This is a genomic window from Streptomyces sp. MAR4 CNX-425, assembly GCF_048656465.1.
Classification (GTDB): domain Bacteria; phylum Actinomycetota; class Actinomycetes; order Streptomycetales; family Streptomycetaceae; genus Streptomyces.
Genome location: NZ_JBMDLF010000002.1, coordinates 510,394 through 625,736, shown reverse-complemented (window position 1 = coordinate 625,736; position 115,343 = coordinate 510,394). Strand labels below are relative to the sequence as shown.

Here is a 115,343-nt window from a genome sequence, read left to right as displayed (position 1 = left end):
GACCCCACCGTGCCCACTCTCGCCATCGTCGGCGCCGGCCCCGGCATGGGCCTGGCCATCGCCCGCACCTTCGGCAGCCGCGGCTTCGACGTCGCCCTGGTCGCCCGTACCAAGGAGAAGCTGGAAACGCTGGTCCACCTGCTCGGCCGGGAAGGCGTCACGGCCGCCGCGTTCCCCGCCGACATCCTCGACCGCGCCTCCCTGGCCGATGCCCTGGACGCGGCCGAGGCCCGCTTCGGCGGCATCGACGTACTGGAGTACTCCCCGGCCCCGCACTCCCCGGTGCCCGGTCTCACCCTGGCCGCGCCCTCGGAGGTCACGGTGGACAATCTGCAGCCGATGATCGAGTTCGGCTTCTACGGCGCCGTCGCGGCGACGCAGGCGGTGCTGCCCGCGATGCGCGCGGCGGGCGCCGGGACCCTGCTGTTCACCACCGGCGGCGGTTCCGTGGACCCGGTGCCGATGTTCGGCAACGCCAACGCGGCCCAGGCGGCCCTGCGCAACTGGGTGATCAACCTGAACAGGGAACTGGCCGGCAGCGGTGTGCAGGCCGCCCACGTGGTGATCAACGTCTGGATCGGCGGGGGCGGCCCGGAGGGCGGCCCGACGGCCACGCCCGAGCAGATCGCCCCCCTGTACTGGGACCTGCACGAGGCCCGCGACCGCTCCGAGGCCGTCTTCAACGCCTGACCGGCCGGGCGCCCCCGGGCCTCCGCCCCTGTTGAGCAATCCAGGTTGACTAATCCGCGTTAGTCAACTTACGTTGCTCACATGGCAGAAGACGATCCGGCAGACGCCCTGGCGGCGGTCGCGGCCCTGCGCCGCCTCGCCGACCGGCTGGAGGACGCCGCCGTGGAGCAGGCGATGCGTACCGGCTGGAGCTGGCCGCAGGTCGCCGAGGCGCTCGGCGTCACCCGCCAGGCCGTGCACAAGAAGCACGCCAAGCGGCTCATCGCCGCCGGCGTCACGCTGAGGAGGCGGGGATGAGCGCGTTCGACAGGTACCTGCACACCGTGCTCCTCGCCGCCCAGGCCGAGGCCCGCGACGACGGCTCCGCCGCCATCGAGGCCCGGCACGCGCTGCTGGCCGTGGCCGCCCAGGACGGCACCGAGCCGCAGCGCGTCCTCGCCGCCGCCGGCCTCGGCCCCGCGGAGCTGAAGGCGGCGCTGGACCGGGAGTTCGCGCACAGCCTCGGCGCCGCCGGGGTCGCCCCCGGCGCGTTCGACCTGCACGCCACCCCCGACCCCGACCACCGCCCGCGGCCCGGCGCCTCGCTCCGGCTCGCCCTGGACCGGATGGCCGGCTCCCACCGCAAGAAGGACCTGACGCCGCTCCACCTGCTGCACGCCCTCCTCGCGGCCGAGGTCGGCACCGTGCCGCGCGCGCTCGACCTCGCGGGCGTCGACCGGGCGGCGCTCGCCGCCCGCGTACGGGAGGGGCTGTGAGCCCCGGCGCGGCCGTGACGGTCGCGGGCCTGCGCATGCGCTACGGGGCCACGGACGTCCTGCACGGCGTCGACCTGCGGGTGGGGCACGGCGAGACGGTGGCCCTGCTCGGCCCCAACGGCGCCGGCAAGACCACCGCCATCGAGATACTGGAGGGCTTCCGCGCCCGCTCCGCCGGCGAGGTCGCCGTCCTCGGCGCCGACCCCGCGCACGGCGACGAGCACTGGCGCGCCCGCGTCGGCGTCGTGCTGCAGTCCTGGCGCGACCACGGCCGGTGGCGGGTGCGCGAGCTGCTCGCCCACCTCGCCTCGTACTACACCGGCCTCGGCCGCCGCCCCTGGGACGCCGGCGAACTCGCCGACGCCGTGGGCCTCGGCGGCCGGGCGGAGCAGCGGATCCGTACCCTCTCCGGCGGCCAGCGCCGCCGCCTCGACCTGGCCGCCGGCATCGTCGGCCGCCCCGACCTCCTCTTCCTCGACGAGCCGACCACCGGCTTCGACCCGCAGGCCCGGCGCGCCTGCCACGGCCTCCTCCGGGACCTGCGCGCCGCCGGCACCACCGTCCTCGTCACCACCCACGACCTGCACGAGGCCGAGCGGCTCGCCGACCGCATCGTCATCCTCGACGCGGGCCGCGTCCTCGCCGACGGCACCCCCGCGGAACTCGCCCGCCGCATCGCCGGCGCGGACCGCGTCCGCTGGCGCCACCGCGGCCGGCCCCGCGTGCACGCCACCGACGACGCGACGGCCTTCGTCCGCGGGCTCTTCGCCGCGCACGGCGCGGAGATCGCCGACCTGGAGGTGCGCCGGGCGTCGCTGGAGCAGACGTACCTGGCCCTCGTCCGGGCGGCCGAGACCTCGCCCGAAGGCGCCGGGCGGTGAACGCCCGCGTCCTGCGCACCGGGCTGCGGCGCGGCGCCATCGAGTTGCGGCAGTCGTTCACCAGCGGCGCCGAGCTGTTCAACCACCTGTTCTGGCCGCTGCTCATGCTGGCCGTGCTGTGGTTCCTGCGCGGGCGGGAGTTCGGCTCCACCGGCTTCCTGCTCGGCGCCCTGACCCTCCCCGGCATCCTCGGCATGAACGTGTCCTTCGGCATGCTCACGATGAGCCAGCTGCTCACGGCGGAACGCGAGGACGGCACCCTGCTGCGCGCCAGGGCCGTCCCGAACGGCGTCGCCGGCTACCTCGTCGGCAAGGTCGTCTCCGTCGCCGGCGGCCTCCTCGCCGACCTCGCGCTCTTCCTCGTCCCCGCGCTGTTCCTCGTCGACGGCCTGCACCTCGGCCCCGGCGCCTGGGCCCAGCTGGCCTGGGTCGCGGCGCTCGGAATGGCGGCGACACTGCCCGTCGGGGCGGTGCTCGGCTCGGTGCTCGGCAACGCCCGCGCGCAGGGCCTCGTCCAGTTCCCGGTGCTCGCGCTGATCGGGATCTCCGGCATCTTCTACCCGGTCACCGCCCTGCCGGAGTGGCTGCAGTGGACCGCGCAGGTCTTCCCGCTCTACTGGCTCGGCCTCGCCATGCGCGCGGCGATGCTGCCCGACGCCGCGGCGGCCGTGGAGATCGGCGACTCCTGGCGGCACGCCGAGACCGCCGGGGTGCTCGGCGCCTGGGCGGTGCTGGGCCTCGCGGTGGCGCCGGCGGTGCTGCGCCGGGCGGCGCGGCGGGAGTCGGGTTCGAAGGTGGCGGCCCGCCGCGAACGCGCGGTGCAGCGGGTGGGGTGAGGGCCCCGACGGGCCGCCCCGGCCGCGGGGCGGCCCGGGCTCAGGCCGCCGCCCAGGCGCGGAGCTTCTCCGGGTTGCGCACCGCCCAGATGCGGGTGATCTTGTCGTCCGCCACGTCGAACGCGAGCACCGCCGACGTGACCCCGTCCACCCCCGCCACCAGGCCCGGCTGCCCGTTGACCGTACGCTCCACCAGCTCCAGCCGCGGCTCCAGCCCCATGATCTCCGTGAACGCCCGCGCGATCCGCTCGCCGCCGACGATCGGCCGCAGCTCCGCGGGCACCAGCCCGCCGCTGTCCGGGGTGGACGTCGCGCCCGGGTCCAGCAGCCCGACCAGGGCGGCGATGTCCTTCGCCGCCCAGGCCCGCCGGAACTCCCGTACGAGGCCCGCGTGCTGCTCCGCCGCCGCGGGGGGCCGCGCCGTGCGGACCCGGCGGCGGGCCGACGTGGCGAGCTGCCGGCACGCGGCCGGCGACCGGCCGAGGATCTCGGCGACCTCGCCGAAGGGGTAGCGGAAGACGTCGTGCAGCACGAACGCCACCCGCTCGGCCGGGGTCATCGAGTCCAGCAGCACCAGGAACGCCATGTGCACCGACTCGTCCAGCGTCACCCGGTCCGCCGGATCCGCCGCGTCGCCCGCCGAACCGCCGCCCACCGGGCCGCCGACCAGCTCCGCCCGGTTCGGCAGCGGCTCCGGCAGCCACTCGCCCACGTACCGCTCCCGCCGCGCCCGCGCCGAGCCGAGCAGGTCCAGGCAGACGCGGCCCGCGACCTTCGTCAGCCAGCCACCGGGGGAGACGACCTCCGCGCGCCGCTCCGCGGACATCGCGTACCAGCGGGCGTACGTCTCCTGCACCACGTCCTCCGCGTCGGCCAGGGAACCCAGCAGCCGGTAGGCGAGGTTGGTCAGCCGGCGCCGCTCGCCCGCGAGCGCGGCGGGCCCCGGGTCGACGCGGCCGTGCTGCGGCGCGGGCGGTGTGCTCATGTGCCGATGCTCCCTCGGTCAGGTGACAGCTCTCCTCCTTACGACGACGCGGGGCGCCGAGATGTGAGGCCGCCCGTCTCACATCGGCGGCGGCCCGCTCGTCGTACAGGAAGGGACCGCGGGCACCGCGCGTGTCCCTCGTGAACCGTTCCCGAGCCAGACCCCGGAGGAAGACGCCCACCATGGAACCCGAGATCCCCGTCAGGACGGCCGTCATCTACTACAGCGCCACCGGCACCGTGCACACCCTCGCCCTCGCCGCCGCCGAGGGGGCGGAGAAGGCGGGAGCGGAGGTGCGGCTGCGCCGGGTGGCCGAGACGGCGCCGCGGGCGGCGATAGAGGCGAGACCCGAGTGGGCGCGGCACCGCAGCGAGACCGCCGGCGTCCCCGAGGCCGCCGTCGGCGACCTGGAGTGGGCCGACGTGGCGCTGTTCGGCACGCCGACCCGCTTCGGGACCATGTCCGCCCAGCTCAAGGCGTTCATCGACGCCACGGGCCCGCTGTGGGCCGCCGGCGGGCTCGCCGACAAGGTGTACTCGGCGTTCACCGCCTCCCACCCCGCCCACGGCGGGCAGGAGTCCACCCTGCCGGCGCTGGGGAACGTCTTCTGCCACTGGGGCGGCATCATCGTGCCGCCCGGCAGCACCGACCCGGTCCGGTTGCGCTCCGGCACCCCCTGCGGCACCTCCGACATCGCCGCGGACGGCCCGCCCGGCGACGTCGCGCTGGAGGCCGCCCGGTACCAGGCGTGGCGGGCCGTCACGACCGCCGCCGCGCTCGCGGCCGGCCGCCGGCAACCCGTCTGAGCGGCTGGCTGAGCGGCCCGGCCGAGCAGCCCCTCCCGAGGGCCGCCGTCCGCGGATCCGGCGGTACGGGCCGGGGCCCCGGCCCGTACCCGCGCCCGTCCCCGGAAGGGGCGTGAGCCGCTACGGGGTGTCCTGCCCGGCGCCGGACGCGCCGCCCGGCGCCGCGTCCGCCGCGCGGCCCGCCGACCACGCCCGCCACAGCGCCGCGTACGGCCCGTCCGCCGCGCGCAGCTCCTCGTGCGTGCCGCTCTCCGCCACCCGGCCGTCCGCCATCACCACCACCCGGTCGGCCGCCGCCGCCTGGCTGAGCCGGTGGGCGACGACCAGCGCCGTGCGCCCGTCGAGCGCGCGCTGGGCCGCCTCCTCCAGCCGCCGGGCGCCGAGGCTGCCGGCCTCCGCGGTGGCCTCGTCGAGCACCGCGACCGGCGGGTCGGCCAGCACCAGCCGGGCCAGGGCGAGCTGCTGGGCCCGGTCCGCCGTCAGCCGGTGGCCGCCCTCGCCGACGACCGTGTCCAGTCCCTCCGGCAGCGCCTCGGCCCAGCCGAGCGCGCCCACCCGGTCCAGCGCCTCGCGCAGCTCCGCGTCGCCGGCGCCGGGGCGGGCCAGCCGCAGGTCGTCGGCGAGCGGCCCGGCGAACACGTGCACCTCCTGGGTGACCAGCGCGACCGTACCGCCCGCCTCGTGCGGCGCCGCGCCGCCCACGTCGACGCGCCCGGCGGCCGGGGTGTGGATGCCGGCGAGCAGCTTGGCGAGCGTGCTCTTGCCCGCCCCGCTCGCGCCGACCAGCGCGACCTTCTCCTTCGGCCGCAGCTCCAGGTCCACGTCGTGCAGCACCGGCCGCCCCGGCTCGTACGCGTGGGACACCCCGCGCACGGAGACGCCCACCGCCGGCCGCGGCCCCGGCTCCCCGGGCGCCTGCTCCCCGGGTACGCCCCCGCCCGGCGTCCGCCCGCCGTCGTCCGCCCGCTCGCGCGCGTCCACCACGCCGACCAGCCGCGCCAGCCCGGCCGTCGCCGCCTGCGCGTCGTCGAGCAGCACCAGCGCCACGTTCACCGGGCCGAAGAGCGAGTGGAAGTACAGCGCCGCGGCCGTCGCCGTGCCGATCGACGCGGAGCCGTCGCGCACCAGCACGTAGCCCGCGACCAGCACCGCGGCCAGCCCCAGGTACTCCGCCACGTGCAGCCGGTTGTAGAAGCCCATCAGCAGCCGCACCCCGCGCAGCCGCAGGTCCACCGCGGCCCGCGAGCGCGCCTCGACCCGCCCGGCGTGCGGCGCCTCCAGCCGGTGCGCGCGTACGGTGGCCGCGCCGCTGACGGTGTCGAGGAGCTGCTGCTGCTGCGCCCCGGTGGCGACGCGTTCGCGCGCGTACAGCGGCACCGCGCGGCGCACGTACCAGCGGGCCGTGTACGCCTGCACCGGCACCGCCAGCAGCGCGGCGAGCAGGAAGCGCCAGTCGAGGACGGCCAGCGCGCCGAGCGTGAGCACGATGGCCAGCACGGAGGACGCCAGCTGCGGCAGCGCGCCGCGCACCGCCTCCGCGACCCGCGAGACGTCCCGGGTGACGCGGGCCGTCAGGTCGCCGGAGCCGGCCTTCTCCAGCCGGTCCAGCGGCAGGTGCAGCGCCCGCTCGACGAACCGCTCGCGCAGCTCGGCGAGCACGGTCTCGCCGAGCCGGGAGACCATCGTCCGGCCGATCGCGGTCAGCACGCCCTGGGCCACGGCCACGGCCACCAGCAGGACGACGGGCAGCGTCAGCGCCCCGGCGTCGCGTTCGTCGGTGACCAGGTCGACGATGTGGCCCAGCAGCGGCTGGGTGAGCAGCCCGACGGCGGTGGCGGCGGCCATCAGCGCGAACGCCGTCCAGGCGAGCGCCCGGCGCGGCCGCAGCAGCTCGCGCACGGCGGCGCGGGTGCGGGCGGCGGTGGCGGTGGGCAGGAGTGCGCGGGCGCCGTCGGCGCCCGGTCCGCCGGACGCGTCCGGCCGTCCGGCGGCCTCGTCGTGGGTGCCGGCGGTCGCGGTCACGCGAGCACCGCCGTCCGGTAGGCCGCGTCGTCGCGTACGAGGTCGGCGTGCGGTCCCGTGGCGGCGACCCGGCCGGCGTCGACGAACACGACCCGGTCGGCGACGGCGAGCAGGGCCGGGCTGTTGGTGACCAGCAGGGTGGTCCGTCCGGTACGGAAGGCGCGCAGGCCCTCGGCGATGCGGGCCTCGGTGACGACGTCGACGGCGGTGGTCGGGTCGTGGACGACGAGGACCGGCCGCCCGGCGTGCAGCGCCCGGGCCAGGGCGACGCGCTGGCGCTGGCCGCCGGAGAGGGCCCGGCCCGCCTCGCCGACCTCGGTCCGCGCGCCGTGCGGCAGCGTGCGGGCGACCTCGTCGGCCGCGGCGGCGGCCATCGCGGGCCCGGGGTCGCGGCCGGGCGGCTCGGGCCCGGTACGGGCGCCGCCCGCCTTCGCGTCCGCGCTCCCCGCGTCCGCGCTCCCCGCGTCCGCCGGCACCGGATCCGCCGCCGTCACGTTCTCCGCCACCGTCCCCGCGAACAGGTCCGCGTCGTGCGCCGCCACCAGCACCGCCGTCCGCAGCTCCGCGGGGTCCAGCCCCGTCAGCGGCACCCCGTCCAGCTCCACCGTCCCGGCCTCCGGGTCCTCGACCCGGCCGAGGCACCGCAGCAGCGCCTCCGCCGCGGCCGGTTCCGTCGTCGCCACCCCGACCAGCTCCCCGGCCGCCACCGCGAGGTCCACCTCCGCGAGCGCGCCGAGCCCCACCCCGCGCAGCCGCAGCTCGCCCCGCACCGGCTCCGGAAGCCGCCGGCCGCCGGGGACGACGGCCGGCGGCGCGGCCAGCACCTCCGCCACCCGCGCCGCCGACGCCCGCGCCTGGGCGAACTCGGCGTTGACGTACGCGAACACCTGCAACGGCGTCAGCAGGAACTGCGCCAGCCCGACCGCGGCGACCAGCTCGCCCAGCGTGATGTCCCCGCTCAGCGCCAGCCGCCCGCCGACCAGCGCCACCAGCGCGATGAAGCCGCCGGTCAGCGCGAGCACGACGCCGTTCTGCCAGCCCTCCGCGCGGGCGGCGCGCAGCGTGGCGGCCAGCGAGTCGCGGCTGGTGCGCCGGTAGCGCGCGACGGCCGCGTCCTGCGCGCCGATCCCCTTGAGCACCCGCATCCCGGAGATCAGGTCGGCGGCGACGCCGGAGGCGTTCGCGGCCTGCTCCTGCTCGGCCGCGCTGCGGTGCTCCAGCGGCCTGCTGAGCAGGTGGCCCAGCCAGAGCAGCACGGGCGTGCCGAGCAGCACGAGCAGCCCCAGGGGTACGGAGATGAGCAGCAGCGCCGCCGCGCTGACCGCCGCGCCCGCCAGCCCGGACACGCCGATGGTCACCGCCATCACCACGTAGCCGACCCGCCGGGCGTCCTCGGTGGCGATGTTCGCCACCGCGCCGGGCAGCCGGCCGCGCTCGGCGCCGCCGCGCGGGTCGAGCACGCGCCCCACCAGCTCCAGCCGCACCCGGTGCGCGGCGAGTTCGGAGGCGCGCTCGGCGGCCCTGACCCCCATGCGGAAGCTGAGCGCGAGCAGGACGTACACCGCCACGAGCACCAGGAGCCAGCGCACCAGCGCGCCCGCGTCGGCCCCGGCCACGGCGTCGTCGATCACCACGCCGATGAGCACCGGGACGAGCGCCTCGCCCAGCTGGTGTCCCGCGGCCAGCGTCGCGCCGACCGCGACCCCGCGCCGCTGTCCCGAGATCGCCTTTCCCAGGACGCTCCGCCCCGAGGTTCCCTGCTCAGCCACCCGCCACCCCTTGTCCGTGCACCCGTCCGACCAGCCAGGTAAGGCTAGCCTAAGTCTTTGCCGGGCGGCCGGGATCCCGGGGCCGCGGGCCGCCCGGCGGGCCGACCGGCCCGCGCCCGGGGGCAGTTGGCGCCGGGGCCGCGTCTTGACGCGGTGATCGCGTTGGGGAAGGTTGTTGCTTCTCAAGGGCGCGGGAGAGCCGGCCGCCCGGAGAACGGGGTGCCGGCCCGTGGAACAGAGCGGAACAGAGGGGAGACCGTGGTGAAGGACAACTCCGTCGCCGTGGTGGGCGGGAGCATCGCGGGGTGCGCCACGGCGCAGGCGGTGGCGCGCGCGGGGGCCGGGCGGGTCACCGTCTTCGAGCGGGCCGGCGGCGAGTTGCGCGACCGCGGGGTGGGCATCGGCCTGCACGACGCCCGGTTCGCGGAGCTGGAGGCCGCGGGGTACCTGGACTCGGCGATGCCGTGGACCGGGCTGAACCGCCGGGTGTGGACGGTCCGCGACGGCGCCGCGGAGCTGGGCCACGCCTTCGCCGAGCAGCACTTCCCGTTCCGCTCGTACAACTGGGGCTCGCTCTGGCACGAGCTGCGCAACCGGGTGCCGGAGTCGGTCACGTACCACACCGGCGCGGCCGTCACCGCGGTCGAGCAGGACGCCGACGGCGTCGCGCTGCGGCTCGCCGACGGCCGCCAGGAGCGCTTCGACGCCGTGATCGGCGCGGACGGGTACCGCTCGGTGGTCCGCGAGGCGATGTTCCCCGGGCTCGCCCCCGACTACGCCGGCTATCTCGGCTGGCGCGGCACCTCCGCGCCGCAGCCCGGCGACCCGGAGACGGACGGCGCGGAGGCGCGCGTGGTCGCCTTCCCCGGCGGCCACTGCATGATGTACCTGATACCCGCCGCGGGCGGCGGCTTCCGCATGAACTGGGTGCTCTACGCCGTCCCGCCGGAGGACCCCGAGCTGCTGCTCGACCTGCGCACGCCCACCTCGCTGCCGCCGGGCCGGGTCGCCGCCAAGCTCACGGCGTACCTGCGCGACCTGGTCGCGGAGCACTTCCCGCCGTACTGGGGCCGCTGCGTGCTGCGTACCGCGCCCGACGACTCCTTCATCCAGCCGATTTACGACCTGACGGTGCCGCGGTTCGCGGTCGGCCGGCTGCTGCTCGCGGGCGACGCCGCCACCGTCGTACGGCCGCACACCGGCGGCGGCAGCGTCAAGGCGCTGCAGGACGCCACCGCGCTGGAGGCCGCCTGCCGCGCGCACGGCGACTGGCCGGAGGTCGCCGCCGCGTACGACGACGACCGCACCGCCGTCGGCGCCGCGATGGTCGCCCTCGGCCGCCGGCTGGGCCGCGCCCAGGTCGAACAGACCCCGGACTGGCAGAAGATGGGGCAGCCGGAGTTCGACGCCTGGTGGCAGGAGCAGAACCGGGGGCCGGACGGCAGCAGCGGGTTCGGCGGCCACGCGCTCAAGCGCGGCTGAGCCGCGGCGGCCCGGTCCTGGCGCGATCTGTTCGGCCCGCCGATCCATGAAATTTCAGACGGAACCTGATCGAATCGGATTGGTCAGGGGTAGAGAAAGCATCAACCTCTTACATCTTTTGATGTTGTACCCGCCCGTAACTTAGACTTCCGACTTAGCATCAGACCATCGCTCGGCCCACCCTCAGCAGGAGCGATGGATGCATGACCCCCCACACGTCACACCCTCCCCATCGCAAGGTAATCCCGTGTCAGCTTTACGGTGTCATGGCCCCGACGTAGGGGTTACGCAGTGAAGATCAACCGTCGACTCGTCCTCCTGGTCGCCGTGCCCCTCGCGGTGGCCATCGCCTTTTCCGTGCGCGCGCTCGCGCCGGCGACGACCCAGGCGTTCCAGGCCAACAGGCTGGCGCAGATGGTCGATGCCGCCGACGCCGCCGCGGAGCTGACCGCCCGGTTGCAGGACGAACGTGCCGCCGCAACCGCGCTGGTCGCCTCCCAGGGCGATGCCGCCGCGTTCCGCAAGGCGACCGACGCCACGGACGCGAGCGTCTCGGACTACACCGAGAGGCGCAGGAAGCTCGAATCCCTGCCGTCCAGCGCCGAACTCGCCGTGCAGCGGATCGACCGCTCCCTGGCCGAACTGCCGTCGCTACGCGCCACGGTGCGTTCCGGCAGCGGCACGCTGGCCGCGCTCGCCTTCGGCTACCGGATCCCGATCGCCGACCTCGTCGACTACCGGGAGGCCATCGCCAAGGCCGACGGTGTCGACGCCGGCATCGCCGACCGCATCAGGGCCGCCGCCGCGTTCTCGCGCGGAGCGGAGCACACGGCGCTGCAACAGGTCGTGGTGCTCCGGGCGCTGGCCGGCGGTGGCTTCACCGCGGCTTCCCAGCGCACGTTCGATGAGACCGAGATCGGTATCTTCGAGACGCTCGGCGACTTCGTCGCCCTCGGTGAGCCGGAGTGGCGCCACTGGCTGGAACGCGCCCTCTCCGCTCCGCGTACGCTGCCCGCGCAGCGGATGCAGGACCATGTCAGCCGCACACCGGCCGGAGCGGACCTCGACATCTCCGCCAGCGAGTGGCAGGAGGCCACGGCCGACCGGCTGACCGAGCTGCGCTCGGTGGAGAGCCGCGTCAACCAGGCGGTGCACGAGGACGTCACGCAGGAGCGGTCCACGCTCATCTGGTGGGCGGTCATCGAGATCCTCGTGGTGCTGGTGACGCTGGTCGGCGCGCTGCTCTTCGCGCTCCGCATCGGCCGCGTGATCATCCGCCGGCTGCGCGACCTGCGCGCCGCGGCGCATGCGGTGGCCACCGAAAGGCTGCCGCAGATCGTCACGGACCTCTCCCAGCCGGGTGCCCTCGGCGGCGCCACTCCGGAGCAGGTCGCCGAGAGCTCGGGCAGGCCGGTGGAGACCACCGGCGAGGACGAGATCGGCGAGGTCGGTGAGGCGTTCAACTCCGTGCACCACGAGGCGGTACGGCTCGCGGCCCAGCAGGCGCACGCCCACGAGCAGTTCGCGGAGACGCTGGTCGGCGTCGCCCGCCGTGGCGCGCAGCTGACCTCCGTGATGGTCTCCGAGCTGGACACCGTCCAGCGCGACGAGGCGGACCCGGAGCGGATGAAGATCCTTTTCGCGCTCGACCACCTCGCCGTCCGCATGGAGCGCAATACCAACAACCTGCTCGTGCTGGGCGGTTACGGAAACGCCCGGGTACGCGAATCCGACGCGCCCTGCGCCACCGTGGTCGTCGCCGCCGCCCAGCAGATCGAGCGGTTCGAGCGCGTCGCCATGGGGATCGTCGAGCAGGGCATCGGCGTCGCCGCCCGCGCGGTGCACGACCTCGCGCACATCCTCGCCGAACTCCTCGACAACGCCACCCGCTTCTCGCCTCCCGACAAGCAGGTGGGCGTGGCGGTCTGGCGGCTGTGGGACCGCGCGGTGGTGCAGATCGTCGACGAGGGCGTCGGCATGACGCCCGAGCGCCGGGACGAGCTGAACGCCCGCCTCGGCAGCCCGCAGACGGGTGTGGGCGCCGTGCGGTCCATGGGCCTGCACGTCGTGGCCCGGCTCGCCGCCCGCCACGGCATCGTCGTCGAGCTGCGCTCCTCCGCCGGGCCCGGCACCATCGCCGAGGTCACCCTCCCGGCGTCGGTCCTCGTGGCCGTCGAGGAGGAGACCCTCGCCGAGGGTGAACGGCCCCTGGTGGAAGGGGAGACGAGCGTCTTCGCCGGCGCCGCCCGGAGCGTGCCGGGCCCGCGTAAGCCGGCCGACGAGACCGTCGCCGCACCCCCGCCCGGCCCGGCGCCCGCGGCCGCGCCGGGCACCCGGGAGGCCGGGGCCGGCGGGGGCGCCGTCCGGCGCAAGCCCCCCCTCGGCCCGGAGTACGACCCGGCCGACCGCGTCGCCGGCGTCAGCCCCTCCGGGCTGCCGGTGCGGGCGCGCCAGTCCGCGGACCAGTGGCCGCGGTTCCCCAAGCGCGACGGGGGCGGCAAGCCCGGCCGGAGCGAGCGGAAGCCGGCGCCCGCCAAGCGCCGGGACTCCCGGCAGATCTCCGACGTGCTGGCCGCCTACACCCAGGGCATCAACAGGAGCACCGGCCGCCGCGAGGGAGCCCGGGACGCCGCCGACCGCGGCCGCCCCGCCGGCACGGGCGGCGGCAGCGGCGACCGCGGGGGAGACGGCAACGGCCGCTCCGGAACCGGCCGCTCCGGCAACGACGACGGAGGCCGAGCCCGTACCGCCAGGAACAGCGGCCGCACCCGGACCGCACCCGACGACGACTCGCAACGGAGCACGTGATGACGACCCCATCCACCGCCGACCTGAGCTGGCTGCTGAGTGACTTCGCCCGCCGCATCCCTGAGGTCACCCAGGCCATCGCCGTCTCCGTGGACGGCCTCGCCCTGGCCTACACGGGGGTGGACCAGGACGACGCGGACCGGCTGGCCGCCATCGCCTCCGGCATCGTCAACCTGCTCTCCGGCGCCGCGCAGCTGATCGAGAGCGACCCCGTCGAGCACAGCCTGACCGCCATGGAGGGCGGCTACATGTTCTCCATGGCGGTATCCAGCGGGGCGTCCCTTCTGGTCACCACCAACCGGGACGCCGACATCGGCGAGGTCAGCTACATGATGTCCGAGCTGATCAACCAGGTCGGCGACGCGCTCAGCCCCCAGCTGCGCGACTCCCAGCCGACCGGCTGACGGCCACCGCGCGGGCGGGGATCCCCCTCACCCCACCCGCGCCCGGCCCGGGATGGCGACCGCGCCGTCCGGCGCCCCGCCGCCGCGCCACCGGTCGCCGGTCACCCCGGCGTCCCCGTCGGCCGTGCCCGCCGTCGCCGCGTGTCCCGCCCCTCCGGCCGCACCCCCATCCCCGACCCCGGACCAACCCCCAGCCCATCCCTCGTTCTTCCCTCGGGAGCCTTCGTGTTCGTCAACGCATCCATACGCCGCCCGGGCCGCAGCAGAACCCGGGCCTCCGCCGCCGCCCTCGCCGTCTCCCTGGCCGCCGTCGCCGGATGCAGCGGCGACAGCGGCTCCGGCGACGATACGGTGAAGGTCGGTCTGCTGGCCGCCCTTTCGGGCACGTACGAGGCCGTGGGCACCGACCTGCGCGACGGCTTCCAGCTCTACCTGGACACCCACGGCGGGAAGCTGGGCGGGCTTGAGGTCGAGCTGTCGGTGGGCGACGAGGGGGACGGGCCGCCCACCGCCGTGCCTGCCGCCACCAAGATGGTGAAGAAGGACCGGGTCGACGTGATGACCGGCATCGTCGCCAACGGCTCGTACAACGCGGTGCTGCCGATCCTGGAGCAGAACAAGATTCCGCTGGTGAGCTCCAACGGCCGGCCCGAGGTCAAGGACGTCAGCCACGTCTGGCACACCAGCTTCCTGTCGAACGAACCCGGCGCCGCCATCGCCGAGTACGTCAAGGAAGAGGTCGACGGCCCGGTCTACGCCATCGGCCCGGACTACCAGGGCGGCTACGACCAGGTCGGCGGCTTCACCGAGACGTTCGAGGAGGTCGGCGGGGAACTCGCCAACCCGGACGGCGAGACGACCTGGACGCCGTTCCCCGACACCACCAACTTCACCCCCTACTTCGCCGACATCGCCGAGTCCGACGCCGAGGCCGTGTACACCTTCTACGCCGGCAAGGCGGCCATCGACTTCGTCAAGCAGTACGCCAAGTCCGATGTCGCCGACCTGCCGCTCTACACCCCCGGCTTCCTCACCGAGGGCAGCGTGCTCGCCGCCCAGGGCGACGCGGCCGAGGGCATCAACACCGTCCTCAACTACGCGGCCGACCTCGACAACGACGCCAACCGCAAGTTCGTCGCCGACTGGACGGCCGAGCACGACAGCCTGCCCACCGAGTACGCGATGGCCTCGTACGACGCCGCCGCCGTGCTGGACCTGGCCATCGCCGACGCCGCCGACAAGGGCGAGGTCACCTCGGAGACCATCAACGAGGCCATCGGCAACCTCGGCCAGATCGAAAGCCCTCGCGGCACCTGGGCGTTCGGCAAGAAGTCGCACGCACCGGTGCAGAAGTGGTACCTGCGCGAGGTCCGGAAGGACGGCAAGCGGCTTTCCAACGTCACGGTCCAGGACCTGGCCACGCTCGGCGGCTGACGTGGGGGCACTCGACGCCCAGCTCGTGCCGGCGGTCGACGGCGTCGCCTACGGGCTGCTGCTGTTCGTCGTCGCCGCCGGCCTGAGCCTGGCGTTCGGCACCGCCGGCGTGCTCAACCTGGCGCACGGCACGCTGTACGCGGTCGGCGCCTACACCGGCGCCGAACTGAGCGACGGCACCTGGGGCGGCCTCGTCCTCGGCCTCGTCGCCGGCACCGCCGCCGCCTGCGCGGCGGGAGCGGTCCTGTCGGCGGCGACGGCGCCGCTCGCCCGCCGCGGCCATCTCGACCAGGCGCTGCTGACGTTCGGGCTCGCGCTGATCGGCGGCAACCTGCTCGTGGAGGGGTTCGGCGCGGACGACATGCCGGTGCGCGTCCCCGAGGCGCTGGACACCTCCGTCGACCTCCTCGGCCACCGCTACCCCGCCTACCGGCTCGGGTTCATCGTGATGGCCCTGGTCCTCGCGGCCGCCGGCACCTGGGTCCTCACCCGCACCCGCGCGGGCGCGGCGGTACGGGCCGCCGCCGACGACCCGGAGATGCTGGCCACCACGGGACTCAGCCCCCGGGCCGTGCACACCGGGGTGCTGGCCGCGGCCGGCGCGCTGGCGGGCGCCGCGGGCGTCCTCGGCGCACCGATCATCGGCCCCGGGCCGAGCACCGGGGACACCGTGCTGATGCTCTCCCTCGTGGTCGTCGTCCTCGGCGGGCTGCGGTCGCTGTGGGCGACGCTGCTGGCCGCCATCGGTGTCGGCGAGGTGCAGACGCTCGGGGTGTCGGTCGCCCCCGACTGGGCGCCCTACCTGCTCTTCGCCGCCATGGCCGCGGTGCTGATCCTGCGCTCCGGGCGCGGGCTGGCCGAGCCGCACGGCCCCGGGCACGACACCGACCCGCCGCCCGACCCGGCGGAACGGCTGCGGCGCCGCCTCGCGCGGGTGCCGTGGCCGTGGCGCGGCGCGAAGGGCGAGCGCGGGGCGAAGACGGCGGCCGGTACGGCAGCGGCGGAAACGGCGGCGGCGGACACCGCAGCGGCCCGTACGGCGGCGGATACGGCAGCGGTCCGTACGGCACCCGTGAAGGACACGCCCACCGGACGGCCCGCCCCCGGGCGGGTCGCCGCGGCGGCCCGCGCCGCCGCCCCGCTGCTCGTCCTCATCGCCGTGCTGGCGCTGCTGCCCACGGTCCTCGACGCCTACTCCCTCTCCCTCGCCGGCTACGCCCTGGCCCTCGGCCTCCTCGCGGTCAGCGTCACCGTGGTCACCGGCTACGCCGGGCTGCCCACTCTCGGCCAGACCGCGCCGTTCGCCGTCGGCGCGTACACCACCGCCAAGATGGCCGAGCAGGACTGGACCGTCGGCCCGGTGCAGGTGGCCGTCTCCGCCGTCGCCGCCGCCGCGTTCTGCGTGGTGACCGGCCCGGCGGTGATCCGCGCCCGCGGCACCACCGTGCTCATGATCACCCTCGCCGTCGGCGAGCTGACCGCCGTCGCCATCGGCCAGTGGAAGTCCGTGACCGGCGGCACGGACGGCCTCGTCGGGTTCCCCTCCACGCAGGCGTTCTGGGGCGGCGCGCCGCTCTTCGACGAACTGGCGATCTACCAGTACGCGGCGGTCGTCGTCGTCTGCGTCGTCGCCGTGGCGCTGGTGCTGCTGCGCTCGCCGGCCGGCAAGCTGCTGACCGGCTCGCGGGAGGCGGAGGAGCGGATGCGCGCCTCGGGCCACCCCGTGACGCGGTACCTGCTGGTGGCGTACGTCGGCGCGGGCGCGCTGGCGGGCGCGGGCGGGTCGCTGCTCATCGCCGTGCAGAGCTACGTCTCCCCGGCCGACGTCGGCTTCGAGATCGCCGCGCTCGCGCTGCTCGCGGCCGTCATCGGCGGCATCACGTCGGTGATCGGCGCGCTGGTGGGCGCCGGGCTCATCGTCTACACCCGCGACTGGCTCGCCTCGTCCTGGCCCGGCCACGGGCCGCTGCTGCTCGGCGCGCTGTTCGTCGCGGCCGTCTACCTGCTGCCCCGCGGCCTCGCCGGGCTGGTGTCCGGGACACCCCGCCCGGCCCCCGCCGACGGCGGGGACGACCCGGGCGCCGCCGGCGGCGACCCGGCGCACGGCGCGGGCGGCGCGGGGCGGGTGCCCGGACCGCGGAGCCCGGGCGACGGCGGCGCGGAGGGCGACGGCGGCGCGGAGGTCGACGGGCCACCGGAACCGGCGGACGCGGGTTCCGCGGTACGCGTACGGAAGGGGACCCCGTGACCGCCTCCGCCACCCCGGCGCCCGGACCCGCGTCCGCGCCCGCCGGGGCCCCGGCCCTCGAACTCACCGGGCTCACCCGGCGCTTCGGCAGCCTCACCGCCGTCGACGAGGTCTCCCTCGACCTGCCCGTCGGCGCCCGGCACGCCCTCATCGGGCCCAACGGCGCCGGCAAGACCACCCTGCTCAACCTCATCGCCGGCACCGAGCGCGCCGACCGGGGCGCCATCGCGTTCCTCGGCCGCGACGTGACCCGTACCGCACCCGCGCGGCGCAGCCGGCTCGGCATCGCCCGCAGCTTCCAGCAGCCGGCCGCCATCCCGGACCTGACCGTCCTGGACAACGTGCTGCTGGCCTCCTGGCGGCACCACCTCGAACGGCGCGGCGCCTGGCGGCGGACGGCCCGCCGGGCGCGGCTGGCCGAGGCCGCCGCGGAGCGGCTCGCCGACGTCGGCCTCGCCGGGGTGGCGGACCGGCCGGCGGGGTCGCTCTCGCACGGCCAGCGGCGGCTGCTGGACCTGGCCGCCGCGCTGGTCGCCCGGCCGCGCGTGCTGCTGCTCGACGAGCCCGCCGCCGGGCTCACCGACCGGGATGTGGCCCGGCTGCTGGACGTGCTCGGCGCGCTGGACGACGGCATCGCCGTGCTGCTGGTGGAGCACAACACCGAGGTGGTCGCGCGGCTGGCCCGTACGGTCACGGTGCTGGTGACGGGGCGGGTGCTGGCCTCCGGGCCGGTGCGGGAGGTGTTCGAGCTGCCCGAGGTGCGCGACGCGTACCTGGACGCGGCGGCAGCGGCGGACACCCCGGCCCCGCCGGGAGCCCCGGCCGCCGCGGCCGCCCCGGCCGCCGCCACCGACCCCGACGACACCGGCGCCACGAGGTGACCCGCCCCATGCTCCGCATCTCCGGACTGTCCGCCGGCTACCACGGCGGCACCGTGCTCCACGACCTCGACCTCGACGTCCCCGAGGGCAGCGTGCACGCCGTCGTCGGCCACAACGGCGCCGGCAAGACCACCCTCGTCCACACCGTCGCCGGCCTGCTGCGCCCGGCCACCGGCACCGTCGAGGTCGCCGGCCGCGACGTCACCGGCCGCCCCGCGCACCGCATCGCCCGGGCCGGCGTCGGCCTGGTCCCGCAGGGCCGCCGGGTGTTCGCCCGGCTGACCGTCGCCGAGCACATCCGGCTCGCCCACCGCCCACCCCGCGCGCCCGGCGGCGGCCGCCCGTGGACGCCGGAGCGGGTGCTCGGCCTGCTGCCCCGGCTCGGCGAGCGCAGCACCCACCGCGGCACCGACCTCTCCGGCGGCGAGCAGCAGATGCTCGCGCTGGCCCGCGCGCTGCTGGGCTCGCCCCGGGTGCTGCTGCTGGACGAGCCGACGGAGGGCCTGGCGCCGCTGCTGGTGGGCCAGATCCTCGACCTGGTCCGCACGCTGGCGGGGGAGGGGCTCGCGGTGCTGCTCGTCTCGCCCAGCCCGGCGTCGGCGGCGCAGTGCGCCGACACGGTCACGGTGCTGACCTCGGGCCGGGCCACCGCCCGGCTGGCCGGGCCGGCGGTGCGGAAGGACCCGGCGGAGCTGCACGAGGCGCTGGCGCTGACCGCCCACTGACCCCGCGGACCGCCCGCTCTCACCCGTTCTCACCCGCTCGTCCGCCGCCGGCTGGCGGGAGCCGCGGCGGTGGGCAAGCCTGGGGAGACGGCAGGCGGGGACCCGTACGACGGAGGCGGATGGTGAGTGCACCGGTGCTGGTGGGCGTCGACGGGTCGCCCGCCGGCTTGGCGGCGGTCGCCGTCGCGGCGCGCGAGGCGCGGATGCGCGGCATCGGGCTGCGCGTCGTCCACGCCTTCTTCTGGCCGATGATGCGGGTGCCGCTGGAGCCGTCCTCGATGGGCCCGCCGGAGGGCGGCCTGCGCAACCAGGCGGAGCGGACGGTCGAGGAGGCCCTGCGGCACGCCCGCGAGACGGCCCCGGACATCGAGGCGGAGGGCGCCGTCGTCACCGGCGACACGCTGCCGGTGATGGCGGAGGAGTCCCGCGGCGCGGCGCTGGCCGTCGTCGGCAGCCGCGGGCTCGGCGCGTTCACCGGGCTGCTCCTGGGCTCGACGGCCGTCCACCTGGCGGCACACGGCCACTGCCCCGTCCTCGTCGTACGCGGCGCGGGCGACCCGGCGCGCGAGGGCCCGGTGATCGTGGGCGTGGACGGCTCGCCGTCCGGGGGCGCGGCGACCGAGTTCGCGTTCGCGGCGGCCGCGAGGCGCGGCACCGCACTCGTCGCCGTCCACGCCTGGTCCCCGTGGCGGGCCGAGGCCCCCGCCCCCCGGGACCCGGCCGCCCCGTACGCGAGCGCCCCGGGCGAACTCGCCGCGAACGAGGAGCGCCTGCTCGCCGAGGCCCTGGCGGGCCGTCAGGAGCGCTACCCGGACGTGCCGGTCGAGCGCCGCGTGCTGCGCGGCGGCCCCCGCGAGGCGCTGATCGAGGCGAGCCGCGAGGCGGCCCTGATGGTGGTCGGCGCCCGCGGCCGCGGCGGCTTCACCGGGATGCTGCTGGGCTCGGTGAGCCAGGCGGTGCTGCACCACGCCGACTGCCCGGTGGCGGTGGTCCGCGCGGGCGGTGGGGAGGACTGAGGGGGCGGTTCCCTACCCGCGCCGCCGCAGCAGCACCACCGCGACTGCGCCGCCCAGCACGACGACCGCGAGCCCGACGACGAGCGCGCTGGACATCCCCGAGTTGAACGCCTCCCGCGCCGCCCCGGCGAGTTCGGCGCCGCGCGCGCCCCCGATCCCGTCGGCGACGCGCAGCGCGCCGGCCAGCGAGTCGCGGGCGGTGTCGGAGGTCCCCTCGGGCAGACCTTCGGCGGTCCGGCCGACCTCCGCGCGGTAGGCGGAGTTGAAGACGCTGCCGAGAACGGCGATCCCCAGGACGCCGCCCAGTTCACGGGTGAGGTCGTTGAGCGCGGAGGCGACGCCCTGCTTGTCCGGCGGGAGCGCGGCGACGATCGCCTCCGTCGCCGGGGTGGCGGCGAAGGCGACGCCGGCGCCGAGGAGCGCGGTGGCGGCGAGGAACCCCCCGATTCCGGAGCCGTCGACGACGGCGGCCAGCACCAGCAGCCCGGCGGCGATCAGCGCCATGCCGAGCCCGATGACCGCGGCCATTCCGTACCGCCTGGCCAGCCCGGGGGCAACGGGGGAGAAGACCATCGCGCCGACGGCCATGGCGACGAGGGCGAGCCCGGCGCGCAGCGGCGAGTAGCCGAGGATCTCCTGGAGGTACTGCAGCCCCAGGAAGAAGAACCCGAACATGGCGAGCGTCTCCGCCGTGATGACCAGCGCGCCGGCCGAGACGCCGCGCAGCCGGAACACCCGCAGGTCGAGCAGCGGGTGCGGGGTGCGCAGCTCCCACCGTACGAAGGCGCCCAGCGCCACGGCCCCGACGGCGAAGCCGGCGAGCACCGAGCCGTGCCCCCAGCCCCGCTCCGGGCCCTCCACGATGCCGAAGACCACCGCCCCGATGCCGGTCACGGACAGCCCGGCGCCCACGACGTCCAGCGGCACGGCGACGGCGGCCCGGGAAGCGGGGGCGAGCACGGCGGCGGCTGTCAGGGCGGCGGCGAGGACGGCGTTGGCGGCGAAGACCGAGCGCCAGGAGTACGCCTCCAGCAGCCCGCCGGTGAGCAGCACGGCCAGCAGCGCGGAGCCGAAGCTGACGCCGGACCAGATGCCGACGGCCCGGCCGCGGCCCTCGGGCGGGTAGACGGCGGTGATGATCGACAGGGTCATCGGCATGACGAGCGCCGCGCCCACCCCGGCCGCGGCACGCAACACGATGACCAGGGCCACGTCGTCGACGAACAGGACGGCGCCGGAGGCGAGTCCGAAGACGGCGAGCCCGGTGAGCAGCACGCCCTTGCGGCCGTACCGGTCGCCCAGCGCGCCGCCGGCGAGGAGCAGGCCGGCGAAGGTGACGCCGTACGCGTTCATGATCCATTGCAGCTCCGCCTCGCTGGCCCGCAGGTCGCGGGCCATGCCGGGCACCGCCACCAGCAGCGAGGCGAGCATGCCGACGACCACGGCGAGCGCGAGGCACATGACGGTCAGCACGGCGGTGCGGCGGCCGGGGCCGACGGTGGGTGACGGCATACGGGATCCGCCCTCTCAAACAGTCGATTGAAGCGATCGTTTGAATCTCTATCACGCCGTCGTTGCCACCTTCAAGCGATCGTTTTAAACTCCTGATCGATGCCCACGCCACGCTCCGCCGCCACCCGCACCCGTCTCCTCGACGCAGCCGAGCGGCTGTTCGCCGAGCACGGGTTCGCCGCGACCTCGCTGCGCACCGTCACCGACGCCGCCGACGCCAACGTCGCCGCGGTCAACTACCACTTCGGCTCGAAGGAGGGGTTGCTGCGCGCGGTCGTCCAGCGCGCCATGGCCGCCGTCAACCAGGAGCGCCTGCGTCTGCTCGACGAACTCCGCGGCGCCGCCCGCCCCCCGGTCGCGGCGGACCTGGTGCGCGCCTTCGTCGTCACCGGCGCGCGCGTCGGCGGCGCCCGGGCGGGCGGCGCGGGCCTGCGGCGCTTCCTGGGCCGCCTCGTCTGTGAACCGGACCCGGCGATCCGCCGCCTCTTCGGCGCGGAGGTCGCCCCGGTGGAGGGTGAGTACCTGAAGGCCCTCACGGCGGCGCTGCCCCACCTCGCCCCGGACGAGGTGGCCTACCGCTACCGTGCGATGGTCGGCCTCCTGGCTCTCCACCAGTCGGGCACCCTCGCCGACTTCCATCCGGGCCCCACCCCGTCGCCGGCGCCCACCCCGAACGACGTGGAGCACCTGACGTCGATGCTGACGGCGGCCTTCGAGGCTCCGCCGGCGCGGGTGCCCGAGCGCTGAGCGTTCGCACGTCGTTTCGTCGGAAACGTGAGCGGACGGCGGCGTTCGCTGGTAGAAAGTGTGGTCTCACGGGAGTGATCTATCGCTACACTCCCCGGCTGGGGAAAACCCGAGGAAGGGTGCGACTTGCGTACCATTGTTCAGTCGGTGACGGTCGTTGCGCTTGCCTTTGCTTTCATTGCAATCGCAAATCAGTGGATGTACTCCGAGCCCGTCGACGCACCTGCGGGCTCGGGCGTACACGCCGTCGCCTGACGTCCGGACCGGCTTCTGGCGACCTGGTCAGGAGCCGGTCATCCCGCTTTCCCCGAGCAGCCGCGCCAGCCGGTCCACGTCCGGGCGCGCGTCCAACGCGCGGTAGAGCGCCATCGACCGTTCCGCGCACCGCCGCATCTCGTCCTGGTCACCCGCCGCCAGCGCCACCCGGGCCAGCCCTTCCAGCGCCTGCGCGCTACCGAGGGGAATGCCGGCCTCGTCGGCGATCCGGTGGCCGAGTTCGTACGTCTCGTGTGCGGCGGTGAGCTTCCCCGACTGTCGGTGCACGTCGGCCATCCCGACCAGCGCCCGCTGGCGTTCGTAGGCGTTCCCGATGGTCGCGGCCAGCCTCGCGGCCATGCCGAAGTGAAGCACGGCCTCGCTGCGCCGCCCGCTGTCGGCGTACGTGTTGCCCAGGCCCGTCAGCGCGTGGACCTCGCCCAGTGCGTCACCGCTCGCCCGGTGGCTGTGCAGCGCCTCGTGGAAGGAGGCCAGCGCTTCGGCCGTGTGGCCGGTCGCATGGTGCACGATGCCGAGGTTCGTGGCGAGTATGGCCAGGTCGCGGCGTTCGCCGTGGCGCTGCATCAGGGCCAGCGACTGCTCGTAGCATGCGCGGGCCGAGGCATGGTCGCCCTCTTCGCGTCGAAGCTCCCCGACGTTGTTCCACGCCCTCGCCTCCCCATAGCGATCGCCGATTTCGCGGCGCAGGGCCAGCGTGGCGTGGGCGGTATCCACGGCCTCGCCGTGGCGCCCGGCGTAGACGAACGCGAGGCCCTGGACGTTCAGACACTGGGCCTCGCCGTGCCGGTCCCCTTCCTTTGCATAGAGGCTCAGCGCCTCGTTCAGCACCCGCAGGGTCGCCTCGCTGTCCCCGGCCGTGACATGGGCTCGGGCAATCTGCAGCAGTGCGTCCGCGCAGCCCCGGTCGTCTTCGCTGCGCCGGAACTCCGCCAGCGCCTCGCGGGCGCTGCGCAGGGCTTCCTCCGGACTCTCACTGGCGACCTGCGCCGCGTGGTCCACCAGGGTGCGGGCCAGCGCGGCGGAGTCGCCGCGGGCGCGCAGGGCGGCGACGGCCGCGTCATAGAGCCCGGCCGCCGACTCACGGGCGTTCCAGCGCTCCAGGGACGGCGCCAGCACGTGCGGGAACAGCGCCGCCGTCGCCGGCGAGTCGGTGGTGGCCTGGGCCGCGGTGGTCAGGAGGTTGGCCCGCTCCACCGACAGCCACACCGACGCCTCGTCGGCGTTCGCGAACTCCGGCGCGTACGGGGAGACCAGTTCCGGCGGCAGGGGCAGGAGGCGGTGGTGCGGGTGGGCCAGGCGGGTCGCGCGGTGGGCCCCGGTCAGGTGGTGGGCGGCGAGCCGGCCGAACGCCGCCTGCCGGGCGCCCGGCCGCCCGCCGCGCGGGCCGCCCACCCGGCGGCCGAAGTCGCGGGTGAGGTCGTGGAGGCGGTAGCGGTCCTGTACGGGCTCGTCCAGCAGGTTGCAGTCCTGCAACTCGTCGAGGCAGCGCCGCGGCCCGGCCGGCGGGGCGTCCGGCGCCGCGCCCACGAGCGCCAGCACCGCGGTCGGCGTGAGGTCGGGGCCGGGGGCCTGGGCCAGCGCGCAGAGCATGTCCTGGGCCGGCGGGCTGAGTTCCTCGTACGACAGCCGGAAGGCCGAGGCCACCGCGTCGTCCAGCTCGTCGAGGGGGTGGGCGGCCCGGCGGAGCCGGTCGAGGAGGTGCGCGAGGTCCCAGGAGTCGCGGTGCCGGAATCGGCCGGCGAGCACCTGGAGCGCGAGCGGGTGGCGGTCGCAGGCGGCCACGACGGCGTCCAGCGTCGCGCCGTCGCCGGGCAGCCGCGCCGGGCCGACGATACGGGTGAACAGTTCCGCCGCCTCCGCCGCCGACAGCACGTCGAGGCGCAGCGACGTGGCGCCGTCGAGCCGCAGGTGGTTGCGGCTGGTGACGATCACGCGGCAGTCCGGAGAACCGGGCAGCAGCGGCTCGACCTGCGCGGCGTCGCGGGCGTCGTCGAGGACCAGGAGCAGCCGCCGGCGCGCCGTCCACTCCCGCCACGCGCCCGCCCGCTCGTCCAGCGACTCCGGCAGCTTCGGCGCCCCGCAGGTCTCCAGCAGCACGGCCAGCGCCACGGCCGGGTCGTACGGCTGCCGTCCGCTGAACCCGCGCAGATCGAGGAAGAGCTGCCCGTCGGGGTACGCGCCGCCGAGCCGGTGCGCGACGTGGACCGCCAGGCTCGTCTTGCCGACGCCGGGCATCCCCTGGATCACGGTCAGCGGCAGGGCGCGCTTCGCGTGCCGCCCGGGCGCCGCCTCCGGGCCGGCGAGGAGCAGGCTCAGCTCGCTCGTCCGGCCGGTGAAGTCGTGGGTGTCGCGCGGCAGGTTGGTACGGGGCGCGGGCGCCACCGCCGCGTCCACCGGGGTGCCGGCGGCCGGTGTCGGGGCGGCGAGCAGGTCGCCGTCCTGCTCCAGGATGCGCTGGTGCAGGTCCCGTAACTCCGCCGAGGGCGCGATCCCTTGTTCCTCGTCGAGCCGGCGGTGCGTGGTGCGGTACAGGTCGAGCGCCTCCGCGTGCCGCCCGCAGCGGTACAGCGCCAGCATGAGGGAGGCGACGAGCCGCTGGGCCAGCGGGTCCGCCGCCACCAGCTCCCCCAATTCCGCGATGAGGTCCGCGTGCCGGCCCGTCTCCAGCTCCAGCCGGATGCGCTGCTCCCGCACCCGCCGCAGGTCCTCGACCAGCCGGGCGCGGGCGGAGGCCGCCCAGGTGCCCGGGAACTCGGTCAGCGGCTCGCCCCGCCACAGCGACTCCGCCGCGCGCAGCAGGCCCACGGCCCGCCGCCGCTCGCCGTGGCCCACCGCCGTCGCGCTCTGCACCCGTAACTCCTCGAAGCGCAGCAGGTCGACGCTGCCCGGCGCGACCCGCAGCCGGTACAGCCCCGGCGAGGGCCGCTCCAGCTCGACGGTGTCCCGGTACGGTTCCAGCCGGCGGCGCAGCCGGGAGAGCAGGCTGTGCAGCGTGCCCGGGGCGCTCGGCGGCGGGGAGCCGTCCCAGACCCGCTCGGTCAGCGCCCCGGCGGTCACCGAGCGGCCGCGCGCGTGCACCAGTACGGCGAGGACGCAGCGCTCCTTCACCGAACCGAGGTCGCGGCGCTGCTCGCCCTGCCAGAGTTCCAGCGGTCCCAGAGCCCGTAATTCCACCCGTCGCTCACCATCACCCCGCGCACAGGTCCCGTCCCGTGGTGGCGGTGCCCCGCCCGCACGCCGGGGACACCACACCATCGCCACGAGGGCCGGGATCCGCCAGGGGAGCGGAACGGGGCGCACGGGTGCGTGCGCCCGGCGCGCGGAAGCCCGCCCGCACGCGGAGTGCAGGATTCCTGCAAGCCTCGGCACAGTCTCCGGGGGCAGCCCGCCTGTGTGGCCGCGAAGCCACGCGGCCGCCTCGGCCGGCGATCGGCCGGAGCAGAGGGAGACGGGGAACGGCAGGGATGAGCATGGCGATACGGGAAGGGCGCTGGCACGTGCCGGTGCGGCTCGACGTCGAGCGGTGGGCGACGCGGCGCACCACCAGGCGGGTGCTGGTGGTGGTGCACACGGTGACGTCCGGGCAGCGGGTGCTCGAAGCGGTGCGGCTGCTGGACGGGGACCCGCGGGTGCAGGTCTGCTTCACCGCGGCGCCCGACGTGTTCACCAACGGAGTGACGGCGTTCCTGGAGCGCCTCGGCGGCCTCGTGCTGCCCTGGGACCAGGCGGCGCAGACCAGGTTCGACCTCGCCCTGGCGGCGGCCCACGGCAGCCTGCACGAGCTGCACTCGCCCGTGCTGGTCCTGCCGCACGGCGCCGGGCACAACAAGATGGTGCCCGAACGCGGCCGCGGGCGCCTCGCCGGGGCGCGCGGCACGTACGGGCTGGCGCGCCAGATGCTGGTCCGCGACGGAACGGTGGTGCCGGAGACGATCGTGCTGGCGCACGAGGAGGCGCTGTCCCGCCTGGGGCGCGAGTGCCCCGAGGCGCTGCCCGTCGCCGCGGTCGTCGGCGACCCGGTCTACGACCGCATCCAGGCCAGCCGCCCGTCCCGTGCGCTGTACCGCGCGGCGCTGCGGGCCGGTGCCCGGCAGCGGCTCGTCGTGGTGTGCTCGACCTGGGGGCCGGCGTCGCTGCTCGGGCAGGGCTGGGAGCTGCTGCACCGGCTGGTGCGGGAGCTGCCGCGGGACGAGTTCCGGGTGGCGGCGCTGCTGCACCCGAACGTGTGGAACGGCCACAGCGAGTGGCAGATACGGAGCTGGCTGGCCGAACTGGGCCGGGCCGGGCTCGCCGTGGTCGTCCAGCACTCGGAGTGGGTCGGCCCGCTGGTCGCCGCGGACGTGATCGTCGGCGACCACGGCTCGTCCACCCTCTACGCCACGGCCACGGGCGCGCCGGTGCTGCTCGCCGACGTCACCGGCGCCGACGACCTGCACCCCGACTCGCCGATGGCGGAGCTCGTCTCGTTCGCGCCCCGGCTCCGCGCCGACCGGCCGCTCGCCCGGCAGCTCACCCGCGACGTCCGCGCGTCGGTCCGGCCGCGCTACGAGCACGTCGCCGGCCGCATCAGCTCGGAGCCGGGCCGGTTCGCGCGGCTGATGCGGGCGCTGCTCTACCGCAAGCTGCGGCTACGGGCGCCGGGCCGCCGGCCGGGCCCGCCCGGCACCGAACCGGCGGCGCTGCCGCGGCTGGTGGCGCACGCCGACCCCGGCGGCCCGGTGGTGCCGTGACCGGCGGGGCGGGGACGGTGTGCGTCGTGACGGCGGCGGAGCTGGTGGCCGCGGTGGCGGCCGTAGCGGTGGACCCGGACGGCGCGCCGGCGGGCGGCCCGCGGGTGCGGCGGCCCGGGCGGCCGCGGTCGCGGCCGTCACCGGGTCCGGTGCACCGCGTGCGGGTCGCGGTCCGGCGGGACGGCACCGGAGCGCCGGACGCCGGCGTCCGGCGGGGCGGTGCTTCGCCGGAGGCCGACGAGCACCTGCGGGTGGGTCTGCCCGCGCCGGCTCCGTGGCCCCGGCTGGCCGACGTGCTGCTGACGCCGGGCCGCGGGCCGGCCGACGTCCCGGCCGTGGCGGCGCGCCACCCCGGGGCCCTGGTGGTGGCGGTGTACCGGGGCGGACGGTGCTGGCTGCGGTGCGGCGGCCGGGTCCACTCCCTGCGGATCCCCGACGCCGACGCCGACGCAGGCGCCCCCGCCCCCCGCCCCGACTCCGGGTGGCGTTGGCGCGCCGTGGCCTCCGCGGTCCACGCCTGGCGGACCGCCGGACTGCTCACGGCGCCGCTCACCGGGCCCGTACGGCTGCGGACCGCGCTGCCGCCCGCGGGACGGGGGACTCCGGTGACCGCCGCGCCCCCGGGGTGACGGGCCGTCACCCGTCCGCCGGCCGCCGCAGCCGCTCCCGTACCGCCTCTGCCTCGGGCGAGTCGGCGCGGCCCGCGGCGGCGTAGAGGTCCAGTGCCTCGCGGAAGCGGATCCGGGCCTCTTCCGGGGCGCCGCGGTGCTCGGCGAGCGCCGCGGTGCCCGCCACCGCGCGGGCCGTCTCGTAGTCGGCGCCGCAGTCGCGGAGCGCGGCCAGCGCGGTGGTCAGGTGGCCCTCGGCCCGCTCCGGCAGGCCGCGTTCGAGGAAGGCGTGGCCCAGGAGCGTGCCGGCCCGGGCGGCGTTGTACGCGTCGCCCACCTCCCGTAGTACGGCGAGCGCCGCCTCGGCGTCCTCGGTGGCCGCTTCCGGGCGCCCGCCGGCGAGCGCGACGTCGGCGAGGTTGAGGCGGGCGAGTCCGCCGGCGCGCACGTCGCCGGCGGCGGGCAGTTCCGCGGCGGCGCGGGCGAACAGCCCGGCCGCCCGCCCGGCGTCGCCGAGCCGCTGGTGGGCGAGGCCGCGGTAGTTGAGCGTGCGGGCCTGGCCGAGGGCGTCCCCGGCGCCCCGGAACAGCCCGGCGGCCTCCTCGAACATCTCCAGCGCCCGCGCGTGCCCGCCCGAGTCCAGCTCGACCAGCCCGCCGGAGGTGAGCATGCGGCACTGGGCGGCGACGTCGCCCAGTTCGCGGGCGGCGGCCAGTCCCTCCTCGTGCGCGGCGCGCCCGTGTTCGTACGACTTCCGGCGGATGAAGTGGGGCCACATCGCGTCGGCGGTCTGCCAGGCCGCGGTGGGCACCCCGGCGGGGCGGGCGCGGCGGATGACGGCCATCAGGTTGGCCAGTTCGCGCTCCAGCCAGTCGAGCGCGCCGGGTGAGTCGTCGCCGACGTGCGGCGGGAAGCGCGGGCCGGGCCCGTAGTCGCGCGGGAGGGTGCGGTGCTGCGGGTCGACGATCTCCTCGGCGCGGGTGGCACCGGCGAGGTAGTGGTCGATCACGCGGCGCAGGGCGGCCGCCCGCTCCGCGGCCGGTTCGCGGGCCTCGGCGGTGTCCGAGGCGTGCAGGCGCACCAGGTCGTGCAGCCGGTGCCGGTCCTCGCCTACCTCGGTGAGGAGGTTGGCGTCGAGGAGGTCGTCGAGGGGAGGCCCGGCCTCGTCGCCGAGGGCGGCCGACGCCGCCGCGCCGCTGAACTCCGGGCCGGGGTGGACGCCCAGCAGCCGGTAGAGCCGGGCGGCGCGGGAGGGCAGTCCGCGGTACGACACGTCGAGGCTGGCCCGTACGTCGTGGTCGTCCCCGGGGATCGACAGGGCCGCCAGCCGGCCGCGTTCCTCCGCGAGGGCGCTGTGCATGGCGGCCAGCCCGCGCCGCGGCCGGGCCGCCAGCCGGGCGCCGATCACCCGCACCGCGAGCGGCAGTCCGGCGCACAACTCGACCAGGGAGCGGGCCGCTTCCGGCTGGGCGGCGACCCGGTCGTCCGCGAGGGTGGCGCCGAGCAGTTCGACGGCCGCCTCGCCGGCGAGCGGTTCGAGGTTGAGCGCGCTGCCGCCGTCGACGACCAGCCCGCCCAGCCGGCTCCGGCTGGTCACGACGACCACGCTGAGGCCCGCGCCCTGCAACGGCCGCACCTGGCCGGCGCTGGCGGCGTCGTCGAGGAGGACGACGAGTCGCCGCCCGCCGGTCAGCGACCGGTAGAGGGCCACCCGTTCCGCGAACGTCCCCGGCACGCGCTCCGGCGGCACGCCCAGCGCGCGGAGGAAGCGCCCGGCGACCTCCTGCGGATCGGCCGGTCCTGTCGGGGAGTGGGCACCGAGGTCCGCGTACAGCTGGCCGTCGGGGTACTCCGGCCGCAGCCCGTGCAGCCAGGACAGCGCGACCGCCGTCTTGCCGACGCCGCCCAGCCCGCTGACGGCCGCCAGCGTGCCGCGCCCGGCGCGTAACGCGCGCACGCGCCGCGCTTCGAGCGCGGCCACCTCCGCGGCCCGGCCGATGACCCGCGCGCCGGGCGGAAGCTGCCACGGCACGTCGCGCGCCGCGGCGGCGGCGTGGACGTGGACGTCGCCGTGCACGGCTCCGGCCTGGATGACGGGACCGTGGACGGTCCCGCCGACGTCGTTGCGGCTGACGTGCCCTGCATCCCGGTGCACCCGTCCCTCCCGAACCGTCCGCAAGGGGCCGGAGGCATGTGTTCCACCCCCGGTGCGCGGCAGTCCCGAGAGCGCCGCGTCTCCTGCGGAGAGTATGCGCGACTCCCGGAACCCGCCATCCCCGGCCGGCGGCCCCGAAGAACCGGTTCCCCGGGGCCGTGGGCCCCGACACAAGGGTCTGACCTGCACGTCTGTGGGCGTGCGCACTGGTGATCGTCAGCCGCGGTACGCCCGGGTCACCCGGTGACAGTCGGCTCTGTACCGCCCCGGGGCCGTCAGGCGCCGATGCCCGCGAGGAGGAGGTCCACCGTGCCCTCCAGGAACGCCTCGTCCAGCGGCTCGCGGGTCAGCAGCACCCGGGTGTGGAGCGGGCCGAGCAGGGTTTCGAAGGCCAGGCGGCGGTCGACGCCCGGGCGGAGTTCGCCGCGGGACTCGGCGCGGTCGAGGACCGTCGCGCCGGCCGCGAAGCGGGCGGTCCAGAACTGGTCGCGGGCCGCCTCGTACTCCGCGAGGTCCTCCTGCACCGCCATCCGCAGCAGCAGCCCGCCCAGCGGGGTGCGGACGAAGGCGGCGGCGTCGCGGAGGAGGGCGAGGAGGTCGCCGCGGAGGGTGCCGGTGTCGGGGGTGGGGAGGTCGGTGCCGGTGCGGTCGAGGACGGCGTCGAGGGCGAGGGCGGACTTGGTCCCCCAGCGGCGGTAGATCGATGTCTCGTGCACCCCGGCGCGCTGGGCGACCTCGGCGATCGACAGCGCGTCGGCGCCGCGCTCCAGGACGACGTCGACCGTCGCCTGGAGCACGGCGGCGCGTACGCGGGCGCTGCGGCCGCCCGTTCTGCGGGTGGCCGGCTGGCGGCTGCTTTCCGGCATCCCGCCAACCTAGCGCAGGTCAGTGCGGCGTCGGCGGCTCCGGGCGGGTGCGGGGGAGGGTGGCGACGAGCGCCGCGGTCACGGCGGTGAGCCCCATGCCGCCGGCGGCGAAGACGGTGATCAGCGTCCAGAAGTCCGGGGGGAGAACCATCGGTCGTGCCTCCTGCCAGTTAACGCTGTGATTCTTGCTTTAAGGTACGCCCGGTGCGAGCACTAATGCAAGTTGACTTGCGTTACGTGCGGGGGGAGGTCAGGAGTACGTTCGTGACGGATTCGCCCCGCCCGCGCCGACGAGCGCGGGCGGACACCGACGAGCACCCGGGAGCCCCGCATGACCGGCGACTTCGCCCCGTTCACCGCCGACGACTACCGCGCCCGCATGCGGCACGCCGCCCGCTCCGTCGCCGACGCCGGCCTCGCCGGGCTGCTCGTCGCCCCCGGCCCCGACCTCGTCTGGCTCACCGGCTACGCGCCGCCCGCCGCCACCGAGCGGCTCACCCTGCTCGTACTCGTCCCCGGCCGGGACCCGGCGCTGGTGGTGCCGAAGCTGGAGGCCGGGGACGCCGCCCGGGCGGCCGGCGGGCCCGCGCTGACCCTGCGCGACTGGACCGACGGGCAGAGCCCGTACGCCGCGGCCGCGTCGCTGCTCGACGCCCGCGGCCGGTTCGCCGTCAGCGACGGCGCCTGGGCCCTGCACCTGCTCGGGTTGCAGCGCGAGCTGCCGGACTCCTCGTACGTCGCCGTCTCCGACGGGCTGCCGATGCTGCGCGCCGTCAAGGGCCCCGCCGAGCTGGAGCGGCTGGCCGCGGCGGGCGCCGCCGCCGACGCCGCGTACGGGGAGATCGTGAAGGTCCGCTTCGCCGGCCGTACGGAGGCCGAGGTCGCCGCCGACCTGGCCGCGCTGCTGCGCCGCTTCGGGCACTCCCAGGTCGACTTCACCGTCGTCGGCTCCGGGCCCAACGGCGCCGACCCGCACCACGAGGCCGACGACCGCGTCATCCGCGACGGCGACATGGTCGTCCTCGACTTCGGCGGCCTCGTGCACGGCTACGGCTCCGACACCACCCGCACCGTGCACGTCGGCGAGCCCACCGCCGAGGAGCGGGAGGTCCACGACGTCGTACGGGCCGCGCAGGAGGCCGGCTTCCGGGCCGTGCGGCCCGGCGTCCCCTGCCAGGAGGTCGACCGGGCGGCCCGCCGGGTCATCGACGACGCCGGCTACGGCGCGTACTTCATCCACCGCACCGGGCACGGCATCGGCACCACCACCCACGAGCCCCCGTACCTGATCGAGGGTGAGGAGCAGCCGCTCGTCCCCGGCATGTGCTTCTCCGTCGAACCCGGCATCTACCTGCCGGGCCGCTTCGGCGTCCGCATCGAGGACATCGTGACCGTCACGGAGACCGGCGGCAGGCGGCTCAACGACACCTCCCGCGAGCTGGCGGTCGTCTCCTAGCCCCCGCCGCGCCCGCCGCCCCCGCCGCGCCGCCGGGGCGTCCGCGGCAGCCGCCGCAGCCCGGTCCGCAGCAGTCCGAAGGCGTGCTCCGCGTCCGCCACCGCGCCCGGGTAGCGGGTGGCGGCGGGCTCGCCGTACGCCAGCCGCTCGGCGTTGTCCCGGGCCAGCGTCCACCGCACGGCGACGATCTGCGCGGCGGCCAGCCGGGCGGTCGGCTCGGGGGTGTCCGCGCTCTCCCGCAGCGCCTCGGCGAGGGCGCGTTCCGCGCCGGTGCGGAACCGCTCCATCCGGGCCACCAGCGAGGGCGCGTCGAGGATCATCCGGTGCAGCGCGCGCGCCTCGGGCCGGTCGTCGAGCCCGGTGACCGGGTCCCGTTCGCGCAGGCCGCGCAGGAAGTCCTCGCGCAGCGCGGCCAGCGGGGCGGTGTGCGGCGGACGGGCCCGTACGGCGCGGGCGGCGGCGGTCTCGTGGTCGGCGAGGCGGTGGGCGACGAGGTCTTCCTTGCTCGGGAAGTACGCGAAGAGCGTGCGCTTGGACACCTCCGCGGCCTCGGCGACCTGCGCCACCGAGACCCCGGCGAAGCCGTGCCGGAGGAACAGCGTGATCGCCGCCTCGGAGATCGCCGCCCGGGTGCGCCGCTTCTTGCGTTCCCGCAGCCCTGGTTTGCCGTCCACGGCGCTCACCGTAGCAAACGGGTATCCCGGGGGGATTTGTTGACCGGGTGCAGTTTTGCGCCCGGGTGAGCGCGGGAGGGCCGGGCCTACGCCTGGCCGGTGTCGAAGTGGCTGATGCGGTCGCCGGCGACCGTGAAGGACCACCGGGTGCGCATGCCGCCCCAGGTGGAGTTCGAGTACCTGGCGACGAGCGACCGGCCGTCCGGGGCGACCGACTCGACGTCCATGCGGCCGTCGGCGGAGAAGATCTCCCGGTCGGTCCACTCGGCGAGGTCGCGCTCGGTTCCGTCGTCGGTCATGGTCGCGTCGTCGGTCAGGAGCGCGAAGAACGCGTCCCTGTCGCCGGCGTTGAGCGCCGCGACGAACGCGGCCACGACGGGGTCGGTGAGCTGGGCGGCCATGGGGTACCTCCGGGTGCCGGGTTCGCTGCCCTGCGGCGTACGCGCCGCGCGGCGGGCGCCCGCTCCGCGGGGGAGGGGCGGGCCGCGCGCCGTCCACGGCGCCATTGTCCCGCCGTCCCGCCCGCGCCGCAGGTCCGCGCGCCCGGGCGCGCTCAGCCGCCCCGCCGCACCCCGTCGACGACGACGTCCGCCACCGAGTCGTAGAACGCCAGATACCCGGCGATCGGCGCCACCTCGCGCAGCGGATCCTCGTACGCCCACGCCACGTCCGCCCGCTCCGGCGCGCCCGCGCCGCCCCGGTAGGTCCAGTACGACGCGAAGCCCTTGTACGGGCACCCCGTCCGGGTCGCCGTCGGCTCGAACAGCTCCAGGTCCACGTCCTCCGGCGGCAGGTAGAACACCGGCGGCAGCCCCGTCTCGAACACCGCCAGCGGACGGCGCGACTCCGCCACCGGCCGCCCGTCGACCGCCACCCGCACATGCCGCGCGCTGCGCAGCACGTCCACCCGGTGATACGGGTCCCGGGGCCCCACCGGCAGCTCCTCGTCCTCCTCGAACCAGCGGTCCAGCGCCGACCACCGCACGGACACGTACTCCGCCGGCCCGGCGTCCCCCTCGTACGCCCGCACCGCGTCCGGCACCAGGTCGGCGCGCACGTCGCGCCGCGGGAAGGCGTACCGCACGTACGGGCTGCCCGCCTCCCGCACCAGCAGCGCGTCCTCGCTGTCGACCACCAGCTCGCCGCCCAGCCTGCCGCGCACGCGCCGTTCGGCGCGCTCCCAGGTCCTGGTGTCGAACGTCAGCATCGGTCATACCTCCCGGCGGCCGGGGGTGTGGCCGGCCGTGACCGGTGCAACGCCGCCGGCCGCCGGGGACTTCCCGGGCGCGGGCGCGGCAGCCCCGCCGCCACGGCCACGGTCACGGATCACGGTCGTGGCCACCGCCACCGCCACCGCCACCGCCACCGCCGTCCCGCCCGGGTCCCGTGCCCGGCTCCGGGTGCCTCGTGCCCGCCTCCTGTCCGTTTTGATCGATCTCCGAGTGGTTTCCTGCCCGACTCCCGGCTTCCCCTGACCGTTTCGGGTGTGGAGCAGGCCGTTCCGGATGCGGTCGGACAGCGCACTTCCTTGACACTCCCGATTGGTATAGGCCAGTATCCGGCATTGGTCTGTACCAAGTCTTTTCGTACCACGTCAGCCCGGTCCGCCCCTGCTCCGCGGAGGTCTCCATGGCAGCCCTCAGCCACCCCGAACTCGCCCGGCTGGCCAACACGGTCCTGCAGCCCGGGTTCGTGGGCACCACCGCGCCCGACTGGCTCCGCCGCAGAATCGGCGACGGCCTGGCGTCCGTGGTGCTGTTCGGCCGCAACATCGTCGACCCCGAGCAGGTGGCCGCCCTCACCGCGTCGCTGCGCGCCGAGAACCCCGACCTCATCATCGCCATCGACGAGGAGGCCGGCGACGTCACCCGGATCGAGGCCGGCACCGGCGCCACCCGCCCCGGCAACCTCGCCCTCGGCGCCGTCGACGACGTCGAGCTGACCGAGCAGGTCGCGTACGACATCGGCGGCCAGCTGCACGCCATGGGCGTCTCGCTGAACTACGCCCCCTCCGCCGACGTCAACTCCAACCCCAAGAACCCCGTCATCGGCGTCCGCTCCTTCGGCGCCCGCACCGACCTCGTCTGCCGGCACACCGCCGCCTGGATCCGCGGCCTGCAGTCCGCCGGCGTCGCCGCCTGCGCCAAGCACTTCCCCGGCCACGGCGACACCAGCGTCGACTCCCACCACGGCCTCCCGCACGTCGCCGCCGACGCCCGCGAGATCGCCCGCACCGCGCTGCCGCCGTTCACCGCCGCCATGGAGGCCGGCGTACGCACCGTCATGACCGCCCACATGCTCATCCCCGCCTACGACGACCGCCTCCCCGCCACCCTCAGCCCCCGCATCATCCGCGACCTGCTCCGCCGGGAACTCGGCTTCACCGGCCTCGTCGTCACCGACGGCATCGAGATGGGCGCCGTCTCCGGCCGCTACGGCATCGCCGGCGCCACCGTCCGCGCGCTCGCCGGCGGCGTCGACGCCGTGTGCGTCGGCGGCGAGAGCGCCGAGGAGTCCGTCACCGCCGACCTGACCGGCGCCATCGTCGCCGCCGTCCGCGACGGCAGCCTGCCCGGGGAGCGGCTCGTCGAGGCCGCCGCCCGGGTACGGGAGTTCGCCGACTGGTCCGCCGCGCTGACCCGCAGCGTCCCGCCCGGCGACCCCCGCGGCGGGGCCGCCGCCGGCGACGGGATCGGCCTCGTCGCCGCCCGCCGCGCCGTGCGGGTGCACCGCGCCGATCAGGACCTCGGCGGCTCCGCGCAGTTCCCGCTCGTCGGCGACCCGCACGTCGTCGAGCTGTCCCCCGTCACCAGCCTCGCCATCGACGGCCGTACGCCCTGGGGCGTCGCCGACCCGCTGCGCGCGCTGCGCCCCGGCACCACGTCGGTGCGCATCGCCGAGTCCGAGCTGACCGGCGCCCCCGGCGGCGCCGGGGACGTGCTCGACGGGCAGGCGCTGCGCCCGGCCGACGGCCGGGCGCTCGTCGTCGTGGTGCGCGACGCCGCCCGCCACCCGTGGATGTCGCAGGCCCTCGCCGACCTGGTCCGCCGCCGGCCCGACGCGCTCGTCGTCGAGATGGGCCTGCCGGCCGAGGACCGGCTCGGCGCCGTGCACCTGTCGACCCACGGTGCGACCCGCGTCTCCGGCATCGCCGCGGCGGAGGTACTGACCGGCGCGGTGTGACGGCAGTACGAGAGAAAGTCACCTCTGGAGGACGTTCCATGCCCGACTCCGGCCCCTACCTGTACCGCGCCGCCTCCGGCACCCCGTACTTCAGCGCCGACGGCGAGTCCTACCTCGCCCGCACCCCGTTACGGGACATCCGCAAGACCCGCCCGCTGCGCGTGCTGTCCGAGGAGGACTACGCCCACTGGCAGACCTACGGCTACGTCGTGGTCCGGGAGGCGATACCCGCCGAGGCCGCCCAGCGGCTGCTCGACTTCGCCTGGGACTTTCAGGGCCTGGACCCGGACCGCCCCGAGACCTGGTACGAGGACCGCGAGTTCCGCTCCGACCTCGACCGCGACCTGCACGTCTACGGCTTCGTCGAGGCGTACCAGCACCAGCTGATCTGGGACAGCCGGCAGTCCCGCCGCGTCTACGACGCCTTCGCCGACGTGTGGGACGCGGACGAGCTGTGGGTGACCCTCGACCGCCTCAACCTCAACCCGCCCAACGTCGGCAACCGCAGCCGCACCCTGATCGAACCCACCGACACCGGCTTCGACATCGAGCTGCACTGGGACGTCGACACCACCCTCGCGGTGCTCCCGCAGCGCGTCCAGGGCATCATCGCCCTCAACGACACCCGCCCCGACCACGGCGGCTTCCAGTGCGCGCCCGAGCTGTTCCGCGACTTCGAGAAGTGGAAGCTCGCCCAGCCCGCCGGCCGCGACCCGATCCGGCCGAACACCGACCGCGACGAGTTCCCCGTCGTACGCCCCGACCTGGCCGCCGGCGACCTGCTCATCTGGAACGGGCTGCTGGCCCACGGCGTCGCCGCGAACTCCTCCGACAGCGGCGTACGGGCCGTGCAGTACCTGGCGATGATGCCCGCCCTGGAGGAGCACGAGCGGCTGCGCCGCTCCCGCGTCGAGTCCTGGCGCACCCTGGCCACCCCCGACTGGAACGCCACCCTCCTCGGCGACGCGCGCCGCCCCGAGTCCGAGCGGTACGGGCCCGCCGAGCTGACCGGCCTCGGCCGCAGGCTGCTCGGGCTCGACTCCTGGCGCACCCCGGAGCCCGCCGCCGGGGCGGCGGCCGGGGCGAGGGCCGGGGCGGGGACGGCCGGCGGGGACACCGAGGAGCGGACCGGGGAGGCGGCGGCGTGGCGCGCATCTGCCTGACGCTCCCCACGAACCGGGCCTGCGCGGCCACCATCGCCGTCGTGCACGAGGAGGCCGTCCACGCCGCCGCCCACTTCGGCGCCGAGGTGCACTTCCTGATCCTCGACTCCGCCGCCGAGCGGGACCGCGCCGGACACGCCGCCGCCGTCGCGGGGCTGCCCCGGGTGCCCGACGTCGTCGTCCACCACCTCGGCGAGGCGGAGCAGCGCGCGTTCCTCACCGCCGCGCTCCGCCGCGCCCGGGTGCCCGGCGCCGAGCGGCTGCTGGACCTGCTGCTGCCGGACGCCGTCTCGTACGGCGCCTGCACCGACCGCGCGTTCCTGCTGGCCGCCGCCCTCGGCTGCGGCTCGGTGCACCGCCGGGACTCCGACAGCCGCTACCAGACCGCCGCCGGCCGGCCCGTCTTCCCCGTCCACCACGAACTCGCCACCCTCGGCCTGCCCGCCGCCGACGCGGCCCGCCGGGTGGACGCCGACGCGCTGAACCCGCTCGACGCCCACAAGCCCGTCTCGCTCGTCGGCGCCTCCTTCGTCGGCGAGATGTCCGTCGACATCGCCGAGATCCACGACCTCGACCCCGCCGTCTACCACGACGTCGTCAGCCTGTGGGCGCCCCTGCACTGGCCGGAGGAGCGCAAGCGGGCGCTGGTCGAGGAGTCCTTCAAGGGCGCGGGCACCGAGCCCTTCGGCGGCGACCACGCCGTCCTCGGCGCGGTCGACCCCATGCGCGTGGACATGTGCAACATCGCGTTCCACCGCGGCGTGTACGAGACCGTCCCGCTGCCGCCCGCCACCGACACCATCGGCAGCGACTACTTCCTCTTCCACCTCGTGCACGACGCCACCCTGCCCGGCGTCCTGCACAACCGGCACATCGTCAACTACCACACCGACGAGCGGAAGACCGGCGCCGGCTTCACCGCGTACCAGCTGCGGTTCGCCAAGTTCCTGCTGTCGATGCTCTACTTCAACTTCGTCTACGACGAACTGGCCGCCGCCGGCGCCGCGCTCCTCGACGACCGGCACCGCCTCCGCGCCGCCGCCGTCGGCGACCTCGTCGCGCGCAGCACCCGGCTGGACCGCGACGAGAACGTCATGCGGCTGACGGCGCTGGAGATCGCGTACCGCAAGCTGGGCGGCAGATACGCCGAGTTCGCCGGCCTGCTCGCCGCCCGCGGCCCGGACCTGCTGGACGAGGCCCGCCGCGACATGGCCGGCTTCGCCCTCCTCATCGCCGCCTGGGAGCCGCTGGTGCGGGCGAGCGCGGCCACCGGCGTGCCGGGGTCCGCGCGGTGACCGCGGCGGTACGGAACTCCCAGGCGGGCCAACCGGTCCGGGCGAACGAGCCGACCCGGGCGACCGAGCCGCCCCCGGCGGCCCAGCCGGCGCCCCCGGCGGCGGCGACCGCCGTGGCCGCGCGGCTGCGCGCCGCCCTCGCCGCCGCCGAGGACGACCGCGTCATCTACGACCTGCCCGGCATCGAGGAGCGCTACGACGAGCTGCGGCGCCTGCTGCCCGGCGTCGACGTGCGCTTCGCGATGAAAGCCTGCCCGGTGGACGACGTGCTGGCCCGGCTGGCGCAGAAGGGCGCCGGGTTCGACGCCGCCAGCCCCGGCGAGGTCGACCAGGCGCTCCGCGCCGGCGCGCCCGCGACCCGTATCCACTACGGCAACACCGTCAAGTCCGACCGGAGCATCCTCGCCGCGCACCGGCTCGGCGTCCGCGACTTCGCCACCGACAGCCCCGAGGACGTCGCGGCCCTCGCGGCCCTGGCGCCCGGCGCCCGGGTGTTCTGCCGGCTGGCCACGACGGGCGAGGGCGCCCTGTGGGGGCTGAGCCGGAAGTTCGGCTGCACCCCGGAGGAGGCGGTGCGGGTGCTCGCGGGGGCGCGCGACGCGGGGCTGACCCCGGCCGGGCTGTCCGTGCACGTCGGCTCGCAGCAGATGACGGCCGCGGCGTGGCGGCGCGCCTTCGACATGTTCGCGGACGTGCTGGCGGCCCTCGCCGCCGACGGCATCGACCTCGACCACGTCAACCTCGGCGGCGGCCTGCCCGCGCTCGGCTACCGCGACCTGCGCGGGCGGCCGCTGGTGCCCGACCTGGACGACACGTTCGCGACGATCCGCGCGGGCATGGCACGGCTGCGCGCCGCGGTCCGCGGGCCGCTGCGGTTCGTCGTGGAGCCGGGCCGGCACCTGGTCGCCGACCACGGCGCCATCCGGGCGCACGTCGCGCGGCTCGCCTCGCGGCGGCGCGCGGACGGCGGGCGCGGCTACTGGCTCTTCCTCAGCTGCGGGAAGTTCAACGGCCTGTACGAGGTGGACCAGTTGCAGTACCCGCTGGTGTTCCCCTCCCACGGCGCCGCCGCGGAGCTGGTGCCTGCGGTGGTGGCCGGCCCCACCTGCGACAGCGACGACGTCGTGGCGGAGGGCCGCGTACCGGTGCAGGTGCCCAGGGCGGCCGCGTCCGGGGATCCGGTGTGGATCCTCTCCAGCGGCGCGTACGCCGTCAGTTACATGACCCGGGGGTTCAACGGCTATGGCCCGCTACCGCACACCTGCCTGCGCGCCGGCTGACGTGCGCGTCCGGCACATCGCCCGCCGCGACTGGGGCGCCATCGCCGCCCTGGAGGACCGCGCGTACGCCGGCCGGGCCCTCGCCGAGGGCCGGGCGGCGCTCCAGGCCCGCGGCCGGGCCTCGCCCGGCACCTGCTTCGTCCTGGACGCGGACGGCGCGCCGGAGGGCTATCTCCTCGCGCTGCCGTACCCGCTGTTCCGCTGCCCGGAGCTGCACGCGGCCGGGGACACCGGCCACGCCGCCCCGGGCGGCTCCGGCGGCGCGGGCAACCTGCACCTGCACGACGTCGTCGTCGCCGAGCACCTGCGCGGCGCCGGGCTCGCCGGGCGCCTGATCGCCCGGCTCACCGCCACCGCCCGCGCCCGCCGGTACGAGCGGATCTCCCTGGTCGCGGTCGCCGGCAGCGCGGACTTCTGGTCGCGCCGCGGCTACCGCCCGTACGCCGACGTCACACCGCCGGCGGACTACGGCCCGGGCGCGGTCTACATGTCCCGGGCGGTCCGCCCGGCCGGGGAAGAGGGCTGATCATGGTGCTGCCGATGCGCGACGACTTCCGCCGGGCCCAGGTGGCCATCGCGGCGCTCTTCTGCTTCCTGGGCTTCCAGTACGTCACGTGGGTGTCCCGGCTGCCGCTGGTCAAGGACGAACTCGGCCTGACGGAGACCGAGCTGGGGCTGCTGCTCATGGCCTGCGGCGCGGGCGCGGCGGCCTCCTTCCCGCTGGTCGCCCACCTGATGAAGGCGATGGGCGCGAAACGGCTCGGGTACGCCGCGGCCGCCGCGCTGCTGCTCTTCCTCCCGGCGTTCGCCGCCGCGCCCACCTACCCGGTCGCGCTGGCCGTCGTCGCCGCCGACGGCGTGGCCGTGGGCTGCCTGAACGTGGCGATGAACGCGCAGGGCGCCGCGCTGGAGGAGCTCCACGAGCGCACCGCCATGGCGAAGATGCACGCCACCTTCAGCGCCGGGTCGCTGGCCGCCGCGCTGCTGGCCTCCCTGGTCCAGACGGTGACCGCGGGGCTGGCCGCGCACTTCGCGGTGGCCGCGGCGCTGCTGCTGGCCATGCTCGGCGTCACCCGCACCGGGCTGCCGGCCGGGGACCGGCCCGCGCCGCAGCACGGGCCGGAGAACCCGGCGGAGAAGCGGGCGGAGAAGGAGCGCCGCCGGTGGCGGCCGCCGTCGCGGCTCACGCTGTGGATGGGGTGCGCGATGGCGTTCGGCACGATCACCGAGGGCGCCATGAACGACTGGTCGACGCTCTACCTGGAGGACGTCGCGGACGCGGCGCCCGAGGTGGCGCCGCTGGGCATCGCGGTGGTCTCCGTGATGATGGTCGTCGCCCGCCTCTTCGCCGACGGCTGGCGCACCCGCTGGGGCGACGGGCCGGTGGTCGGACTCGGGAGCGCGCTGGCGGGCACCGGGCTGGCCGTCGCCGTGCTGGCGGGCGGGGTGGTGCCGGCGCTCCTCGGGTTCGCGTGCGTCGGCCTGGGCGTCGCGGCCGTGACGCCGTGCGTGTACGTCGCGGCGGCCCGCGAGGGCCCCGACGCGCTGTCCCTGGTGGCGTCCATGGGCACCACGGGGCTGCTGGGCGGGCCCGCCGCGATCGGCTTCATCGCGGGCGCCGCCGGGCTGGCGTGGGGCATGGCCGCCGTCGCCGCGTCCGCGCTGCTCGTCTCGCTGTGCACGACGCGTATACGCTGGCCCGCGCTGAGCAACGCCTGACCGCCGGCGCGCGCCGCGCGGACGGGCGCGCGGGCGACGGCACGGCGGCGGTGCGGAACGGGGGTGGGGCGGCGTGGCGGAGCACGTGGCGCGACGGGCGCCGGAGCCGGCCGGGGGCGTACCCGGAGACGCGGCGGAGGCGGCGGCGCGCGCGGCGGACGCGGCGGGGAGCGCCCTCGCGGGCGCCGGCGCCCCGCCCGGCGCCCCCTCCGGCGCCCCCTCCGGAGTTCCGCCCGCGCTCCCGTCCGGCGGCGGTGGCGGTACGCCCCCGGGGCTGCCCGCGGGCGTGCGGCTGTGGACCTTCGACGCCGGTCCCGGTGCCGCGCCGGACCTGTCGGCGCTGGACGGCGAGGAGCGGCGGCGGCACGCGGCCTTCCTGCGCCCGGCCGACCGGATCCGCTACGGCGTCGCACACGCCGAACTGCGCCGCCTCCTGGGCGAGCTGACCGGCACCCCGCCCGCGGACCTGCGCTTCGGCCGCCGGGCGTGCCCCCGGTGCGGCGGTCCGCACGGCCGCCCGGTGCTCGAACGGCCCGCCGGCGGGCCGGAGTTCTCCCTGTCGCACGGCGGCGAGCTGGTGCTCGTCGCGGTCGCGCCCCGCCGGGTCGGCGTCGACGTGGAGCCGGTCCGGGCCGTGCCGCCCGAGCCGGGCCTGGTGGAGCGGCTGCACCCGGCGGAGCGCGCGGCGCTGCGGGCGGCGCCGGAGGCGGGGCGGTGCGCCGCGTTCGCGCGGCTGTGGACGCGCAAGGAGGCGTATCTCAAGGGCCTCGGCGTGGGTCTCGGGCGCGCCCTCGACGCGGACGACGTCTCCGTCTCCGTACCCGGCTGGCGGCTGGTCGACCTGACGCCCGGGAAGGGCCACGCGGGGGCGCTCGCGGTGGCGTCGGCGGCCGCCGGAGAGGAAATCCGGGAGTTCCGGGAGAGCGGCGGCGACTTTCCCTGACCCGGGCGGCGCGCCGCCGCCGCGGCTCATTCCGGTTCCGCCCGGCGGCCCGGTTCGCCGCCGAACGCGTCGCCGAGCCCGAAGGGCGGCATATTGATATAGCGGGCCTCGTAGGAGCCGGGCTGTATGTGGTAGAGCTCGTGCCAGATGCCGACGTCCCCGCCGCTGCCGACGGTACGGTTGAACCACTTCCAGTACGCCCGGTGACGGCGCTCCTGCGACTTCGAGAACTCCATGATGTGCTCGGCCGTACGCCAGTACTGCACGACCGTGATCGTGCGTCCCTTGCGGCTCATTCTGCTGCCCAGCAGACCGAGTTCCGGATCCTCGCCCAGTTCCACCAGCATCTTCGGCATCGCGGTGAAAGCAGGCCACCATCTGTGCACCTTCCAGAGGTAATTGATCCGCATTCCGACCAGGAAGAGCACGAATCCGTGGCCGGTATCGACATTTACCCTGCCCTGCTCTATCCGCGGCATGTTGTCCGGGTCCTTTCCGGGGGTCGTCGTGCGTGCCGATCCGGTCGCCCGCCATCGTAGAGCGTCTGTCGCGTCCACAACATCGCTTGTGTCGACGCTGGTTGGGGCCCTATAAGGGCAACATCCGCCGATACCCCCTGAGTCGTACATGTCCGACAAAGGTTTTGCGAAAAAAGAATGGTTCAGACCAACCGACTGCATGTACGATGACGCTCGCCCGACCGTCAGACGGAACGTGCGATGGCCCCCTGTCACCGCGCGACTACTCATTGTATCCCCCTGGACACGGCACCACATAACCCTCGCTGCACGGCCTGAAGTTCATCTTTCACCGAACGGACAGCTGCTTATGTGGAAGGCGGCACGCGTGGAGATTCCGGTGGACTCCGCGCAACAGCCGGAACGAAGCAACGACGAACTCAACGACGGCGTGACGACGTTACCGACACGGCGGCGTACGGCTACTGACGAGTTGTTCCCGGAAACCCCCGGGACGGGCGTGAGCGGGGCGCATTCCCTGCTGAATGTGGGATTCCGCGTCCTCGGCGACCCCGGCCGGCCGCGCTCGCTCGACGTCCACGCCGTGCTGTTTGACATGGACGGCACACTGGTGGAATCCGCGGCCGCAATGGAGCGGCATACCCGCATGTGGGCCAGGCGCCATTCCCTCGATCCCGAGACGGTCATACGCGCCTCCCACGGGCGCCGCGACATCGACTTCATCCGCGAACTGGCCCCGCACGCCGACCCGCACGCGGAGCTGGCCTGGTTCGACCACCTGTCCTGCACGGACGCCGACGGCGTACACGCCGCCCCCGGCGCCCCCGGGCTGCTCGACACCCTGCCCCGGCGCCGCTGGGGGCTGGTGACCTCCGCGACCCGGAGCGTCGCCCGCAGCCGGATGGCGGCCGCGGGGCTGCCGCTGCCCGACGTCCTCGTCTGCGCCGAGGACGTGACCGCCGGCAAGCCGAGCCCCGAGGGGTACCTCGCGGCCGCCGGCCGCGTCGGTGCGCCCCCGGCACGCTGCCTCGTCGTCGAGGACGCCGAGGTCGGCCTGCGCGCCGCCCGGGCCGCGGGCATGCCCGCGGTCGCGGTCGCCGGCCCGCCGGGCCCCGTCCACGGCCACCGGATCGCGGGCCTCGACGCCCTCTCCGTCACCGCCGACTGAACCACCACCCGGCCGTCCGCGCCGCGCTCGCCCCGCCGCCGGGGCCGCGGCCGCGGCTGCCGTTCTCACGCCACGCGAAGGGGAGGCGGAGATGGACCTGAGAACCGCACTGCTGCTGCCCGGCCAGGGCGCCTACCGGCCCGGCGCGTTCGCCGGACCGGTGAGCGCCCCGGTCGCCGACCTGCTGGACGTCGTCGACGCGGTCGCCGCCGAGTTCGGCCACGACCCGGTCTCGCCGCTGCTCACCGACCCCGGGGCGGCCGACGGCCGCCGGCTGGCCGAGACCGACCCGTTCGCGCTCCAGCTGGCGATCTACGCCGCCGCGCTCGTCCACGCCCGCGAGGTCGACCTGCGGGAGCCCGCCGACGTCGTCCTCGGCCACAGCATGGGCGAGATGGCCGCGGCCGCCCACGCCGGCTGCTTCACCCCCGCCGACGGCGCCCGCATCGCCGCCCACCGGGCCCGCGCCCTGGAGCACACGGCGGCCGAAGCCGGCGGCATGCTCGCCCTCACCCTGCCGGCGCGCCGCGCCACCGCGCTGCTCACCGCCGCCGAACTCCCCGGCGCCCGGCTCGCGGTCGTCAACGCGCCCCGGCACGTGGTGGCCTCCGGCCCGGAGCCGGCCCTCGGCCGGCTCGCCGCGCTCGCCGACGTGCTCGGCGTGCGGGCCGTCCGGCTGACGGCGCCGTACCCGTTCCACAACCCGCTGCTGGCCACCGCGCAGGCCGAGTTCGCGGCGGCGATCGAGGGCGTCGCGGAGCGGCCGGCGCGGCGGCGGCTGTACTCGCCGGCCCTCGGCGGGCTGGTCACCGAGGACACCGACGTCAAGGCCGCGCTGGTCGCGCAGCTCACCCGCCCGGTGGACTTCCTCGCCGCGCTGCGGGACCTGCAGACCTACGGGCTGGAGTCGGTGGTGGAGTGCGGGCGCGCGGGGCTCGGCGAACTCGTGCGGCAGGCGGCGGGGTGCCGGGCGGAGAGCGCGGAGCGGTGGCTCGCGGAGCGTGCGGGGGAGGCGGGCGCGCGGGCGCGCGGCGCGGCGCCGGTGGCGGCGCCCGGTGCCGTGGGCGCGGAGGTGCCCGACGCCCTTCCGGCGGACCCGGCCGGGGCACCGGCCGCGGCCGTGCCCGCGGGGGCCGCATCCGTCGCCGGGCCGGGCTCCGGGCGGCCCGTGGCGCCGGCGCCCGGGGCGCACCCCGGCGCCACGCCCGCGGCAGCGGGCCCCGTACCCGCGCCCCGGGAGTCCGCCCCCGCTTCCCCCACCGACACCGGGACCGCGGTCCCCGGCCCCGTGGCGGGCCCCGCCCCGTCTCCGGGCCCCGCCGGTGGCGGGCCGGTGCCCGCGGCTGCGGCTGTTGCCGCGGCGCCGGCCCCGGTGGCGGGCGGGCCGGTCCCGGAAGCGCTGGCCGCGCCTTGGGACTCCGCCTCGGTTTCCCACCCCGCCGCCGGGCCCGCGATCCCCGTCCCCGCGGCCGCGTCCTCCGCGCCCGCCGCGGGCGACGACGTTCTCGCCACCCTCCAGCAGGTCTACGCCGACCGCCTCGGCTACCCCGTCGAGGCCATGGACCCCGACGCCGACCTCGAAGGCGACCTCGGCATCGACTCCCTCAGACGCATGGAGGTGCTCAGCACGCTCATCGACCGCTTCGGCCTGCACCACGTCGCCGACGACACCCGCTTCGCCCTCCAGTCCACCCTCGGCGGCCTCGCCCGCCTCATCGACGAGACCGGCACCACCGCCGGCGTACGGACCGATGGCTGACGGCGCCGAGGGCGGCGCCGCCCGCCCGCTCCGCTACCGCGTCGAGGCCGCCGCCGCCGACCGCGCCGCCGCCGAGGCCGCCGCGGCGGCGCTGCGCGCCCGGGGCATCGACGCCGCCGTACGCACCGCGGGCTCCCTCCCGTCGCTCCCCGCCGCCGACGGCTCCGCGCCGCCCGCCGCCGACGCGATCGTGGCCGTCGGGATGGGCCTCGCCGTGCCCGGCGCCCATTCGCCCGACGAGCTGTGGCACCTGCTCCGCGACCGCGAACCGCAGTTCAGTGAGCCCGGCGCGCGCATGGACATCGACGCCCTGTGGTCCGCGGACGCGGCCGCGCCGGACAAGACGTACACCCGCACTTCCGGCTTCATCCACGACCTGACCCCGCACCCGCGGCTGCGCGCCGAACTCGCCGCCGGCCGCGCCCCGCAGCGCGAGGTGAGTGGGCTGTGGCTGCGCCACAGCGTCATGCAGGCGCTCGACGGGGTCCGGTGCGACGCCGGGACCCGCACGTTCGCCGCCGTCGGCATGACCGCGGACGGCGGCCACGCCGCCGAGCACAGCCTCGTCCGGCACGGCGCCCGGCTGCTGGCCGGGCCGGGGGCCGCCGCAGATCCGCTGGCCGCGCTCTACCCGGCCGGGTCGCCCGAGCCGGCCGACACCGCGCCGTACCGCGTGGTGCGCGAGGCCCTGGCCGGGCTCGCCGACCCGGTGGAGACCGTCGTCGTCGACACGGCCTGCTCCTCGTCCCTCTACAGCTTCGACTTCGGCATGCGCGCGCTGCGCGAGGGCCGCGCCGACATCGCCCTGTGCGGCGGCACGTACGCCGTCAACGCGCAGACCATGGTGCTGTTCGCCAAGCTCGACGGGCTCGCCGCGGGCGGCCGGGTGCGCTCGCTCGACCGCGGCGCCGACGGCGTGCTCTTCGCCGACGGCGCCGCCGTCGTGGCGCTCAAGACGTACGCGCGCGCCCTGGCCGACGGCGATCCGGTCCTCGGCTTCGTCCGCGGCTTCGGCGGCTCGTCCGACGGGCGCGGCAAGGCGGTGTACGCCCCGAACCCCGCGGGGCAGCGGATCGCCCTGGAACGGGCCTGGGCCGCCGCCGGCGTCGCCCCCGACGACGTCGACTGGGTCGTCGCCCACGCCACCGGCACCGCGGCCGGCGACCAGGCGGAGCTGGCGGCGCTCACCGCCGCCGCGCCGGGGAAGCGGTGGACGCTGACGTCGAACAAGTCCCTGATCGGGCACACCGGCTGGGCCGCCGGCGCGGTCAACGTCATCCACGCGCTGCTCGCGCTCCGCCACGAGGCCATCCCCGCCCAGCACCTCTACACCGAACCGCTCGCGGGCGACGTCACCGTGCCCGTACGGACCCTGCCGTGGCGCCCGGCGCCGGACGGCCGGGCCCGTACCGCGGGGGTCTCGGCGATGGGGTTCGGCGGCACCAACGCGCACCTGGTCGTCGGCGACCGCCCGGCGCCGCCGCCCCCGCTGCCCGCCCCCGAGCCGGTGGCGGTCGTCGCGACGACCGCCCTGGAGCCGGAGTCCGGCCCGGTCTTCGGCGCCTCGTTCCCGGCGCCGGAGCCGCTTCAGGTGCGGCTGCCGCCGACGGTGCTGGAGCGGCTGGACCGCAGCCAGCTGATGGCGCTGCGGTGCGCGCTGGCGCTGCGCGGCGCGTGGGGCGAGGCGGACGGCCGCCTGCTGGCGCGCACGGGGGTGTTCGTCGGGCACAGCGGCCAGGTGCGGCAGGCGCTCGCGTGCACGCTGCGCGCGTACCTCGACGACATCGAGGCGCGGGCGGGGGCGGACGTCGACGTGGCCGCGCTGCGGGCGGGCGCCGCCGGGCTGGCGCCGGCGGGCAACAGCGACTCGCTGCCGGGCCTGATGCCGAACGTCATCGCCTCCCGGGTGGCCCAGCTCCTCGACCTGCACGGCCCGAACATGACGCTCGACGCCGGCCCGGACTCCTCCCACGCGGCGCTGGCGGCGGCCTGCCGCCGCCTCGCGTCGGGGGAGCTGGACGCGGCGGTGGTCATCGGCGCGAACGCGGCGGCGGAGCTGGTGACGCCGCCGCCGGGCGGGGTGACGACGGAGGCGGCGGCCGCGGCGGTGCTGATGCGCCGGGGCGAGGCCGAGGCGCGGGGGCTGCCGGTGCTGGGGGAGCTGGCGGTGGCCGGCGGGCCGGGCGTTCCGCGCGGCGCGGGCGACCGGGTGGCCGGGGAAGCGCCGCCGTCGCCCGGCGCCGCGGGCGAGCGCGGCACGGCAGCCGGCGGCCCCGGAGGCGCGCGGGCCGCGGAACCGGCCGCCCCGTGGCCGTACTTCCACGCCGCCGCCGGGCTCGTCGCCCTGCACCGCGCCGTCCGCGCGAACGCCGCGCCGGCGGAGCTGGCCCCCGTGGCGCCCGGCACCCCCGCGCTCACCTACGCGCCCGAAGCCCCCGGCGCCCCGGACCGGCTCGGCGAACTGCGCCCGTACGTCCTGCGCCTGAAGCGGCTGGACCGCCCCGCGGTACGTGCCCCGCTGCCCGCGGTGCCGCCGGACACCCTGGTGCTGACGAACGCGCCCGCGGAGCTGGCCGGTGTCCCGCTGCCGCCCGGCTGCGTCGTCGCCGTCCCGCGCGACGCGCGCACCGGGGCGACGCCGGACACGCACGTGGTCGACGCCCCGGAGGGCCTGGCCGCCGTCCTGGCGGCCCGCGGCCTCCGCCACGTACGCGTCCTCTTCGACACGCGGGCCCCGGCGGACGCCGCCCCGACCCGCGCGCCCGGGCCCGCCACACCGCCGGGCGGCGAAGCCGCCTCGGCGCGCGCGGAGTCCGCGCCGCACGACGCCCCCGCCGTGTCTCCCGCCGCCGATCCGACCCCCTCCGGCGCGGCCCGGCCCGCGGCCTCCGGCGGCGCCGGCGGCGACGCCCTCCCGGCCGCCGCCCTCGCGCTGCACGAGAGCGCGTTCACCGCCGCCCACCTCCTCGCCGACCCCCTCGACGCCGGCGGCTCCTTCGCCGTGCTCGTCCTCGACGCCGGCGTGCCCGCGCCCGCCCCCGCCACCGGGCTCTTCACCGGGCTCGTCCGGGCCCTCGCCGCCGACCTGCCCGGCGCGCTCGTCTACGCGGTCGTGGCCGACGACGACCGCCTCGCCGGCGGGCTCGACGCCCTGGCCCGCGAGTCCGCCGTCGACCGGCACCTCGCCGTCGCCCACCACCGCCGCGGCCTGCGCGCCGAACCCGTGCTCGCGCCCGCCGGGGAACGCACCCCGCCCGCCCCGCTGCCCCGGGCGCCCGTCGTCGTCGCCACCGGCGGCGGCCGCGGGATCACCGCCGAACTCGTCGACCAGCTCGCCGAACTGACCCGCCCCGCCGCGATCTGGCTCCTCGGCTCCGGCCCCGCCCCCGGCCCCGCCGACGCCGAGGCCGACCCGGACCCCGCCGGCCGGCCCGCCGCCCTGCGGCGGCTCATGGCCGCGCACCCCGGCGCCAAGCTCGCCGAGCTCAACCGGCGCTACAACCGCGCCCTGCACGCCGCCGAGCGGGCCCGTACCCTCGCCCGGCTCGCCGCCCGCCACGGCGCCGACCGCGTGCACTACCGGCGCTGCGACGTCCTCGACCCGGCCGCGCTGCGGGCCGTCGCGGACGAGATCGCCGCGGCCGGCGGCGCCGACGCCGTCGTGCACGGCGCAGGCGTCGAGCGGGCCACCGCGCTGCGCCGCAAGACGCCCGCGGAGTTCCGGGCCGTACGGGACGTCAAGGTACGCGGCTGGCTCAACCTCCGTGCCGCCTTCGCCGCCCACGACCCCGCGCTCTGGCTGGCGATCAGCTCGGTCACCACCGTCGTGGCCCGCCCCGGGGAGGCCGACTACATCTCCGCCAACGAGTTCCTCACCCACGCCGCCGCCCACGCCCGGGCCGCCGCCGGCGCCGACGCGCACGCGCCGGTCTCCGGCCTCTGGACCGAGAGCGGGATGGTGACGCACACCCAGGTCCAGGACGCGTACCTCGCCCGCGAGGACAACTTCACCCACCTCGACGACGCCCTCGGCCGCCGCTACTTCCGCACCGAGCTGCTGCACCGCCGCCGCGACCCGCTGACCTCGGTGTGGCTCGGCGAGACCGAGTGGCGCATGCTCGGCGCCACCGCGCCGGAGCTGCGCGCCGCGGGCGAGGTGCGACCGGACCCCGCCGGGGCGTTCGTCCGCGGACCCGGCGCGCCCGCCGAGGGCGGCGGCACGGCCTGGGAGGTGCGGCTCGGCCTCGACGACCACGGGTACGTGCGCGAGCACCGGGTGGACGAACGGCCCACGCTGCCCGGGACGTTCCTCATGGAGATCGCCGCCGAGGCCGCCGCCGCGGTGGCGCCGGGGCGGCCGGTGGCGATCACGGACGCCGTGTTCGCGCGGTTCGTGCGCGCGGCGGAGGAGCAGTGGCCGCGGCGGCTCGTGGTCACCGCCCGCGCGGCGGCGCCCGCGCGGGTGGACGTGGTCGTCGCCAGCCCGCCGCGGGGCCCCATACCGGCGCAGGAGTACAGCCGGATGACGGTCCACCTCGACTCCTCGTACGCCCCGCCGCCCCGGCCCGGGCCCGCGCCGGACACCGGCGCCCCCGCCCGCGACGCCTACGCCCTGCCCGGCTCCCCGGTCCGGCTCGGCGGGATCTTCGACTCGCTCCGCGACCTGCGCGCCGGGCCCGGCGGCGGCTCCGCCGTCCTGCGGCTGCCCCCGCCCGGACACCTCGGTCCGCTACGGGACTTCCTCCTCCCCGCGCTGGCCCTGGACAGCCTGCTCCGGGCGACCGCCGCCGTGCCCGCCGAGCCGGGGGAGGCCGCCGGCCGCGCGCCCGTCCCCGTACCCGTCCGCATCGACCGGCTCGACCTCCACGCCCCCGGCAACGACGCCGTGCTCGCCGAGGCCCCCGCGCCGGTGGACCTGCGCCACCGGACCGCGGCCGACGGCACCCCCGACCGCTGCGAGGCGGTCGGCGACGGCGGGCGGGTGCTGTTCGCGTTCAGCGGGCTCACGACCCGCGACAAGCGGGCCCCGGCGACGCTCGCCGCCGCCCCCGGCCCCCGGGAGCGGCCCGCGGCCCCCGCACCGCCGGCGCCCCCGGCCCGTACCGCCGCCGCCCCGGCCACCGACCCCGCCGCAAGGAGCGCCCGATGACCGCGCTGTACGACGTCGCCGCCCACGTGGCGCCCGTGTCGGTGCCCATCGCCGACCTCGCCCCCCGCCTCGGCGTCGGCGACCGCGACCTCGCCCTGTTCCACCGCTACTTCGGCCTCCGCGACGTCCGCATGTCGCCCGGCGCCGGACTGCGCGAGATGACCGTGGCCGCCGGCCGCGAGCTGACCGCGCTCCCCGGCAACGAGCACCGCGTCTCGTACGTCGTCAGCGCCCGCACCATCCCCATCGGCTCCCGCGCCTCCCACAACCCCGTGCACGACGCCGCCGACGCACTCGGCCTCGGCCACGCCGCCGTCTTCACCGTCACCCAGCAGGCGTGCTCCTCCGGGCTCGCCGCCGTGGACCTCGCCGGGCGGCTCCTCGCCGAGGACGGCGACCCCGACGCGCTGGCGCTCGTCGTCGCCGGGGAGAAGGCCGACTGGCCCACCGCCCAGCTCATCCCCGGCACCACCGTGATGGGCGAGTCGTCGGCCGCCGCGCTGGTGTCCGCCGGCGGCGGCGGGGACGTGCTGCGCAGCTACGTCACCCGCACGTACGGCGAGTACCACGACGTGAAGCTGCCGCCGCCGCGCGGCGAGGAGTTCGAGCGGCGCTACGCGGAGCGGCTGACGTCCGTCATCCGCGAGGCGGTGGCCGCGGCCGGGATCGCCGTGGAGGACCTGGCGTGGATCCTGCCGCACAACGTCAACCGCATCTCCTGGGCGAAGGCCGCGCAGCTGCTGGACTTCCCGCGGTCGCGCATCTGCCTCGACAACGTGGCCGAGCTCGGGCACTGCTTCGGCGCCGACTCCTTCATCAACTACGTGACCCTGCGCGACGCCGGCCGGCTGCGCCGGGGCGACTGCTACCTGATGGCCGCGGTGGGGCTCGGCGCCACCTTCGCGGCCGCGGTGTTCCGCCACTGACGCCGGGCACACCCGCACCCGCATCGTACGAACGCCAGGAGAAGGGGGACGACATGACCGGCAACCCGCCGGCCGCGGACTTCATGAGCGGCGTCCGGCGCGCCTGCACCGGCGACCCGGGGGCAGCGCTCGTACTGCTCGGCAACATCGAGGTCGAACGCGACTGGGCGCGCGGCGAGCCCGGGGTGCCGGCCGTCGGCGACAACGCGCCCAGCCCGGTCGTCGCGCGCATGGACGAGTTCGCGCTGCTGCTCGGCGGGGCGGACGACCACGTGATCCTCAAGTCCGCGCCCGACCCCGGCTATCTGGACTACCTGCGCGGCCTCGGCCTCGACCTGCCGCACGTGCAGGTCACCGACGGCTGCCGGCCCGCGGTCCCCGTCACCGAGGAGGCGCTGGACTCGCCCGGCCTGCTCGCCCGGCTGCGCGGCGTCGCCGCCAGGCTGCTGCCGCACGGGATGTCCGCCGCCGAGGAGGAGCTGTGCCGGCGGGCCGGGCTCACCGCCGCGCTGCCGGACGCGGCGCTCGCCAAGCGGGTCAACAGCAAGGTCTACAGCCGCCGGGTCACCGCCGAGCTGGGCCTGCCGCTGGCCGAGGGCTGGGAGTGCGAGTCGGTCGCGGAGTTCGAGGCGGTCGTGGAGAAGGCCGCGGCCCGGATCGCGGAAGGCGCCGTCGTCGGCGTGAAGGACGCGTACGGCGTCTCCGGCAAGGGCATCGTCGTCGCCGACCGCGCGCGGCGGCTGGAGCAGCTCGTACGGATGGTGCGGCGGCGCGCCGAGCACACCGGGGACGACCGGCTCGCCGTGGTCGTCGAGGTGTGGGCCGACAAGGCCGCCGACCTCAACTACCACCTCACCGTGGGCCGGGACGGCTCCGTGCGCTTCGACTTCGTCAAGGAGGCGCTGACCGCCGGCGGCGTCCACCAGGGCCACCGCTTCCCGGCCCGCCTCACCCCCGGACAGCACGCGGCCGTCGAGGACGCCGCGCGGCTCCTCGGCCGGCGGCTGGCCGCGGACGGCTACCACGGGCCCGTGGGCGTCGACGCCCTCGTACGGACCGACGGCTCGCTGCTGCCCGTGCTGGAGATCAACGCCCGCAACAACATGTCCACCTACCAGACCCGGCTGCAGGAGCGCTGCGTCCCGGCCGGCGCGGTCGTCGTCGCCCGCCAGTACGACGTGCGGCTGCCCGCCCCCGTCCCGTTCGACCGGCTCGCCGCCGCCCTCGGCCCGCTGCTGTTCGACCGCGCCGCCGGCGGCGGCGCGCTCCCCGACAACCACGCCACCGTCAACGCCGCCTTCGCCGGCCCCGAAGCGTCCCCGGCCGCCCCGGCGGACGGCCGCTTCTACTTCCTGCTCGCCGCCCCCGGCCAGGCGGAGGCCGACGCCCTCGACGCCGCGGTGGCCGAGCGCCTGACCGAGTTCGGAGACGTACGATGACCGAGACAGAGACCGGGACCGGGACCGACGACCCGTCCGCCACCCACCGCCAGGGCCTCGCGCTCACCGACCTGGCCGCCGAGTTCGGCACCCCGCTCTACCTCTACGACGCCGACCGGCTGCGCGCGCAGTACACCGGCCTGCGCGAGCGGCTGCACCCGGCGCTGCGGCTCTTCTACTCCCTCAAGGCCAACCCCAACGTCGCCGTCACCCGCACCATGCACGAGCTGGGCGCCGGCCTCGAACTGTCCTCGCTCGCCGAGCTGGCCACCGCGCAGCGCGCCGGCGCCGCGGGCGCGGAGATGCTGTTCCTCGGCCCCGGCAAGAGCCGCGACGAGATCGCCGCCTGCCTCAAGGCCGGCGCCCGGCTGATCGCCGAGTCGCTGCCCGAGCTCGCCGTCATCGACGAGGAGGCCCGGCACCGCGGCGGCACCGCCGAGGTGCTGCTCCGCGTCAACCCGGCCTTCGCGCTCAAGGGCGGCGGGCTGACCATGGGCGGCATGCCGCGGCAGTTCGGCGTCGACGAGGAGACGCTCGCCGCCCTCGCCCCCGCCGACCTGCGGCGGTACGCAAACGTGCGGGTGACCGGCGTGCACGCGTACATGGGCACCCGCATCCTCGCCGCCCCCGCGGTCGTCGAGAACACCCGGCGCATCCTCGCCCTGGCCGAACGGCTCGCCGGGCGGCTCGGGTTCGAGCTGGGCACCGTCGACGTCGGCGGCGGGCTCGGCGTGGCGTACCACGCGGCCGAGAGCGACCTCGACGTGGCCGGGCTGACCGCCGGGATCAACGACGCCGTCGCCGCCTTCCACGCCGCGCACCCGGACACCCGGCTGGTGATGGAGCTGGGCCGCTACCTCGCCGCGCCCGCCGGCACGTACGTGACCCGGGTCCGCTACGTCAAGGAGTCGCGCGGCGAGCGCTTCGCCGTCTGCGACGGCGGCACCAACCACCACATGGCCGCGGTCGGCATCGGCTCGCCCTTCCGCCGCAACTTCCCCATGGCCCGGGTCGGCGGCGGCGGTCCGGTCGTTCCGTGGAACGTCACCGGGCCGCTGTGCACGCCCAACGACACGCTCGGCAAGGCCGTCGACCTGCCCGCGGACCTCGCGCCCGGCGACCTCGTCGCCGTGGGCCGCTCCGGCGCGTACGGGCCGAGCGCCTCGCCCGTGCTCTTCCTCAGCCACGGGCACCCCGCCGAGGTGCTGGTCCGCGACGGCCGCGCGCACCTCGTACGGCGCCGCGACACCGTCGACGACCTGCTGGCGGCGCAGTCGGACTGCGCGCCGTAGCCCCGCCCCCGACCCCGTCCGACCCGTCCGCCACCCCCCGTCCCGCCCGCACCGACGCACCACCGCACCGCACAGGAGGCAGAGCATGACCACGCACGTCGACGAGGCCCGGTCCGACCTTCAGGCCAAGGTCATCAGATCCCTGGAGGTCGTGCTGCGCAAGGACCTCGGCGAGGCCACCGCGCAGACGAAGCTCTTCGAGGAGCTGGGCCTGGACTCCACCAGCGTCCTCGAACTGCTCATGACGCTGGAGGACGACCACGGCATCGAGATCGACCCCGAGACCCTGGAGCCCGAGCACCTGGAGACGGTCGGCGCGGTGTGCGCGTTCATCGAGGTGTCCGCCGTCTCCGGCGCGGAGGGCTAGGCGGTGGCCCCGCCCGTCGGACTGGAGCGGCTCACCACGGTCGGCGCGCCGCCGGCCGGGCACGGCGGCACCACGGCCGCCGACCTCGACGAGTACGCCCGGGACCTGGAGACGGTCTACGGGCCGCTGCCCGACCGCGGCTGGCTGGAACGCGGCGAGCGCGTCTCGTACGCGGACCTCGTGACGGCCGTCGCCGGCGTGCTCGGCGGCCCGGACAGCGGCGTGGACCTGCTGTTCACCGTCACCCCCGTGCCGGACTGCCAGGCCCGGGTGCTGCCCGGCTGTCTGCTGGCCGGGCTGCTGGGCGGACGGCCGCAGGTCGTCGGCGTCAACGACCAGGGCGCGGCCGGGGCGTTCACCGCGCTGCGGCTGGCGCGCGGCCGGATCGCGGGCGGCGAGGCCCGCCGGGCCGCGGTCGTCGTCATGGAGCAGTCCACGCTGCCGCCGGAGCCCGGGTACGCGCTGCCGCCGGGCACCGGCGCGGCCCTCGTGGTCCTCGGCGCGGCCCCGGGCCCGGGCCCGGACTCCGGCGCCGGGCTCGGGCTCGCGGAGCTGACGGTCCGCCGGCTGCCCGCGGCGGAGCGGCACCCGGAGCGGCGGCGGCCGGACGGCTGGCTGCGGCCGTGGTACGAGGCCGCCGTACGGCACGCCGCCCACCCCGGCGCCGCGCTCGCCGTCGCCGACCGGGACGAGGCGCTGGGCTACGACTGCCGGGCGCTGTTCACCCCGGTCCCGGCCGCGCCGCAGCCACCGCCGGGCGGCGCCGCGTACGGGCGGGCACACCCGCGCCGGGCGCCGGGGCCCGCCGGACCCGGCCCGCTCACCACCCCGTTCCCGCAGCAGACCGCACAGGAGGCGTGGACGTGACCGCACCACCACCCCCGCAGCCCGCACCGACCCCCACCGGCGCGGCGCCCGGCGCGGCGCCCGGCCCGGCGCCCGGCCCGGCGCCCGGCGGCGTGCCCGGCACCGCGCTCGGGCTGCGCTGCCGCGCCCGCGCCAAGGCCGAGGGCCCCGCCCCCGCCCTCGCCGAACTCCGCGCCGGGCTCGGCCCGGGCGCCCGCCCCTGGGGCCCCGGCGGACACGCCGTGCTGCCGCTGGCCGGCGCCGGAACACCCGGCGGCGCGCCGGTCGCCACCCTGGAGTTCGCCTCCGGCGACCTCGGGGTGTGGCGCGACGAGAGCCGCCGCGACGGCGCCGCCGGGCCCTGGACCGCGGGGGTGCTGTGGATCCGGCTCGGCCTCACCGAGCAGCTGCTGCGCACCGCCGCCGACTACCTGGCGGGCCGCCGCGTGGGCGGCGAGGTGCTGGCCGAAACGCCGTCCGTACGGACCGTGCTCGGCGAGGCCGCCGCGGACCTCCTGGAGGCCCGCCTGCTGCTGGAACACGGCGCGGACGGCGGCGCGTCGGGCACCCCGGCGCCGCCCGCCGGACCGGCCGCCGCGGCAGCCGCGGCCGGTCCCGGCGCGTCCGCGCACGACCCCCGGCCCCCCGGCGCCGCCGAGCCGGGCTCCGCCGCCCGCGCGGCCGACGTGCTCGTGCGCGCGCAGCGCACCGCGCTGCGGCTGCTCGGCGCCTCCGGCTATCTCGACGACGGCCCCGGCCGGCTCGCCCGCGCCGTCGACCTGCTGGCCGACGTCCACCCGGTCGCCGCCGACCCGGCGACCGGCCGCCCCGCCACCGAGGTGAGCCCATGACCGCCGCACCGGCGCGCACCGCGCCCGCCGTACCGCGCACACCGCCCCCCGACCCCGCGCGGCTGCGCGCCGCCGTCGAGGAGTACGCCCACGCCTTCCGCGCCACCGCGCTGGCCATGGACCGGCCCGGCGCCGACCCCCGGACCCTCAACCCCGTCGTCCGCGACGCCTACTTCCCCGTCCTCCTCGGCCTGCCGCCCGCGTACAACCCCGACCCGCTGATCGTCGACGGCCGCCCCTGCCACCTGCACTCCTGCGTCGAACGCGCCGTCGTCTACGAGCGGCTCGCCTGGGGCGACGCCGCGCTGATGGTCGCCGCCCCCGGCCCGTCCCTCTCCGGCGTGCTCACCGAGGAACTGGGCGACGACGACCAGAAGGAGCGCTACTACACCACCCTCGCCGCCCGCCCCACCTGGACGTTCTTCGCGCTCACCGAGCCGCACGCCGGCTCCGACGCCACCGCCCTGACCACCGCGCTCACCGAGTCCGGCACCCCCGGCTCGTACCGGCTGAGCGGCGTCAAGAAGTACATCGGCAACGCCGTCCGCGCCGACCTCGGCGTCGTCTTCGCCCGCATCAAGCCCGGCCCCGTCGGCGTCGTCGCCGTGCTCGTCGAGCCCACCCGGCCCGGCTTCACCGCCACCGCGCTGCCGACCACCGGGATGCGCGCCATCGGGCTGAGCGAGGTCCGCCTCGACGACGTGCCCGTCGCCCGCTCCGACATCCTCGGCATGCACCTGTCCGCCACCCGCCGCGGCATCGTCGGCGCGATGCGCACCTTCAACCGCGCCCGCCCCGTCGTCGCCGCCATGGCCCTCGGCATCGCCCAGGCCGCCTGGGACTACGCCGCCACGAACCGCCGCGCCCTGCGCGCCGACGAGTCGTCCGCCATGGAACGGCTCCGGCGCCGGCTGGCGGGCACCCGCCGGCTGGTGCTGGCCGCCGCCGAGCAGGCCGACCGCGACCCCGGCGACGGCACGGTCGCCTCGGCCGCCAAGTACCGGGCCGCCGAACTGGCGCTGGAGACCGCCGAGTACGCGCTCGGCCTCTGCGGGCCGGGGGCCCGGCTGGAGCACCCGCTGCTGGACAAGCTGCACCGGGACGCCCGGGCCTTCGAGTTCATGGAGGGCACCGGCACCGTGCAGCGGCTCAACCTGGCCCTGGGCCACCGGAAAGGCAGGATCCTCGATGACTGACGTCAAGGAGCACGGCGACCCGGCCCCGGACCCGGCCCCCGGCGCCGCCCCGGCCCCCGTCTCGCCCGCCGGCCTGCGCGGCCGGCTGCGCGGGCTGGCCGTCCCCATCTGCCTGGGCGTGGTCACCGGCCTCGGCGCCCAGTTCGCCATCTCGGCGCTGCTGGGCAACATGGGCGGCGACGCGCTCTACATCCGGGCCCTGTTCATCCCCGTCTCCTTCTTCTTCCTGGCGCTGGAGGAGGGCATCGAGATCAGCAGCCAGGTCGTCTCCGCCCGCCGCCGCGGCGCCGACGCCGCCGACGACTCGCAGCCGCCGCTGGTGCGCATCGGGGCCATCGCCCTCGGCTGCTTCGCCGTCGCCGCCGCGGTCATCGCGCTGGCCGCGCCGCAGATGGCGGGGACCCTCGACGTGGACGCCGCCTCGCACGACGACTTCGTGCTCTTCGCCCGGCTGGTGGCCGCGTCGTTCCTGCTGGCCGTCCTCACCTCGGTGGTCGCGGGCACGCTGCGCGGCTGGGGCAGCGCGCGGTCGGCGTCGGTCATCACCATCGCGGTCGCCGCGATGCAGGTCCTCGGCGTGTGGCTGCTCGGCTTCTACGCCGGCATGGGGGTCTTCGCCGTGCCGGCGTCCATCGCCGGCGCCTCGGTGGTGGGCCTGGCGTCGGGGCTGGTCCTGCTGGCCCGCAACGGGCTGCTGCGCTTCGGCGGGCGGGCGGAGCCGCTGCGGCAGACGGTGTCGATCCTGGTCACCGTCGGGGTGCCGGTGGCCGTGTCGTACCTCTTCATCGCCGGCATGAACTACACCTCGCTGTGGGTGCTGTCGGACTTCGGCTCCGACGCCGTCGCCGGCTACGGCGGCGCGCACGCCATCCAGGTGCTCTCGCTGTCGCCGGCGATCGCGCTCGGCTCGGCCGTGGCCATCACCATGAACCAGTCGCTCGGCGCCGGCGAGGGCCACCTGCTGCGGCCGATCCTGCGCGAGGGCGTGCGGTACGTGCTGGGGGTGTACGCGCTCCTGGCCGTCGCCGGCTTCGCGCTGGCCGGGCCGCTCGGCCGGCTGATGAGCGACGACGGCGGCACGGCCGCGTTCACCGACGACTACCTGACGATCGTCGCGCCGAGCTGGCTGGCGTTCGGGCTGCTCAACATGGTGACGATGAGCCTTCAGCAGGTACGCAACGGGCACATCACCATCGCCTCCGACATCTTCTATCTGGGCGCCGTCAACGTCGGCGGCGGCCTGATCGCCCGCGCCGTGGACCACGCGGAGGCGTACTTCGCCGCCCTCGCCGCCGGCAACGTCGTCATCGGCGGGCTGCTGCTGGCGACGGCCTGGCAGCGCTTCGGCCGCGCCGCGGAGGCGGCCTAGGTGCCCGGGGACACCTCCGGGGAAGCGGCCGGGGAGGAGGACGGCGGCGCGGTACGGGCCCCGGTGCGCATCTGGGACGTCGACCTGTCCGGCGACGCCGGACCCGCCGGGGAGGCCGCGGCCGACGCGCTGCTCACCGACGCCGAACGGGCCCGGGCCGCCCGGCTCGCCGACCCCGCACGCCGCACGGCGCTGCGCCGCTCGCACGCCGCCGCCCGGCGGCTGCTCGCCGGCGAACTGGGGCTGCCGCCCGGCCGGATCGGCTGGGCCCCCGGCCCGTACGGCAAGCCGGCGCTGACCGGCGCGGGCCGCGGCCGCGCGTGGAACCTGTCCCGCTCCGGGCCGCGCGCCCTCGTCGCCGTCGGCGGCACCGCGCCCGTCGGCGTCGACCTCCAGGCCGAGCACCCGCACGGCGACCCCCTGGCGCTGGCCCGGCGGTTCTTCGCCCCCGCCGAGGCGGCGCAGCTCGCCGCGCTCCCCGCGGGGCCGGCCCGGACGCGGCGGCTGTGCCTGCTGCTGGCGCGCAAGGAGGCGTGGGCGAAGGCCGCCGGCGGGCGGCTGCTGGACGTCCTGCGCCGCGACGTAGGCGGCGTGCCGGCGCCGTACGGGACGCCCCGCCGCCTCGGCGGCGCCGACTACGCCGTCGCCGACCTCACGATCGGACCGGGCTACGCCGCCGCGGTCGCCACCACCGGCCGCACGCCCGGCCGTATCGACTACCGCAGCTGTGACTGGAGGGACCTGTGCGTACGGAACTGAGCGAGGTGGCGGGCCACACCGCCCGCGTGGTCACCGTCGGCATCACCCGCGCGCCCGCCGGGGAGGGGCCCGTGACCTGGGGCCAGTGGGCCATCCGGCGGGCCATGCTCGACACCGAGCCCGACGACCACGGCACCAACGTCAAGCTGGTGCTGCCCGTCGACCCCGCCCTGACGACGGACCGCGCGGTCGAGGCCGTGCGCGGGCTGCTCACCGTGTACGACGCGCTGCGCACCCGCATCCGCGTGGGCGACGGCGGCGTCATGCGGCAGGAGCTCGACGGCGCGGGCACGTTCGACGTGTACCTCTTCGACGTGGAGGACTCCGAGTACGCCGGGGCCACCGGGGCCAACGGAGCCGCCGCGGCGGCGGACGGGCTCGCGGACGCCGTCGAACGCCGGTGGCGGACCGTGCGGTTCGCGTACGACGGGGAGTGGCCGGTGCGCGCCGCGCTGGTGCGCGCCGGCGGGCGGGTGGTGCGCGCGGTGCTCGTGCTCGCGCACGTCGCCACCGACGCGATGGGCCTGACCCTGGTGCACGGCACCCTTGCCGAGCTGCTGCGCGGCGCCGACCCCGCGGCGCTGCGCGCCGCGAGCCGCGGGCACCAGCCGCTGGCGGAGGCCGGGTACCAGGCGTCCGAGAAGGGCCGCAAGCGCGACCGGGCGGCGCGGGCGCACTGGGTGGAGTCGCTGCGCGACGCCCCCGAGCGGCTGTTCACGCGCCGGCCGGGCGCGGACCCGGCGTACCGGCAGGCGGTGCTCGCCTCGCCGGCTCTGCCGGGGGCGCTGCGCACGCTCGGCGAGCGCTGGCGGATCAGCACCGCGGCGGTCCTGCTCGCCGCCGCCTCGGCGGCGGTGGTCCGGGAGTCGCGGTCCGACCGCGCCGTGTTCCAGGTGATGGTGAGCAACCGGTTCCAGCCCGCGCTGCGGGAGACGGTGAGCACGGTGACGCTGGAGGGCCTGTTCACGCTCGACGCGGCGCTCGACGCGGACGCCGGGCCCGCCGGCTTCGAGGCGCTGGCCCGGCGCGCGGCGCAGGCGGCGATGAAGACGTACTACCACGCCTACTACGACAAGTCCGCGCTGCTGGCGGACCTGCGGGCGCAGGACGAGCGGCGCGGCGGGCCGGCGGACCGGACCTGCTGGTACAACGACCTGCGCGACCTGATCACCGAGGCGCGGACGGTGGACCGGCGGGAGGAGGCCGCACCCCCGGAGAAGTCGGTGATCGAGTGGCAGACGCTCGGCCGGCAGTCGGAGACGTCGGTGGCCTGGCACGTGTACAGCAGCAGGCACTTCATGCCGGTGTCCCTGACGGTGGACACCGGGCTGATCGACGAGCCGGCGGCGGAGGCGATGCTGACGGGGTTCGAGGCGCTGATCGTCGACGCGGCGCGGGCCGCGGAAACGGGAGAGCCGGGGGAGTCCGCGGCGGGCGCCGGCGGCCCGGCCGCCGCGGCCGCCGGGGGCGGCCGTGGCCCGGCGGCGCGCGCATGACCCGGCCGCCCGTGCGGCTCAGCACCGTCGTCATGTGCCACCCCACGCGCCTTGCCGGCGCCGAGCGGGTCGCCGCCGAGTGCGCCCCGCTGCCCGCCCGCGTCGTCCGGGACCCGGACCCCGACGGGCTGCCCAGCCCGCTGCGCACCGCGAAGGTCGCGTGGGCGGCGGTCGCGCCCGGGGCCACGCATCACCTGGTGGTGCAGGACGACGCCCGCCTCGACCCCGGCTTCGCCACCCACGTCACCGCGCTGCTCGAACGGCACCCCGACCGTGCCGTGTCGCTGAGCGTGCTGTGGGTGTCGCCGTACAACTCCTACCGGGTGCGGCAGGCGGCCGTCGGCGGCTACGCGGCGGTGCGGCTGGCGCCGTGGGAGTGGGTGCCGTCGCTGGGTCTCGCGCTGCCCGCGGACACCGCCCGCGAACTCGCCGCGTACCTGGCCCGGTTCCCCGACGACACCCGGGACGACGACGAGCACATCGCGGTGTTCTGCGCCGAGCGGGGCATCCCCGTCGTCGCGCCGGTGCCGCACGTGCTGGACCACGGCACCGGGCCGTCCGTCGCGGGTAACGACCACCACGGCGTCCGCCTCTCGGTGGCCCGCGCGGACGGGCCGGTCGGCACCGCCCACTGGGCCGGGCCGGAGCTGGCGGACCCCGCGCGCCACGGCGGCCTCGGCTACGCCGTCGAACTCGTCGCCTCCCGCTGCCACGTCCGGCTCCGCCGGAGCGGCGCGCAGGAGGCCGCGGAGCAGCCGTTCACCTGGCCGTGGCGGCCCTGGTCGGCGCTGCTCGGCGTGGCGCACGAGACGATCGGCGCCGCCGCCCGCGCGGCCGGACCGCCGCCGGCGGCCCTGCCGGCGGAGGCGGCCGGCGAGGTGTGGGCGGCGGGGTACCTGCTCGGGGCGCTCACCCCGGACGCCGGGGACGCGCGGCCGGAGCACCGGCGCGTGCGCGAGAGCGCCCGCGCGGCGGCGCTGCGCAGCTGGATCACCGCCGGGCTGCGGCCGGCCGACCTGGCGGAGCTGGGGGAGGAGGGTCGCGCGGCGGCGGCCGGGTGGGCCGCGCGGGCGGTGGCCGCGGGGCGCGCTGCGCGCGGCACGGAACGCGCTGCGCGCGGCGCGGGCGGACGGGCGGCGGATGAGGGCGTGCGGGCCGGGTACGAGGGCGTTGCCGAGGCGTGCGGGAGCACTTCGGTGGCCCAGGGGGACGCCCCCGCGGCGGATGAGGGCGTGCCCGAGGCGTGTGGTGCGGGGGTGCGGGCCGGGTACGAGGGCGTTGCCGAGGCGTGCGGGAGTGCTTCCGTGGCGCAGGGGGACGCCTCTGCGGCGGACGAGGACGTGCCCGAGGCGTGTGGTGCGGGGGTGCGGGCCGGGTACGAGGGCGTTGCCGAGGCGTGCGGGAGTGCTTCCGCGGCCCACGGGGACGCCCCCGCAGCGGACGAGGACGCGCCCGCCGGGCGCGAGGCGGCGAACCGCGACGGCGCCGGGCGCACCGCCCGCGCCGCCGCGGCCCACCGGGCCGCGGTGGAGCGGATGGCCCGCCGCGAGGCCCGCCTCCTCCTCGGCACCGCGCCCGGGGAACTGCCCGACATCCGGCTCAAGGTCGTGCCCTGCCCGGAGCACCCCGCCGCCGGCGACGACGCCGCGCTGCCCACCCGCGACCTGCCGGTGCGCTGGCTCGGCGAGCACCTGAGCGAGGCCGCCGGCGACTCGACGCTCGTCGTCCTCGCCTGCGAACGCCTCGAACCCCGCCCGCTCGCCGGCCTCGCCGCGCTCGTCGACGGCGGCTGGAAGGGCACCGTCGAGACCCGCGCGGCCACCGCGGTCCGGCTGCGCGCCGCCGGGCTGCGCGGCGCGGCGCTGACCGCGGCGGTGGACGACGCCGAGCGCCGGTTCGCGGCCGGCGACGGCGGCACCGTCACCCTTCCGGCGGCCTGCCGCGCCGCCGGCGGCACCCCGCGCCGGATGTGGCCGCACGACGACCCGGAGCTGTCCGCGGACGACTCCCGCTACGCGCGGCTGCGGCTGCGGTTCGTACTCCAGACCGCGCCGTAGCCGCGCGGCAGCAGACCCGCCGTACCCGAAGGGGCGGCCGGAGCCCGGTGGACCACCGGTGCTGCGGCCGCCCCTTCGGGTGTTCGTGCTGAGCGGTCCGGGGGAAATCCGTGTCGCATCTCTTGACGGTCTCCGGGTGACGTGCCTAACGTGCTTGATAACACATTCTTAGACAGTGATAACCCGATCGTCCAACTCCGGTGTCGCTCCGATGCGCGGAGAGGAGCTTTCCATGGAATCCATGGGGATTTCAGCGCAGGGTATCGCAATGCGTTTCGCTCGGCGCGAGCAGGAACAGACGGTTCTGGAAGACCTGGATCTCGACATCACGCCCGGCAGCTTTGTCACGCTGCTCGGCCCCTCCGGCTGCGGCAAGAGCACACTGCTCAAAATTCTGGGCGGAATTCTCGAACCCACCGAGGGCACGGTGCGGATCGGCGGGCAGCCGGCCGGGGACGCGGTCAAGGGCCGCGGCATCGGCCTCGTACCGCAGCGGCCCGCGCTGCTGCCGTGGAAGTCCGCGCTCGGCAACGCGGGCATGCTGCGGCAGATCGCCGCCGGCGAGCGCGCCTCCGACGCCGCGCCCGCCGCGCGGCGGGCGCTGGAGCTGGTCGGCCTCACCGCGGCGGCGGACAAGCTGCCGCACGAGCTGTCCGGCGGCATGGCGCAGCGCGTGTCCATCGCCCGGGCGCTGGCCATGGACCCGGCCATCCTGCTGATGGACGAGCCCTTCGGCGCGCTGGACGCCATCACCCGGGACGAGATGAACCTGAAGCTCGCCGAGATCTGGGCGACGACCGGCAAGACCGTCGTCTTCGTCACCCACTCCATCTCCGAGGCGGTCTTCCTCTCCGACACCGTGCACGTCATGGGCCTGGACCGGGGCCGGTTCCTGGAGAGCCTCGACGTCGCCCTGCCCCGGCCGCGCACCCGCGAGGTGCTCGACGACCCGGTGTTCACCGAGTACACCGGGCGCCTGCGCGGCCACCTGGAACCGAAAGCGACGGTCTGACGATGGCGCTCGCACCGAACGACGTGAAGAAGCCCGCCGGGCGGCGCCCGGGCGGTCCCGCCCGCGGCGGCGCCGTGCGCTCCTGGCTCCGCCGGGTCTGGCCCAGCTTCGCCGTGCTCGTCGCCGGCTTCGTGCTCTGGGAGCTGGCCGTCGAGGTCTTCGGCATCTCCAGCTTCGAGCTGGCCAAGCCGAGCGAGTTCTTCGCCGAGATGTGGCGCTCGCGCGACATGCTCTGGGACGCCACCTGGGTCACCACCCAGGAGATCCTCTACGGCTTCCTCCTCAGCTTCGCCATAGGCGTGCTGCTCGCCGTGCTCATCGTCCGCTTCGGCTGGCTGGAGCGCGCGCTGTACCCGCTGATCGTGCTCTTCCAGGTCGTCCCCAAGGTCGCCCTGGCGCCGATCTTCATCCTCTGGTTCGGCTACGGCCTCGCGCCCAAGCTGCTGCTCATCGTGGTGATCACGTTCTTCCCGATCACCCTCAACATGATCGTCGGCCTCAAGGCCATCGACCAGGACCTGCTGCTGCTCATGCGGTCCGTGGGCTCGTCGCGGAACCAGATCCTCACCCGCATCCAGATCCCCACCTCACTGCCGTACCTCTTCGCCGGCATGCGCATCGCGATCACCCTCGCCGTCATCGGCGCGGTGGTGGCGGAGTTCTCCGGCGCGGAGAACGGCCTCGGCTATCTCATCCAGTTCGCCTCGACGCAGCTGGACACCCCGCTCATGTTCGCGGCCCTGACCCTCGTGTCCCTGCTCGGCCTGATCCTCTATTACGGGATGTCGCTACTGGAGTTCGTGCTCCGCGGGCGCTTCCCGCACATCACGGCCGACACCACCCGCTGAATCCGGCTAGGCATTCTCTCTCTCCTGCGCTAGGAGCCCCTCATGTTCCCCACCGGAAAGAAATTCAGGCAGAGTAGGAAAACCGTCGCCGGTATCGCCGGGGCGACGACCGCGGCACTGGTACTCGCCGGCTGCGGCGGCGACTCCGGCGACGGCGACTCCGCCGAAGGCGGACTCGACAAGGTGAGCGTCCAGCTCGACTACCAGGTCCGCGGCAACCACGGCATGTTCTACGTCGCCGACGAACTCGGCTACTTCGAGGACGAAGGCATCGACGTCGAGGAGATCAAGACCGGCACCGGCTCGCCCGACGCGCTGCGCATCGTCGGCACCGGGCGCGCCGACTTCGGCTTCGGCGACCTGCCGTCGCTCGTCACCGCGCGCTCCCAGGACGTACCCGTCACCGCCCTGGCCGCCGTCAACCAGACCTCGCCGCTGGCCATGTGCACGGTCAAGGACGAGAACCGGCTGCGGTCCATCGACGACCTCAAGGGCATGACCGCCGGCATCCACGCCGCCGGCTCGACGTTCATCTTCTACCAGGCGCTGCTCGCGGCCAACGGCCTGGACCGCGACGACCTCAAGGAGGTCAGCGTCACCCCGCCGTACGAGAACTATCTGATCCAGGGCAAGGTCGACACCGTCCCCTGCTACATCGACGCCGAGGTGCCGCAGCTGGAGGACGCCGCCGGCGGCGAGGGCTCGCTCGACGTCCTGCTCGGCTCCGAGCACGGCTACGAGGGCTACGGCTCCGGCCTGTTCACCAGCGACGACATGGTCGAGAACGACCCCGACCTGGTGCAGCGCTTCACCAACGCCTACATCAAAGCGTTCGCGTACGTGGAGAAGAACCCGGACAAGACCGCCGAGATCCTCGCCGACTCGTCCCCCGAGCTGAGCGACAAGGCCGACCTGTTCGAGCGCCAGCTGCAGGCCGACATCGACCACACCTTCACCAGCGACGTCACCGAGAAGCACGGCCTCGGGGCGATGGACCGGCAGGTGTGGCAGGCGACCATCGACACCCTCGCCGACCAGGACGTCCTCAAGGGCGGCACCCCCGACGTCCAGGACGTCCACGAGGAGAAGTTCGTCGAGAAGGCGGCCAGGTCCGGGGCCGGGTCCGGCGCCGGGAACGACGCCGGCAACTGAAGCGGCGGGCCGGCCGCCCCCGGCGGCCGGCCGGCCCGACGAGTGAGAGCGGAGCTATGGAAACCACGGTTGACAGGCGCGGACGCCACGCGGAGGTGTCCGGCGCGGGGTTCGCGGGACTGACCGCCGCCACGGCGCTCGCCCAGCGCGGGTGGTCGGTGCGGGTGCACGAGAAGGGGACGGAGCTGCGCGAGCAGGGGGCCGGCATCGTCCTGTGGCACAACAGCCTCAAGGTGCTCAAGGCGATCGGCGCGTACGAGCCGGTCCTCGCGGGGTCGATGACGCCGCCCTACTACGAGACCCGCTTCCAGCACGCCACCGTCTCGCACGAGGACTTCGGCGGCCTGCCCTGGCGCACCATGACCCGGCCGTACCTGCACAAGTGCCTGCTGGACGCCGCGCTCGCGGCCGGCGTGGAGATCCGTACCGGCTCCGAGGTGGCCGCCGCCGACCCGCGCGGCCGCGTCACCCTCGCCTCCGGCGAGACCCTGTACGCCGACCTCGTCGTCGGCGCCGACGGGGTGAAGTCGAAGGTCCGCGACTCCATAGGCTTCGAGCAGGAGCGCTGGAAGTCCCGCGACGGGATCACCCGCTTCCTCGTGCCGCGCCACCGGGCCGAGCTGGGGCCCGGCGAGTGGGACAACGTCATCGACTTCTGGAACCTCGAACCCCGCTATCTGCGCGTGCTCTACGTGCCCTGCAACGACCGCGAGCTGTACATCGCCCTCGGCGCGCCCCGCGCCGACGAGCAGGGCAGCCGCACCCCCATCGACCTGGACCTGTGGACGTCCGCGTACCCGGAGCTGACCCCCGTCCTGCGGGCCGCCGCTACCGCCGCGGACCCCCGCTACTACGGCTACGAGACCACCTCCGTCGCCGAGTGGCGCCGCGGCGCCGTCGCCCTGGTCGGCGACTCCGCCCACGCGATGCCCCCCGCGCTCGCCCAGGGCGCCGGCTGCGCGATGGCCAACGCCTACACCCTCGCGGTCGCCGCCACCGAGGCCGCCGACGGCGAGATGGAGGAGGCCCTGGTCCGCTGGGAGCAGCTGGAGCGCCCCTACACCGACCGCTGCCAGCGCCGCTCCGCCGACTTCGCCGCCACCCGCGCGATGTCCGAGGGCAACCAGTTCACCCTGGAGAACCTCGAAACCGCGCTGTACGACCCGACCAACCCCAACCGCCACGCGCTGACCGCCGGGCGGAGCTGACCGGCTCCGCCGGGGCCGCGGGCCGGGTCCGGCGGCCGTGCCGGCACCGGACTCCACCGAGACCACTGAGGAGATGATCCCGATGACCCCCGAGGAACGGGTGACGAAGGACTACCAGGTGCGGCGCTGGGTCGGCCTGGTCGAGGAGACGCTGCACGAGAACGGGCCCGTCGCCGCCCGGCCGCTGCTCAAGGCGGTGTGCGGCGTGGTCGTCAGGAACCCGTTCGCCGGCCGCTACGCCGACGACCTGTCCGCGCTCACCGCGCCGAGCGCCGCGCTGGGGACGGCGCTCGGCCGGCGGGCCGCGGCGCTCCTCGGCGACGCGCCGGTGGAGAGCTACGGCAAGGGCGGCCTCGCCGGGCTGGCCGGCGAGCAGGAGCACGTCGTCGCCTGCGTCACCACCGTCTTCGGCGACGCGCTGCGCGAGGCCGTCGGCGGCGGCGCGGCGTGGATCTCCTCGGCGACCAAGACCGCCGCGGCCGGCGCGAGCCTCGACATCCCGCTGGCGTACAAGGACGAGGTCTACGTGCGCTCCCACTACGACGCCGTGACCGTCTCCGTACCCGACGTGCCGCGCCCCGACGAGCTGTTCGTCTGCGTCGCCGTCGCCAGCGGCGGCCGGGTGCACGAGCGCGTCGGCGGCCTGACCGTGTCCGAGGCCCGCGCGCAGGCCGCGTCCGGGCCCGCCCGGTGAGCAGGAGGTAACCCCATGCAGACCAGCGACGCGCTGTACTCCCAGGACGACTCGGTCGCCAACGTCCTCGACAACCTCGCCCGGGCCCACCGGATCCTGGAGATGGAGGGCCACGGCGACATGTCCATGGGCCACCTGTCGTACCGGGACCCGCACGGCCGCGGGCTGTGGCTCAAGCGCGGCAACCTCGGCATGGAGGAGGTGGGCGCCGGCGACCACATCCTCATCGACTTCGACGGCAACGTCCTCGAAGGCCAGGGGCTGAGGCACCTCGAATGGCCGCTGCACGCCGAGATCATGCTCGCCCGGCCCGACGTCAACGTCGTCGGCCACTCGCACCCGTTCCAGGCCACCGTCTTCGGCGCCGGCCGGGCGCGGATCGAGCCGGTGAACAACCACGGCGTCTGGTTCGCCGAGCACGGCGTCCCGCGCTTCGACGCCACCAGCCACATCATCACCACCGTGGAGCTGGGCAAGGCGCTGGCCCGCACGCTCGGCGACGCCGACGCCGTGCTCCAGGCCAACCACGGCGCCTCGTTCACCGGCCGCAACGTCCGCGACGCGACGCTCGCCGGGATCTTCCTGGAGAAGGCGGCCGCCTTCCAGCTCGCGCTCGCCGCCTCCGGGCTGCCGTACGACCCGCCGGACGCGGACGAGAGCGTCGAGAAGAACCGCCGCATCTACCCCGAGCGGGCCCGCGACAACTACTGGATGTACTTCAACCGCAAGCTGGACCGGCTCGAAGCCGCCCGCTGAGCCGGACCCGCCGCCGAAGCAGCACAGCCCGAAAGGAACCACCGTGAGCATTCCCACCACCAGCGCCGTCCTCGGTTCGGGGAGCATGGGGCCCGGCATCGCCGCGCTGCTCGCCCGCTACGGATCCGACGTACGGCTCCACGACGTCAGCGAGGAGGCCCTGGCGCGGGCGGAGGGGACCTGCGCCGGCGTCGTCGCGCACCTCGACCGCCTCGACGTGCCGGTCACGCCCGGCGGCTCCGTCACCTTCGAACGCGACCAGGCCAAGGCGCTCGACGGCGCCGACCTCGTCATCGAGGCGGTGCCGGAGCAGCTGGAGCTGAAGAAGACGGTCCTCGCCCAGGTCGAGGCCGCGGTGCGGGACGACGCGATCATCGCCACCAACACCTCCGGCATCCCGATCTCCGACATGGCCGTCGACATGGCCCACCCCGAACGCCTCATCGGCATGCACTGGTCCAACCCGCCGCACCTCATCCCGATGATCGAGATCGTCCGGGGCGAACGCACCGGCGCCGCCGTCGAGGAGCGGCTCGTCGGCATCGTCGAGGCGTTCGGCTACGAGGCCGTGGTGGAGAAGGAGGTGCCCGGCTTCGTGGAGAACCGGGTGCTGTACGCCGTGCTGCGCGAGTGCATGGCCCTCGTCGAGGAGGGCGTGGTCTCCCAGCGCGACCTGGACACCGTCGTGAAGTGGGGGGTCGGCTACAAGCTCGCGGTCATCGGCCCCATGCGGCTGGTCGACATGGCGGGCCTGGACATCTACCAGGCCGTCGGCTCCTACCTCAACCGCGACCTGTCCGCCGAGTCCGGCGTCTCCGCCCTGGTCACCGAGCTGACCAAGGAGGGCAAGCTGGGCATGAAGACCGGCGGCGGCCTGTACGAGTACGGGGAGGGCGAGGTCGCCGCGAAGCGGGCCGACATCGTCGACGGCCTGGTGAGCGTCCGCAAGGCGCTCTCCGCGATCAAGCCGGTGTGAGCGGGGGAGCCGACCGTGAACCCCCGGCCGCAGCCGCCCGACCCGGCGCCGCACGCACCGTCCGCGGCGGCGGCACAGCCCGACGCACCGACCGGCCTCGCCTACGTGCGCGCCGGGGAGGTCGAGCTGTGCGTACGCGACTCCGGGGCCGGCCCCGCGGTGCTGCTGCTGCACGGCACCACCGCCAGCCTCGGCGTCTGGGACGCCGTGGTGGAGCGGCTCGGGCCCGCCGTGCGGACGGTCGCCGTCGACCAGCGCGGCCACGGCCGCAGCGGCAAGCCCGCCGACGGCTACGACGCCGCCGCGTACACCGCCGACCTGCGCGCGCTGATCCGCGCGCTGGACTGCGGCCCGGTGGTGGCCGTCGGCCACTCCCTCGGCGCCCGCAACGCCGTCGTGCTCGCCGCCGAGCACCCCGAGCTGGTCGCGGGCGTCGTCGCGGTGGACTACACCCCGTACGTCGAACCCGCCGTGCTCGACGCCCTGGAGACCCGGGTGCGCGGCGGCGACCGCGCCTTCGCCTCGGGGACGGACGTCGAGCTGTACCTGCGCGAGCGCTACCCGCTCCTGCCCGCCGCCGCCGTCCGCCGCCGGCGCCGCTACGGCTACGCGCCGGCCGGCACCGGCCGCGGCGGCACGCTGCGCCCGCTCGCCGACCCCGGCGCCATGGTCCGCACCGTCGACGGACTGCGGCGCGACTTCGCCGCCGCCGCCCGGGCCGTCCGCGTCCCCGTCACCCTGCTGCGCGGCGAGCACAGCGCGATCGTCTCCCCGGCCGCCTTCGCCGCCACCCGCGAACTGCGCCCCGACTTCCGCGCCGTGGAGCTGACCGGGCTCGACCACTACGTGCCCGAGGAGGATCCGCAGACCGTCGCGGACGAGACCGTCCGCATGCTCGACCGGACGGCGGGCCGCCCCGGCCCGTCGTCCCGCCACCGAGAGGACTGAACAGACATGCCCGTGAACATCAAGGACCTCGCCGTCGCCGTCCGCGGCTTCGGGCCCGGCGAGCGGATCCCGGACCGGCACGCCGCCGACCACGGCAACGCCGCCCCCGAGGTCGTCATCACCGGGATCCCCGCCGGCACGGCCGAACTCGCGCTGATCGTCCACGACCCGGACGCCCCGTTGCCGCACGGCTTCACCCACTGGGTGGTCTACGGCATCGACCCGGCCGCGCCCACCGTGCCCGGCGCGGGCCGTACCGGCCCCAACTCCCTCGGCGACAAAGCCTATTCGGGACCCCAGCCGCCGCCGGGGCACGGCACCCATCACTACTATTTCCAGGTGTACGCCCTCGACACCCCGGTCGTGGGCGAGCCGTCGCGCGAGGAGTTCCTGAGCGGGTACGGCGACCGCGTCATCGAGCAGAACCGGCTCGTCGGCACGTACTCCGCCTGACGCGTCCCCGGGGCCACACCCACGAGCAGAAGGGCGAGCGCATCGTGTCAGAAGGGCGGGAGCGGACCCCCGGCGTGGACAGCGCCAGGAGGGTGCTGAAGATCCTTCTTCTCTTCACCGAGAAGGGGCCGGAGCTGAGCGTGGAGGAGATCGCGCACTCCGTCGGGATCTCGGTCCCCTCCGCCTACCGGTTCGTCTCGCTGCTGCGCGAGATGGACATGGTGGAGGACAACGGCGGCGGTACGTACGTGCTCTCCCCGCGGATCTTCCTGCTGGCCCGCAGCGCGGAGCAGGCGTTCCCGGTCTCCCGGGTCCTCCGCCCGCTCGTCGAGCGGCTGTCGAAGGAGACCGGCGAGGCCGCGCTGGTGATCCGGCGCGTGGGCGACTTCGCGACCTGTGTGGAGATGAGCCACCCCGAGCACACCATCCGGCTGTCGTTCGAGCCCGGGCAGATCATGAGCCTGCACCGCGGCGCCGGGCCCAAGGTGCTGCTCGCGTCGATGGGCGAGGCGTGGGCGCAGAGCTACTTCGAGCGGCTGCGCCCGGCGCCGTCGGCCGCCGAGCGGGACGCGGTGCTGGCGGACGTGGGGTCGGTGGCCGCGCGGGGGTGGTCCAAGAGCGAGGCGGAGGTCGACGAGGGCGTGTGGGCGGTCGCGGCGCCGATCGGGGTGGGCGAGCAGGTGGTCGCCGCGGTCACGGTCGCCGGGCCGCACTTCCGCATCGACGACGAGCGCGCCGAGCACATCACCGAGCGGGTCGTCGCCGCGGCGGCGGAGCTGTCCGACTCGCTCAGCACCTGGCGGCGCTAGCGCCGGCCCCGCGGGGTGCCACCGCCGGCCTTGCGTGGCCCGGTGGCATCCCCCGGGGCCGGATGCGGCCCCCGGCCGCCGTCAGCCCGCGGGAACGGTCCCCATGAGGGCCGCGAACGCCGCCGGGTCGGCGTCGAAGCCGTGCACCACCGGGCGGAAGACCCAGGTGCCCGACTCCTCGCGGACGAACTCCGCGACGGTGGCGGCGGTGGCGTCCGCGACGCCGGCGAAGTCGTCGGCGGCGAGTTCGTCGTAGCCCTCGCGGATCTGCACGGCGGTCCGCGCCACCTCGCCGAAGGTGCGCCGGCCGTCGCCCTGCTGGATCGCGACGCCGACGACCACGCGGCCGTACGCGGCGGCGAGCCGCGTGAACTCCAGGGTCAGCACCTCGTCGGCGCCGAAGCCCTGGCCGGTCTGGCTGTGCCGCTGGAGGGTGATCGTGCCGTCGGGGGAGCGGCTGTCGAAGTGCACCAGGTAGGCCGGCTCGCCGCGCGGGTCGTCGGCGGGGTACGTCGCCGCGATCAGGTCCAGGTCGTGCGGAGGCGCGCCGAGGGGACTGGGGTCCCAGCTCAGCGCGATCTCGACCTTGCCGACGCCCCTGTTGAGACCGGTCACCTTCGCTCCCTCTCCGTACTCCTGTGCGCGGTCGGCACAACCGCCCGGCGCGGTACGCCGGTTGCCCCTATCGTGTCACGTCCCGCCGGGCGCGGGAGCGGCGTGCGGGGAGCGCGGGGCGGCACGCGGACGGCACGAGCGCCCGGGTCGTACGGCGGCGGGCACCGTCCCGCGGACCGCCTTGCGCGGCGGTTACACCACAGGACCGGTCCACTGGCGCCGCGGCGCCCGTTTGACCGGGCGGGGGCGGCGCGTCACGCTCGGGCCGTCCGCCACACGTGTCCCTCCGGCGGGCTCTCGGCACCCGTACGACACCCCCACATGGCACCTCTGACTGTCATGTACGGGACACAGCGAAGGGAGCTCGAACACATGGCATGCAGTACGAACTACCTCTGGCGCGGCGAAGCCACCTGGTTCTGCTGCGGCGCCGCCTGGGGCCCCTGCGGCTCCGCCGGCGGCGGCGCCTGCGGCAACTGCCGCTCCGCCTCCTACCACGGCGCCTGGCCCAACGCCTCCGCCGCGTGCTGGGACATCACCCGGCCCGACCTGTGCGGCGAGGGCAACATCCCGCGCCGCGGCTGCGGCGCCGTCATGCGCGTCGTCCAGCAGTGCTCCCAGGCGGCCGTCTGCATCACCATCGCGGACTGCGGCCCGCGCACCAAGAGCTTCTGCGGCGAGGCGTCCTGCTGCGACGGCACCTGCCGCACCAACCGCATCCTCGACCTGACGCCCGCGGCGTACTCGCGGATCGCGAGCCTCAGCTCCGGCAAGACCGGCGTCTGGATCTACGAGTGAGGGAGGCGCGGCCATGAACGACGCAACGGGCTCGACGTTCGACAGGCGGCGCTTCCTGTCCGCCAGCGCACTCGGCGGCGCGACCGTCGTCGGCGCCACCGCGCTCGGCGCCGTGGACCCCGACGCCGCGTTCGCGGCGCCCACCCCGCCGCTCGACCCGGCGGTGGCCGACACCTCGTTCGCCGAGGGGCTGATCACCGGCATCGAGGGCGGCACCCTGCTGCACGTGGCGGGTTCGTACGGCGAACGGCACCGCATCCAGCTCACCAACGCCACCAGCATCTGGAAACTCCACCCCGCCACCGCCGCCGACATCGAGACCGGCGACGGCCTCTACGCCCGCGGCCTGGAGATGCCCGACGGCACCATGGCCGCCGACGCGGTCTGGGTGAACATCGTCAACCTCGACGTCACCGTCCGCGGCATCGGCAAGGACCGGCTGCAACTCGGCTACCACGGCGGCGAGCTGATCGGCCGGGTCGTCCCGGGCCGCACCACCGCCTCGTACGCGGGCGCCGCGCTCACCGACGACCTGTCGGGGGTGCGGATGGGGCAGCACGCCCTGGTGCTCGGCGCCTGGCGCCCGAAGGACGGGGCGGTCGACATCGCCAGGATCACCGTCGGCCACTGACAGGCCGACGGACGCAGCCACTTCGAGGACGGAGGCAGCATGATCGCACTGCTGGTCGGCGGCGTGCTCGGCTGGACCGGAAGCACCAAGCTGTTCGGACGCGACACCCCCGTGCAGGCGTCGGGCACCGTGCTGGAGCGCAGGCTCGGCGGGCTGCCACGGGCCACGGCCGCGCTGCGCGCGGTCGGCGCGGCGGAGCTGCTCGTCGCGCTCGCGCTGGTGGCGCTGCCGAGGCCGGCGGCCACCGGGGCCGCCGCGGCGCTCACGGGCGCGGCCTTCGCGGCGTACCTCGGCTACGCGAAGGCCGCCGCGCCCGGCTCGTCCTGCGGCTGCACCGCGCGGGACAAGGCGCCCATCGGCGTACGGGCCTTCGCGCGGGCCGGCTTCGTGCTGGCCGGCGGGGCGGTCGTGCTGGCCGACGGCCCCGCCGCCGGCGGCGTTCCGGCGCCGGCGGGCGGGCCGTGGTGGGAGTCGCTGCGGGACCGGCCGGGCGCCGCGCTCGGCCTGCTGGCCGCGGGTACGGCGCTGGCGTGGCTGCTCTTCGGCGACCCCGACCGCGCCGTCCGGCTGCCGCTGCGCCGGCTGCGGCTGCGGCTCTTCGGGCACCCGCTGCCCGGCGGGCCGGGCCCCGGCGGCGACCCCGGCGCGGTGCCCGTCGAGGGCTCCGTCGAGCTGCTGGAGCGCTCGCTGGCGTGGCAAACGGTGACCCACGTCGTCCGCTCCGGGCTGCGCGAGCACTGGGACGACGCGGGCTGGCGCTTCCTGCGCTACACCGGCCTGCACGACGCCGGCGACGGCGGCGACGGCGAGGGCGCCGGGCGGCCGGTGTCCGTGGTCTTCGCGATGGACGCGACGGCCGGGCTGGACAGCCCCCGGCCGCCGGTGATCCGCGTCGGCGTCGTCGACGAGGAGACCGGCGCGCGCGTGGACCTCGCCGCCGGCCGGCAGCGCCCCGGGGCGCTGCTCGGCGAGGGCGGCTGAGGGCGCTCGGGCGCGGTGCCCGGAGCCCCCGCGGGGCCGGGCTCCGGGCACCGCCCCGGACGGCCTGTTACGCGCCGGAGCCGCCCCCGGCGTCGGCCCGCATGCCGTAGGCGTCCGCGATCAGCTCGTACGAGCGCAGCCGCGCCCGCGGCCCGTGCACGTTCGTGGTGAGCATCAGCTCGTCGGCCCCCGTGCGCTTCTGGAGGTCGCCCAGGCCGGTGCAGACCTCGTCCGGGGTGCCGTGCACCACGCGCCCGATCCACGAGTCGGCGAACTCCCGCTCCAGCTCGCTGAACGGGTACCGCTCGGCCTCTTCCGGCGACGGCACCAGGCCGGGCCGGCCGGTGCGCAGCCGCAGCATGCTCAGCGCCCCGGCGGTGACCTGCCGCCGCGCCTCCCGCCCGTCCTCGGCGGCCAGCACCGAGACGCCGATCAAGGCGTACGGGGCCGCCAGCACGGCCGACGGCTGGAACGCCTCGCGGTACAGCTCCAGCGCGGGGCCGGTGTGCTGCCCGGCGAAGTGGTGGGCGAAGGCGAACGGCAGGCCCAGCTCCGCCGCGAGCCGGGCGCTGAACATCGACGAGCCCAGCAGCCACACCGGCGGCCGGTGCGCGGACTGCACCCCGCCGGCCGCCGTGCCCTGCACCGGGCCCGGCACGGCGTGGATCCGGGCGTACGGGTGGCCCTCGGGGAAGTCGTCGTCGAGGAAGCGGATCAGCTCCGCGAGCGCCTGCGGGAACTCCTCGGCGCCCTCCTGCAGCCGCTCGGTGCGGCGCAGCGCCGCCGCGGTCGCGCCGTCCGTGCCGGGCGCCCGGCCCAGCCCCAGGTCGACGCGGCCGGGGGCGAGCGCCTCCAGCGTGCCGAACTGCTCGGCGACGACCAGCGGCGCGTGGTTGGGCAGCATCACACCGCCGGAGCCGAGCCGGATCGTCCCGGTGTGCGCGGCCAGGTGCGCCAGGATCACGGCGGGGGAGGAGGAGGCGACGCCGGGCATCGAGTGGTGCTCGGCCACCCAGTAGCGGTGGAAGCCGCGCGCCTCGGCGAGCCGGGCCAGCTCGACGCCGGTGCGCAGCGCCTCGGTCGCGGTGTACCCGGCGCCCACCGTGGCCAGGTCCAGCACGGACAGCGGCACGGGCGCCGAGCCGCGTACCCGGCCCCGTATCTCGTCCTGCGGGCCGGGTGCCGTCACGTCCGCTGCCGCCACGTGTTCCTCCTGATCGTCCGGTGTCCGGGGGTCCTCCCCATGCGGACAACGGGAGGGGGCTCCGTATTCCCGGGCCGGAGGCCGGCGCTGCCGCCCGCGGTGACGGCGCGGGCGGCAGCGCGGGAGCGGCGGGCGCGGGGCGGGTGGTGACGCGCCCGCCGCGGTTCGGCAGCGTCACCGAGACCCGGTGGTAGTCGGAGGGGTGCCGGGCCTTCCGCGGTCCGGGGGAACCGGGAACCGGGGGCCGGGGAGCCGGGGAGCCGGAGGTCAGGGGATCCGGCGTCCGGCGGGGGCCGGGGTCAGCAGGCCCCGACGTCCTGCCAGACGCCCCACTCCCCGGTGGTGCCGGGCTCCTGCCCCTGCGTCCACCAGCGCGCCCGCCAGACGCGGCCCTGGTGGGAGACCTCGGCGCCGGAGTTGTACACCGTCGCGCTCGCCCACGCGGGCGCGGTGCAGGTGCCGGGGTCGCCCCCGCCGCCGCCCGGGTCCCCGGGCGTGGTGCCGCGGGCCAGGTCGCCGGCGAGCGCGAAGGTCGTGCCGCCGAGCGTCACGGTCCAGTTCGACGGCGTGGAGACGGGCAGGTAGTAGACGAACGCCATGTCCACCGACGCGCCCGGCGCCAGCGACTGATGGTTCGGCAGCGTCACCGAGACCCGGTGGTAGTCGCCCTTCAGCCCGCCGACGTTCCCGGTGCCCGGATGGTCGCTGCGGATCACCCTGGCGCCCCAGCCGGACTGGTCCCGGGCGTTGGCCGGCGCGGAGGTGGCGTAGTCGAACCGGAACTCCGTGCCGCCGGGGATGGTCACCTTGGTGTTGTTGGTGAACCGGACCTTGGGGTTGAGGGGGTAGTTGGAGTCGCCGAGCGCGAAGCCGTGCAGCTCCACGCCGATGTCCACGGTCTCGGTCGGCATCGGGGTGGTCGCGCGCTTCGCGGTGTAGCCGGGCGCGGCGGTGAAGGCGTCGTGCAGCGTCGTGGTGAGCGTGTCGCCGGGCTCGTACTGGCCCTTGGCGGCGTTCCAGCCGTAGTCGCCGGCCAGCTCCCAGATCATCGCCCCGCCGAGGCCCTTGTCGACGATGTACTGCGCCTTGGCGGCGACCGACTGTTCGTCCTCCGTCGACAGGAACACCTTTTTCTCCGCGTTCCACAGCCACGGCGCCTCCATCGTGGCGCTGTACTTGCGGGCGTACGTGCCCGTCAGCTTCGTGTCCGCGGGCAGCCCGAAGTCCGGCAGGTAGTCGCCGGCGACGCCGCGCTCCAGGTTCTTGGCGTGCCACATCGGGTTGAACCCGGCCGGGGACTCCTCGCCGTTCGCGTCGAGGTCGTGCCAGATGTTGTCCACCCCGACCGCGCCGTCCCCGCAGCTGGTCAGCCCGGACCCGGCCGGGCAGGTGGAGGTCTTCGCGGTGCCCCAGAGGCCGTCGGTGCCGCCGGTGACGTTCTTCCAGCCGCGGGTGTAGTAGGGCAGCCCGAGGTTGATCCGGCCGGGCGGCATGAGGCCGCGGTAGTAGTGGTACGCCCAGTCCCCGTTCAGATAGCCGATGCCGCCGTACTGCGGGGTGGTGTAGACGTTCCAGCGGGCGAGTTCGGCGTCCCGGCCGTCGTCGTGGAGGGCGGCGTTGGGACCGACGAACTCGTTCCAGGTGCCGTGCAGGTCGTACGACATGATGTTGACGTAGTCGAGGTACTTGGCCGTGTCGTACGTCTCCATGCCGCGCAGCAGGTAGCCGGAGGAGGGCCCGGCGGCGGTCAGCAGGTAGTGCGTGCCGTCCGCGGCGCCGGCGCGGTCGAGCTTCTCCCGCAGGGTCTTCATCAGCACGGAGTAGCTCTTGTTGAGGCCGCCGCGGCGGCCGTTGGCGAGCTGCCAGTCCAGCGGGTTGCCGGCGTCCTTCATCGAGGTGGGGTACTCGTAGTCGATGTCGACGCCGTTGAAGCCGTAGGTGCGGACGAAGTCGACGGCGGAGTCCGCGAAGGTCTCGATGCCCGCCCGGTCGACCGAGCCGTCGGCGTGGGTGGTCATGGTGTAGAAGCCGCCGGAGTCGACCCGCGTGCCGGTCTCGTCGATGTACCCGCCGGTCTCCGCCCAGCCGCCGACCGAGACCAGGGTCTTCACGCCCGGGTGCTGCTTCTTGTACTTGTTCAGCAGGTTGAAGTGCCCCTGGTACGGGTACGCCGGGTCCATCTCGGCGCCGGGCACGCCGGGCCAGGTCATGCCGGTGCTCGGGTTCCGGGGCGTGTCCTTGCCGACGGAGAGCCGGTTGTCCGCGCCGACGTGCGCGAAGGCGTAGTTGAGGTGGGTGACCTTGTTCCAGGGGATGTCGGAGGCGAGGTAGCGGTCCCGGCCGTTCCCGCCGGTGCGCCAGTTGGCGAAGTAGCCGATGGTGCGGCGCTTGTTCCCGTTGGGCAGCAGCTCGCGGCCCTCGGTGTCGTAGACGCTGCAGTACGGCACGTCGACGCCGGGGGTCTGGTAGAGCCCGTCGGGGCGGCAGGCCGCGTCCGCGGCCGGGGCGGCCGGGGCGGGGTGGGCGGCTTGGGCGGTGGTGTGCGGGGAGACCAGGCCGAGCACGAGCCCGGCCAGGGCGGTCGCGGCTCCTGCCAGGGTGCGTCTCGCGCGACTGGGGAATGGCACGATCATTCCTCCCGTAGGGGTGTGTCGATCGAGCGGGGCATGTGCGCGTCCGGCCGGGCGTGCACGCCCGGCCGGGCACCTCTGAGGCTGCCGAGCAGGCTAAAAGGACTAGACCAATGCGTCAAGAGGTCTGTACCTCTGCACTTTTCCGCGCGGGGGGCCGGGGCGTGGGAAAGGGGCGCCGCCGCTCAGCGGCCGGCCGGTGAATCACCCAACAGGCCCGCGTCGGCGGCCGTCACGGTCGGCCGCCACCAGGCCGTTTGGCGCAAAATTGGCGTGAACCTGCCACTTGTGGGGGCGTCCGGCATGCGAGACGCTGCCGGGAGCGCCGCCCGTACCTGGGCGGGCAACCCGCACCGCACTGCACCTCCTTGCCCGTGATCCGGTCAACGAAAGGTTCTGGTGCACCAGATGAGACTCACCCCCACACCCCTGCGCCGCTCCGTGACGGTACTGGCCGCCCTCGGCCTCGCCGCCGGCCTCCAACTGGCCGCGGGAACCGGCGCGCAGAGCGCCCCCGCCGACGGCGACCTCCGTCTCGCTCCGGCCGCGACGGCCATCGACGGACAGTGGATCGTCGTGCTGAAGAACGGCGAAGTCGCCCGGTCCGACACCCGCGCCGTGGCCCGCGACCTCGCCGGCGCCGCGGACGCCCGGCCCGAGCACGTCTACCGCTCCGCGTTGCGCGGCTTCTCCGCCGGGATGAGCAGGGCGGAGGCGGCCGAACTCGCCCGCGACCCGCGGGTGGCGTACGTCGAGCAGGACGCCGTCGTCACGACCGCGGCGACCCAGGCCGACGCCACCTGGGGCCTGGACCGCATCGACCAGCGCGACCTGCCGCTGAGCACCACGTACACGTACGACACCACCGCGCCCGACGTCACCGCCTACATCATCGACACCGGCATCCGCACGGGCCACGACGAGTTCGGCGGACGCGCCTCGGTCGGCACCGACACGGTCGGCGACGGCCGGAACGGCCAGGACTGCAACGGCCACGGCACCCACGTCGCGGGCACCGTCGGCGGCAGCACGTACGGCGTGGCCAAGGAGGCGGACCTCGTCGCCGTGCGCGTCCTGAACTGCAACGGCTCCGGCAGCACCGCCGGCGTCGTCGACGGCATCGACTGGGTGACCGCGAACGCGAACGGCCCCTCCGTCGCCAACATGAGCCTGGGCGGCGGCGCCAGCGCCACCCTCGACGACGCCGTCGAGCGGTCGATCGACGCCGGTGTGACCTACGCCGTCGCCGCCGGCAACGGCAACATCTTCGGCTGGCCGCAGGACGCCTGCGGCTACTCGCCCGCCCGCGTGCCCGGCGCCCTCACCGTCGGCGCCACCGACGACACCGACCGGCGCGCCTCCTGGTCCAACTACGGCACCTGCCTCGACCTGTTCGCGCCCGGTGTGAACATCACGTCGAGCTGGTCCGGCTCTGACACGGACACCAACACCATCTCCGGCACCTCGATGGCCACCCCGCACACCGCGGGCGTCGCCGCGCTGTACCTCCAGCAGCACCCCGCTGCCACCCCCGCGCAGGTCGGCCGGGCGGTCGTGGACAACACCACGCCCGGCAAGGTGCAGGACCCGCGCAGCGGCTCGCCGAACCGGCTGCTCCACTCGCTGTTCTGAGCCGCACCCCCCGGCCCGCTCCGGCCCGCCCACGGCCGCGAAGACGAACGTGAACGTCGCCGGGCGCGCGGGCAGTTCGTACCGCGGCAGCACGCCGGGGCCGCAGGACGCCGAGCCGATGCCGTGCCGGGCGTGGTCCAGCGTGACGTGCACCCGGTCGCCCGGCACCAGGTCCGGCCGGTGCGTCGCGGCGTCCAGCTCCGCGGTGGTCCAGCGCCGCGCGGTCAGCGCGAACTCCGGCTCGCCCTCGACCCGCAGCCCGGTGCCGGCGCCGGACAGCTCGGCCCACCGCACCCGGGCGCGCGCCCCGTTCTCCTGCGGGCGCACGTACGGCGTCTGCAACTCGTCCACGGTCGCCGACCAGCGGCCGAGCAGCGCCGCCGACCCGGTGTCCGGGTACGCCTCGCCGGGCCCGCCGCCGTACCAGCGCACCGCGCCGTAGTCGGCGGGCAGCGCGAAGCCGATCCCCAGCCGCGGCAGCGGCAGGTCGCCCCAGTCGCCCTCCGGCGTCACCGACACCGTCAGCGTCACCCGGTCCGCGTCCGCGGTCCACCGGTACGCGGCGGCCAGGCCCAGGTCGGTGGCCGCGGGCGCCACCCGGGTACGGACCGTCAGCGCGCCGTCCGCGGCCTCCACCGCGTCCGGCCGGTGCCGCAGCCGGTGCAGCCCGGCCTGCCGCCAGCGCCGCGCCAGATCGGTCCCCGGCTGCCACTCGGCGCCGAGGTCGTTGTCGGTCGGTGCCCGCCACACCGCCAGCCGCAGCCCCTGCACCGGCACCCCGGCCAGGGTCCGCGGCTCGCCCGTCTCCCCGTCGAAGGCCGCGGGCCCGAGCCGGATCAGCGCGCCGTCGCGTACGGGGGAGGCCCCTGCGGGCCGCGGCAGCGGCGGGCGGGGCGCGGCCGTCCACTGCCCGCGCGCCACGACGTGCCCGGCCGGCGCCCAGGGGGTGTCCGCGGCGAGCCGGGCGGTGACGGTCCACCGCGCCTCGCCGCCGGGCGGCGCGGGCGGCACGGGCAGCTCGACCGTCGCGCTCTCGCCCGGCGCCAGCTGCGGCACCGCCGCCGAGCCGCCCTCGGTCTCCGCGCCGTCGACGGCGTACGACCAGGTGAACGCGAGGTGGTCCAGGCCGGCGAAGTCGTGCAGGTTGGTGACGACGGCCTGGCCGGGGGAGTCGCCGCCCTCGATGCGCACCGGCTGGATCACGTGGGCGAACTCGGTGAGCCCCGGCGAGGGCGTGCGGTCCGGGAACAGCAGCCCGTCGCAGACGAAGTTGCCGTCGTGCAGCTCCTCGCCGAAGTCCCCGCCGTAGGCGAAGCCCAGCTCGGGGTGGGCGATGCCGTGGTCGATCCACTCCCAGACGAAGCCGCCCTGGCAGCGCTCGTACGTCTCGAAGAGCCGCTGGTAGTCGGCGAGCCCGCCGGGGCCGTTGCCCATGGCGTGCGCGTACTCGCAGAGCACGAACGGCTGCGCCCGCCGGCGCGCGTCCAGCGCGGGGTCGTCGAGGGGGTCCTCGGTGCGCTCGCCGATGCGCCGGACCTCGTCGTGGGCGGCGTACATCCGGGAGTAGACGTCGGCGTCGCGGCTGGTGCGGTCGCCCTCGTAGTGCAGGAGGCGGCCGGGGTCCCGGGCGCGGATCCAGTCGGCCATCGCGGTCAGGCCGGCGCCGGCGTCGCACTCGTTGCCGAGCGACCACATGATGACCGACGGGTGGTTCTTGTCCCGCTCGACCATGCGCGCGGCGCGGTCCAGCAGCGCCGGGGTCCAGCGCTCGTCGGCCACCGGGTTGCCGCGCCAGCCGACGGCGTGGAACCCGTGCGTCTCCAGGTCGCACTCGTCGATGACCCAGAGGCCCAGCTCGTCGCAGAGGTCGAGGAACGCTGGGTGCGGCGGGTAGTGGCTGGTGCGCACGGCGTTGATGTGGTGCCGCTTCATCAGCAGCACGTCGGCGCGCATCGTCGCCGCGTCCACGGAGCGGCCGTGCTCGGGGTGGAACTCGTGCCGGTTCACGCCGCGCAGCAGGATGCGGCGGCCGTTGACCTTCAGCACGCCGTCCTCGACGGCCACCGTGCGGAAGCCCACGCGCAGCGGGATCCGCTCGCCCGCGGTGGCCAGCTCGGCCACGTACAGCCGCGGCACCTCAGCGGTCCACGGCTCGACCGGCAGCGTGACGGACTCGCCGGTGGCGATGTCGAGCCCCAGCTCCGGCACGGTGACGCGGCCGCCGGGCGCGCAGTCCACGCGCAGCGTGCCGGTGCCGGCGGTGTGGTCGTACGAGGCGTGCACGAAGAAGTCGCGGACGGCGTCCGCGGGCCGGTGCAGCAGGGTGACGTCGCGGAAGATGCCGGGCAGCCACCACTGGTCCTGGTCCTCCAGGTAGCTGCCGGAGGACCACTGGTGGACGCGGACGGCGAGCACGTTGCCCGCGGGCCGCAGCAGCGCGCCGACGGCGAACTCGTGCGGCAGCCGGGAGCCCTTGAACTCGCCCAGCTCCGTGCCGTTCAGCCAGACGCGCGCGTGCGACTCCACCCCGTCGAAGCGCAGCACGGCCGCGTCGCTCTGCGCGCCTTCGCCGCCCGCCGGCCAGCCGGCGGGCAGGTCGAAGGTGCGCAGGTGGTCGCCGGTCGGGTTCTCGGCCGGCACCCGCGGCGGGTCGACCGGGAAGGGGTAGAGGGTGTTGGTGTACGCGGGCGCGCCGTGCCGGCCGCCGCCCTGGAGCACCCAGTGGCCGGGCACCGTGATCTCGTCCCAGCCGGAGGTGTCGTGGCCGGGGTCGGCGAAGGAGGTGTCGTGGGTGGTCGCGGTGGGGGAGAGCCGGAAGCGCCAGGCGCCGTTCAGCGGCAGCCGGGCGGCGTCGGAGCGGGCGTACCAGGCGCGCGGCGGCAGGGTGCCGGAGCCGGGTGCGGGGTCTTCGTGGGCGGGGAGGGCCGGATCGTGCATGAGATCCATCTGATCCCGCCCGGGGGGCGCGGCACAACCGGCGCCGCGCCCCGGTACATGGACTTTTCGGGCACCGGTTGGACTTCCGTGCCGGACGCGTGCGCCGGCTGGGCCCGCGCCGGCGGACGCGGGCCAGCCGGCGCGGTTCCGGCCGGCGGGCGGGTCAGCGGCCCTGCACGGACCGGACGTTGTCGCCGAAGCTCCAGCTCCGCGAGCCGTCCCAGTTGATCGACCAGGTCATCAGGCCCTTGAGCGCGCCGCCGAAGTGGTTCCACGCCTGCGCCACCTGGCCCGGCGACATGTGGCCGCCGCCCGCGCCGGGCTGCGCCGGCAGCCCGGGGGCCTGCTTGCCGTACGGGACGCGGATGGTGGTGCCCTGCACGACGAGGCCGCGGTCCAGGCACTCGGTCTGGGCGACGAAGCCCTGGACGGTGCCCGCCTGGTACGAGTCGCCGGAGCAGCCGTACATGCTGCCGTTGTAGTACTGCATGTTGAGCCACCACAGCCGGCCGTTGTCCGCGTACTTCTTGATGATCGGCAGGTACGCGCCCCAGATCGACCCGTACACGACGCTGCCCCCGGTGACGTACGCCGTCTCCGGCGCCATCGTCAGGCCGAAGCCGTCGGGCATCCGGGCGAGGACGCCGTCGATGATGCGGATGAGGTTGGCCTGGGAGGTGGACAGCCGGTTGATGTCGCCGCTGCCGGTGAGGCCGGTCTCGATGTCGATGTCGATGCCGTCGAAGTTGTACTCCTTCAGGATCGGCACCAGGGTGTCGACGACCCGGTCGGCGACGGCGCTGGAGTTGAGGTTGACGCCGGCCGTGGCGCCGCCGAGCGACATCAGGATCGTGGCGCCGTTCGCCTTGGCCTCGCACATCTCGGCCGGGGTGGCGACCTTCACGGTGCGGTCCATCCCGTCCTCCCACTTGACGGTGCCGTCCGGGAGGATGACGGGGAACGCGGCGTTGAGGACGTTGTAGCCGTGGTTCCGGATGTCCGGGTCGGTGATCGGCGTCCAGCCGAAGGGCGGGTGGACGCCGTTGGCGGCGCCGTCCCAGTTCTCCCAGTAGCCCTGGAGGATCTTGCCCGCGGGTCTGGGCTTGGTGGGACAGGTCTCGGCCGCATTGGTTCCGGGTGCCGCCGCTCCGGCCGCCTCGGGCGGGGTCTCCGCTGCGGCGGGGAGTTGGGCGGCGGGGAGTTGGGCGGCGAGCACCAGCGTGAGGCCGATGCCGAAGAGACGCAGCGTCCGGCTGATCGCAGACTGCATGACACGCTCGCCTTCTGGGCTTGTGGGGTTGCCAGGGAGGTACGTGTTGCGCTGCGGCACAAAGTAAGTTGGTCCAGACCTTTCGTCAAGAGGTCTGGACCAAAGGTCGCGAGCCGGCGGGCGGACCGGTGCGCGGTGCGGCTGTTCGTGCCGCGTTCACCTGCGAGTTCGCGACGTTGCTCTCACGTGCCGCCCATGCCCGACTCGTACGGCACGGGAGCCCCCGGCGCCCCGGCCGCCCCCGAAGCCCCCGAAGCCCCCGCCCCCGGTGCTCCCGACGCCGACCGCGCCGCGGCCCCGCCGTCCCGCCGCCGGGTGCTGCGCGGCCTCACCGCCACGGCCGGCGCCGCCGGCCTCGCCGCACTGGGCGCCGCCCCGGCGGTGGCCGGAGACGCCCGGCGCGGGCGCCCCGGACGCCCGTTGCGGGTGCTCGTCGCCACGAACGAGCCCTGGGGCACGTACCACGTCAGGCCGCTGCTCGCGGAGGCGGCGCGGCGCGGCGTACGGATCACCCAACTGGTGCCCGACACCGCCGGCGTCGAGCCCGGCGACCCCGTACCCGTCGCGACGCCCGGGACCGCGCCGCGCGCCGATCTGCTGGTCGTCACCGGCGCCGGTGACTGGCCGCTGGAGTGCGCCGCGCACTTCCCGCGGCTGCCGGTGGCGGCCAGCTCGCTGGCGTACCTCGGCCCGCGGCAGGCCCCGGGCGCCCGGCTGCTGCGCGGCCGGCTGCGCGCGGTGACGTCCTCCTCGCCGGCCGAGGCGCGCGCCTTCGGCGGCTACCTCGGCATCCGCCGACTCATCAGGATGGTCGGCTCGCCGCAGACCGACGCGCTGCCGGCCCACCGGCCGGAGCCGGGGCTCGTCCTCGTCCTGACCAGCGTCACGCACCCCGACGACACCGGCGGCGCCGCGCCCGGCACCGAGCTGCTCCTCGACGCGGCCGGGCGGCTGCGGGCCGCCGGCAAGCGGATCCTGGTGGGGCTGCACCCGCGCGAGGACCCCAAGCTCTGGGACGCGTACGAGATCAGCGACGTGCCGTCGGTGCGGGCGGCGGCGCGGGCGCAGGCCGCGGTCGGCATCCCCGGCACGGTCTTCCCGCTGGTCGCCGCGGTCGGGGTGCCGCTGGTCGGGGTGACGGACCCCGGGCTGACGGTGCCGGAGTACCTGCTGGCGGTCTGCTCCTCGACCATCGACGACCCGGCGGAGGCGGTGCCGGCCGTCACCTCCGCGCGGCTGCCCGCGCCCGACGTCCTGGCCGACGCGGTCGGCCCGGTCGGCGGCTCGGCCGGCCGCCTGCTCGACGTCTGGAGTCACGCGGCGCACCCGCACCACCCGCACCGTCCGGGCCGCGGCCGCGGCTGACCGGGGAGCGCGCGGCGGCGGCCTGGCGCAACGCCCGCGGGGCCGGGCGGAGTCCGCCCGGCACCCGCGGGACCTGGGACCCTCACCGTCCGCGGCCCCGGCGGCACCCGGCGTACCGGCTCGAACACCCATCCCGTAGCCTCTGTGGCCCCGGTACCCGCGGCGCCCGCCGCGGCACAGGAACTCGCCCGGCGGCGCGCCCCCTCCGCCGGGGCGCACGGGAGGTGGGCCGATGACCGTCGCGGACACCGACAAGGCCGCGCCCGTGCCGGACGCCGGACCGGTCCTCTCGCTCGGCGCCGTACAGAAGCGCTTCCCCGACGGCACCCGCGCCCTCGACCCCGTCGACCTCGACGTCGCGGCCGGCGAGTTCGTCTCGGTCGTCGGCCCGTCCGGCTGCGGCAAGACCACCCTGCTGCGCATCGCCGCCGGACTCGTCGAGCCCTCCGCGGGCGCGGTCGCCGCGCGCGCGGACCGCCTCGGCTACGTCTTCCAGGACCCGACGCTGCTGCCCTGGCGCTCGGTGCGTACCAACGTCGAGCTCTTCGGCGAACTGCGCGGCGTCCCGCGCGCCGAGCGGCGACAGCGCGCCGACGCCGCGCTGGAGCTGGTCGGCCTCACCGACTTCGCCGGCCACCGGCCGCGCGCGCTGTCCGGCGGGATGCGCATGCGCGTCTCGCTGGCCCGCTCGCTCACCCTGCGCCCGGAGCTGTTCCTGCTGGACGAGCCGTTCGGCAGCCTGGACGAGATCACCCGCGCGCGGCTGGACGACGACCTGCTCGGGCTGTTCGCCGCCGAGCGGTTCGCCGCCGTGTTCGTCACGCACTCGGTGCTGGAGGCGGTCTACCTGTCCACCCGGGTCGTGGTGATGTCCCCCCGCCCCGGGCGCGTCTGCGGCGAGTTCACCGTGCCCTTCGGCTATCCGCGGACCGAGAAGCTGCGCTACGACCCCGAGCTGAACCGGATCGCGGCCGACGTGTCCGCGTGCATGCGCGCGTCGGCCCGGTGACGTCCGGCCCCCGCCCCGATCCGCTCCCGACCCCCACCCGGAGGACCCCGATGACCCCGACGACCCCGACCGCTCCGCAGAGCCGCCCCCGCTCCTTAGCCGTGCCGCTCGTCGCCGCGATGGTGCTGATCGCCGCCGCCTGCGGGGACGGCGGCGGCGGTGAAGCCGACGACAGGGCGTCGGCGCCCGCGGCAGAGAGCGGCGCAGCCGCACTCGGCGGGGTGTGCCCCGAGACGGTGACCGTGCAGACCTCGTGGCTGCCGAACGCCACGTCCTTCGGCCCGCTGTACGCGCTCCTCGGCGACGACCCCGAGGTGGACGCGAACCGCAAACGGGCCACCGCGCCCCTGGTCGTCGACGGCCGGGACACCGGCGTCTCCCTCGAACTGCGCGCCGGCGGCCCGGCGATCGGCTTCTCCTCGACCACCGCGCAGATGTACGCGGACGAGGACATCGACCTGGGGGTGGCCGGCGGGTTCGACGAGATCGTCCAGAACTCCGCCACCAAGCCCACCCTCGCGGTGCTGGCGCTGCTGGAGAAGGACCCGACGATGATCTACTGGGACCCGGAGACCTACCCGGAGTTCGAGACGATCGAGGACGTCGGCGAGGCCGGCACCACGGTGCTCTACTTCGGCGGCGACACCTACATGGAGTATCTGACCGGCGCCGGGATCCTCGACGAGGACCAGGTGGACGGCTCCTTCGACGGCTCCCCGGCGCGCTTCGTGGCGGCCGGCGGCAAGCTGGCGTCCTCCGGGTACGCGGCCGAGGACCCGTACATGTACGAGCACGAGATCGACGACTGGATGAAGCCGGTCAAGGGCCAGCTCGTCTACGAGGCCGGCTACCCCCTCTACGGGCCCTCCCTGGTCATCCGCCCCGAGCGGAAGGACGAGCTGGCCCCCTGCCTGGAGAAGCTGGTGCCGATCGTCCAGCGGGCGCAGGTCGACTACCTCCGCGAGCCGGACGCGACGATCGCCACCATCGTCGGCATCGCCGAGCAGTACCGGGGCGGCGACGTGCTCACCGAGGGCATCGCCCGCTACGGCATCGGCGAGATGAAGAGGCTCGGCATCGCCTCCGACGACGCCGAGGGCGGGGACACCACCGTGGGGAACTTCGAACCGGAGCGCGTCCAGCGGATCATCGACATCGGCGAGCCCCTCTTCGCCGAGCAGAAGAAACCGATCAAGGACGGCCTGAAACCGGCCGGCGTGGTGACCAACGAGTTCGTCGACCCCGCGATCGGACACGGCCGGTGACCGGCCGCCCGCCCGCGGCGGCCGCGTACCGCCCGCACCGCCGGCCGCGCCGTGGAGTAATCTCGCCTGTCAGCCCGTACCCCGGTGCGCCGGGGCACGGCCGCAGCGACGGGCGGCGGACGCGGAGAGGTTCATGAGCGACAACGGCATGGCCGACGGGCCGCACGGCACGTCGCCGCTGCCCGACCCCACGGCGCCGCACGCCTCCCGCACGTACGACTACCACCTCGGCGGCGGCGACCACCTCGGCCCGGACCGCGCCCTGGTGGACGAGGTCGAGTCCACCTTCATGCCGGACGTGAAGATGCGCGTGCGGGCCCAGCGGCTCTTCCTGGAACGGGCCGTGCGCTACCTCGTCGAGGAGGCCGGCCTCCGCCAGATCCTCGACATCGGCTGCGGCCTGCCGCAGCGGCGCATGCCCAACGTCCACGAGATCGCCCACGGCATCGCCCCGGGCACCCGGGTCGTCTACGTCGACGCCAACCCGGTCGCCGTCGCGCACATGCAGGCCCTGCAGACCGACGGGGACCTGACCGTCGCGTTCACCGGGGACGTGCGCCGGCCGGAGCAGATCCTCGGCCACCCGCAGGCGCGCGCCGTGCTGGACTTCGACCGGCCCGTGGGCGTGCTCATGGTCGGGCTGCTGCACTTCCTGCCCGAGGCGACCGCGCCGGCGGACCTGGTGGCGCGGATCCGCCGCGGCGTGCCGCCGGGCAGCCACCTGGTCGCGTCCCAGGTCTCCGCCGAACTCGACCCCCGGGTCCACCGGCTCACCGAGGTCTGGGCGCGCGGCGCCACCCCCATGGTGCAGCGCGGCCGCGCCGAGCTGGAGCGGATCATCGACGGCTGGGAGCCGGTCGACCCCGGCGTCGTGGTCGCGCACGAGTGGCGGCCCGCCGGCGGGGACCGCACCGAGGGGAACGCCTACACCGTGGTGGCCGTCCGGCCATGAACCTGCGCCCGCTGACCCGGAGGCTGCCGGCCCTGCTGGTGGCCGGTGCCGCCGTGGGGGTGTGGTACCTGATCAGCATGGTGGTGCTGGCCGAGGACCGGCGCTTCCTCTTCCCGCCGCCGCACGACGTGGTGCGCGTCGGGTTCCTGGACGGCGGCAACCGTGCCGAACTCCTCGACGCGCTGTGGCTGTCCGCGCAGGTCGCCTCGCTGGGGCTGCTCATCTCGGCGGCCGGGGCGATCGCCATGGCCGTCCTGATGAGCCAGGCCCGGTGGCTGGAGCGCTCCCTCTTCCCGTACTTCGTCGTCCTCCAGGTCACCCCGATCCTCGCCCTGGTCCCGCTCTTCGGGTTCTGGTGGGGCTACGGGTTCTCCACCCGGGTGCTGGTCTGCGTCATCATCGCCTTCTTCCCGATCCTCACCAGCACGCTCTTCGGCATCCGCTCCGCCGACGCGTCGTACCACGACCTGTTCCGGCTGCAGAACGCCGGCCGGCTGACCCGGTTGTGGAAGCTCCAGCTGCCGGCCGCGCTGCCGAGCATCTTCACCGGGCTGCGCATCGCCGCGGGGATGTCCGTCGTCGGCGCCATCGTCGGCGACTTCTTCTTCCGCCAGGGCCAGCCGGGCATCGGCGTGCTCATCGACCTCTACCAGTCCCGGTTGCAGTCCGAGCAGCTGCTCGCGGCGGTGATCCTCTCCTCGCTCTTCGGCGTGCTGGTCTTCTGGTTCTTCGGCTGGCTCGCCCGGATCGTGGTCGGGAGCTGGCACGAGTCGGCGGACGAACCGGGCGTCACCGGCTGATAAGCCCCCGGCCGGCCAGACGTATCCGGACGAAGGTTCGGTACGTGGCTCCGACGGGGTATGATTCCGCGCTGGCGGCGGGATGGTGAACTGACCGGCGGGGGAGGGGAGATGACGGCGTCAGTACCGGTGGCCGGCGGGAGGCGTCTGCCCGGCGCCGGCCCGGACCTCCCCCGGGGCGGACCGACCATACGGCGGATGGTCCTCGGCTCCCGGCTGCGGCGGCTCCGGCTGCGGCGCGGCGTCGGGCTCGACGCGGCGGCGCAGGCCATCAGGGCGTCGGTGCCCAAGATGAGCCGGCTGGAGCGGGGCCAGGGCGGCTGCAAGGAACGCGACATCGCGGACCTCCTGACGCTCTACGGGGTGGCGGACCTCCGGGAGCGCGAGGCGTACCTCGCGCTCGCCCGCGGCGCCAACACCCCCGGCTGGTGGCAGCAGTACGGCGACCTCACGCCCCGCTGGCTGGAGCCGTACCTCGGGCTGGAGGAGGGCGCCGCCCTCATCCGCGGCTACCAGGCGCACCGCGTGCCCGACCTGCTGCAGACCCCCGCGTACGCCGCCGCGCTGGCGCGGCTGACGTACCCGGACGACAGCGCGAACGCCGTCGCCCGCCGCGTCGACCTGCTGGAGCGCCGGCAGCAGGTCCTCGCCCGGCCCGACGGGCCGCGCTGCTGGCAGCTGGTCGACGAGGGCGCGCTGCGCCGCAGCGTGGGCGGGCCGGCGGTGATGCGCGAGCAGATCCGCCATCTGATCCGGCTGCACGGCCCGGAGTTCCCCGAGATCGCGGTGCACGTCGTGCCGCTGGCGACCTCCGCCGCGACGGCGCTCGCCGGCTCGGTGACGCTGCTGCGCTTCGCCGAGGCGGACCTGCCGGACATCGCCTATCTGGAGCAGCTCACCGGCGCGCTCTACCTCGACGCACCCGACGACGTCGAGCGGCACCGGCTGGCCGTCGACCGGCTGGCCGCGCCGGTCATGGAGCGGGTCAGCACCGAGGCGTTCCTGCGCCGGCTGCTGCACGCCACCTGACACCCCGCCCGCCGCTCCCTCCCGGCGGGCTACCCGCCGGGTCCGTACGCCGCGTGGGCCCGAATCGATCACCGTGCGCCCACGCTTTCTGAGCGCTCGGTGATACCTCGATGAAATTTCATCTGTAAGTGCATCCGCAAGCACACACGCAAGTACAGTACGGAAAAGATCAGTTGGAGGGAGCTGCCATGCAGGTAGACAACGGTGTGCCCGCGGGCCGGCTGGGAAGCGTCGAGTGGCGCAAGAGCCACCACAGCAACCCGAACGGCGAGTGCGTGGAAGTGGCCGGGCTGTCCGGCGGGCAGGTCGCGGTCCGCAACTCGCGGGATCCGCACGGCCCCGCGCTGGTGTACGAGCCCGCCGGGCTGGCGGCGTTCCTCCGGGCCGCCAAGGACGGGGACTTCGACGACCTCGTCACGGACCGCGGCGCCGCCGGCGGCTGACGGCGGCTGACGGCGGTCGCCGGCGGGTGCGGCGCTACGGGCCGGGCTCGCCGGCCAGCGCGCCGACGCGGGCCGCGCTGCCGCAGCCGGAGGCGAGCAGCCGGCCCCGGGCCACGGCGTACGCGCGGCCGAGGACGGCGCGCTCCTGCGGTGACGCGGCGCGGCGGAGCGCGTTGAGGTGGACGCGCTCGCCGGCGGCGATGTGCCCGGCGGCGACGGCGCCCAGGCGGTCCAGCGCCGCGTCGAAGTCCGGCCCGGCGAGGGCGTCGAGCGCGTCGAGGCGCAGCAGCGCCAGCAGGGCCCGCGCGAGCGCCGCCGGCCCGTGCTCCCCGGCGCCGGAGCCCCCGTGACCGCCGCCGTGAACCTCGCCGTGCCCGCCGTCGCCGTCGGCGGGGCAGAGCGGGTACGCCTCCGGGGTCGCCGCCGCCGTCCGTCCCGCCTCCGCGTGCGCGACCAGCAGCGCGGCCAGCTCGTGCAGCACCGCCCGCCGGTCCGCCGCCTCGCTGCGCAGCGCGCTCAGCAGGTGCTCGGCCCTGCGGTGGTCGGCGAGCACCAGGTCGACGACGTCGGCCCCGGCCGGCGGCGGGCTCTCCGCGGGCCGGGTCCAGCCGAACGTCAGGCCCACGGCGTGACGCCAGTTGGCGTACTCCGCGGCCCGCCGGCCCGCCGCCATCTCCGGCAGCCACTGCGCCGCCCGGTGCCAGTTGCGCCGCAGCCCCTCCAGGTCCGGCCAGTAGCCCACGGCCAGCCCCGCCGCGTACGCCGCGCCCAGCGACACCGTCTCCGCCATCATGGGCCGTACCACCGGCACGTCGAGGACGTCGGCGACGAACTGCATCAGCAGGTTGTCCGCCGTCATCCCGCCGTCCACCCGCAGGGTGGACAGCGCCAGGCCCGAGTCGGCGTTCATCGCGTCCACCACCTCCCGCGTCTGCCAGCCGGTCGCCTCCAGCACCGCCCGCGCCAGGTGCCCCTTGGTAATGTACGAGGTGAGCCCCGCGATGACGCCGCGCGCCTCGCTGTGCCAGTGCGGCGCGAACAGCCCGGAGAACGCCGGCACGATGTAGCAGCCGCCGTTGTCGTCCACCGTCTGCGCCAGCGTCTCGATCTCCGGCGCGCTGCCGATCAGCCGCAGCCCGTCGCGGAACCACTGCACCAGCGAGCCCGTCACCGCGATCGAGCCCTCCAGCGCGTACACCGCCGGCTCGTCCCCGATCTTGAACCCGACGGTGGTCAGCAGCCCGTGCCCGGACCACGCCGGGGTCGCGCCGGTGTTGAGCAGCAGGAAACTGCCCGTGCCGTACGTGCACTTGGCCTCGCCCGGCGCGAAGCAGGTCTGGCCGAAGAGCGCCGCCTGCTGGTCGCCGAGCGCCGCGGCGATGCGGATGCCGGGGACGACGGTGGTGGTCGTGCCGTACGTCTGCGTGGAGGAGCGGATCTCCGGGAGCATCGCCCTGGGCACGCCGAAGAAGTCGAGCAGCTCGTCGTCCCACGCCAGGGTGCGCAGGTTCATCAGCATCGTCCGGCTGGCGTTGGTGACGTCGGTGATGTGCAGCCCGCCCGCGGGCCCGCCGGTCAGGTTCCAGATGAGCCAGCTCTCCATGGTGCCGAACAGCACGTCGCCGCGCTCCGCCCGCTCCCGCAGCCCGGGCGTGCGGTCCAGCAGCCAGCGGATCCGCGGCGCGGAGAAGTACGTGGCCAGCGGCAGCCCGCACAGCGCCCGCACCCGGTCCGCGCGCGGGTCGCGGGCGAGCCGGTCGGCGATCTCGTCGGTACGGGTGTCCTGCCAGACGACGGCGCGGGCCGCGGGGCGGCCGGTGTGCCGGTCCCACAGCACGGTCGTCTCGCGCTGGTTGGCGATGCCGAGCGCGACGATCTGCCCGGCGTCCGCGCCGGCCTGCGCGAGGGTCCGCGGCACGATGCGCCGCAGGTTCCGCCAGATCTCCACGGCGTCGTGCTCGACCCAGCCGGGCCGCGGGAAGTACTGCCGGTGCTCGCGCTGGACGACGGAGACCAGCCGCCCCTGGGCGTCGAAGAGGATGCACCGGGTGGACGTCGTCCCCTGGTCTACCGACATCACGTACCGCTGCACCGTCACCGCCGGGACGCGCCGAGGTCCCGCGACACCGACCGGGCGGTGCCGAGCACCAGCCCCACCAGGTCCTCGCGCAGCCCCCCGGAGCGCTCGCAGAGCCGCTCGGCCGGGCCGGCGATGCCGAGCGCGCCGACGACCAGCCCGCCCGGGCCGCGCAGCGGCGCCGCGATCCCCGCCTCCTCCAGCCGCCGCTCGCCCCGCTCGCCGGCCCACCCCGCCTCGCGCACCCGGCGCAGCTCCGCCTGGATCGCCGCCGGCGCGGTCAGGGTCCGCGGGGTGTACGGGGCCACGGACGCCCCGCCCGGCGGCGCCGGGACGTGCGCGTCGTACGCGAGCAGCACCTTGCCCAGCGCGGTCGCGTGCATCGGCAGCGTCGAGGCCACGTCGAGGGTCTGCCGCGGGTCCCCGGGGCGGAAGACGTGGTGGACGACGAGGACCTCGCCGTCCGCGGGCACGCCGATGCGCACGGCCTCGCGGCTCCTGGCGGCCAGCCCGTCGGCCCAGTTGAGGGCCCGGGAGCGCAGCTCGTTGGCGTCGACGTGGCCGGAGCGGAGGTCCAGCAGGGCGTCCCCGAGCCGGTACTTGCCGGTGTCGCGGTCCTGCGTCACGAACCCCACCTGCCGCAGCGTCCGCAGCAGCCCGTGGACCGTGCCCTTCGCCAGCCCCAGCGACGCCGCCAGCTCGCTGACCCCGAGGCGGCCGGAACCGCGCGCCAGCAAGTGCAGTATCGCCGCCGCGCGTTCAACCGACTGAACCGGACCTGGCACGCGCCGACCATAAGCCTCCGCGGCCCGCCGGTGAAAGCGGGGTGCAGCAAGTTCGTTCGACAATGTCGGCAGGCCGTCGTTGACGGCGGGATGCCCCGCTGGTCAGGTACTCACCACGGGCCGGGGCGCCGGCGCAGCGGCGCGGTCCCGGCGACCGACGCGACGTTTCGGAGCAGGAGCAGACCGTGACCGACGAATTCAGCGCCCCCTCCCCGCAGCGCCCCGGCCCGTTCATTGCGGCTATCGATCAGGGGACGACTTCGAGCCGGTGCATCGTGTTCGACACCGATGGCCGGATCGTGTCGGTGGACCAGAAGGAACACGAGCAGATCTTCCCCAAGCCCGGCTGGGTCGAGCACAACGCCGCCGAGATCTGGCGCAACGTCCAGCAGGTCGTCGACGGCGCCGTCGCCAAAGCCGGCATCACCTCGGCGGACGTCAAAGCCATCGGCATCACCAACCAGCGCGAGACCACCCTGCTGTGGGACAAGCACACCGGCGAACCCGTCGCCAACGCCATCGTCTGGCAGGACACCCGCACCGCCGAACTCTGCCGCCAACTCGGCGGCACCGAAGGCCAGGACCGCTTCCGCGCCGCCACCGGCCTGCCCCTGGCCTCCTACTTCGCCGGCCCCAAAATCCGCTGGCTCCTCGACCACACCCCCGGCCTGCGCGCCCGCGCCGAAGCCGGCGACATCCTCTTCGGCACCATGGACTCCTGGGTCATCTGGAACCTCACCGGCGGCCCCGGACGCGGCGTCCACGTCACCGACGTCACCAACGCCTCCCGCACCATGCTCATGAACCTTCAAACCCTCGACTGGGACACCGGAATCCTCGACGCCATGGGCGTCCCCGCCGCCGTCCTGCCCGAGATCCGCTCCTCCGCCGAGGTCTACGGCCGCGCCGCCTCCGGCACCCTGACCGGCATCCCGGTGGCCTCGGCGCTGGGCGACCAGCAGGCCGCGCTGTTCGGCCAGACCTGCTACGCCACCGGCGAGGCCAAGTCCACCTACGGCACCGGCACCTTCCTGCTGATGAACACCGCCGACGAGCCGGTCCACTCCGAGAACGGGCTGCTGACCACCGTCGGCTACCGCATCGGCGACCAGCCCGCCGTCTACGCCCTGGAAGGCTCCATCGCCATCACCGGCGCCCTGGTGCAGTGGATGCGCGACCAGATGGGCATCATCTCCACCGCCGCCGAGATCGAGACCCTCGCCCTGAGCGTCGAGGACAACGGCGGCGCCTACTTCGTGCCCGCCTTCTCCGGCCTGTTCGCCCCCTACTGGCGCGACGACGCCCGCGGCGTCATCGCCGGCCTGACCCGCTACGTCACCAAGGCCCACCTGGCACGCGCGGTGCTGGAGGCCACCGCCTGGCAGACCCGCGAGATCGTCGACGCCATGACCAAGGACTCCGGCGTCGAGCTGACCTCGCTGAAGGTCGACGGCGGCATGACCGCCAACAACCTGCTGATGCAGACCCTCGCCGACGTCCTGGACGCCCCCGTGGTCCGGCCCCTGGTCGCCGAGACCACCTGCCTGGGCGCCGCCTACGCCGCCGGCCTGGCCGTCGGCTTCTGGCCCGACACCGACGCCCTGCGCGCCAACTGGCGCCGCGCCGCCGAATGGACCCCCCGCATGGACGAAGCCACCCGCGAACGCGAATACAACGACTGGCTCAAAGCCGTCCAGCGCACCATGGGCTGGATCCAGGCGCACGACCAGCGCTGACCCGGCGCCGTGCCGCAGCGCCGCGCACCCCCGGCGGCGCGCGTACGGGACGTACCATCGGGCCACGGCGGCGCCCCACGTCCTCGCGCCGACCACGGTTCGCGAGACGAGAGAGACCGAGCATGCCGCAGCCGGACGCCGCCCCGCCCGCCGACCGGACGGTGTGCGACCGCCCCACCCCCTCCGCCCGGTGGACGTTCATCCGCACCGAGACCGGCAGCGCCGCCTTCCTCGTCGCCGCCGCGCTCGCCGCACTCGTCTGGGCCAACGCCGCCCCCGGCAGCTACACCGACCTCTGGCACACCCACCTCTCCGTCGAGCTGGGCGACCACGGCCTCTCCCTCGATCTGCGGGAGTGGGTCAACAGCGGCCTCATGACCGTCTTCTTCCTGGTCATCGGCCTGGAGGTGCGGCGCGAGTTCGACATGGGGGAGCTGCGCGAGCTGCGCCGGGTGACGCTCCCGTTCATGGCGGGGCTCGCCGGCATGGTCGTGCCCGTGCTCATCTTCCTGGCCTTCAACGCCGGTGACCCCGCCGCCTCCGGCTGGGGGGTGGCGATGTCCACGGACACCGCGTTCGCGCTCGGCGTGCTGGCGCTGCTGGGGAAGCGGTTCCCGCGCCGCCTGTACACCTTCGTCCTCACCATCGCGGTCGTCGACGACTTCGTCGTCCTCGCCGTCATCGCCTTCGTGTACAGCGACAGCGTGCACTGGCCCCCGCTGCTGATCGGCGCCGTCGTCTTCGCGGCGATCGTGGGGCTGCGGTCGGCGGGCAGCCGGCGCGGCCCCGTCTACGCGCTGCTGGGCGTCGCCATGTGGCTGGCGTTCGAGGAGTCCGGGGTGGACCCGGTCGTCGTCGGGCTGCTGATCGGGCTCATGACCTTCGCCTACCCGGCGCCGCGCGGCGACCTGGAGCGCGCCAGCGGGCTGTTCCGGTCGTTCCGCGAGCAGCCGACCCCCGAGCTGGAGCGGGAGGCACGCCTGGGAATCGCCTCGGCGATCTCCCCGAACGAGCGGCTGCTGCGGATGTACCACCCGTGGAGCAGCTATGTCGTCGTGCCGCTGTTCGCCCTGGCCAACACCGGTATCGAGCTCGACGGGGACGTGCTGTCGCGCGCGGTCACCTCGGCGCTGACGCTGGGCGTCTTCGTCGCCTTCGTCGTCGGCAAGCCGCTCGGCGTCCTCGGCGCGACCGCGCTGACGACCCGGTGGAGCAAGGGCAGGCTGCGCCCGCCCGTCGGCTGGGCCTCCGTCGCGGGCGGCGGTGCCATCACCGGCATCGGCTTCACCATCGCCGTGCTGATCGCCACGATGGCGTTCGACGGCGCGCGACTGGAGGAGGCGAAGATCGGCATCCTCGCCGCGGTGGTCGGCTCCGTTCTCGTCACCGCGCTGGTCGCCCTGGTGACGAGCCGGCTGCCGAAGCAGCGGCGCATCCGCGCGCTCCTGGGCACCGCGCCCGTCATCGTCGACCTCGCCGTCCCGGTGGACCCCGAGCGCGACCACATCCGCGGCCCGCTCCGGGCGCCCGTCACCGTCGTCGAGTACGGCGACTTCGAATGCCCGTACTGCGGCCGGGCGGAGCCCGCCGTACGCGACCTGCTCGCCGACTTCGGCGACGTCCGCTACGTCTGGCGCCACCTGCCGCTCACCGACGTGCACCCGCGCGCCCAGCTCGCCGCCGAGGCGGCGGAGGCGGCGGCCGAACAGGGCGCGTTCTGGCCCATGCACGACCGGCTGCTGGCCCACCAGGACCTGCTGGCGCCGCGCGACCTGCTGGACCACGCGGCGGCGCTGGGGCTCGACACCGACCGGTTCGCCCGGTCGCTGCGCGGCCGCGGCGGCGCGGGGCGGGTCGACGAGGACACGGAGTCCGCGGACCTCAGCGGGGTCGCGGGCACCCCGACGTTCTTCGTCAACGGCCTCCGCCACCGCGGCGCGTACGACATCGCCAGCCTGTCGGCCGCGGTGCGGGCGGCGCGGGCGCGGGCGATGCTGGCCGAGGAGGAGACGTGAGCACGGCGCGCGGAACCGCGCGGCGACCGGCCGGTACCCGACGGTGCGCCCCGCCCGGCGCGGGTCCTCTACCGGCGGGCGCGGGGGGTGGGGAACCGGAGGCGGCGGGCGTCAGGTTCCGCCGCCCCCGGAGACTGCGGTGAGCAGCGCCAGCGGCGTGGCGGCCGCCCACGCCTGCGGGGAGCAGGCGTGTGGATACGGTACGGGTGCCGGATGGTCGCGACGTGCGTAACCGGCCAGCACCTCCGGCAGCCGCCAGCCGTGCGCCTCGGCGGTGGCGAGGAGCCCCCGGGTCAGCGTCCCGACCTCGGCTTCGAGGCCGTAGCGGGCGAGGCCGAGGGCGATGACCGCGTTGTCGTGCGGCCAGCAGCTCCCGCGATGGTACGACAGCGGGTGGTACGGCCTCTGACCGGCCGCCAGCGTACGGACCGCCCACCCCGAGAAGAAGTCGTCGGCGAGCAGCCGCCGCCCCGTGCGCACGCCGTGCTCCCGGTCCAGGATCCCGGACCACAGCAGATGGCCCGCGTCCGAGGCGAGCGCGTCCGCCCGCCGCCCGCGGCCGTCCAGCGCCAGCGCGGGGAAGTCCGCGGCGGGCAGCCAGAAGTCGCGGTGGAAGCGGTCGCGCAGACCGGCGGCGAGGGCGTCGAGCCGGTCGGCGTACGGGGCGTCGCCCCAGACGGCGCGGGCGAGGCGCGCGGTGCGCACGAGGGCGTCGTAGGCGTAGCCCTGCGCCTCGGCGACGGCGACCGGGCCCCCGGCCGGGGAGCCGTCCGCGAAGCAGATCGCGCCCGCGGAGTCCTTCCAGTTCTGGTTGACCAGCCCGCCGGGGTCGGGGGAGTAGACGAGCCAGCCGTGCTCCGCCAGCCCGCCGTCGCCCAGCAGCCACGCGACGGCGGCCCGCGCCTGCGGCTCCAGCCGCGCGGCGAGGGAGGTGTCGCCGGTGGCGTCGGCGTGCGCCTGGAGCAGGACGAGGAAGAGCGGGGTGACGTCGACGGACCCGTAGTAACGCCCGTACGGCACCTGCCGGAACGCGGACAGCTCGCCGTGGCGCAGCTCGTGCGCGATGCGGCCGGGCTGCTCGGCGGAGAAGGCGTCGTGCCGGGTGCCCTGGGTGGCGGCGAGGGCGAGGAGGGTGTCGCGGGCGAGGGCGGGGCGGTAGGGCAGGGCGAAGAGGGAGGTGAGCACGGAGTCGCGCCCGAACAGGGTGAGGAACCACGGGATTCCGGCCCCGGGCACGGTGAGCGCCTCCGCGCGGGGCCCGGTGGCGGGCACGCGCAGCAGCGCGAGGTCGGCGAGCCCCTGCGCGCAGGCGCGCGCGAGGGCGGCGCGCTCGCCGGGGGAGAGGGCGGGGGGCCCGGGGCGCGGGGGTTCTGCTGCGGTCCCGCGGGGGGTGGGTGCGGAGGGCGACGGCTGGGCGGGGCGCGGGCGCTCCGGGGGTGCCGTGCCCGGGTGCCGGTGGTGCGGGGGCGTTTCGGCCCTGCGGGGGGTACGGGTCGTGGCGGTGGGGGCCGGTGCGGCGGGGCGGCCGTGCTCCGGTGGGTCCGCGCCGGGAGTCCCCGCGTGCGGTGTGCCGGGACCCGGTCCGCCGCAGGCCCGGCCGGTCGGCACCGGCGGGTGCGTGAACGCCTCGATCCCGGCGCGGAGTTCCGCGGCGGCCTGCGCCGGGGTCGCGGCGTCCGCGACGTCCGGCGCGCCGTGCGGGCGCGCCTCGACGCGCAGCACCAGTTCGGCGGTGCCGTGCGGCGGCAGCGTCAGCGCCCACACCAGCCGCCGGGCCGTGCCGGCGCCGTGCCCCGCGGCGCGCTCGGCACGCGCGGCGCCCGAGGTGTTCGCGCACGCTTCGCCCGTGTCCGCTCCTTCGGCGTCCGAGCCACTGCCCAGCCCACCGGGGCCTCCGCCCGCGGTGTCCGCGCCACGCTCTCCCTGCCCCGCCCACTCCTCCGGCACCCCCGACACCTCCGCCGGCGGCGGGTCGCACCTGACCGTCGTACGGGACAGCCAGTCCTCGCCGCGGCGGTACGTGAACTCCACGCCGTCCGCCCGCTCCCGGGCCTCCCGCACCGCACCCGCCGGGCGCGGGTACGCGCGGCCGTCCGACCGCAGCTCGAACTGGTCGGCGAAGTCCGCGTCCGCCACCAGCTCCAGCCGGGCCCTCACCCGCTCCGGCCGGTTGCCGACCAGGCGCAGCCGCTCCACCAGCACGCCCGAGGCCACCGCCTGCTCGCGGAACACCGTGTACGCCGCGGGCTCGTCGCGGCCGCCCGGCGGGGTGAGGACGGACGCGGCCGGGAGGTCGCCGTCCCGGGCCGGGACCAGGACCGCCGGTTCGGCGCCGTCGACCGTCAGCCGCCAGCGGCTCAGGTGCCGGGTGTCGCGGCGGAACAGCCCGTCCGGTGCCGTGCCGCGCCGGCCCGTGACCCCGCCGCCGGGGGTCAGCGCGGCGAACGTACCGTCGCGCGCGAGCAGGACGCGCCCGTCGCCGCTCACCGCGCCCCCGTCCCCGCCGCGGCCGGGGCCGCCGCTTCCGGCCATCCGCCGGCCGCCGCCGCCAGGTCCAGGGCCAGCGCCGCCGTCCAGCTGAAGTCCCGCGCCCCCCGGCCCGCCCCGGTCAGCGGATCCACGTACTCCGCGAAGCCCGACGCCGCCGCGCCCGCCGGCACCGCGCGCCGCAGCGCGTCCGCCGCCCCGTACGCCCCGTGCCGCCGCAGGCCGCGCTCCAGCAGCCAGGCCGTGTTGAACCACGCCGGACCGCGCCAGTACCGGGTGCGGTCGAACGCCCGCCCCTTCAGGTCGTACGACGCGACCAGCGGCAGCTCCCCGAGACGGAAGTGTTCGCCCGCCAGGGTGTCCCGCAGCGCCCGCACCACCGCGGGCGGGAGGCCGGAGGCCAGCAGCGGGGTCAGCCCGGCCACGCCGTACTCGTCGACGGGCCGGTCCGCGCGCAGGTCGCGGGCGCGGAAGACGCCCGCCGCGGGGTCCCAGAGCCGGGCCACCAGCGCTTCCGTGAGCCGCGCGGCCCGCTCCCGGTGCACCCCCGGGTCGGCGGCCGGCGCCGTGCCCCCGGCCCCGGCCCCGGCTCCAGTCCCGGCCGCGACTTCGGCCGCGATCTCGGCCAGCGCCTCCTCCGACGCGATCAGCAGCGCGTTCACGCACGGGTCTTCGACGGCGAAGCCGTGCCGCGCCCCCGCGTCCGCGTAACCCGTGTCGCGGTAGTCGGCGGCGAGCCGGACGTAGCGCCCGTAGTCGAGGTCGGTCGGCCGGTCCTCCGGGTCCCCGTGGTCGAGGTCGGCCCGGCGGAACGACGACGGCGCCGCCGGCTCGATCCGGGCCAGCGGGCCGTCCCAGGAGGGGCTGTTGTCCATCCCGGACTCCCAGGGGTGGACGATCGCCGCCAGCCCGGCGCCGCCGAGGTCGCGGTCCGCGGTGAGGTAGCGGTGCCAGGCCAGCAGCCGGGGGTAGACGCGGCGCAGGAACCCGCGGCGCGCGGAGGACGCCGGATCCGCCCGGTGCACCAGCAGCGCGGCGAGCGCGTGCACCGGCGGCTGCACGATGCCGGAGGACTGGAGGTACGCGGGCGCGCCGGCCCGCGCGCCCGCGCCCGTCGAGCGCCAGAAGTCCGGCCCCGGGAAGTACGCGTCGTGCGGCACGGCCGGGTTGAAGACGATGTGCGGGACACGGCCGTCGCCCCACTGGGCGCCGAGCAGCATCTCCAGCTCGCGCTGCGCCCGCCGCGGCGACAGGTGCCGCAGCCCCACGGCCACGAACGCCGAGTCCCAGCTCCACTGGTGCGGGTACAGCGTGCGCGACGGCACGGTGGAGGCGCCGGTCCAGTTGCCGAGCAGCACCGCCGCGGCGGCCCGCCCCGGGCCGTCCGCGCCCGCCCCGGCGCCGGCCGGCGCCGTCATGCCCCGGCCCGGCGCAGGAAGCCGGGCACCGCGGCGACCGCCGCCGCCGGGTCGCCGGCCAGCCGGCACTCGGCGGCCAGCCAGCCGGTGTAGCCGGCGGCGTGGAGCGCGCCGAGCCAGGCGGGCCAGTCGAGGTGGCCGGCGCCGGGCTGGAGGCGGTTGGAGTCGGAGACCTGCGCGTGGCCGATCCAGGGCGCGTTGTCGAGGACGGCGGCGGCGGGGTCGGCCTCCTCGATGTTCATGTGGTAGCTGTCGATGCCGATCCGCACGCTGTCCAGGCCGGTGGCGCGGATCAGTTCGGTGGCCTGCTCCAGCCGGTTGACCATGTGGTCCTCGTACCGGTTGAGCGGTTCCAGGAAGAGCGTGACGCCCTCGCGGCGCGCGTGCTCGCCCAGCTCCGCCAGCCCGTCGAGCAGCACGGCCCGGTCCCCGGCCGGGTCGCGCGGCGGGGTGAAGGGCGGCAGCCGGGCGGAGAACATCCCGTACGAGGCCGGGGTCTGCGCCCCGACGCCGCCGATCTCGGCGATGACCGACAGCTGCGACTTCAGCTGCGCCACCGCGTCGCGGCGCCGGTCCGCGTCGAAGTCGCCGAAGAAGTGCAGCATCTCCACGCAGACGGTGGGCATGACGACACCGTCGGCGAGCGCCCGCTTCAGCTCGGGCAGCCGGGCGGCGAAGCGCATCTCGCCCTGGGCGCGCAGTTCGATGCCGGCGTAGCCGGCGGCCTGCGCGAACTCCCACTTCTGCTGGAGGGTGTCGCCGGGCAGCAGCTGTTCCTGGGCCGCGAGGGAGAACATGGCGGGGCGGGTGGCCTTTCTGCGGGGGGAGCGGACTGCGGGTTCGGGCACGGCGTCTCAGAACTCCAGGACGACCTGGAGGGCGGCTTCGGGGCGCTCGTCGAGCAGGGCGTACGCGCCCGCCGCCTCGGCCGCCGGCACCACGTGGCTGACCAGCGGGAGCACCTCGACCCGGCCCTCGGCGACCAGCCGCAGGAACGTCCGCTGCAGCCGCCCCTGGTCCCACCGCCCGGCGAGCTGCGGCGGGACGCCGCCGATCTGGGAGCAGACGAGCTGGACGCGGTTGTGGTGGAACTCGTCGCCGAGCCGCAGCCCGGCGGCGTCGCCCTGGTAGAAGCCGGCGGCCACGACCCGGCCGTCGACGACGACGGAGCGCAGCGCCTCGTGCAGCGCCGGGTAGGCGCCGCTCAGCTCGATCGCGGCGTCGGCGCCGCGGCCCTCGGTCGCCGCCCGGATCCCCTCGGCGACCGCGTCGGCACGGGCGTGCAGCGTACGGGCCGCGCCGTGCGCCCGGGCCCGCTCCAGCCGGGCGTCGAGGGCGTCCACGGCGGTGACCGTGGCGCCGCTCAGCGCGGCCAGCCGGGTGGCGAGGAGCCCGATGACGCCCTGGCCGAAGACGGCGACGTCCTCGCCGACGTGGATCCCGGCGGCGAGGACCGCGTTGTACGCGATCGCTCCGACCCGGGCGAACGACGCCGCGAGCGGGTCGAGCCCGGCGGGCAGCGTGTGCCCGGCCAGCCGCTCGGCCGGGACCACGCCCTCGCTGCGGTGCCCCCAGATGCCCCAGACCAGGTCGCCGGCCGCGGGCAGGCCGGGGGTGCCGGCCAGCTCGGGGGAGACCTCGGTGACCTCGCCGACCTCGGAGTAGCCCCAGCCGGCGACCGGGTACGACAGCCCGGCGGCGTCCTCGCGGAACAGCCGGGCCTCCGGGTCCCAGGAGCGGGTCAGATACGGGTTGGTGCCCCGGTAGGCGGTGAGTTCGGTACCGGCCGAGATGCCCGAGTACCTGGTGCGGACCCGCAGGTGGCCGGGTGGCAGCGGGGCGCGCTCGTGCTCGGCGACCTCGACCTGGCGGGGGGCGGTGAACTGGACGACGCGTTCCACGGTGGGTGCTCCGGTGGGGCTGATCGGGGGCACGGATCTTCCTGGCTTGCGTCGAAGATATCCCAGACTTATGTCTTGTCAACAAGAAAAAGTAGTGGTGTGATGCAGTCCGCTCAGGCTTAAGTCGATCCAAGGACAGTCAAAGGATCTGGAACATGCGCACGTGGACCCGGCGGTCGAGGACCTCGGCCCTGCTCGCGGGCACCCTCGCCATGGGGGTGCTCGCCGGCTGCGCCACCGACGCCTCCGGTCCGGGCAAGCCCGACCGGAAGATCACCGTGTGGTCGGAGGAGAGCCTCACCGACCGCATCGCCCACACCCGGAAGGTCATCGACGGCTTCGAGGAGGAGACCGGCGTCGAGGTCGAGCTGGTCGGCGTGGACGAGAACCAGCTCCCGCAGCTCATCATGTCCGCCGCCGCGGCCGGCGACCTGCCGGACGTGATCGGCGCCGTGCCGCTCGGCCAGACCTGGCAGATGTACAGCAACGAGCTGCTGAACACCCGCATCCCCGCCGAGGTCGTCGACCGGCTCGGCGAGGACACCTTCGACGCCAACGGGCTGCGCCTGACCGCCGACGGCGGCACCCGGCTCGGGGTGCCCTCCGACGCCTGGGTGCAGATCGTCGCGTACCGCGAGGACCTGTTCCGCGAGGCCGGGCTCGACGTCCCCGACGACTACGCGAGCCTGCTGAAGGCCGCCGAGCGGCTGGACGTCCAGGGCCGCGACGGGATCTCCGTCGCCACCGACCCCGCCGACGTCTTCACCCAGCAGAGCTTCGAGGACCTCGCCCTGGCCAACGGCTGCGACCTGGTCGACGGCGCCGGCGACATCGCCCTGGACTCGGAGAAGTGCCGCACCGCCTTCGAGACCTACGGTGCCCTCGCCCGCGACCACGGGCCGCCCGGGCTCCAGACCGTCGACACCACCCGGGCCACCTACTTCGCCGGCCGGTCCAGCATGATCATCTGGTCCTCGTTCCTGCTGGACGAGCTGGCCGGGCTGCGCAACGACGCCCTGCCGAGCTGCCCCGCGTGCACGGACGACCCCGGCTTCCTCGCGGCGAACAGCGGCATCGTCACCGCGCTGAAGGGCCCCGGCGGCGCCGAGCCCGCGCAGTTCGGCGAGATCACCTCGTGGCTCGCCACCAAGACCGCCGAGACCGAGGCGTCCACGCAGTTCATCGAGTACATGATGAGCGCCGGCTACGAGGACTGGTTCGGCATGGCGCCCGAGGGCAAGATCCCGGTCCGTACCGGCACCCCCGGGCGGCCCGGGCGCTACGTGGACGCCTGGCGCGCCAGCGACATGGGCGTCGACACCCGGAAGTCCATGGAGGAGGTCTTCTCCCCGGAGCTGCTCGACCAGCTCGTCGCCGGCGTCGGCGACATGAAGCGCTGGGGCATCGACCAGGGCGAGGGCGCGCTCGTCGGCGCCACCAACGGCGAACTGCCCGTCGCCAAGGCGGTCGGCGCCCTGACCTCCGGACAGACGAGTCCCGAGGAGGCCGCGCGCGAGGCGTACGAAGAGGTCGACGCGCTGAAGACCTCCCTTGAGTAACCGGCCGGCCCCGCCACCCCCGAGGAACCCGCACCGAGGTAACCGCAGATGACCACGACCGACAGCCGCGGCCCGGCGGACTCCGCCGCCCCGCGCCCGCCCGCCGGCGGCCGGCCCCGCGCCCGCCGCCCCCTGACCGCGAGCCGCCGCGAGAACCGCGCCGGCCTGGCCTTCGTCACCCCCACCTTCCTGGTGGTGCTCGTCGTCGTGATCGTCCCGATCCTCTGGACGGTCCTGCTGGCCTTCCAGGACGCCAAGCTCGTCGACATTCAGGGCATGGGCCTGTTCGGCAACTGGTCGCTGGAGAACTTCTCCGACGTGTTCGCCTCGGCCGGATTCTGGTCCAGCCTCGGCACCACCCTCGTCTACACCGTCGGCGCCACCGCCGGCTCCGTGCTCCTCGGCCTCGTCGCCGCCCTCGCGCTGCGCCGCCCCTTCCGCGGCCGCGGCCTGCTGCGCGGCTCGATGCTCCTGCCGTACGTCGCCCCGGTCGTCGCCGTCGCGTTCGTCTGGGAGGTGGCGCTGAGCCCGCAGTACGGCGTCGTCAACGAGTGGGGCCGGGACGTCTTCGGCTGGGACGATCCCGTAGCGTTCCTGTCCACCCGGCAGTACGAGGTGAACCTGCTGGGCTGGCACGTCGACCTGCCGCTCGCCCTGCTCACCGTCATCGCCTTCGAGATCTGGCGCTACTTCCCCTTCGCCTTCCTCTTCCTCCTCGCCCGGCTGCAGGCCGTGCCGGACACCCTGGAGGAGGCCGCGACCGTGGACGGGGCCACGATCTCGCAGCGCTTCCGGCACGTCCTGCTGCCGCAGCTGATGCCCGTGATCGCGCTGCTGTGCGTGCTGCGCTTCATCATGACGTTCAACAAGTTCGACGACGTCTACCTGCTCACCGGCGGCGGCGCCGGCACCGACGTCGCCGCCGTGCGCGTCTACGACTTCCTCACCTCGCGCTTCGACGTCGGCGCCGCCGCGGCCCAGGCGCTCGTTCTCGCGCTCGTGCTGACGCTGCTGCTGGGCGTCTACTTCAAGTTCTTCGCCAAGCGGGTCCAGGAGGAGGCGTGATGACGCGCGCGCGGTTCGAGGAGTACCTCTTCGGCACGCTCCGCCGGCTGGTGATCGTGTTCCTGGCGCTGATCACCCTGGTGCCCTTCTACTACATGGTCATGCTGTCGCTGAAGCCCATCGACGCCCTGCTGGCCGACCCCGGGTCGATCTGGGTGTCGGCGAAGGACCTCACCACCTCGACCTACCGCGACGTGCTCAAGTCCACCGAGGACGGCGGCCAGGGCTTCCTCAGGCTGATGCTCAACTCGGCGCTGGTCTCGCTGGGCACCGTCGTCCTCACCCTCGCCGCGGCCGTGCCCGGCTCGTACGCCGTCAGCAGGCTGCGGTTCTTCGGCGGCCGCCAGGTCAGCGCGGTGTTCCTGGCCGTCTACCTGTTCCCGGCGACGCTGCTCGCCGTCCCGCTGTTCGTGATGTTCGCGCGGATCGGCCTGTCCGGCAGCCTGGTGGGCCTGGCGATCGTGTACGTGGCGCAGACCGTGCCGGTCTCGATCTACATGCTGAAGAACTACCTCGTCACCATCCCGTACTCGATCGAGGAGGCGGCGGCGCTCGACGGGTGCAGCCGGCCGCAGACGCTGCGCCGGGTGGTGCTGCCGCTGGCCCTGCCCTCGCTGATGGCCACCGGGCTGTACGTCTTCATGATCGCCTGGAACGAGTTCCTGTTCGCCCTGCTCTTCCTCGCCGCCGACCCGGAGAGCTGGACCGTCTCGCTGGGCCTGGCGCAGCTGTCCAACGGCATCGAGGTGTCCAAGACCGTACTGATGGCCGGTTCCGTGGTCCTCACCATCCCCGTGGTACTGCTGTTCTTCGCCGCCGAACGACTCCTCACCGAGGGTCTGACCAGCGGCGCCGACAAGAGCTGACCGGGGAGACACCCATGCGCAACCAGGCCAGCGCGGGACAGCTGCTCCAGCTGATCCGCACCGGCGAGGCCACCACCCGCGCCGAACTGCAGGACGCCACCGGCCTGTCCCGCTCCACCGTCGCCGGCCGGCTCGACGCGCTGAGCGCCGCCGGCTGGCTGCGCGGCGCCGCCGGCGTCTCCACCGGCGGCCGGCCCTCCGTGCGGCTGGAGTTCGACACCGCCCACGCCGTCGTGCTCGCCGCCGACCTGCAGACCCGGCACGGCCGCGCCGCGGTGCTCGACCTCGCCGGCCGGCCGCTCGCCGAGCGCACCGGCGCGCTGCGCGTCGGCGACGGGCCGGAGGCGGTCCTCGACGAGCTGGGCCGCTGGTTCGGCCCGCTGCTGGCCGAGGCCGGGCGGGGCGCGGACGAGGTCTGCGGCATCGGCATCTCGGTGCCCGGGCCGGTGGACTTCGGCACCGGGGTCGTCGTGCAGCCGCCGATCATGCCCGGCTGGGACGGCTACCCGATCCAGGACCACATGCGCCGGTCCTTCGCCGGCCACGCGGGCGGCCCCGCGGACGTGCCGGTGCTCGTCGACAACGACGCCAACCTGCTGGCGTACGCGGAGCAGCGCGCCGGCTTCGCCGACTGCGCCGCCTTCGTGCTCGTCAAGGTCTCCACCGGCATCGGCGCCGGCGTCGTCGTCGACGGCCGCATCTACCGCGGCATCGACGGCGGCGCCGGCGACATCGGGCACGTACGGCTGCACGACGGGATGGACGCCCTGTGCGCCTGCGGTTCGTACGGCTGCCTCGCCGCCGTCGCCAGCGGCCGCGCGCTGGCCGGCCGGCTCACCGACCTGGGCGTGCCCGCGACCTCCGGCTCCGACGTGCGCGACCTGCTGGCCGCGGGGCAGCCGGATGCGGTCCGGCTGGCGCGCGCGGCCGGCATGCGCGTGGGCGAGGTGCTGGCCACCGTCGTCACGCTGCTGAACCCGGGCGTGCTCATGATCGTCGGAGACCTGGCCGGCACGCCCTTCCTCACCGGGGTACGGGAGTTGCTGTACCAGCGCGCGATGCCGCGCACGACCGCGCACCTCCAGGTCGTCACCACGCGCCTCGGCGACGGCGCGGGGCTGGCGGGCGCGGGGGCGCTGGTGGTGGAGCACCTGTACGCGCCCGGCCGCGCGGACGAGCGGCTGGCGGCCCGCGGCGGAACCGGCGCGCGATGACGGCCCCGGCACCCGCACCGGTACGGGTCGGGCTCGCCGGCGCCGGGCCCTGGGCCCGCGCCATGCACGCCCGGATGCTCGCCGCCGGGCCGGAGACCGAGCTGACCGCCGTCTGGGCCCGCCGCCCCGAGGCGGCCGCCCGGGCGGCCCGGCCGCACGGGGCCGCGGTCGCCGGCTCCTTCGCGGAACTGCTCGCCGGCTGCGAGGCCGTCGCCTTCGCCGTACCCCCCGCCGTCCAGGCGGACCTGGCCGTACGCGCCGCCGCCGCGGGCCGGGCGCTGCTGCTGGAGAAGCCGCTCGGCCCGGACCTGGCCGCCGCCCGCGCCGTCGCCGACGCGGTCGCCGCGCACGGCGTGGTCTCCCAGCTCGTCCTCACCAAGCGGTACCACCCCGCCACCCGCGACTTCCTCCGCCGTGCCGCCGCCGCGGACGTCACCGGCGCCCGCTCCTGCTACCTCCACGGCGCCTTCCTCGGCGGCGAGTTCGCCACCGGCTGGCGGCTGGCGCACGGCGCGCTCCTCGACCTCGGCCCGCACCTGCTCGACCTCCTCGACGCCGCCGTCGGCCCGGTCACCGCCGTCCGCGGCACCGGCGACCCGCGCCGCTGGATCGAGCTGACCTGCGAGCACGAGAACGGCGCCGTCAGCCAGGCGTCGCTGTCCGGCAGCGTCCGGCTGCCCGCCGCCCGCACCCGCGTCGAGCTGTACGGCCCCGGCGACACGCTCGTCTACGACACCGCCGGGCTCGACCACGAGGAGTGCTGGCCCGTGCTGCGCCGGGAGTTCGCCGCCGCCGTGCGCGCCGGCCGCCCCGGCGCCCTCGACGCCCGCCGCGGACTGCGGCTCCAGGAGCTGCTGGACCAGGCGCTCCCCGGCTGAGACGCCGCCCTCCGGGGACCGGTCCCCGGCGCGGCGCGGGACACTTGCGGGACACGTACCGTTCCGAGAGTCCGGAGGCCGGCGATGTCCCTGCGAGAGAGCCTGGCGCGGGGCGCCGCGCCGTCGCCGCCCGGCACCCTGCACGCCAGCAGCGTGGCCGGCGGCATCCGGGTGCCGCCCGGCGCCGCCCGCGTGGTGAGCTTCGGGCGCGACAAGGACGAGGTCGACCTGTGCGTCGGCGAGGACGACCTGCGGGTCAGCCGCCGGCACGGCGAGCTGTCGTACCAGCGCAGCACCTGGTGGCTGCGCAACACCGGGCAGCAGCTCGTCCGGCTGCCGCGCGGCCGCCTGATGCACCTGAGCACCGAGCCGATCCCCCTCGCGTCCGGCTACACCCCGCTGTTCGTCAAGGGCTCGGGACACCGCGAGCACCTCGTCGAGCTGTACGTCACCGACGCCGGCGGGGACGGCCGGGTGCCGCGGCACCGCGCCGAGACCCTGCCGCCGAAGCGCTGGCCGCTCAGCGACGAGGAGCGGCTGCTGCTCGTCGTCCTCGGGCAGCAGTACCTGCAGTACGAGTCCGAGCCGCGGCCGCTGTCGTACCGGCAGGCGGCCGAGCGGCTGGCCTACCTGCCCGGCGGCGGGGCGTGGACCCGGCGCCGCATCGAGCACAAGATCGAGGACGTCCGCCGGCGGCTGACCCGCGGCGGCTTCCCGTACCAGGTGATCCGCGCCGACGACGGCAGCGGACCGTCCGACAACGACCTGAAGCACAATTTGCTGCGCGGGCTGGTGGAATCCACCACGCTGGTGCCGCCCGACCTCGAACTCCTGGACGAGGATTTCCCGAGCTGAGGGCCGTTTTCGGCCCTTCCGCGCGGCCGCCGCCGGGAAGTCGTGGAGACGTCGTGCCTCCGTTACGCGCACCCGATAAGTTTCGCCCTGCAGACGGGCGAAGGGAGTCGCGGTGCGCGTGGGTCAGCTGGTCGGCGACCGCTACCGGCTCGAAGAGCTGATCGGCGAGGAGGGGCGCGGCGAGGTGTGGCTCGCCGAGGACGGTCAACTGGGCCGCCGGGTCGTGCTCAAACGCGGCGGCGGCAGCGGGGACCGCCCCCGGCTCCTCGGCGTGGCCCGGGCCCAGGCCAAGGCCACCCACCCGCACGTGGTCACGCTCTACGGGGTGGAGTTCGTCGACTCCGGCCCGGACTCCGGCTGCTGGCTGGTCATGGAGCACGTCACCGGCGGCAGCCTGGGGAAACAGCCCCCGATGGCACCGGAGAAGGCGGCCCGGATCGGCGCACAGCTCGCGCGGGCGCTGGAGGCGCTGCACGCCAACGGCGTGGTGCACTGCGACGTCAAGCCCGCCAACGTCGTCATCACCGACGACGGCACCCCCAAGCTCACCGACTTCGACTCCGCCCAGCGCACCGGCAGCAGCGAGACCATCTCGCCGGACCGCCCGCTGAGCTACACCCCCGACTACGCCGCCCCCGAGGTGGCGGGCGGCTCGCCCGTGCCCCACTCGGACGTGTACTCCCTCGCCGCGACGCTCTACAAGGCCGTCACCGGCGTGCCCCACGACGAGGTCGACGGCGACGGGGACGGCGGGGAGGACGACGCCACCCTGCGCGAGTGGAAGGTCAGCCACGGCGTGCTGCGCCGCGAGCGCGACACCGGCCCGCTCGCCCGGCCGCTCGACGCGATGCTCCGCCGCCGGCCCGACCAGCGGCCCGACGCCGCCGGCGCCCGCCGCCTCCTGGAGGAGGCCGCCGGCGAGCGCGGCTGGACCCGGCGGCTCCGCTTCCCCGGCGCGCCGCGCCGGTACCCGCGGGCGGCGGCCGCCGCCGGCACGGCGCTCGTCACGGCCGCGGCGCTCACGGCCGCCTGGTTCTGGTGGCTCGCGCCCGGCGGCGACGACGACGGCGCCGGCCCGCGCGGGACCGCCCCGGGCGACGCCAGGCCGCGCGACGGCTCCGTCATCGGCGACGAGCGCACCCTGGACCCGTGCGCGCTGACCGACCCCGGCGAGTTCGCCCGGTTCGGCGAGACCGTGGAGCGCGACCGCGACTACGGCAACTTCGACCGCTGCGACGTGCTGGTCCACCCGCAGGGCGACGACGGCGGACACATCGACGTCCAGGTGGAGTTCGACTCCGGCCCGGCGCCCGAGTCGCCGGCTCCGGTACGCACGTTCGGCGGCATCGGCATCATCGAGGAGCCGCCCGGGGGCGACGAGTGCGTCCGGGCCCTCGTGCTGCCGGACGAGGCCGACGACGACGTCAGCATCTGGATCTACGTCGACGGCGGCGACGCCCGGTACTCCGGCGGCACGGACACCCTGTGCGCGATGGCCGACATCGCCGCCAGAACCGCCGGCGAGACCCTCGGCAGGGCCCGCGCCGAGAACCGCACCGTCCCGCGCCGCAAGCCCCCGGCGCCGGAGGTGTCGCTGCTGTGGCTGGACGCCTGCCGGCTGCTCGACGCGCGGGCCCTGGAGGTCGTCCCCGGCGTCGACGCCGCCGACCCCGAGGTGGGCTTCGGCAACTGGGACTGCGAGTGGTACAGCACCACCCGCGACATCGAGATCGAGCTGCGCTACGACCGCGACCAGCCCCTCGGCGCCGACGACGGCACGGTGACCCGGCTGGCGGGCCGCGACGCGCGGGTCTCCCCGGAGTACGACGGCGAGGACACCTGCACCGTACGGGTCGAGTACCGCGAGTACCCCGACCAGAACGGGCAGAAGGCCGTCGAACTGCTCTACCTCGTCGTCGACGGCGACGACGAGGCGCAGGACGAGCTGTGCGGGATGGCCACGGAGCTGGCGGAGATCGCCGCCGGGGAGTTGCCGAAGCTCTGAGCCCGGGCGGCCGGGCCCCCGGCCACCGGCTCCGGACGGACCGGGGCGGGCCCCGGGGAGGGGTCCCCGGGGGCAGGGAGGACGGTGGGGCCGGGCGGCAGCAGCCGGCCGCGGCCGAGGGGACCTGCGATGGACCGTATCCGAGGACACCGGGGATGACCGGGCGGGACAGCCTGGCCCGGGGCGTGATACCCGGGCAGCCGGGCACGCTCCACGCGCGCTCGGCCGTCGACGGCATCCAGGTGGCGCCGCTGCCCGGGCTGACCGTGCGGTTCGGGCGCGGGCCCGGTGATGGCGGCGACGGCGGGCACGTCGAGCTGTACGTCGGCCGCAGCGACCAGGGCGTCAGCCGCCGGCACGGCGAGCTGACGTATCTGGAGGGCGGCTGGACGCTGCGCAACACCGGGCAGCAGGCGCTGCGGCTGCCGCACGGCAGGCTGCTGGGCCCCGGCTCGGACCGCACCCCGCTGGCCGCCGGCTACACGCCCGTCTTCGTCAAGGGCTCCGGCTTCCGGGAGCATCTGGTGGAGCTGTACGTGGTCCGTCCCGAGCCGGCGTGCCCGGGCGGCCCGGCGGCCCCCGCGCGGGCGACGCTGCCGGCGGGGTGGTCGCTGTCGGACGACGAGCGGCTGGTGCTGGTGGTGCTGGGGCAGCGGTATCTGCGCCACGAGCCGGACCCGCGGCCGGTGCCGTACCGGCAGGCGGCGGAGGTGCTGGCGTTCCTGCGGCCGGGGGAGCGGTGGGGCGCGCGGGAGGTGGAGCGGCGGGTGGCGGAGGTGCGCCGCCGGCTCGCGGGCGACGGCGCGTACCTGTCGGCGCTGCGGGACGCGCGGCCGCCGGAGGCCGCGGACTGCACGCCGGACCACCGCCTGCTGACGGACCTGGTGGCGGCGACGGCGCTGGTGCCGCCGGACCTGGGGCTGCTGGACGGCGTCGGCTGCTGACCGCCGGGCGCCGGCGGCCGGTTCAGGAGTGCACGTCGCCCGTCGTCGACGAGGAGATCGCCGCCCGCTGGCCCAGCTCGCCCGGCGGAATGCCCGGGTGGTGCGTGCCGTCGTCCGGGCGGCCGCCGGGGGCCGCGGCGCCGAGGGTGAGGCGGGAGAGGAGCCGGTAGCGGTCGCCCCGGTAGACGGAGTGCACGTACTCCACCGGCCGCCCGCGGGTGTCCGTGGTCAGCCGCTCGAAGAGCAGCGCCGGCGACAGCTCCGGCACGTCCAGCAGCCGGGACTCCGCGGCGCTGGTCACCGTCGGCTCGATGTACTGCACGGCCTCGCGCACCTGCACCCGGTGGTGCGCGCGCAGATGCTCGTAGAAGTCGCCGCTCTCCAGCTCCTCCGGCGTCACCCCCGGCACCAGCTCGGCAGGCAGGTGCAGGTACTCGATGGCCATCGGCGCCTCGTCGACGATGCGCAGCCGCGCCACGTACGTGATCTCGGCGGCCGGCGAGACGCGCAGCCTGCGGCCGACGCGGGCGCCCGCGGGGACCCGGGTGAACTCCAGGATCCGGCTGGACCAGGCCCCGGCCGCCGGCGGCAGCGTGAGCGGCCGGCCGCCCGAGACCAGCTCCTGGGTGATCTTGGCGGGGGCGACGAACGTGCCCCGTCCGTGCTCGCGCACGAGCAGCCCGGTGCTCACCAGCTCGTCCACGGCGGCGCGCAGCGTGGGGCGGGAGACGCCGAGCCGGGCGCACAGCGCCCGCTCCGCGGGGATGGCGTCCCCGGGCCGGCGTGACTCGACCAGCTCCAGCAGGTGATCGCGCACCCGCTCCCGCTTGAGCACGCTCGACGAGCTGTCACCTTCCATGGCCGGGACCTTACCACAGGTGACCACTTGCCGGACCAGTGGATTCGGTGCGCACGGCGACCCGCCAGAAAAGACCGATGCACGCACCCTCTTGACGGTGGTATTGGTCTATGCCAGGTTACCCCGGCAGCGAGAGTGGTCAGCTGACCAATTGGTCAATTCCGACTGTCCGTCCCACCCCCGAGGTGCCCATGAAGACCCACCGCCTCCTCGCCGGAGCGACCGTGCTCACCGCGGTCGCCGGCCTCACCGCCTGCGGCGGCAGCGACCCGGACGGCTCCGGCACCGTCACGGTCGACGTATGGCTGATGCGCGACAGCGTCACCGAGGCGTTCTCCGACGCCGTCGCGGCCGACTACGAGAAACGCCACCCCGGCGTCGACGTCCGCATCCAGATCCAGGAGTGGAACGGCATCGGCGAGAAGGTCACCGCCGCCCTCGCGTCCCACGACGCGCCCGACGTCATCGAGGTCGGCAACACCCAGGTCGCGCAGTACGCGGCCAGCGGCGGCGTACGGGACCTCACCGACAAGGTCGGCGAGCTGCGCGGCGCCGACTGGCTCCCCGGCCTCGCCGAGCCCGGCCGGATCGACGGACGGCAGTACGGCATCCCGTACTACGCCGCCAACCGCGTCGTCATCTACCGCACCGACCTCTTCGAACAGGCGGGGATCGAGGAACCGCCGAAGACCCGCGAGCAGTGGCTCGACGTCACCGAGCGGCTGAACGAGGACGGCGTCCAGGGCATCTACCTCCCCGG

94 protein-coding genes and 1 pseudogene (1 of these 95 running past the window's edge) are annotated in these 115,343 nt (G+C 75.8%); 71 read left to right on the top strand and 24 right to left on the bottom strand.

The window, feature by feature from the left end:
* The first annotated feature begins 9 nt into the window (after positions 1-9).
* The 5 genes from ACHZ99_RS07960 to ACHZ99_RS07940 all read left to right on the top strand — a co-directional run bounded on the left by ACHZ99_RS07960 (position 10) and on the right by ACHZ99_RS07940 (position 3,162).
* Complete coding sequence (locus ACHZ99_RS07960; protein ID WP_420303677.1) at positions 10-690, top strand: SDR family NAD(P)-dependent oxidoreductase; 681 nt, start codon at positions 10-12, stop codon at positions 688-690.
* Between the two features lie 81 nt (positions 691-771).
* Positions 772-987, top strand: coding sequence for a hypothetical protein (locus tag ACHZ99_RS07955; RefSeq protein ID WP_420303676.1), 216 nt, complete (start codon positions 772-774; stop codon positions 985-987).
* The gene (locus tag ACHZ99_RS07950) at positions 984-1,445 is read left to right on the top strand and encodes a Clp protease N-terminal domain-containing protein (protein ID WP_420303675.1); all 462 of its coding nucleotides are present in this window, start codon (positions 984-986) and stop codon (positions 1,443-1,445) included. Before ACHZ99_RS07955 ends, ACHZ99_RS07950 begins: the two co-directional genes overlap by 4 nt.
* Entirely contained in the window at positions 1,442-2,326 is an 885-nt protein-coding gene (locus ACHZ99_RS07945; RefSeq protein WP_420303674.1) for an ABC transporter ATP-binding protein, read from the top strand. Before ACHZ99_RS07950 ends, ACHZ99_RS07945 begins: the two co-directional genes overlap by 4 nt.
* Complete coding sequence (locus ACHZ99_RS07940; RefSeq protein ID WP_420303673.1) at positions 2,323-3,162, top strand: ABC transporter permease; 840 nt, start codon at positions 2,323-2,325, stop codon at positions 3,160-3,162. The genes ACHZ99_RS07945 and ACHZ99_RS07940 overlap by 4 nt, the downstream gene beginning before the upstream one ends.
* A 40-nt stretch (positions 3,163-3,202) precedes the next feature.
* Here ACHZ99_RS07940 and sigJ read toward each other — a convergent pair whose 3' ends face one another.
* Complete coding sequence (gene sigJ / locus ACHZ99_RS07935) at positions 3,203-4,147, bottom strand: RNA polymerase sigma factor SigJ (RefSeq protein WP_420303672.1); 945 nt, start codon at positions 4,145-4,147, stop codon at positions 3,203-3,205.
* Between the two features lie 182 nt (positions 4,148-4,329).
* Between sigJ and wrbA the strand changes: the two genes are divergently transcribed.
* Positions 4,330-4,953, top strand: a complete 624-nt coding sequence (wrbA, locus tag ACHZ99_RS07930; protein WP_420303671.1) for an NAD(P)H:quinone oxidoreductase — start codon at positions 4,330-4,332, stop codon at positions 4,951-4,953.
* Positions 4,954-5,073: 120 nt separating this feature from the next.
* Here the strand turns inward: wrbA and ACHZ99_RS07925 are convergent, their stop codons facing one another.
* The gene (locus ACHZ99_RS07925) at positions 5,074-6,975 is read right to left on the bottom strand and encodes an ABC transporter ATP-binding protein (RefSeq protein WP_420303670.1); all 1,902 of its coding nucleotides are present in this window, start codon (positions 6,973-6,975) and stop codon (positions 5,074-5,076) included.
* Positions 6,972-8,744, bottom strand: a complete 1,773-nt coding sequence (locus tag ACHZ99_RS07920) for an ABC transporter ATP-binding protein (protein ID WP_420303669.1) — start codon at positions 8,742-8,744, stop codon at positions 6,972-6,974. Before ACHZ99_RS07920 ends, ACHZ99_RS07925 begins: the two co-directional genes overlap by 4 nt.
* A gap of 261 nt (positions 8,745-9,005) precedes the next feature.
* Here ACHZ99_RS07920 and ACHZ99_RS07915 point away from each other — a divergent pair, with 261 nt between their 5' ends.
* The 8 genes from ACHZ99_RS07915 (at position 9,006) to ACHZ99_RS07880 (ending at position 19,742) form a co-directional block, all read left to right on the top strand.
* Positions 9,006-10,226, top strand: coding sequence for an FAD-dependent monooxygenase (locus ACHZ99_RS07915; RefSeq protein WP_420303668.1), 1,221 nt, complete (start codon positions 9,006-9,008; stop codon positions 10,224-10,226).
* A 291-nt stretch (positions 10,227-10,517) separates the two neighbouring features.
* A complete protein-coding gene (locus ACHZ99_RS07910) occupies positions 10,518-13,034 on the top strand; it encodes a nitrate- and nitrite sensing domain-containing protein (protein WP_420303667.1) in 2,517 nt (838 codons plus the stop codon).
* Positions 13,034-13,438, top strand: coding sequence for a roadblock/LC7 domain-containing protein (locus tag ACHZ99_RS07905; protein ID WP_420303666.1), 405 nt, complete (start codon positions 13,034-13,036; stop codon positions 13,436-13,438). Before ACHZ99_RS07910 ends, ACHZ99_RS07905 begins: the two co-directional genes overlap by 1 nt.
* Positions 13,439-13,663: 225 nt before the next feature.
* Complete coding sequence (locus tag ACHZ99_RS07900; RefSeq protein WP_420303665.1) at positions 13,664-14,872, top strand: ABC transporter substrate-binding protein; 1,209 nt, start codon at positions 13,664-13,666, stop codon at positions 14,870-14,872.
* Between the two features lies 1 nt (position 14,873).
* Positions 14,874-17,120 carry an ABC transporter permease subunit gene (locus ACHZ99_RS07895; protein WP_420303664.1) on the top strand — a complete coding sequence of 749 codons (2,247 nt, stop codon included), beginning with the start codon at positions 14,874-14,876 and terminating at the stop codon, positions 17,118-17,120.
* Complete coding sequence (locus ACHZ99_RS07890) at positions 17,117-18,001, top strand: ABC transporter ATP-binding protein (RefSeq protein ID WP_420303663.1); 885 nt, start codon at positions 17,117-17,119, stop codon at positions 17,999-18,001. Before ACHZ99_RS07895 ends, ACHZ99_RS07890 begins: the two co-directional genes overlap by 4 nt.
* An 8-nt stretch (positions 18,002-18,009) precedes the next feature.
* The gene (locus tag ACHZ99_RS07885) at positions 18,010-18,726 is read left to right on the top strand and encodes an ABC transporter ATP-binding protein (RefSeq protein ID WP_420303662.1); all 717 of its coding nucleotides are present in this window, start codon (positions 18,010-18,012) and stop codon (positions 18,724-18,726) included.
* A 119-nt stretch (positions 18,727-18,845) separates the two neighbouring features.
* Positions 18,846-19,742, top strand: coding sequence for a universal stress protein (locus tag ACHZ99_RS07880; RefSeq protein ID WP_420303661.1), 897 nt, complete (start codon positions 18,846-18,848; stop codon positions 19,740-19,742).
* A 12-nt stretch (positions 19,743-19,754) separates the two neighbouring features.
* On the opposite strand, the gene ACHZ99_RS07875 is transcribed toward ACHZ99_RS07880, so the two are convergent.
* Positions 19,755-21,254, bottom strand: a complete 1,500-nt coding sequence (locus tag ACHZ99_RS07875; RefSeq protein WP_420303660.1) for an MFS transporter — start codon at positions 21,252-21,254, stop codon at positions 19,755-19,757.
* 99 nt (positions 21,255-21,353) lie between these two features.
* Here ACHZ99_RS07875 and ACHZ99_RS07870 point away from each other — a divergent pair, with 99 nt between their 5' ends.
* Positions 21,354-22,001, top strand: a complete 648-nt coding sequence (locus tag ACHZ99_RS07870) for a TetR/AcrR family transcriptional regulator (RefSeq protein ID WP_420303659.1) — start codon at positions 21,354-21,356, stop codon at positions 21,999-22,001.
* A gap of 282 nt (positions 22,002-22,283) precedes the next feature.
* Here the strand turns inward: ACHZ99_RS07870 and ACHZ99_RS07865 are convergent, their stop codons facing one another.
* Positions 22,284-25,451, bottom strand: coding sequence for a BTAD domain-containing putative transcriptional regulator (locus ACHZ99_RS07865; RefSeq protein WP_420303658.1), 3,168 nt, complete (start codon positions 25,449-25,451; stop codon positions 22,284-22,286).
* A gap of 290 nt (positions 25,452-25,741) precedes the next feature.
* On the opposite strand from ACHZ99_RS07865, the gene ACHZ99_RS07860 reads away from it, so the two are divergent.
* The gene (locus ACHZ99_RS07860; protein ID WP_420303657.1) at positions 25,742-27,007 is read left to right on the top strand and encodes a hypothetical protein; all 1,266 of its coding nucleotides are present in this window, start codon (positions 25,742-25,744) and stop codon (positions 27,005-27,007) included.
* A 26-nt stretch (positions 27,008-27,033) separates the two neighbouring features.
* Positions 27,034-27,636: a hypothetical protein gene (locus tag ACHZ99_RS07855; RefSeq protein ID WP_420303656.1), complete on the top strand. Its 603-nt coding sequence runs from the start codon at positions 27,034-27,036 to the stop codon at positions 27,634-27,636.
* Between the two features lie 7 nt (positions 27,637-27,643).
* Here ACHZ99_RS07855 and ACHZ99_RS07850 read toward each other — a convergent pair whose 3' ends face one another.
* The 3 genes from ACHZ99_RS07850 to ACHZ99_RS07840 form a co-directional block, all read right to left on the bottom strand.
* On the bottom strand, positions 27,644-29,770 hold the full coding sequence (locus tag ACHZ99_RS07850) for an NB-ARC domain-containing protein (RefSeq protein WP_420303655.1): 2,127 nt from the start codon (positions 29,768-29,770) through the stop codon (positions 27,644-27,646).
* A 275-nt stretch (positions 29,771-30,045) separates the two neighbouring features.
* Positions 30,046-30,636 carry a TetR/AcrR family transcriptional regulator gene (locus tag ACHZ99_RS07845; protein WP_420303654.1) on the bottom strand — a complete coding sequence of 197 codons (591 nt, stop codon included), beginning with the start codon at positions 30,634-30,636 and terminating at the stop codon, positions 30,046-30,048.
* Between the two features lie 19 nt (positions 30,637-30,655).
* Positions 30,656-30,787: a hypothetical protein gene (locus ACHZ99_RS07840; protein WP_420303653.1), complete on the bottom strand. Its 132-nt coding sequence runs from the start codon at positions 30,785-30,787 to the stop codon at positions 30,656-30,658.
* Between the two features lie 180 nt (positions 30,788-30,967).
* Here ACHZ99_RS07840 and ACHZ99_RS07835 point away from each other — a divergent pair, with 180 nt between their 5' ends.
* On the top strand, positions 30,968-32,092 hold the full coding sequence (locus tag ACHZ99_RS07835; RefSeq protein WP_420303652.1) for a M24 family metallopeptidase: 1,125 nt from the start codon (positions 30,968-30,970) through the stop codon (positions 32,090-32,092).
* On the opposite strand, the gene ACHZ99_RS07830 is transcribed toward ACHZ99_RS07835, so the two are convergent.
* The 3 genes from ACHZ99_RS07830 to ACHZ99_RS07820 all read right to left on the bottom strand — a co-directional run bounded on the left by ACHZ99_RS07830 (position 32,089) and on the right by ACHZ99_RS07820 (position 33,973).
* Positions 32,089-32,766 (bottom strand): TetR/AcrR family transcriptional regulator, encoded by a 678-nt coding sequence (locus tag ACHZ99_RS07830; RefSeq protein WP_420303651.1) that lies wholly within the window; start codon positions 32,764-32,766, stop codon positions 32,089-32,091. The two genes, ACHZ99_RS07835 and ACHZ99_RS07830, sit on opposite strands and share 4 nt — an antisense overlap.
* Positions 32,767-32,852: 86 nt before the next feature.
* Positions 32,853-33,167 carry a nuclear transport factor 2 family protein gene (locus tag ACHZ99_RS07825; RefSeq protein ID WP_420303650.1) on the bottom strand — a complete coding sequence of 105 codons (315 nt, stop codon included), beginning with the start codon at positions 33,165-33,167 and terminating at the stop codon, positions 32,853-32,855.
* A 152-nt stretch (positions 33,168-33,319) separates the two neighbouring features.
* Entirely contained in the window at positions 33,320-33,973 is a 654-nt protein-coding gene (locus ACHZ99_RS07820; RefSeq protein ID WP_420303649.1) for a DUF427 domain-containing protein, read from the bottom strand.
* A 422-nt stretch (positions 33,974-34,395) separates the two neighbouring features.
* On the opposite strand from ACHZ99_RS07820, the gene ACHZ99_RS07815 reads away from it, so the two are divergent.
* The 7 genes from ACHZ99_RS07815 (at position 34,396) to ACHZ99_RS07785 (ending at position 42,349) form a co-directional block, all read left to right on the top strand.
* Entirely contained in the window at positions 34,396-35,949 is a 1,554-nt protein-coding gene (locus ACHZ99_RS07815; RefSeq protein ID WP_420303648.1) for a glycoside hydrolase family 3 protein, read from the top strand.
* A gap of 38 nt (positions 35,950-35,987) precedes the next feature.
* Entirely contained in the window at positions 35,988-37,112 is a 1,125-nt protein-coding gene (locus tag ACHZ99_RS07810; RefSeq protein ID WP_420303647.1) for a phytanoyl-CoA dioxygenase family protein, read from the top strand.
* Positions 37,094-38,407 (top strand): DUF6271 family protein, encoded by a 1,314-nt coding sequence (locus tag ACHZ99_RS07805; protein ID WP_420303646.1) that lies wholly within the window; start codon positions 37,094-37,096, stop codon positions 38,405-38,407. The genes ACHZ99_RS07810 and ACHZ99_RS07805 overlap by 19 nt, the downstream gene beginning before the upstream one ends.
* Positions 38,350-39,687: a type III PLP-dependent enzyme gene (locus ACHZ99_RS07800; RefSeq protein ID WP_420304017.1), complete on the top strand. Its 1,338-nt coding sequence runs from the start codon at positions 38,350-38,352 to the stop codon at positions 39,685-39,687. The genes ACHZ99_RS07805 and ACHZ99_RS07800 overlap by 58 nt, the downstream gene beginning before the upstream one ends.
* Complete coding sequence (locus tag ACHZ99_RS07795) at positions 39,650-40,213, top strand: GNAT family N-acetyltransferase (RefSeq protein WP_420303645.1); 564 nt, start codon at positions 39,650-39,652, stop codon at positions 40,211-40,213. The genes ACHZ99_RS07800 and ACHZ99_RS07795 overlap by 38 nt, the downstream gene beginning before the upstream one ends.
* Positions 40,214-40,218: 5 nt before the next feature.
* Complete coding sequence (locus ACHZ99_RS07790; protein ID WP_420304016.1) at positions 40,219-41,406, top strand: MFS transporter; 1,188 nt, start codon at positions 40,219-40,221, stop codon at positions 41,404-41,406.
* 73 nt (positions 41,407-41,479) lie between these two features.
* Complete coding sequence (locus ACHZ99_RS07785) at positions 41,480-42,349, top strand: 4'-phosphopantetheinyl transferase family protein (RefSeq protein WP_420303644.1); 870 nt, start codon at positions 41,480-41,482, stop codon at positions 42,347-42,349.
* Between the two features lie 26 nt (positions 42,350-42,375).
* Here ACHZ99_RS07785 and ACHZ99_RS07780 read toward each other — a convergent pair whose 3' ends face one another.
* Complete coding sequence (locus tag ACHZ99_RS07780; RefSeq protein WP_420303643.1) at positions 42,376-42,828, bottom strand: DUF4188 domain-containing protein; 453 nt, start codon at positions 42,826-42,828, stop codon at positions 42,376-42,378.
* Positions 42,829-43,354: 526 nt separating this feature from the next.
* Between ACHZ99_RS07780 and ACHZ99_RS07775 the strand changes: the two genes are divergently transcribed.
* The 24 genes from ACHZ99_RS07775 to ACHZ99_RS07660 all read left to right on the top strand — a co-directional run bounded on the left by ACHZ99_RS07775 (position 43,355) and on the right by ACHZ99_RS07660 (position 72,358).
* Complete coding sequence (locus ACHZ99_RS07775) at positions 43,355-43,996, top strand: HAD-IA family hydrolase (RefSeq protein WP_420303642.1); 642 nt, start codon at positions 43,355-43,357, stop codon at positions 43,994-43,996.
* Between the two features lie 91 nt (positions 43,997-44,087).
* Positions 44,088-45,755 (top strand): acyltransferase domain-containing protein, encoded by a 1,668-nt coding sequence (locus tag ACHZ99_RS07770; RefSeq protein WP_420303641.1) that lies wholly within the window; start codon positions 44,088-44,090, stop codon positions 45,753-45,755.
* Complete coding sequence (locus ACHZ99_RS07765) at positions 45,748-50,904, top strand: SDR family NAD(P)-dependent oxidoreductase (protein WP_420303640.1); 5,157 nt, start codon at positions 45,748-45,750, stop codon at positions 50,902-50,904. The genes ACHZ99_RS07770 and ACHZ99_RS07765 overlap by 8 nt, the downstream gene beginning before the upstream one ends.
* A complete protein-coding gene (locus tag ACHZ99_RS07760; protein ID WP_420303639.1) occupies positions 50,901-51,830 on the top strand; it encodes a 3-oxoacyl-[acyl-carrier-protein] synthase III C-terminal domain-containing protein in 930 nt (309 codons plus the stop codon). The genes ACHZ99_RS07765 and ACHZ99_RS07760 overlap by 4 nt, the downstream gene beginning before the upstream one ends.
* A 53-nt stretch (positions 51,831-51,883) precedes the next feature.
* Positions 51,884-53,269, top strand: a complete 1,386-nt coding sequence (locus ACHZ99_RS07755) for a hypothetical protein (protein ID WP_420303638.1) — start codon at positions 51,884-51,886, stop codon at positions 53,267-53,269.
* The gene (locus ACHZ99_RS07750; protein ID WP_420303637.1) at positions 53,266-54,561 is read left to right on the top strand and encodes a type III PLP-dependent enzyme; all 1,296 of its coding nucleotides are present in this window, start codon (positions 53,266-53,268) and stop codon (positions 54,559-54,561) included. Before ACHZ99_RS07755 ends, ACHZ99_RS07750 begins: the two co-directional genes overlap by 4 nt.
* A gap of 85 nt (positions 54,562-54,646) precedes the next feature.
* Positions 54,647-54,928 (top strand): acyl carrier protein, encoded by a 282-nt coding sequence (locus ACHZ99_RS07745; protein ID WP_420303636.1) that lies wholly within the window; start codon positions 54,647-54,649, stop codon positions 54,926-54,928.
* A gap of 3 nt (positions 54,929-54,931) precedes the next feature.
* Positions 54,932-55,795 carry a hypothetical protein gene (locus tag ACHZ99_RS07740; protein ID WP_420303635.1) on the top strand — a complete coding sequence of 288 codons (864 nt, stop codon included), beginning with the start codon at positions 54,932-54,934 and terminating at the stop codon, positions 55,793-55,795.
* Entirely contained in the window at positions 55,792-56,625 is an 834-nt protein-coding gene (locus tag ACHZ99_RS07735) for an acyl-CoA dehydrogenase family protein (protein ID WP_420303634.1), read from the top strand. Before ACHZ99_RS07740 ends, ACHZ99_RS07735 begins: the two co-directional genes overlap by 4 nt.
* Positions 56,622-57,821: an acyl-CoA dehydrogenase family protein gene (locus ACHZ99_RS07730; RefSeq protein WP_420303633.1), complete on the top strand. Its 1,200-nt coding sequence runs from the start codon at positions 56,622-56,624 to the stop codon at positions 57,819-57,821. Before ACHZ99_RS07735 ends, ACHZ99_RS07730 begins: the two co-directional genes overlap by 4 nt.
* Positions 57,814-59,190, top strand: coding sequence for an MATE family efflux transporter (locus tag ACHZ99_RS07725; protein ID WP_420303632.1), 1,377 nt, complete (start codon positions 57,814-57,816; stop codon positions 59,188-59,190). The genes ACHZ99_RS07730 and ACHZ99_RS07725 overlap by 8 nt, the downstream gene beginning before the upstream one ends.
* Positions 59,191-59,949, top strand: coding sequence for a 4'-phosphopantetheinyl transferase family protein (locus ACHZ99_RS07720; protein WP_420303631.1), 759 nt, complete (start codon positions 59,191-59,193; stop codon positions 59,947-59,949).
* Positions 59,934-61,445: a condensation domain-containing protein gene (locus tag ACHZ99_RS07715; protein ID WP_420303630.1), complete on the top strand. Its 1,512-nt coding sequence runs from the start codon at positions 59,934-59,936 to the stop codon at positions 61,443-61,445. The genes ACHZ99_RS07720 and ACHZ99_RS07715 overlap by 16 nt, the downstream gene beginning before the upstream one ends.
* Positions 61,442-63,502 carry a hypothetical protein gene (locus ACHZ99_RS07710; protein ID WP_420303629.1) on the top strand — a complete coding sequence of 687 codons (2,061 nt, stop codon included), beginning with the start codon at positions 61,442-61,444 and terminating at the stop codon, positions 63,500-63,502. Before ACHZ99_RS07715 ends, ACHZ99_RS07710 begins: the two co-directional genes overlap by 4 nt.
* Positions 63,503-63,770: 268 nt before the next feature.
* On the top strand, positions 63,771-64,514 hold the full coding sequence (locus ACHZ99_RS07705; protein WP_420303628.1) for an ABC transporter ATP-binding protein: 744 nt from the start codon (positions 63,771-63,773) through the stop codon (positions 64,512-64,514).
* A 2-nt stretch (positions 64,515-64,516) separates the two neighbouring features.
* Positions 64,517-65,362: an ABC transporter permease gene (locus tag ACHZ99_RS07700; RefSeq protein WP_420303627.1), complete on the top strand. Its 846-nt coding sequence runs from the start codon at positions 64,517-64,519 to the stop codon at positions 65,360-65,362.
* A 42-nt stretch (positions 65,363-65,404) separates the two neighbouring features.
* The gene (locus tag ACHZ99_RS07695) at positions 65,405-66,514 is read left to right on the top strand and encodes an ABC transporter substrate-binding protein (protein ID WP_420303626.1); all 1,110 of its coding nucleotides are present in this window, start codon (positions 65,405-65,407) and stop codon (positions 66,512-66,514) included.
* Positions 66,515-66,570: 56 nt separating this feature from the next.
* On the top strand, positions 66,571-67,722 hold the full coding sequence (locus ACHZ99_RS07690; RefSeq protein WP_420303625.1) for an FAD-dependent oxidoreductase: 1,152 nt from the start codon (positions 66,571-66,573) through the stop codon (positions 67,720-67,722).
* Positions 67,723-67,804: 82 nt separating this feature from the next.
* Positions 67,805-68,416 (top strand): amino acid synthesis family protein, encoded by a 612-nt coding sequence (locus tag ACHZ99_RS07685; protein ID WP_420303624.1) that lies wholly within the window; start codon positions 67,805-67,807, stop codon positions 68,414-68,416.
* A gap of 15 nt (positions 68,417-68,431) precedes the next feature.
* Complete coding sequence (locus ACHZ99_RS07680) at positions 68,432-69,172, top strand: class II aldolase/adducin family protein (protein WP_420303623.1); 741 nt, start codon at positions 68,432-68,434, stop codon at positions 69,170-69,172.
* A gap of 43 nt (positions 69,173-69,215) precedes the next feature.
* Complete coding sequence (locus tag ACHZ99_RS07675) at positions 69,216-70,148, top strand: 3-hydroxyacyl-CoA dehydrogenase NAD-binding domain-containing protein (RefSeq protein WP_420303622.1); 933 nt, start codon at positions 69,216-69,218, stop codon at positions 70,146-70,148.
* Between the two features lie 15 nt (positions 70,149-70,163).
* Positions 70,164-71,096, top strand: coding sequence for an alpha/beta fold hydrolase (locus ACHZ99_RS07670; RefSeq protein WP_420303621.1), 933 nt, complete (start codon positions 70,164-70,166; stop codon positions 71,094-71,096).
* Positions 71,097-71,102: 6 nt separating this feature from the next.
* Positions 71,103-71,549 carry a YbhB/YbcL family Raf kinase inhibitor-like protein gene (locus ACHZ99_RS07665; protein ID WP_420303620.1) on the top strand — a complete coding sequence of 149 codons (447 nt, stop codon included), beginning with the start codon at positions 71,103-71,105 and terminating at the stop codon, positions 71,547-71,549.
* Positions 71,550-71,623: 74 nt separating this feature from the next.
* Positions 71,624-72,358, top strand: coding sequence for an IclR family transcriptional regulator (locus ACHZ99_RS07660; protein WP_420303619.1), 735 nt, complete (start codon positions 71,624-71,626; stop codon positions 72,356-72,358).
* An 81-nt stretch (positions 72,359-72,439) separates the two neighbouring features.
* On the opposite strand, the gene ACHZ99_RS07655 is transcribed toward ACHZ99_RS07660, so the two are convergent.
* Positions 72,440-72,973, bottom strand: coding sequence for a TerD family protein (locus tag ACHZ99_RS07655; RefSeq protein ID WP_420303618.1), 534 nt, complete (start codon positions 72,971-72,973; stop codon positions 72,440-72,442).
* 372 nt (positions 72,974-73,345) lie between these two features.
* On the opposite strand from ACHZ99_RS07655, the gene ACHZ99_RS07650 reads away from it, so the two are divergent.
* The 3 genes from ACHZ99_RS07650 to ACHZ99_RS07640 are packed head-to-tail and all read left to right on the top strand — an operon-like array spanning position 73,346 to position 75,383.
* Positions 73,346-73,771, top strand: coding sequence for a hypothetical protein (locus ACHZ99_RS07650; protein WP_420303617.1), 426 nt, complete (start codon positions 73,346-73,348; stop codon positions 73,769-73,771).
* A gap of 13 nt (positions 73,772-73,784) precedes the next feature.
* Positions 73,785-74,402 (top strand): cell wall protein, encoded by a 618-nt coding sequence (locus ACHZ99_RS07645; protein ID WP_420303616.1) that lies wholly within the window; start codon positions 73,785-73,787, stop codon positions 74,400-74,402.
* Positions 74,403-74,441: 39 nt separating this feature from the next.
* A complete protein-coding gene (locus tag ACHZ99_RS07640; RefSeq protein ID WP_420303615.1) occupies positions 74,442-75,383 on the top strand; it encodes a MauE/DoxX family redox-associated membrane protein in 942 nt (313 codons plus the stop codon).
* 67 nt (positions 75,384-75,450) lie between these two features.
* Here ACHZ99_RS07640 and ACHZ99_RS07635 read toward each other — a convergent pair whose 3' ends face one another.
* On the bottom strand, positions 75,451-76,587 hold the full coding sequence (locus tag ACHZ99_RS07635; protein WP_420303614.1) for an LLM class flavin-dependent oxidoreductase: 1,137 nt from the start codon (positions 76,585-76,587) through the stop codon (positions 75,451-75,453).
* Positions 76,588-76,886: 299 nt separating this feature from the next.
* Positions 76,887-79,220 (bottom strand): chitinase C-terminal domain-containing protein, encoded by a 2,334-nt coding sequence (locus tag ACHZ99_RS07630; protein WP_420303613.1) that lies wholly within the window; start codon positions 79,218-79,220, stop codon positions 76,887-76,889.
* Positions 79,221-79,616: 396 nt separating this feature from the next.
* Between ACHZ99_RS07630 and ACHZ99_RS07625 the strand changes: the two genes are divergently transcribed.
* Positions 79,617-80,849, top strand: coding sequence for a S8 family peptidase (locus ACHZ99_RS07625; protein WP_420304015.1), 1,233 nt, complete (start codon positions 79,617-79,619; stop codon positions 80,847-80,849).
* Positions 80,850-80,873: 24 nt separating this feature from the next.
* Here ACHZ99_RS07625 and ACHZ99_RS07620 read toward each other — a convergent pair.
* Together ACHZ99_RS07620 and ACHZ99_RS07615 are read right to left on the bottom strand one after the other, a co-directional pair.
* Positions 80,874-83,795: pseudogene (locus ACHZ99_RS07620) on the bottom strand (glycoside hydrolase family 2 TIM barrel-domain containing protein); the annotation flags it as partial.
* Between the two features lie 154 nt (positions 83,796-83,949).
* Complete coding sequence (locus ACHZ99_RS07615; RefSeq protein WP_420303612.1) at positions 83,950-85,056, bottom strand: chitinase; 1,107 nt, start codon at positions 85,054-85,056, stop codon at positions 83,950-83,952.
* Positions 85,057-85,251: 195 nt separating this feature from the next.
* Here ACHZ99_RS07615 and ACHZ99_RS07610 point away from each other — a divergent pair, with 195 nt between their 5' ends.
* The 7 genes from ACHZ99_RS07610 to ACHZ99_RS07580 all read left to right on the top strand — a co-directional run bounded on the left by ACHZ99_RS07610 (position 85,252) and on the right by ACHZ99_RS07580 (position 91,919).
* Entirely contained in the window at positions 85,252-86,421 is a 1,170-nt protein-coding gene (locus ACHZ99_RS07610; RefSeq protein WP_420303611.1) for a hypothetical protein, read from the top strand.
* 232 nt (positions 86,422-86,653) lie between these two features.
* Complete coding sequence (locus tag ACHZ99_RS07605) at positions 86,654-87,430, top strand: ABC transporter ATP-binding protein (RefSeq protein ID WP_420303610.1); 777 nt, start codon at positions 86,654-86,656, stop codon at positions 87,428-87,430.
* A 50-nt stretch (positions 87,431-87,480) separates the two neighbouring features.
* Entirely contained in the window at positions 87,481-88,695 is a 1,215-nt protein-coding gene (locus ACHZ99_RS07600) for a hypothetical protein (protein ID WP_420303609.1), read from the top strand.
* A gap of 133 nt (positions 88,696-88,828) precedes the next feature.
* Complete coding sequence (locus ACHZ99_RS07595; protein WP_420303608.1) at positions 88,829-89,647, top strand: SAM-dependent methyltransferase; 819 nt, start codon at positions 88,829-88,831, stop codon at positions 89,645-89,647.
* Positions 89,644-90,447, top strand: coding sequence for an ABC transporter permease (locus ACHZ99_RS07590; protein ID WP_420303607.1), 804 nt, complete (start codon positions 89,644-89,646; stop codon positions 90,445-90,447). The genes ACHZ99_RS07595 and ACHZ99_RS07590 overlap by 4 nt, the downstream gene beginning before the upstream one ends.
* Before the next feature lie 129 nt (positions 90,448-90,576).
* Positions 90,577-91,476, top strand: a complete 900-nt coding sequence (locus ACHZ99_RS07585) for a DUF5753 domain-containing protein (protein WP_420304014.1) — start codon at positions 90,577-90,579, stop codon at positions 91,474-91,476.
* A gap of 188 nt (positions 91,477-91,664) precedes the next feature.
* On the top strand, positions 91,665-91,919 hold the full coding sequence (locus ACHZ99_RS07580; protein ID WP_420303606.1) for a DUF397 domain-containing protein: 255 nt from the start codon (positions 91,665-91,667) through the stop codon (positions 91,917-91,919).
* A 34-nt stretch (positions 91,920-91,953) separates the two neighbouring features.
* On the opposite strand, the gene glpK (ACHZ99_RS07575) is transcribed toward ACHZ99_RS07580, so the two are convergent.
* Both glpK (ACHZ99_RS07575) and ACHZ99_RS07570 read right to left on the bottom strand, forming a co-directional pair.
* The gene (gene glpK, locus ACHZ99_RS07575) at positions 91,954-94,011 is read right to left on the bottom strand and encodes a glycerol kinase GlpK (RefSeq protein ID WP_420304013.1); all 2,058 of its coding nucleotides are present in this window, start codon (positions 94,009-94,011) and stop codon (positions 91,954-91,956) included.
* A 2-nt stretch (positions 94,012-94,013) separates the two neighbouring features.
* Positions 94,014-94,781, bottom strand: coding sequence for an IclR family transcriptional regulator (locus ACHZ99_RS07570; RefSeq protein WP_420303605.1), 768 nt, complete (start codon positions 94,779-94,781; stop codon positions 94,014-94,016).
* Between the two features lie 185 nt (positions 94,782-94,966).
* Here ACHZ99_RS07570 and glpK (ACHZ99_RS07565) point away from each other — a divergent pair, with 185 nt between their 5' ends.
* Together glpK (ACHZ99_RS07565) and nhaA are read left to right on the top strand one after the other, a co-directional pair.
* The gene (gene glpK / locus ACHZ99_RS07565; RefSeq protein ID WP_420303604.1) at positions 94,967-96,517 is read left to right on the top strand and encodes a glycerol kinase GlpK; all 1,551 of its coding nucleotides are present in this window, start codon (positions 94,967-94,969) and stop codon (positions 96,515-96,517) included.
* Positions 96,518-96,639: 122 nt separating this feature from the next.
* A complete protein-coding gene (gene nhaA / locus ACHZ99_RS07560) occupies positions 96,640-98,532 on the top strand; it encodes a Na+/H+ antiporter NhaA (protein WP_420303603.1) in 1,893 nt (630 codons plus the stop codon).
* Positions 98,533-98,643: 111 nt separating this feature from the next.
* Here nhaA and ACHZ99_RS07555 read toward each other — a convergent pair whose 3' ends face one another.
* The 4 genes from ACHZ99_RS07555 to ACHZ99_RS07540 are packed head-to-tail and all read right to left on the bottom strand — an operon-like array spanning position 98,644 to position 104,338.
* Positions 98,644-101,064: a glycogen debranching N-terminal domain-containing protein gene (locus ACHZ99_RS07555; RefSeq protein ID WP_420303602.1), complete on the bottom strand. Its 2,421-nt coding sequence runs from the start codon at positions 101,062-101,064 to the stop codon at positions 98,644-98,646.
* Positions 101,016-102,437, bottom strand: a complete 1,422-nt coding sequence (locus tag ACHZ99_RS07550; RefSeq protein ID WP_420303601.1) for an MGH1-like glycoside hydrolase domain-containing protein — start codon at positions 102,435-102,437, stop codon at positions 101,016-101,018. Before ACHZ99_RS07550 ends, ACHZ99_RS07555 begins: the two co-directional genes overlap by 49 nt.
* A complete protein-coding gene (locus tag ACHZ99_RS07545; protein WP_420304012.1) occupies positions 102,434-103,234 on the bottom strand; it encodes a sugar phosphate isomerase/epimerase family protein in 801 nt (266 codons plus the stop codon). The genes ACHZ99_RS07550 and ACHZ99_RS07545 overlap by 4 nt, the downstream gene beginning before the upstream one ends.
* Positions 103,235-103,291: 57 nt before the next feature.
* Positions 103,292-104,338 carry a zinc-dependent alcohol dehydrogenase gene (locus ACHZ99_RS07540; RefSeq protein ID WP_420304011.1) on the bottom strand — a complete coding sequence of 349 codons (1,047 nt, stop codon included), beginning with the start codon at positions 104,336-104,338 and terminating at the stop codon, positions 103,292-103,294.
* A 155-nt stretch (positions 104,339-104,493) separates the two neighbouring features.
* Between ACHZ99_RS07540 and ACHZ99_RS07535 the strand changes: the two genes are divergently transcribed.
* The 8 genes from ACHZ99_RS07535 (at position 104,494) to ACHZ99_RS07500 (ending at position 113,724) form a co-directional block, all read left to right on the top strand.
* The gene (locus ACHZ99_RS07535) at positions 104,494-105,897 is read left to right on the top strand and encodes an ABC transporter substrate-binding protein (protein WP_420303600.1); all 1,404 of its coding nucleotides are present in this window, start codon (positions 104,494-104,496) and stop codon (positions 105,895-105,897) included.
* A gap of 48 nt (positions 105,898-105,945) precedes the next feature.
* Positions 105,946-106,962 carry a carbohydrate ABC transporter permease gene (locus ACHZ99_RS07530; RefSeq protein WP_420303599.1) on the top strand — a complete coding sequence of 339 codons (1,017 nt, stop codon included), beginning with the start codon at positions 105,946-105,948 and terminating at the stop codon, positions 106,960-106,962.
* Complete coding sequence (locus tag ACHZ99_RS07525; protein ID WP_420303598.1) at positions 106,962-107,828, top strand: carbohydrate ABC transporter permease; 867 nt, start codon at positions 106,962-106,964, stop codon at positions 107,826-107,828. The genes ACHZ99_RS07530 and ACHZ99_RS07525 overlap by 1 nt, the downstream gene beginning before the upstream one ends.
* Positions 107,829-107,842: 14 nt before the next feature.
* A complete protein-coding gene (locus tag ACHZ99_RS07520) occupies positions 107,843-109,042 on the top strand; it encodes an ROK family protein (protein WP_420303597.1) in 1,200 nt (399 codons plus the stop codon).
* Complete coding sequence (locus ACHZ99_RS07515; protein ID WP_420303596.1) at positions 109,039-109,920, top strand: Gfo/Idh/MocA family oxidoreductase; 882 nt, start codon at positions 109,039-109,041, stop codon at positions 109,918-109,920. Before ACHZ99_RS07520 ends, ACHZ99_RS07515 begins: the two co-directional genes overlap by 4 nt.
* Positions 109,921-110,004: 84 nt before the next feature.
* Positions 110,005-110,775, top strand: a complete 771-nt coding sequence (locus ACHZ99_RS07510; RefSeq protein WP_420303595.1) for an FHA domain-containing protein — start codon at positions 110,005-110,007, stop codon at positions 110,773-110,775.
* A 112-nt stretch (positions 110,776-110,887) separates the two neighbouring features.
* The gene (locus tag ACHZ99_RS07505) at positions 110,888-112,780 is read left to right on the top strand and encodes a serine/threonine-protein kinase (protein WP_420303594.1); all 1,893 of its coding nucleotides are present in this window, start codon (positions 110,888-110,890) and stop codon (positions 112,778-112,780) included.
* 155 nt (positions 112,781-112,935) lie between these two features.
* A complete protein-coding gene (locus ACHZ99_RS07500) occupies positions 112,936-113,724 on the top strand; it encodes an FHA domain-containing protein (protein WP_420303593.1) in 789 nt (262 codons plus the stop codon).
* Between the two features lie 22 nt (positions 113,725-113,746).
* Here the strand turns inward: ACHZ99_RS07500 and ACHZ99_RS07495 are convergent, their stop codons facing one another.
* Complete coding sequence (locus ACHZ99_RS07495) at positions 113,747-114,583, bottom strand: GntR family transcriptional regulator (RefSeq protein WP_420303592.1); 837 nt, start codon at positions 114,581-114,583, stop codon at positions 113,747-113,749.
* A gap of 191 nt (positions 114,584-114,774) precedes the next feature.
* Here ACHZ99_RS07495 and ACHZ99_RS07490 point away from each other — a divergent pair, with 191 nt between their 5' ends.
* Positions 114,775-115,343, top strand: the beginning of a protein-coding gene (locus ACHZ99_RS07490; RefSeq protein WP_420303591.1) for an extracellular solute-binding protein. Its footprint extends 682 nt past the window's final position; 569 of the gene's 1,251 nt are visible here — the first part of the coding sequence; its start codon is at positions 114,775-114,777; the stop codon falls past the right edge of the window.

Coding starts and splice junctions, on each gene's coding strand:
- ACHZ99_RS07690 (WP_420303625.1), top strand. CDS start 66,571: ATGGAAACCACGGTTGACAGGCGCGGACGCCACGCGGAGGTGTCCGGC.
- ACHZ99_RS07835 (WP_420303652.1), top strand. CDS start 30,968: ATGACCGGCGACTTCGCCCCGTTCACCGCCGACGACTACCGCGCCCGC.
- ACHZ99_RS07955 (WP_420303676.1), top strand. CDS start 772: ATGGCAGAAGACGATCCGGCAGACGCCCTGGCGGCGGTCGCGGCCCTG.
- ACHZ99_RS07605 (WP_420303610.1), top strand. CDS start 86,654: ATGACCGTCGCGGACACCGACAAGGCCGCGCCCGTGCCGGACGCCGGA.
- ACHZ99_RS07880 (WP_420303661.1), top strand. CDS start 18,846: ATGGTGAGTGCACCGGTGCTGGTGGGCGTCGACGGGTCGCCCGCCGGC.
- ACHZ99_RS07770 (WP_420303641.1), top strand. CDS start 44,088: ATGGACCTGAGAACCGCACTGCTGCTGCCCGGCCAGGGCGCCTACCGG.
- ACHZ99_RS07525 (WP_420303598.1), top strand. CDS start 106,962: ATGACGCGCGCGCGGTTCGAGGAGTACCTCTTCGGCACGCTCCGCCGG.
- ACHZ99_RS07685 (WP_420303624.1), top strand. CDS start 67,805: ATGACCCCCGAGGAACGGGTGACGAAGGACTACCAGGTGCGGCGCTGG.
- ACHZ99_RS07840 (WP_420303653.1), bottom strand. CDS start 30,787: ATGGTTCTCCCCCCGGACTTCTGGACGCTGATCACCGTCTTCGCCGCC.
- ACHZ99_RS07515 (WP_420303596.1), top strand. CDS start 109,039: ATGACGGCCCCGGCACCCGCACCGGTACGGGTCGGGCTCGCCGGCGCC.
- ACHZ99_RS07665 (WP_420303620.1), top strand. CDS start 71,103: ATGCCCGTGAACATCAAGGACCTCGCCGTCGCCGTCCGCGGCTTCGGG.
- ACHZ99_RS07725 (WP_420303632.1), top strand. CDS start 57,814: ATGACTGACGTCAAGGAGCACGGCGACCCGGCCCCGGACCCGGCCCCC.
- ACHZ99_RS07545 (WP_420304012.1), bottom strand. CDS start 103,234: ATGTTCTCCCTCGCGGCCCAGGAACAGCTGCTGCCCGGCGACACCCTC.
- ACHZ99_RS07745 (WP_420303636.1), top strand. CDS start 54,647: ATGACCACGCACGTCGACGAGGCCCGGTCCGACCTTCAGGCCAAGGTC.
- ACHZ99_RS07950 (WP_420303675.1), top strand. CDS start 984: ATGAGCGCGTTCGACAGGTACCTGCACACCGTGCTCCTCGCCGCCCAG.
- ACHZ99_RS07820 (WP_420303649.1), bottom strand. CDS start 33,973: ATGCTGACGTTCGACACCAGGACCTGGGAGCGCGCCGAACGGCGCGTG.
- ACHZ99_RS07600 (WP_420303609.1), top strand. CDS start 87,481: ATGACCCCGACGACCCCGACCGCTCCGCAGAGCCGCCCCCGCTCCTTA.
- wrbA (WP_420303671.1), top strand. CDS start 4,330: ATGGAACCCGAGATCCCCGTCAGGACGGCCGTCATCTACTACAGCGCC.
- sigJ (WP_420303672.1), bottom strand. CDS start 4,147: ATGAGCACACCGCCCGCGCCGCAGCACGGCCGCGTCGACCCGGGGCCC.
- ACHZ99_RS07650 (WP_420303617.1), top strand. CDS start 73,346: ATGGCATGCAGTACGAACTACCTCTGGCGCGGCGAAGCCACCTGGTTC.
- nhaA (WP_420303603.1), top strand. CDS start 96,640: ATGCCGCAGCCGGACGCCGCCCCGCCCGCCGACCGGACGGTGTGCGAC.
- ACHZ99_RS07875 (WP_420303660.1), bottom strand. CDS start 21,254: ATGCCGTCACCCACCGTCGGCCCCGGCCGCCGCACCGCCGTGCTGACC.
- ACHZ99_RS07695 (WP_420303626.1), top strand. CDS start 65,405: ATGTTCCCCACCGGAAAGAAATTCAGGCAGAGTAGGAAAACCGTCGCC.
- ACHZ99_RS07815 (WP_420303648.1), top strand. CDS start 34,396: ATGGCAGCCCTCAGCCACCCCGAACTCGCCCGGCTGGCCAACACGGTC.
- ACHZ99_RS07750 (WP_420303637.1), top strand. CDS start 53,266: ATGACCGAGACAGAGACCGGGACCGGGACCGACGACCCGTCCGCCACC.
- ACHZ99_RS07795 (WP_420303645.1), top strand. CDS start 39,650: ATGGCCCGCTACCGCACACCTGCCTGCGCGCCGGCTGACGTGCGCGTC.
- ACHZ99_RS07500 (WP_420303593.1), top strand. CDS start 112,936: ATGACCGGGCGGGACAGCCTGGCCCGGGGCGTGATACCCGGGCAGCCG.
- ACHZ99_RS07710 (WP_420303629.1), top strand. CDS start 61,442: ATGACCCGGCCGCCCGTGCGGCTCAGCACCGTCGTCATGTGCCACCCC.
- ACHZ99_RS07550 (WP_420303601.1), bottom strand. CDS start 102,437: ATGACGGCGCCGGCCGGCGCCGGGGCGGGCGCGGACGGCCCGGGGCGG.
- ACHZ99_RS07495 (WP_420303592.1), bottom strand. CDS start 114,583: ATGGAAGGTGACAGCTCGTCGAGCGTGCTCAAGCGGGAGCGGGTGCGC.
- ACHZ99_RS07645 (WP_420303616.1), top strand. CDS start 73,785: ATGAACGACGCAACGGGCTCGACGTTCGACAGGCGGCGCTTCCTGTCC.
- ACHZ99_RS07885 (WP_420303662.1), top strand. CDS start 18,010: ATGCTCCGCATCTCCGGACTGTCCGCCGGCTACCACGGCGGCACCGTG.
- ACHZ99_RS07765 (WP_420303640.1), top strand. CDS start 45,748: ATGGCTGACGGCGCCGAGGGCGGCGCCGCCCGCCCGCTCCGCTACCGC.
- ACHZ99_RS07630 (WP_420303613.1), bottom strand. CDS start 79,220: ATGATCGTGCCATTCCCCAGTCGCGCGAGACGCACCCTGGCAGGAGCC.
- ACHZ99_RS07510 (WP_420303595.1), top strand. CDS start 110,005: ATGTCCCTGCGAGAGAGCCTGGCGCGGGGCGCCGCGCCGTCGCCGCCC.
- ACHZ99_RS07590 (WP_420303607.1), top strand. CDS start 89,644: ATGAACCTGCGCCCGCTGACCCGGAGGCTGCCGGCCCTGCTGGTGGCC.
- ACHZ99_RS07580 (WP_420303606.1), top strand. CDS start 91,665: ATGCAGGTAGACAACGGTGTGCCCGCGGGCCGGCTGGGAAGCGTCGAG.
- ACHZ99_RS07555 (WP_420303602.1), bottom strand. CDS start 101,064: ATGGCCGGAAGCGGCGGCCCCGGCCGCGGCGGGGACGGGGGCGCGGTG.
- ACHZ99_RS07825 (WP_420303650.1), bottom strand. CDS start 33,167: ATGGCCGCCCAGCTCACCGACCCCGTCGTGGCCGCGTTCGTCGCGGCG.
- ACHZ99_RS07700 (WP_420303627.1), top strand. CDS start 64,517: ATGGCGCTCGCACCGAACGACGTGAAGAAGCCCGCCGGGCGGCGCCCG.
- ACHZ99_RS07730 (WP_420303633.1), top strand. CDS start 56,622: ATGACCGCCGCACCGGCGCGCACCGCGCCCGCCGTACCGCGCACACCG.
- ACHZ99_RS07845 (WP_420303654.1), bottom strand. CDS start 30,636: ATGCCGGAAAGCAGCCGCCAGCCGGCCACCCGCAGAACGGGCGGCCGC.
- ACHZ99_RS07595 (WP_420303608.1), top strand. CDS start 88,829: ATGAGCGACAACGGCATGGCCGACGGGCCGCACGGCACGTCGCCGCTG.
- ACHZ99_RS07615 (WP_420303612.1), bottom strand. CDS start 85,056: ATGCAGTCTGCGATCAGCCGGACGCTGCGTCTCTTCGGCATCGGCCTC.
- ACHZ99_RS07780 (WP_420303643.1), bottom strand. CDS start 42,828: ATGCCGCGGATAGAGCAGGGCAGGGTAAATGTCGATACCGGCCACGGA.
- ACHZ99_RS07680 (WP_420303623.1), top strand. CDS start 68,432: ATGCAGACCAGCGACGCGCTGTACTCCCAGGACGACTCGGTCGCCAAC.
- ACHZ99_RS07520 (WP_420303597.1), top strand. CDS start 107,843: ATGCGCAACCAGGCCAGCGCGGGACAGCTGCTCCAGCTGATCCGCACC.
- ACHZ99_RS07610 (WP_420303611.1), top strand. CDS start 85,252: ATGCCCGACTCGTACGGCACGGGAGCCCCCGGCGCCCCGGCCGCCCCC.
- ACHZ99_RS07530 (WP_420303599.1), top strand. CDS start 105,946: ATGACCACGACCGACAGCCGCGGCCCGGCGGACTCCGCCGCCCCGCGC.
- ACHZ99_RS07535 (WP_420303600.1), top strand. CDS start 104,494: ATGCGCACGTGGACCCGGCGGTCGAGGACCTCGGCCCTGCTCGCGGGC.
- ACHZ99_RS07905 (WP_420303666.1), top strand. CDS start 13,034: ATGACGACCCCATCCACCGCCGACCTGAGCTGGCTGCTGAGTGACTTC.
- ACHZ99_RS07705 (WP_420303628.1), top strand. CDS start 63,771: ATGCGTTTCGCTCGGCGCGAGCAGGAACAGACGGTTCTGGAAGACCTG.
- ACHZ99_RS07810 (WP_420303647.1), top strand. CDS start 35,988: ATGCCCGACTCCGGCCCCTACCTGTACCGCGCCGCCTCCGGCACCCCG.
- ACHZ99_RS07640 (WP_420303615.1), top strand. CDS start 74,442: ATGATCGCACTGCTGGTCGGCGGCGTGCTCGGCTGGACCGGAAGCACC.
- ACHZ99_RS07760 (WP_420303639.1), top strand. CDS start 50,901: ATGACCGCGCTGTACGACGTCGCCGCCCACGTGGCGCCCGTGTCGGTG.
- ACHZ99_RS07755 (WP_420303638.1), top strand. CDS start 51,884: ATGACCGGCAACCCGCCGGCCGCGGACTTCATGAGCGGCGTCCGGCGC.
- ACHZ99_RS07870 (WP_420303659.1), top strand. CDS start 21,354: ATGCCCACGCCACGCTCCGCCGCCACCCGCACCCGTCTCCTCGACGCA.
- ACHZ99_RS07860 (WP_420303657.1), top strand. CDS start 25,742: ATGAGCATGGCGATACGGGAAGGGCGCTGGCACGTGCCGGTGCGGCTC.